We start from the raw sequence: 115343 nt of genomic DNA, 5'->3' as shown, positions 1-115343 counted from the left end.
AGGGCAGCTTCGCCCTTGGCCAGCAGGAGGGCGCAGGCGAGCGTGGCCAGGGCGTGTCCGGCCAGCATCAGGCCGGCAGTCCAGACGGAATCGAACTGGTGCAGGTGGCTGGCGGTGCTGCCGGCGGTGTCCAGCGTGATGCCTGGCGGCCATGCAGTGGAGTGGTGTCCCGGGGCAGCGGGCTGTCGGGTGCCGGCCGGAGAGCTGAAGGCGCTGAACGCCTCATGGAGGACCAGTTGCCCGGCTCCCAGGAGCGAAGCCATCGCGGGGAAGTCCAGTTTGAGCCGGGTGGCCGCGGTGGCTGCCAATCCGGTGAGGGCCAGGACGGCTGCCATGATGCCGGGTGCCGGCAGTTCGCCGCCGCCAAGGACGTGGGCTGCAGCTGCGAGGGTAACTATCGTCGCGGCGACCATGGCCGCGCGGAGGGAATGGAAAGGAGTCCGGGCATGGTGAGTGCGCACGGAGTCCTCCCTCGGTTCGGTTCGTTGCCTGTAATTCTAGCGGGGGAAAGGTGATAGCCCGGCTAGTCTGTTTCGGGGCCCGAGCAATAGTGGCAGTCGTCGTCGCAGTGCGTGGTGCCGGAGGTGGCCTGCTGCGCGGCGTCCGAGCCTGTAGTGCTGCTCACCGAATTGTCCTGCAAAGTCACGATGGTCCCCGATGCCGTTTCTGAAGCCTGGTTGATTCCCGGTGCCGTCAACTGGTGGTCAGCGCCGACCTGATCCATCTAAGCCGCCGGCAGCGGGGCCACTCAATGGATGAAGTGCCGAGGCGGGGCGGAGCGAATTGTGCAGGCGCCCAGCAACCCCTTATGCCGCACCCGGAGCCCGGCCTAGACTGCTGGCATACGCAGCCAACCTCAAGGAGACAACCATGGACTATGCAGGTACGGGCAACGAGAAAGCGGTTGCGGCGGGCGAGCTTAACCGGACGCACGTCGGGCACACGGTCAGCTTCCAGCCGGACGAGTTCACGCTGGTGTTCGGCCGGATCGGGGCTATTGCGCGCAAAGAGGGCGGGGTAACCATCGCGCTGGACGGCGTTGACGGCGCGGGCGGCCTGCAGTCCCATTACAGCCTGCCTCCGACGCAGGATGTCTACGTCCAGCCGGACATGCTCACGAATACGGAGTCCACCATCAAGGATCTCTTCGGCAAGGTCCAGGACAACCTGCGCGGCCACAAGGGGGACCAGCGCCCCGACGCTCCGTAGCCTGGACGCTCCGTAGCCGCCGGGGCCCGGGTCCGTCGGTAAGGGAACCCGGGCCCGGCTAGTGGACGGCCCACGGCGGGAGCGGTCAGGCGATGGCCTGATCGGCGATGTGCAGGACGTCGTCGAGGATTGCCAGGCCGGCCCCGATGTCCTGCACGCTGGTGTTGCACGGCGGGACCACGTGGATCCGGTTGAAGTTGGCGAACGGCAGCAGGCCCCTGGATTTGCACGCCGCGACGAGCTCGTTCATCACCGGGCTGGAGCCGCCATAGGGTGCCAGCGGCTCCCGCGTGCTCCGGTCCTTGACGAGCTCGATGGCCCAAAACACACCGGTTCCCCGGACCTCCCCCACTGCGGGGTGCCGTTCGGCGAAGCCGGCCAGTGCAGGGCCGATGACGGTTTCGCCCAGGAACGCGGCATGTTCCACGATGCCCTCGCGTTCCATGGTACTGATCGTGGCGACGGCGGCTGCTGTGGCCAGTGGGTGTCCGGAGTACGTGAGGCCGCCGGGGTACGCGCGCTTCCCAAAGGTCGCGGCGATTTCGGGGCTGATGGCCACACCGCCGAGCGGGACGTATCCGGAGTTGACGCCTTTCGCGAAGGTCAGCAGATCCGGAACGACGTCGAAATGTTCAACCGCGAACCACTTGCCGGTGCGTCCGAAACCGGCCATGACCTCGTCAGCGATGAACACGATGCCGTGCCTGGTGCACAGATCCCTGACGCCCTGCAGGTAGCCGGGCGGCGGCATGTAGATGCCGGCGGTCCCCGGAACGGATTCCAGGATCAGCGCCGCAATGGTGGCGGGCCCCTCCAAGCTGATCAGCTGCTCGAGGTGCTCCAGCGCTCGCTGGCTTTCCTCCTCTTCCGTGGTCGAGTGGAACGCAGTGCGGTAGAGGTAAGGCGGGAAGAAATGGACCGTGCCCGTGCTGCCGGTGTCGCTCGGCCAGCGGCGGGGGTCGCCGGTGAGGTTGACCGCGAGCTGGGTGCCGCCGTGGTAGGAGCGGTAGGCGGAGAGGACCTTGTGGCGGCCGGTGTGGAGCCGGGCCATGCGGACGGCGTGTTCGTTGGCGTCCGCGCCGCCGTTGGTGAAGAAGATCCGGTCCAGTTCCCCGGGCGTGCGTTCGGCGATGAGCCGGGCCGCTTCGGACCGGGCGTCATTGGCGTAGCTCGGGGCAATGGTGCACAGCTTTGCGGCCTGCGCCGCGATGGCCGCGACGACGGCGGGGTGCTGGTGCCCGATGTTGGTGTTGACCAGTTGGGAGGAGAAGTCGAGGTACTTGTTGCCGTCGCCGTCCCACACGTGCGAGCCCTCGGCCGCGGTGATGACCATTGGATCGAGCGTGTCCTGGGCGGACCAGGAGTGGAAGACGTGCTTGCGGTCCAGCTCGTAGGCGCGGCGGGCCGACCCGGCGTCCCCGGACAGGGGCAGGACGCCGCTTTCAATCGTGGAAGTCATGACTGTTCCTTTCGAAGGAGCGCCGGGTCAGGCGTTCTGCGGGAAGCCGAGGTTGATGCCGCCGTGGCTGGGATCGAGCCAGCGGGACGTGACCGCCTTGCCGCGGGTGAAGAAGCCGACGCCCTCGGTGCCGTGGGCGTGGGTGTCGCCGAACAGTGAGTTCTTCCAGCCGCCGAACGAGTAGTAGGCCATCGGGACCGGGACGGGGACGTTGATGCCCACCATGCCCACCTCCACTTCGTTCTCGAAGCGGCGGGCCGCGCCGCCGTCGTTCGTGAAGATCGCGGTGCCGTTGCCGTACGGGTTGCTGTTGATCAGCTCGAGGGCCTGGTCATAGGTCTCCACCCGGACCACGGAAAGGACCGGGCCGAAGATCTCGTCCTGGTAGATGGACATGTCGGTGGTGACGTTGTCGAAGAGGGTGGGGCCGACGAAGAAGCCTTCGCCTTCGGCGTCCGGGGAGATGGTGCGGCCGTCCACGACGATCGTGGCGCCGGCCGCTTCGCCGGCGTCCACGTAGCCGGCAACCTTGTCCCGGTGCTGGGCAGTGACCAGCGGACCCATGTCGCAGCCGCGCAGGCCGTCGCCGGTTCGCAGCGAATTGGCGCGCTGGGCAATCTTGGCCACGAGGTCGTCCGCGATGTCGCCCACGGCCAGAAGCGCCGAGATCGCCATGCAGCGCTCGCCGGCGGAACCGAAGCCGGCGTTGACCGCGGCGTCGGCCGCGAGGTCCAGGTCGGCGTCGGGCAGCACGATCATGTGGTTCTTGGCACCGCCGAGGGCCTGGACCCGCTTACCGTGGGCCGTGGCTGTCTGGTAGACGTACTTGGCGATTGGCGTGGAACCGACGAAGGAAACGGCCTTCACGTCAGGGTGGGTGAGGAGGGCGTCCACGGCCACCTTGTCGCCGTGCAGGACGTTGAAAACGCCGTCCGGCAGCCCGGCTTCCTTCCACAGCTCGGCCATCCAGTTGACGGCCGTCGGGTCCTTTTCGCTCGGCTTGATGATGACGGTGTTGCCGGCGGCGATGGCGAGCGGAAAGAACCACATGGGGACCATGGCCGGGAAGTTGAACGGGCTGATGATGGCCACCGGGCCGAGGGCCTGCCGGACGGAGTGGACATCCACCTTCGTGGAGGCGTTTTCGGTGTAGCTGCCCTTGAGCAGGTGCGGGATGCCGCAGGCGAACTCGACCACTTCCTGGCCTCGGGTCACCTCGCCCAGGGCATCGTCGAGGACCTTCCCGTGTTCCGAAGTGATAATCGCGGCTAGCTCGTCCTTGCGGGAGTTGAGCAGCTCCCGGAACGCGAAGAGGACCTGCGTGCGGCGGGCGAGGGACGTGTCGCGCCAGGCCGGGAACGCGGCTTTCGCGGCGGCGATGGCGGCGTTGCTGTCCTCGGTGCTGGCCAGTGCCACCTGCGCGGTGACTTTTCCGGTGGCCGGGTTGGTGACGGGCGCGGTGCGCTCGCCGACCGGGACGTAGCTGCCGTTGATCCAGTGCTCGACGATGTTCAAGGAATCTCCTCAGGTGGTGGCTTGTGGTCGCTTCATGCGTTGCGTCTAGTCTGTCGCCGGCGGACTGCAGCCGTAAGGGGCGATGTGTAAAGAAAAACGTGACCGCCGTTACACTATGTAAATGCTGCCAACCCTCCGCACGATTCTGGGCCTCCCCGTGCTTCGCGCTGCCTCGCCGCAGATCCTCGGCGGCGCAGCCGGCCTCGATGCACCGGTGCGCTGGGTCCACGTCAGCGAGTTGCTGGACATTTCCAGCCTTCTTTCCGGCGGTGAGCTGGTGCTTACCACCGGACTGGAGCTGGAGAAGGAGCCGGACGCCACGGCGTCGTTCATCCGGTCCCTGGAGGAGTCCTCGGCCGCCGGGCTGATCGTCGAACTGGTGGGGGAACGGGGCCGGAGCCTGACGGCGCTCCATGCGGCGGCGAAGGCATGCACGCTGCCCGTGGCCGTGGTGCAGCGGCGGGTGCGCTTCGTCGAGGTCACCGAGGTGGTGCACCGGATGATCGTGGCGGAGCAGCTCGAACGCGTGGAACGCGCCCGCGATGTCCACGAGGCGTTCACGGTCCTCAGTCTGGAGAGCGCCGGCACGGAGCGGGTGGTGGAGCAGGCTGCCGGAATGATCGGAGCGCCGGTGGTGCTGGAGGACCTGTCCCACCTGGTCCTCGCCTATTCGGCGCAGGGCCTTGCCACCACAGAGCTACTGCATGACTGGGAGCGCCGCTCCCGGACCGCGCCCTCGTCCGGGAGAAAGGTACGCACCGGACCGGAGAACTGGCTGCAGGTTCCGGTGGGTGTCCGGGAGCAGCTGTGGGGACGGCTGGTCCTTCCGGCAACCCCGGACGACGAGGAGACCGCGGCCATGGTGCTTGAGCGCGCGGCACAGACCCTCGCCATCAACCGGCTCGCCGAACGGGACCGGCGCGAGCTCGGCCAGCAGGCCCAGGCCGGGCTGCTCAACGCGCTGCGCCACCCGCGGGGGCTCAGCGAAGCGGAAGCCCTGGCGCGCGCCGGCGCCCTGGGGCTGAAACGCTCGCCGCTCTATGTGCCGATCGTCTATCGCATGGGCGCGTCCGCGCCGGCTGCAGCAACGTCCCGCGATCCGCTCGCCGGCCAGCAGGAGGAACGCGTCCTCCTGGAATTACTGTCCAAGGTGGTCAAGTCCACGGCGGGCAGCGCGCTGACCGCCAGCATCCAGTCCGGGTCGGTGGGCATGATCCTCGCGCTCCCAGCGAAGCAGCTTGAAGACGCCACCCTGCAGCGGCTGGCGGACGCGCTGGCGGCACAGGCAGCGGACGACGGCGGCATCCGCCGGCGGGGGGCAGCGGCGCCGGCCTGGACCATCGGCGTCGGACGCCTGCGGACGTCCCTGCTGGAGGCAGCGGCGGGAATTGATGAGGCTGCCCACGTCGCCGAAACGGCGGCGACGCTGAGGGGCACTAAACCGTTCTACCGGGCCACCGACGTCCGGCTACGCGGGCTGCTGGCCCTCCTGCGCAATGATCCGCGCGTCCAGCAGTTCGTGGAGTCTGAACTGGAAAGCCTCCTGCAGGCCGAGGCCCGGGGGAGCGCCGGGCACCTGGACCTGCTGGGCCAATACCTCGAATCCGGCGGAAACAAGGCGGCACTGGCACGGAGCGGCTACCTGAGCAGGCCGACGCTGTATGCCCGGCTTGCCAGGCTGGAGGAGCTCCTGGCTGTGGACCTTGATGACGCTGAATCCCGGACCTCGCTGCACGTCGCCCTCCTGCTCCACCGGCTCCGGATGCCGTGATCCCGGCCCCACCCGACCACCCCCTTATGGAGTCTTTGTCCAGATAACGCGACTTCGACGCCCTTTTGGGCGCGCGATCTGGACAAAAACTCACCCGATCCCGAACGCGGCCGACGCCGCAGAATGCGAACCTTGACGGATGGCTAAGCCCTTTACCCTGACCCAGCTGCGGTATTTTGCGGTGGTAGCGGAGCTCGAAAACATGACGGCGGCCGCGGACCGGTTGCTGGTGACCCAGTCCACCCTGTCCACGGCCATGGCCCAGCTTGAAGCGAGCCTGTCCACCCAGCTGTTTGTGCGCCTCCGGACCAAGGGGCTACGGCTCACGCCGACCGGCCGGCAGCTTGCCCAGGACATCAAGGTGCTGCTGGAGCACGCTGATTCGCTCTACGAATCCGCCCGCGGCCTGGCTGCCAGCCTGGTGGGTGAGCTCAAGGTCGGCGTGTTTGCCCCGTTGGCGCCCTTCAGGCTGCCGGCGATCCTCCAGACGTTCGAGGTGCAGCACCCGGGCGTTGAAGTGTCCTTCCTGGAAGCCGACCTGGCCAGCCTGCAGACGGCCCTGCTTGAAGGCCAGTGCGACGTGGCACTGACCTACGGCCTCGGCCTCGGGCGCGGCTTCACGCACCAGGTGCTGGAACGCGTCCCGCCGCACGTGCTGGTCCATGCCGAGCATCCCGCCGCGGCGCGGCCCGAGAAGACCATTTCACTCAAGGAGCTCGACGGCGAACCCTCCGTGGTGTTGGACCTGCCGCACAGCCGGGAGTACTTCGAGCAGCTCTATGTCATTGCAGGCGTGGTGCCAAAGGTCCGCCACCGCTTTGCCGGGTATGAGACCGTCCGGTCATTTGTGGCAAAGGGGCACGGTTACGCATTGCTGAATCAGCGGCTCCACAGCGATATGACCTATTCCGGGGGCAAGGTGGTGGCGTTGACGCTGACGGACAATTTCCCGCCCATCGAGGTGATGCTGGTCCGCCCCGAGGGAGTGCAGCCAACCCGGCGGGCGCTGGCTTTCGAGGAAACCTGCCTCAGGCTCTACGGGGCGTCCCGCAACTGACCGTGCATGGCCGGATACGCCGCCTTCGTCCGGCTTCCTCTCGCGGCTTTGGTATTGGCAAAATCGATCGATTTCTCAAAAACAATCAATTGGACAGATGTGAACGGGATCACACACAGTTGATGCAACCGGGTGGATCCGGGGATCCTCCAGCGGTGACAACCCCGCAAAAACGGCTTTGGCCGAAACCCCAAAGCGACCTGACCATGTTGATCAAAGGAGATTCAATGGTTCCGAATCACACACAATGTGTCCGAAGCATGTCCGGACCGGTGTATCGCAGCAACAGTGCGGCAACGTCCGCGGAAAATTCTTCAAACTCCCGTAACGCGGCATCGGGTACCGGAAACACGGCGAACCTAGCGTGGCTCTCATGACCATCAACGACATAAAGAACCAGCCGCAGCCGGCCGCGGAGTCGGGCCTCGACACATCCGCTGCGGGCCCCGCCGGCGCCGGCACCGCAACCCTCGAGAAGGACACCGCCCGCCTCGGAACCGGGCAGCCAGGCACCACCAAGATGCAGAAGCGCGTTCTGCTGGGCGGAAGCATCGGCCAGTTCATCGAGTTCTACGACTTCACCCTCTACGGCCTCACCGCCGTGATCTTCTCTCAGCTGTTCTTCCCCGGCAGCAACCCCGTCGCTGCCCTGCTGGCCACCTTCGCCACGTTTGGCGTCGCGTTCGTGGTCCGGCCCATCGGCGGCCTGTTCTTCGGCGCCCTCGGCGACAGGATCGGCCGCCGCCGCGTCCTGACCATCACGCTGGTTGCCATCGGCGGCGCCACCGCCCTGATGGGACTCCTGCCCACCTACGGCCAGATCGGCGCCTGGGCTCCTGCCCTGCTGGTGCTCTGCCGCCTCGTCCAGGGCTTCTCGGCCGGCGGCGAATCCGTGGGTGCGCCGTCCTTCGTATTCGAGCACGCCCCGGTCAACAAGCGCGGATTCTGGCTCAACATCACCATCGCCGCCACCGCCCTGCCCTCCGTGGTTGCCGGCACCATGATCCTGGTCCTCAGCCAGTCGATGCCCAACGAAGCTTTCATGGCGTGGGGCTGGCGCCTGCCGTTCCTGCTCGCCCTGCCGCTGGCACTCTTCGGCGTCTGGATCCGCAGCCGCACGGTGGAAAGCGACTCGTTCAATGAAGCGAAGGCGGCGCGGACCAAGGAATTCAGCCCCGTCCGCGAGGCATTCCGCGAGAACCGCCTCCGCATGGTCCAGGTCATCTTTGTGATGGGCCTGACAGCCATGGGCTTCTACTTCCTCTCGGCCTACTTCGTCTCCTACGTGCAGACCACCGGCCACCTCAGCCGCGAACAGTCGCTCATGGTGAACGCCGCGGCGCTGGCCCTCTACGCCATTCTCCTTCCGATCGGCGGCCGCCTCGGGGACCGCTTCGGCCGCAAGCCGATGCTCATCGCCGGCTCCCTCGCCCTCGCCATTCTGTCCGTGCCGAGCTTCATGCTGGTGACCAGCGGCAGCCTGCCCCTGGCCCTGCTGGGACAGTCCCTGTTCGTGGTGGCGCTCTGCATCTACGGCGGCGGTTGCTACACCTTCTTCGTCGAGATCTTCACCACCCGCACCCGCTTCACCTCGGCGGCCATCAGCTACAACGGCGCCTACGCCCTCTTCGGCGGCACCGCACCGTTCATCGGCACCGCCCTCGTCGGAGGAACCGGAGTGCCGCATGCGCCGGGCTTCTACATGGCGGCCGCAGCCGTCGTCGTACTCCTCCTGGTGCTGTTCACGAAGGTGCCCGAAACCCGCGGACGCATGGGCTAAGCCCTACCCGCCCTCTTCACAGCAATACACAAAGGACTTCCCATGAATTCAGCAGCTTTCCTCTCCGACTTCCACCACGTAGCCACCATCGGCGCCACCCCCAACAACGGCGTCGACCGCCAGGCGGCCACGGCCGAGGACGCGCAGACGCGCGACTGGTTCGCCGCCTGGGTGCACGACGCCGGGTGGGAACTTCGCGTGGACGGCATCGGCAACATGTTCGGGCTGGTGGAGTGGACGCCGGGTGCACCGTACGTGCTGATCGGCTCGCACCTGGACAGCCAGCCGCTGGGCGGCCGCTTCGACGGCGCCTACGGCGTGATCGCAGCACTGCACGCGGCACGCCGGCTGGCTGCGGAGGTTGCGGAGGGCGGTGCAGCGCCCCGCTTCAACCTCGCAGTGGTGAACTGGTTCAACGAGGAGGGCGGCCGGTTCGCACCGAGCATCATGGGAAGTTCTGTCTTCGCCGGCCTGCTGGAGCGGGAGCGGATGCTCGACGTCCGGGACCTGCAGGGCGTCACTGTCCGCGAGGCCCTGGATGGCATCGGATACCTGGGTGCCGCCGAAGGACCGGACGTGGCGGGCTACGCGGAGATCCATATTGAACAGGGTCGGATCCTGGAGCGCGAAGGCATCAACATCGGCCTGGTGGACAGCAGTTGGTACACGCAGAAGCTGGACATCGAGGTGCTGGGGGAGCAGTCCCACACGGGTGCCACCGCTATGGCCGACAGGCACGACGCCCTGGTGGCGGCATCGAAGATCATCCTGATGGTGCACGACGTCACCGGCGACTTCGAGGACGAGGCCCTGGTTTCCTCCGTGGGCCAGCTGACCTTGGAACCGAACTCCCCGATCGTGGTGGCACGCAGGGTGCACCTCGTGGCGGACCTGCGCTCGGGCGACCCGGGGATCGTCCAGGCCGCCCGGGCCACCCTGCTGGAGAAGATCGAGGTCCTGGCCCGCGAACACGACATCAAGGTCAACGTAAAGGACTTCGACATCCGCCCCATCCGCCGCTTCCCCGAAGCCGGCCTCGAGCTGGCCGACAAGGTCGCAGCCAACCTGGGGCTGTCCGCTCGGCGGATCCAGACCATGGCCGGCCACGACTCCGTCGCGATGAACACGGTGGCGCCATCCGTCATGCTGTTCATCCCCAGCGTGGACGGTGTCTCGCACTGCGAACGCGAGTTCACCACGGACGAGGACATGGTGGCCGGTGTCGACATGCTGACCGGTGTGGCGCGGGAGCTCGTTGGCGGAGCGCTGGCGTGACGGAGCTGCACTACCTCGACGCCGCCACGGCTCTGCGGCTCTTCCGTACCAGGGAGCTCTCCCCGGTGGAGCTGATGGAAGCCGTGATGGCACGGACCGAAGCCGTCAACGGGGAAATCAACGCCCTGACGGAAACGCTCTTCGAGGAAGCCCTGCCCGCGGCCCGGCAAGCGGCCGCCAAGTACGCCCGCGGCCGGGACCTTACACCGCTGCTGGGTCTGCCGGTTGCAGCCAAGGAGAAGCACGGGCTCAAGGGCCGGAGGCTTTCGCAGGGGCTCGTGGCACGGAAGGACGAGCTGGCTGCGGAGGACCATCCGGTCATCGACCGGATCCGGCGTGCCGGCGGGATCGTCCACACCCGCACCACCACTCCCGAATACAGTTGCGCCACTGTCACCCACAGTCCGCTGTGGGGAGTCACCCGAAACCCGTGGAACCTGCACTTCTCGCCCGGGGGATCCTCGGGCGGTTCGGGGGCCGCCCTGGCCGCCGGGCTGGCTCCGCTGGCCACGGCCTCAGACATTGCCGGCTCAACCCGGCTGCCGGCGTCGTTCACGGGAACGGTGGGCTACAAGGCGCCGTACGGGCGGATCCCCGGACTGGCGCCCCTGTCCGCCGACCACTACCGCGGCGACGGGCCCATGGCCCGGACCGTCGCGGACACCGCCCTGCTGGCCAACGTCATGGCGGGAAGGCACCCGGGGGACCACACCTCACTCGCGGACTCGCCCGGGATGGCGGTCCCGGGACGGGAAACGCCCGACGGCGGGACTTCCGTCGCGGAGTCCGTCGCCGGGATGCGAATCGCCTTGTGCATCCGCCTGGGGAACTATCCGGTGGCGCCCGACGTCGAGGCCAACACGCGCGCCGTGGCAGACGCTTTGCGGGACGCAGGAGCTGTCATTGAGGAGATCGAACTGCCGTGGACCACGGAGTCCATCAGCCGCACGATGTTCACGCACTTCGGTTACCTGCTCGGCCCGGCCATGGAGGACGAAACCGAGGGGGCAACGGAACTCCTGGCCCCCTACACCCGCCGCTTTATGGCGGACGCCCGGCGGGCGTCCGAAGAAAACCGCTACCTGGACGGCGTCCGCGCCGAGACCCGCCTGCAGGCTGAGCTGGCCGCCGCGATGGCCGGTTTCGATGCCCTGATCTGCCCCGCGTCCGCCGTAGCGGCCCTGGATGCGGACGGCATGTACCTTGGGGGGATCGACGCCGGCGGGCTGCAGCTCGAGCACTACTGGCAGGGGCACATGACCGCGCCGTTTAATATCGCCAACCGCTGTCCGGTGCTGGCTGTGCCCAGCGGCATGGCGGACTGCGGCATCCCCACGGGCGTGCAGGTCGTGGGGCACCCCTACGACGACGCCACGGTGTTCACAGTGGGTGCGGCCGTGGAGGCGTTGCGGCCCTGGGCGGCGAGGCGGCCGGACATTCTGGCGATGGCGTAGCGGCTCACTCGGGCACAGCTGAAGGGAATGACTCCCGGAGTGCCGCGAGCAGTTGGTCGAAGACCTCGTCCTCGCTGCCCATGCCGTCCACGCTCAGGAGGATCCCGCGCGCTGAGTACATCGCGGCCACCGGCTCGGTCTCGCGGTAGTACAGCTTCAAGCGGTGCCGGATCACATCCTCGGTATCGTCGCTGCGACCGGTCAATGTGGCTCGTTGGAGGACGCGGCGGACGAGTTCGGTATCGTCCGCCGTCAATTGAAGTGCCACATCCAGGGACTGCCCGCTGGCGGTAAGCATGGTGTCCAGTTCAGCCAGCTGAGAGGTGTTGCGGGGATACCCGTCCAGCAGGAATCCGTCCCGCACGTCGTCCTGCTCCAGGCGGTCCCGCACCATGCGGTTTGTCAGGCCGTCCGGCACTAGGTCGCCGCCGTCCAGATGCTCCTTGACCTCCTGACCAAGCGGCGTCAGGTTCTTCACATGTTCGCGGAAGACATCTCCGGTGGACACCCCGGTGATGCCCAGGTGCCGTGCCAGGCGGTCCGCCTGGGTACCTTTCCCGCAGCCGGGAGGACCAATAATCAGCATTCGCAGCATCGAGTCCACTCCTTGGTGCTGTTGACGGGTGTCCCTCCATGGTGTCCGGCGGGACGCGGCAGCACAAGGGAAGCGGTGCATCGCCGGTCCCGTAACCCAATTGTGAGCAAAGCCCGCGGCGATCCTGCGCTAACCCGGAGGTTGGGCGGGTAGCTTCGGTGCACCACTAGATGGAAGGTGTACCGAAATGACGATCACTGACTACTTCTCAGGCGTAGCCATCATGCTTGGATCCCTGATAGCCGCTGCCGGGCTATCAGCCGGGATCATCCGAGCGAGGTCCCACCACTAGAAGTCCACCCTGTCATCCTCTGCGCCGGTTATTCGAACATGGGTGAGAGGAACCTTCGCTCGTACCGTCGGATGCAGTTTGTTTCCGTCGCGAATCGGTAGGCCTCGATGCACTCGGGATCCACAGCCGCCGCCGATCGGTACTTCTCGTAGTCGGCGAGTGACGGGAAGGTGAACAGGGCGAAGGCCTCGTCGCTGTCACCTTCGCTCGGAAGGAAATAGCCGTGATGCGCTCCGCCCAGCCTGTTGACGAGGCGGATCCACCGCCGTCCATATTCTTCAAAGTCAGCGAGCTTGCTTGAATCGATCTCATATCGAAGGTGCACTGTGATCACGGATGGTCCTGTTTCGTTAGGGGGGCGTGCCGGGACGTTCACCTGGCCGCCCCGGTCTGTTGTTGCCGCAACCAGCGCCGCCGCTTTACGGCGATTCTGAACGCCTGCACCGACATCGCCAGTCCGCCGATGCCTGCCGAGAACCCAAACAGGATGAGCTTCAGCTCCCCGCCGGATCCGATAACCACGAAGCTCACACTGAGCAGGCCGACGGAGACGAGCGACGTGAAGACTCCGAGTGCGATGATCAGTCCCGGGCTCTGCACGGGGGTGATGGCATCCATGGAGTATCCTTCCGGCACGCCACCGGGACCGTACTGCTCCTCGTACTGGCGCACGTTGAAGCTGCTCGGGTCATACAGGGTGCCGTCAGGCCTGCGGAACTGCTTATCCTGGTTGAACATCGGAACGAATCCTATCGGGCCTTGTCGGGTCGGTCGGGGCTTTTCTGCCCCAACTCAAGGAGATCAATGTCGACGCCGCCGGTGCCGGGTTTTGGGGATCCGTGGCGCTTGCGGAGCTGGGTCGCCCGGTATTCGTCACGGGCGAGTACGAACGCATACGGAGTGAAGAACCCTGAGAGCCCAATGGGCCACAATGTACCCCACTCGGGTGGCTCACCTTCCCACAAGGGGCGCTGGAAGAGCCAACACATGGTGATGAATACGATCCCCGAAATGACCATGAGTATTCCCATGCCCCACCAGGTGCTGACCTGGGCCTGGCCGCGGCCGGGCGTGAATCCGATCTCATCAGCGGGGTAGCTGTGCAGCTCGCCGGTGCTGGTCCTGCGGAGAACACGCTTCTCGCCGGCTGCTACAGCCTTCTTGTGTTCGGCGTACACGGCATCGTTGCGCCGCTCACGCTCGCGATCATAAACCATGGTCGGTCCTCTTGGGTTCGAAATATCCCGGCTCTCCGGGAAGGGGGCGGGTGCTGTACGGGAAGTTCTCCCGGGTGATCTCCAAGGTTCCGGGGTGCTCTTCGAACCATCTGCGTGCCTGCTCGTCGGTGACGGCGTACATCGGCTTTGGCAGCCCCTTGGGCTTCCGGAGCTTGCGGGCACGGAGTTCAGCGCGAAGGGAACTGATGCTCAGGAGCCAGCCGCCCGTGAACAGGACGGTGCATACCGCGGAGCCCAGCATGATGATCAAGCCCATACCCAAGTCCCCCGGATCCGGGAAGGACAAGAACAGGGCCAGGATCCCGAAGAGTATTCCGAGAGTGGCCAGGATAGCGGGGACCGTCAGCAGCAGGGCAACGATGCTCTGGCCAACAAAGCTGTTCGCCGTGTTGGCGGATTCGGTGGCACTGTGGCCTCCCAAGCCCCACTCCTCACGAGTGTAAGCGTGGATGACAAGCTCTTTGTTCCACCCCCGTACCCGTACCAGTACTTAGGCAGGCCTGGATGGGGTTTAGGTTCAGTCTTGGCCATTTGTCCGCAACGTCCGTTCTCATAAGGGGCCATGCGCGGCCCGGGATGTATGGGCCCGCAGGAATCGCACGTGCAGCCTATTCTGGTTTCCATGTGTGCGGCAGCAGGGCGGCTATTGCCTTGGCGAGGGCGGGAATAGTCTTGTTCAAGGTGGTCCGATGTCCGATGTCCGAAGGCGCGCGAAGGCGGCGCGCCCCCACACGATGCGACCGCGGGGGCCCGGTGAATCACCGGGCCCCTGCTGTACACACATCCCTCAGCCTAACGAAGATGAGGCAGGGCCATGACTATGAAGGGGGCGATTTCAGGCGCAGGCGACCACCACCGTCCCGGCCGAGGGAAGACCTTAATTTGGGCTAGGCCTAGGGTGGAATTTAGGCGATAGGAGCACTTCATGAAGAAAATCCTCATGGTTCTGACCTGCGTTTCCGAGATCGGCGATACCGGAGAGAAGACCGGCTACAACGTGGCCGAGGCGGCATATCCCTGGAAGGTCTTCAAGGATTCCGGGCATTTCGTCGACTTCGCGTCCATCCAGGGCGGCCGGCCACACTCCAGTGGACCAACAGTAACGGCGCTTCCGGATCCTACCTGAGCGGCACAGTCTGCATGGGGTGGGGCTCGTTCTATCTGGGGGCCGACGTAGCAGCCACAGGCTTCTACTACGGCAACCTGCGCACCGCTTCAGCCCGCGTATAACGAAGAGATCGGCACTGTAGCAGTGAATATGAGTACGGGCGTAAGTCGTCGAAATCTCCACAGCAAGCGAAGTGTCAAACGACTGTCATTGCTGACCCTAATAATATTTGGCTTGTCTGCCTGCAGTGCCGGTCCCTTCACACCGGCGAACGACGTTACCGCCATTAAAGACGACTTGTAGAAGCTCCAGGGGACCAACGGGCTAATCAGGGTGCCCGAAGCGGGGGACCAAGAGCGCGGGGACATCTACACCACCGCCCTCTATTCCGACGACCTTGGTTCGTACCTTCTGGCCGCGGATGAGGCCAGTAAGGCTGTTGACGAAGATGTCAGCGGCCAGGACACCACAGATCTGCTGACTCTGTGGTCGGCGCTGAAGTTGCTAAAAGCAACCGGCGGAACCTTGTCTCCGGCATTGGACAGGAAACTGGCGGACGCGGCCATCCCCATCAAGCAGCGAGACGTGGGCTCAGAAATCGCGGCGACTGGCCCGCCTCGATGCCGATACCTCGCTCAGAGACCTCTAAGGAACCGGAGGGAATGAGGGGCCCTCTGAGAGGAACACAGCCAATTCCCATCAGTCTCATTGAAGGGGTGGCCCGGTGTCCCCATGCCGGGCCACTTCCGCCTGCGCGGAGATAAAGCGTACCCGTGCACGGGTACGTGCTTTCCAAGGGGACCAAGTCCGCCAACCTCCGCCGAACTCCAACAAACTCGTTTGCTCCAATCATCCTGAAACCGCCAGGCTCTGCTACCTCAACCGTGAATCGACCTGCACGACAGGATCGGATTTTGGGTGCAAGGGAACCGTCACAATCGCCCCGGATGAGTACGCCCGGGAATCCCAATGGCCCCTCTGTGGAACGACGGCATGGTGCGAGCTCTACGGTGCCCGCAATGCTGTGGAATCTTTCAACGCCGATGTGCGAACCAACAAGCTGAGTTGGCGCCGTGGCTATGTCAAAGCGTTCACCCGGTCCCGCAATGCTCTGTTGTTGGCGCTTTCCTTGGCATCCTTGAACTTCCGCATCATCCGGGACTGGTGCTTCAAACGAAGGTCGCAGGACTGAACAAGACCCGAAAGTGACCCCAATGTGGACAGGCATTGGGGTCACTGGTCGTATCAAACCAAACGGGACGCAAGCGACGCCCCTCCAAGCCGTGTAGCGCTGCACGGACGTGAAGCCGTCTGAAGATCAAGAAGCCAGGGTGTGCCGCCCAAAACGAAAAATTCCCCCGGGCAACTGTTGCCCGGGGGAATTCGTAATCACTAGCTTGGGGGAATTCGTAAAACCCCCCTTGGCGGTGACGGTGGGATTTGAACCCACGTTGGCTTTGACACCAAACAACATTTCGAGTGTTGCACCTTCGGCCGCTCGGACACGTCACCAACCTGAATAGGTTACCGGAGCAAGGCGCCCTTCCCCAAAACGAGGGCGCGCCGGGCAGTGAACGTCTTCCCCACGCACGCGCCGGGGACTAGATTCATAAGCAAGATGATCAACTCCCAGCCGCACTCCCAAGCCCGGTCACAAGCCGGTTCACAGGCCCGGTCCTATTGGACCGTCGGCCACGAAAAAGGCGAGCTCCGCTCCGAGGAGCTGCCCGCACCTGGCCCCGGTGAAGCCCTCGTCCGTGCCCTGTATTCGGGAATCAGCAAAGGCACCGAAACGGTGGTTCACTGCGGCCAGGTGCCGCCGAGGGTTGCCGAACAAATGCGGGCCCCGCTTCAGGAGGGCTCCTTCCCTTCGCCGGTGAAGTTCGGCTACCTCTCCGTGGGGATAGTGGAAGCAGGCCCCGACGAATGGGTGGGCCGTACGGTGTTCTGCCTGTATCCGCACCAGGACCGCTACATCGTTCCGGTCGAGTCCCTGACTGTGGTCCCGGAGAATGTCCCGGCCCGCCGGGCCGTGCTCACGGGAACTGTGGAAACCGCCGTCAACGCGCTGTGGGAGGCCGGGCCGCGCCTGGGCGACCGCGTGGCAGTGGTGGGCGCCGGACTCGTCGGCGGCATGGTGGCCACGCTCTTGCGTACTTTCCCACTGCAGCGGCTCCAGCTGATCGACGTCGATCCCGGGAAGCGTGCCTTCGCCGACGCCCTCGGCGTCGAATTCAGCCACCCCGACGACGCCCTGGCCGACTGCGACATCGTCATCCACTGTTCAGCATCGCAGGAAGGGCTCGAACGGAGCCTGCAACTGGTGGGCGACGAAGGGGACGTCATCGAGATGTCCTGGTACGCCGACCGCAAAGTCACCATTCCGCTGGGGGAGGACTTCCACGCCCGCCGGCTTTCCGTCCGCGCCAGCCAGGTGGGCGTGGTGGCCCGCGCCCGCCGCCACCGCCGGACCAACGCAGACCGCCTCGCGCTCGCCGTGTCCCTGCTCAGCGATCCCGTCTACGACACGTTCCTGACGGGGACGTCACCCTTTGCGGAACTTCCCGCCGTCGTCCACGAACTGGCCGACGGGCGCCTGGACGCACTCTGCCACGTGATTGAATACCCTGCCGAACATCCCGACGAAGACACGAGGTAGCCCTTGTTCAGCCTGACCGTCCGCCGCCACTTCATGATTGCCCACAGCCTTCCCCGCGAGGTCTTCGGACCTGCCCAGGGCCTGCACGGGGCCACCTTCGTTGCGGAGGTGACCTTCCGCCGTCGGGCGCTGAACGACGATTCAATCGTCCTGGACATCGGGGCGGCCGGCGGGCTCATTGAAGAAGTGCTGGCCGGCCTGAACTACAAGAATCTGGACGAGCACACTGACTTTGCGGGGAAGCTGACCACCACCGAGGCGCTGGCGCAGTACATTGCCGAGGCTGTGGCGGCCAAGGTCCGCGGCAACGAGGACGGGCGGGAGCTGGCCGGCCTGGCCGTCACCCTGCGCGAGAACCCGGACGCCTGGGCGTCGTTCTCCCTTGACTTCGACGCCGAATAACGGCTGATGACTGCGTCCGGCGCTAGCAGGGCGGCGATCCGGCTGATCGTTCCGGGCAATGTGCGGCACAACTCAGGGGGCAACGCCTACAACTCCGCTCTGACCCGCGGGCTCACCGCCCTCGGAACGGACGTGGAAAACTGCCCCGTTGACGGCCACTGGCCGGTGGGCCGCGAGGAAGAACGACGGCGGCTGGCCGGACTGCTGCTCGGCGACGGCGGTGCCACGTCCCCGGCGCCTTCCACCGCGCGGGTCACCATCGTGGATGGACTCGTTGCGCTGGGTGCGCCGGAGGCACTGGAAGCGGCCGCCGCCGCCGGAAGACCGGCCTGGATCCTCGTGCACATGACGTTGCCCGGGCACGCGGACCGGGAGGGGATGGCCTTGGCTGCCGCGGCTGGCGTCATCTGCGCGAGTTCGACGGCGGCCGCCGAGCTCCGGGGCCGCCACAGTTCGGCCGAGCGAAGCCCGGCCCGGATCCACGTAGCGCTTCCGGGCACGTCCGCCGCTGCCCTGGCCGCCGGTTCCAGCCCGCCGCACCTCATAGCCGTGGCAGCCCTCCTGCCGAACAAGGACCAGCTCCTGCTGCTGGAGGCGCTCGCGGGGATCAGGGACCTGCCCTGGACCGCGTCCCTGGTCGGATCCGATTCGGCAGATCCCGCGTATGCGGAGTCCGTCCGGGGTGCCGTCATCAGGCTGGGGCTGACGGAGCGGGTCTCAGTCCCGGGGGAGCTCAGCGGACCGACCCTCGATGCGGAGTGGGGCCGGGCGGATCTCAGCCTGCTCATTTCACGGACAGAGGCGTACGGGATGGTGGTCACTGAATCCCTGGCCCGCGGGATCCCGGTAGTGGTCAGGGACGGCACCGGCGCGGTCGAGGCGCTCGCGGCCGGGTCGCCTGGCGGATCGGAAGCCCCCGACGACGGCGGGCCGCCCAATCTGCCGGGCGCCGCCGTCGTGCTCGGCGCGGACCCTGCCCCGCTGGAAGCGGCACTGCGCACCTGGCTAACAGATCCCGGGCTTCGCTCCCGCTGGCGTGACACGGCGCTGGCTGCGCGGACCCGGCTGCCGGGCTGGGACTTCACAGCCAGGACCGTGCTGGACGCCATTGCCGCAAGCGGACCCGCGAACTGAATGGTCCCGCCTCATTCCGTTGACGCGCCGGCTGATGGACAATGGCCGCTATGACCAGCGAGCCGCTCACCGTCGAGATTCCGCCTGCAGGGACTCTCACCGCCGAACGCCTCCGTGCCTGGGCTTGGCACCGGCAAGGACTCGACGGTAGCCTCGCCGGCCAGAGCTCTGCCGAGGTGCTGGCCAGCACCGGCTGGGCACGTTCCCTGGGCGGCGCCAACCCCTACCTCACGCTGTTCGCCCGCGCCGGAATCCGGCGCGAACAGGTTGATGCCGACGTCCTTGCGCTGCGGATCTCCGAACTCCCCAGCGCACGCGGGTGCACTTACATCCTGGGCGCGGAGGACTTCGCGTGGGCGTTGATGCTGGGCAAGGATTCCGCCGAAGTCTTCAAAGTGCTTGGCAGGCTGGGGGTGGACCGCGGTGAACTCACGCTGCTTGAGGAGCAGGTGCTGCATGCCCTGGCCGAGGCTGGCCGCCCGCTGGATCCGAAACAGCTCAAGGACGAGCTGGGTGATTCCGTCCGGAGCTTGGGCGAGGAAGGGAAGAGGCAGGGCGTATCCACCACCCTCCCCACCGCCCTTGGCCTGCTGCAGCGCGACGGCCGGATCCGCCGCGTTCCCGCCAACGGTCGTCTCGACCAGCAGCGCTACGCCTACACGCTGTGGGACCTGCCGCCGAGCCCGTTGGGCATCGATGCCGCCCGCACTGAGCTGATCCGCAAGTACTTGGGCTGGACCGGCGGCGCCACGCTCAGGCAGTCGCAGTGGTTCTCCGGGTTCACGGTCGCCCAGAGCAAAGCAGCGCTGGCCGCCGTCGGGGCAGTGGAGCTGCCCGCCGTCCACCCTGCGGCCAAGGGCGAAGCGCTGTGGATGCTGCCCGACGACGTCGAGCGCCTCGCCGCTTTCGAAGTGCCGGCCGAGGAACAGATCCAGCTCCTTGCCGGGACGGACTCGCTCGTGATGCAGCGGCGGAACGCCGCGGACTTGTTCGGGGACCGGGACGGGGACGCGGAGCTGCTCGGCGCAACCCTGGCGCAGCAGGCCGACCTGCCCGACCACCCGATCCTGGACCGCGGCCGGATCATTGGGCTCTGGCAGTACGATCCCGAGGGGCAGCGGATAGCACACTGGCTGTTCGCCGGCTCCACACCCGGGGTACTGCAACGGATCGATGACGTGGAGTCCTGGATCCGTGCGGACCTGGGTGATTTCCGTGCCTTCAGCCTCGACTCGCCGGCGTCGCGGCAGGAGCGGATTGACGCCCTGGACGCGGCAAATGCCGGCTAGCTGACCTGCCGGTGTCCCGCGAAGAAATCCCGGAGCAGGGTGGCGCACTCCTGCTCGCGGACTCCGGCGTAGACCTCCACCCAGTGGTTGAGGCGGCGTTCGCGAAGGATGTCGAACACGGATCCCGCAGCCCCCGCCTTCTCGTCCCATGCCCCGAACACCACCCGGGGAATCCGGGCAAGGACGATGGCGCCGGCGCACATTGCGCAGGGCTCCAGGGTCACCACGAGCGTGCAGTCCGCGAGCCGCCAGCCGTCGCCTCTTCCGCCGTTTGCCTGTCCCAGCGCCTGGAGCCGGGCGGCCGCCTCGCGGATAGCCACCATCTCGGCGTGCGCGGTGGGATCACCGTGCGCTTCCCGTTCGTTCCTCCCTGTACCCAGGACTCCGCCGTCGGGCCCGATGACGACGGCGCCGATGGGCACGTCTTCGGTGCCCAGCGCCCGCCGTGCCTCGGCGAGGGCAAGGCCCATCCATTGGGCATGGCGCGGCTCCGGGGAAGTCATGGCTCAATGATAGTTTCGAAGGTACGGCAGGCGCAGACGACGGATGAGCTCGGGAGACGCAGTGAAAACCTTGACTGACCGCATTACCGACCGGTGGGGGCGGTGGGTTGTGCCGTACGCAGCCCTCTGGATCACCATGCTGATTGGCGGGGTGATCGTGGTGGCGCTGGCAGTGATGGGCGCCGAAGTCTACGACAACGTGGTGGATGAGGCCGGCCTCGCCAACCTGGACAAGCCTGCGCTGGCGCTGTCTGAGGACCTCCGGACCCCCTGGCTCAATTCCGCCGTCACTGCCTTCACCAATGTCGGCGGCGGGATCGGCATGCCGATCGTCGGCAGCATCCTGACGGCCTGGCTGACGTGGGCCGGGCGCACCTGGCGGCCCCTCATCCTGGTGGGCGGCGCCGCGGCTGTTTCGGTCTCCGCAACCACCTTTGGCAAGAAGCTCTTTGGCCGCACCCGGCCGGATCATGCAGACGCTGTTCCGCCCTATGAGTCCTCGCCCTCGTTCCCCAGCGGGCACACGCTCAACACCACCGTGGTGATCGGACTGGTGGTGTATCTGGCCTGCCTGCAGATCCAGCGGACCGTTGCGCGGGTGTCCATAATCACGGCTGGTTCGATCTTCATCATTGCCATGGGCCTGAGCCGGGTATTCCTCGGCCATCACTGGCTGACCGATGTCATCGCCGGGTGGCTCCTGGGCCTCGCCTGGGTGGGAATCGTGATCCTGGCCCACAGGCTCTTCCATGTCATGCGGAACCGCGAGCATGCCGGGCCCGCCCCGACGTTCGACCACCCGGTGCTCCGCGAGGAACTTGGCGCCCGCCATGGCGCCCACAGGGGCGAGGGCCACCCGGAGGAGCCCCACGGATCACGGGGCCGGGACACCACCTCCGGGTGATAGTTTTGACCCATGCGCACACTCGTCGTGGACCACCCGCTGGTCGCTCACAAGCTCACCGTTCTGCGGGACAAGAACACCCCTTCTCCGGTCTTCCGGCAGCTCACCGAGGAACTCGTCACCCTTCTCGCCTATGAAGCAACCCGGGACGTCCGCACCGAGCCCGTCACGATCGAAACGCCCGTCAGCACCACCATCGGCACCGCGTTCACCAAGCCCACGCCCCTCGTGGTCCCTATCCTCCGCGCCGGCCTCGGCATGCTCGAGGGCATGACCAAGCTTGTGCCCACGGCCGAGGTTGGTTTCCTGGGCATGGCCCGTGACGAGGAAACCCTGGACATCATCACGTATGCGGAGCGCCTGCCGGAGAACCTGACGGACCGGCAGATCTTTGTCCTGGACCCCATGCTGGCCACTGGCGGCACGCTGCGCGAAGCCATCAAGTTCCTCTTCAAGCGCGGCGCCTCGGACGTGACGTGCATCTGCCTCCTGGCAGCGCCGGAGGGCCTTGCCAAGCTGGAAGAAGAACTCGCGGACGCGAACGTGACCATCGTCCTGGCATCCATTGACGAGAAACTCAACGAGAAGTCCTACATCGTGCCCGGACTCGGGGACGCCGGCGACCGCCTCTACGGCATCGCCGGCTAACGAGGCAGCGGGTCGGGTCTACGGGGAAGGGGAGCCGGGGCAGCGAAGCGATTGCCCCCTTCCGGTTTTCGGCGGCCGTCGCTAGCCTGTGGCCCATGGACTGGAAACTTGAACTGGTGTTTGTCCCTGTGTCCGACGTGGACCGTGCCAAGGATTTTTACGTCAATAAGGTGGGCTTCAACGCCGACTACGACGAGCGGCCCATGGAGGGCATCCGTTTCGTCCAACTGACTCCGCCGGGGTCCGGCTGCTCGATCGCCATCGGCGAAGGCTTAAACGATGCCCCGCCCGGTACCGCTCCAAGCCTGCAGTTGGTGGTCAGCGACATCCAGGCGGCGCACAAGCAGCTCAAGGACAACGGCGTTGACGTCAGCGACATCGACATTCAGGCTTGGGGTCACTTCGTGCATTTCGCTGACCCGGACGGCAACAAATGGGCCGTCCAATACATCCCCCACCGCCCGAACGGATAAGTCACAGAATCCGACTTCGCCCCGGGTGGGGCAGGATGGAAGCATGAGCTTCCGCCCAAACGCCGCTGTACCGCGCATCGCCGCATCGCCTGTAGCCACTATCTCCGCCAAGGCCGTGCTGTTCGACATGGATGGCACCCTGGTCGACTCCACGGCCGTCGTGGAGCAGGTATGGGGCGAGTTTGCGGCCCGTTACGGCCTGGACATCGCCGAGATCCTCCACACTTCCCATGGCGTCCAGGCAGGGGACACCGTTCGGCGGTTTGCACCTGTCGGCGCTGATGTTGTGGCCCTGACCGCGGAGCTCGGTGCCATGGAACGGGTTCGGACCGAGGGCATCGTTGCGCTGCCCGGTGCCGCCGACCTGCTGCGCAGCCTCCCGGCGGATGCCGTGGCGCTGGTGACTTCCGCCGACCGGATCCTTGCCGACATCCGGATGGGCGCCGCGGGACTGGCCATGCCGGCCACCGCAGTCACGGCCGACCTTGTCACCCGGGGCAAGCCGCACCCGGAAGGCTACCTCCGGGCCGCGGAACTGCTCGGTGTGGATCCGGCCGACGCGCTGGTCTTTGAGGACGCCCCCGCCGGCATTGCGGCCGGACTGGCCGCCGGAATCCGGACCGTGGCCATCGGTCCCAACACCGGCCCCCTGCCTGACGGCGTTCTGCACCTTGCGGACTACTCCGGCGTGTCCGTGACCACGGACATGGACGATTCCGGTGCCAGGAGGATTTCCTTCCGGTTCTGACCCCAAACCGGTTTTCGGTCCAGTAGTCTCGGGAGGGACGTCTGAAACTATCTTGGGGGGATAGGATGACCGAGATCCCGATTGCCGGCGACAGAGGCATTGTTCAGCTGCGCACCGGCGTTTTGCATGTGCAATGGATTCCAGGCCTGGCTATTTGCGAGGAAGCTGCCTTGGCTGTCATGGCAGCCGTCAATGACCTGAGCCGCGGGCGTTCGTTTCCGATGCTGGTGGATATGGCTGCGACGGCGTCCATGAGCCGCGGGGCCCGGCGCGTCTTTGCGCTTCCCAGCACTGTAGCGAGGGTGGCGCTCCTCGGATCGTCCCCGGTGGACCGGGCCATGGCCAATTTCTTCCTCAGCATTAACGCTCCGGCGGCTCCGACGCGGTACTTCACCTGCCTGGAGGAAGCTATGCGGTGGCTCCGGGAAGCGTAGCCGCCGCAGCGACCGGGGCGTAAACCCGGGCGAGTTCGGAACGAAGCCCCCGCACCGGAATGCGGTCAGCCGCCAAGTCGCGGATAAGGCGGCCCATACCGCGGAGGTCTGCGAGGGCCGTTTGCAGCAGGTCCACGCCCGCGTCTGTACCGCTTGTCCAGTCAACTGGAACCTCGTGCACGCGGAGTCCGCATTTTTCCGCCACGATCAGCAGTTCGGTGTCGAAAAACCACTCGTTGTCCGCCGTGTGCGGAAGGATGCGGCGGGCAACATCTGCGCGAATTGCCTTGAATCCGCACTGCGCATCGCTGAAATGTGCACCCATCAGCGCGTGCAGCAGAAGGTTGTAGCCGCGTGAAATGAAACCACGCCAGGGGCTGCGGACCACATGGGAAGCGCGCGCCAGCCGGGTTCCGATGGCCAGATCGGAGTGCCCGGAAATGAGTGGCGCCGCCAAAGGGGCGAGCGCTGCGAGGTCGGTGGAAAGATTCACGTCCATGTAGGCCAGCACGGGTGAAGGCGACGCCAGCCAGACGGTGCGAAGGGCGTTGCCGCGCCCTTTTGCGGCAAGCCGCACCACGCTGACTTCGCGGAGTTCACGCGCAATGCGCTCAGCCACCTTAAGAGTGCTGTCGGTGCTGGCGTTGTCGGCCACCGTAATCCGGAACGGGTACGGGAAGGTGCCAAGCAGGTAGGTGTGCAGTCGCCGCAGGGACCGCTCCAGGTCCCGTTCCTCGTTGTAGACCGGGAGGACAACATCAAGGACGGGGATGGCAGTTCCTGCATCCCCCGCGGTCCTGGTGTCGATCGGGGCACGGCGGGTGTTCCCCGTTGCGGGCGGCGAAACGCTGCCGGGCGGGACGTCGACGGCGGCCCGCGGCGGCGATGGCAGTTGGAGCAGGGTTCCCGCGGCCTGGTCTGTGAGCGTCATGGTTCCACTATGCGACCGGCGCATATGAAGGATTTAGGCCAAAGCTGTGCAGTTGCTGTGGGATTTTCCGGGCCCGTGCCCGGAAGCGGCGGCGGTACGCCCGCCGTCATTGGTGGACGTACCGCCGCCGCGGTTTATGCGTCAGGGGCGAGCAGCGAGCAAATGTTCGTGGCTGTCCCGGGTCCTGAGAATCTTCTTAGTTCTGTCACCCCGTCAAGCTCAAGGGCAAAATTAACGTTGCCCTTGGTGAGGATGAGCCCGTCATCACCAGGGAGCTGAAGCAGGTTCACACCCGTGGCTTTCACTTCGATCCTGTCGCCCGGGAACGAAAAGAAAAGCACGCCCGTGATGACGTAGCTGGCGGTCTTTCCGTCCGGCCCCGTCAGGGTGACCTTCAGCCCCGGAGACGTGCTGATGACGTCACCGGACGGAGTCGTGATGTTCTTGACCTTGCCAGTGACTTCACCGGTGACAGGAAATCCACAGCTCGTGAAAGTGGCGGGTCCGTCCACTGTGATCGGCGGGCCCGAGGGGGCGGCAGCGGCCGGTGCGGCTGCCGCGAAGATTGAGGCCAGGACGGCCGTAGGAACTAACCATTTTTTCATTGTTGTGCTCCCTGCATCTTGATGACGGCGCTGGGCCGGCAGCCGCTTGGAAGACGATTGAAAGCGGCGGCGACCCAGAGTCACTCCACAACCTTGTGAAAACCTTGTGGCTCCAGGAATGGGGGTAGGGACACGGGCGAACCAGCGGGAGAAATGTGCCGTTAGAAAGCCGGAGGCCCCGAATCACGTGGATTCGGGGCCTCCGGCTCATGCAGACCAAGCCTGGCGAAGATGCGCCGGCTTAGTACCAGTTGTTGGCGTAGTGGAAGTTCAGGGCGCCGCAGGGGGAGCCGTACCGTTCCTTGACGTAGTTCAGGCCCCAATTGATCTGGGTGCGGAAGTTGGTCAGGTAGTCGGACCCGGCGCTGGCCATCTTCTCGGCCGGCAGGGACTGGACAATGCCGTAGGCGCCACTGCTGGCGTTCGTGGCAGTGGTCTTCCAATCCGATTCCTTGGTCCACAGCGTGGTCAGGCACTGCATCTGGTCAGCCGCCCAGCCGTAGGTACCGAGCTGCGATGCGGCATACGCCTGGGCAGCTGCGGGATCGTCGACGGCTACAGGCGGTGCCGGGGCAGGAGCCGGTGCGGGGGCCGCAGCCGGTGCAGGTGCAGGCGCGGGTGCCGGTGCTTCCGGTGCGGACTTCTCCTCGGATGCCGGTTGCGCGTCGGACGACTGCGCTGTCAGGCTGACAGAGGCCGGGGCGGGCATGGCGGAGACCAGGATCTTTTCGAACGCGAGCTTCGACTCGGCGTTTGCGGTAGCGGCGCCGGCTTCGCCCGTTGCAGATGTTGCCGGGGCTGCAGGTTCTGAAGCCTGGCCGGCGGCGCCGACGCCGATCAGGACGGCGCAGGCCGTGGCTACTACTGCGGCCCGCCGGCCTGAGCCCTGCAATCCGGCAGCAATCCGGGACATTGGCGACGCGATGGTGGCTGGTTCGGCGCGGTGGCGTGAGCGTTCGGCAGGCGCCTTGGACTCGTCGGAAGCGCGCTCCGGACGTACTTCTAGCGTGGATTTAGTCATGGTTGCCTCTCGATGCCGGCGGAGTTAGCTGTCGGGTTCGGATGAGGTCATCCGGCCGCACGGAACTTCACGTGTCGGCTTCACCCCGAGGGCGGCTATGCAAAATGCCCGGAGACCTGGGTCCCCCGCCTCTGCCTAATCATGAGGAAATCCGGGTAGCGGCAGAGTTTGGCGTCCATCCGGATATGCGGCTATAACGGTTGCCGCACTCTAAAAACGCTACAGGAGTCTCGCGCTTAAGTCACATTTAGGTAACGAGGATCACGACGACGGCGCGTTGACTTGCGCCAGAACGGCTGGCTTGCCAGTGCTGCGCCGGAGCTAAGCTGCCGGCGGTTCGCCCGGTAGGCGGAGGGCGAACTCGGTGCGTCCCGGGCGGGAATTCACTTCGACGGTTCCGCCGTGCGCTTCCACAATGGACTGCACAATCGAGAGGCCCAGGCCGCTGGTCCCTTCGGACGCAGCGGCGCCGGTGGCTCCCGCGCCCGAAGCGGAGCGGGCCGGACTCGTGCGGGCGGCGTCCGCCCGGGCAAAGCGGGCAAAGACCCGGTCGACGAACTCCGGCGGAATCCCTGCACCGTTGTCCGTTACGGTCACCACGGCACTGCCGTCGGCCGACCGCATCACGCCGGTGACCACGGTGGTTCCGGGGTCCGTATGCTTGCGGGCATTGGAAAGCAGGTTGGCCAGCACCTGGTGCAGCTGCTTGGCGTCGCCGCGGACCACAACGGGCTCGTCGGGCAATTCGAGCTGCCAGATGCGGTCCGGCGCCATGACCTTCTCGTCGCTGACGGTTTCCACCACCAGCTGGGTCAGGTCCACGTCGCTGATCTTGAGCGGCTGGCCTTCGTCCAACCGGGCCAGCAGCAGGAGATCCTCCACCAGGGTGGTCATCCGTTCCGACTGGCTCTGTACCCTGGCGAGGGATTTCTTGCCGTCCGGGGTAAAGTCCTCGGTCATCCGCATCAGTTCTGTGTAGCCGCGGATGGCGGTGAGCGGCGTGCGCAGCTCGTGCGAGGCGTCGGCAACGAACTGGCGCACCTTCGTTTCGCTCTGCTGCCGGGCCTCGAGTGCCTTGGACACGTTGTCCAGCATGAGGTTGAGGGCGTGGCCCACGCTGCCCACTTCAGTTCCGGGATGCGCGTTCGACGGCGGCACCCGGACTGCGAGGGCCACCTCACCGGCGTCGAGAGGCAGTTGGGAAACCTGCGTCGCAACTTCGGACAGCTGTTCCAGTGGTCTCATGGTGCGGCGGATCAGCACCGTGCCGGCTAGTCCGATCAGCACCAGGCCTCCCAGGGAAACAAACACGAAGGTCCACACAAGGGACGTCAGGGTGCTCGCTTTGGCGTCCAGGGGGAGACCCGTGACCAGGACGTCGCCGTACGCGGTTTCGACTGCCACCAGCCGGTAGCCCCCGTTGGAAAGCGTCCTGTCTACCGGATTGCCGTTGCGGGCCAAGGCCAGCAGCGTCTCCTTATCGCTGCTGGACAGCGCCGAGCGCGTCGTGTCGGAGGCAAGGAAGCCGGCGCTGTTGACCTGGCCATTGAGGATTCGGGCGTTGAGGGTGCCTACGCTTTGGCCCCTGGCATCCAGCGGGTCCCTCCCTCCGCCGAGTCCCCCGAGGGGCGGCCTCTCCGGATCGTTCGACCGCTTTGCGGCTTGGCTCAGCTGGTCATCAAGCTGGCGGGTGAGGAACGAGTCCATCGACGCATAACTGAACAGCCCAACAGCGCCGCAGATGGCCACGAGCAATGCCATGGCCACCAGAACCAGCCGCGTGCGGAGGTGCCAAGTGGATGGGTCCAGCCAGCGGCGGCGGTCTTTGCGGATTTCGCCGGAGAGGGTGGGCACCGCTCAATCCGCCGGTTTGATGACGTAGCCCGCGCCGCGCACCGTGTGGATCATGGGCGGGTGCGTGGCATCCACCTTCTTGCGCAGGTAGGAAATGTACAGCTCCACGATGTTGGCCTGGCCGCCGAAGTCGTAGTCCCATACGCGGTCCAGGATCTGGGCCTTGCTGACCACGCGCTTGGGGTTTTCCATGAGGTAACGGAGGAGTTCAAACTGGGTTGCCGTCAACTGCAGTTCCTCGCCGGCGCGGGTCACTTCACGTGTGTCGATGTTGAGGACGAGGTCGCCCACCACAAGTTCGGCGGTGTCCATGGCGGCCACTCCGGAGCGCTGGACCAGCCGGTGCAGGCGAAGGAGCACCTCCTCCATGCTGAAGGGCTTGGTGACGTAATCATCGCCGCCGGCCGCCAGGCCGAGGATGCGGTCCTGTACGGCGTCCTTCGCCGTCAGGAAGAGTGCAGGCACCTCCGGCGCGAAGGCGCGGATCCTGGTGAGCAGCTCAACGCCGTCGAACCCCGGGAGCATCACGTCCAGCACCAGGACATCCGGCCGGAACTCCTTGGCCAGTTTCACGGCTTCGGGACCGTCTCCTGCGACAGCTACGGACCAGCCTGCCATCCGCAGGCCCATGCTCATGAGCTCGGAGAGGCTGGGTTCGTCGTCAACCACCAGGGCGCGGATGGGGGAGCCGTCCGGGTGGTTGAGCTGGGGAAGGTTGTTAGTCATGGAGTGCGAAGTGGCCATGGGACAACTCTCCGATCTGCGGTTTAGCCGACGCTATGGGGATCCTGTGGGCCAGCTGTGAATCCCAGCCTAGCGAGCTGAACGCGCGGAGGGGCCCTTCGCGTGCCAACCGGCGCGGATCCGCTGCCTTCCCGCGGCGGGAACGGGCGCATCAAAGGTCACAGCTTGACCTCCTGTCCCGCACAGGCCCCGCACAGGAACCCTCCGGAGTCTGGAGTGGACAAAGCCCCCTGCCCCAGGAGTACGCCATGAACAACGACCACACCACGCCGCTACCGGAGAGCGAAACTGACAACGCGCCGGAGGGCCAGGCGCCGGAGGGCAGGACTCCGGCGGCCAGCTCTGTCAGCCGCCCCGCGGGTGGCGGGCAGAACGCCGGGTGGGGAACGCCGTCGTCGGCCGCTGGCTCCGCTTTTCCGCCCACAGCAGGATGGGGCTCGCCCCGACAGCACGGCGGCTGGGATGCCCCGGCTGGACGGTCGAAGCCATGGACCATAAAGCGGGGAGTGGTGGTCGCCGGAGCTGCGGCTGTCCTTGCGGGCGGAGCCGGCGTAGGAATCTATGCCTTGACGACCAGTTCCGCGGCGGCCGACGGCACGGCCGATGCAGGCGCGTTGCAGGAAACGTTGCCAGGCTCCCGCGGCGGCGCGCAGGGTGGTTTTGCCGACGGCGGGATGCCGCCCCAGGGCGGCCCCGGAAATTTCGCCCCGGAAGGCCTGGGTGGAATGGGCAGCGGAGTATCCGCCGCCGTTCACTCCGAGTACGTCATCCTCCAGGACGGTGCCTACGTCACCAAAGTTGAACAGCAGGGGACGGTCACTGAGGTCAGTTCCGGCGCCGTGACCGTCAAGAGCGCCGACGGGTTCAGCCGCACCTATTCACTGGATTCGGACGTGGCGGTGAGCAATCAGCAACAAAGGCGTCAACAGGCTGGCGGGACGTCCGCCAGCACACTGACTGTGGCCGATATCGTGTCCGGAGCCATGGTAAGGATCGTTGCCGCAAAGGATGGTGACAGCTTCCCTGCGGAGTCCGTCCAGCTGGTGGCCGCCACCCTCACCGGGCAGTCAAACTGAGTTGGCGTGCTGTGCGGGCAGGAATTTTTCTGCGCGGCCCGGCCAAGGGCTGGACATGTGCCACAAGGCAGCGTTGGCATTTCAGCAATACGGTACGGGCTGAATTTTCGCACCGAAAGGCTTCGTTTTGAAGAAGAAAATTCGGATTTTCGTGAATTCTGATCGATCGTTCTGAAAAACATCTGTTATTTTATTGGCATTTCAGAATCGTGATTTGGGCCACATTGTGTGATTTTGTCTCACGATGCGGACGATTCCGTCCATTGTTACTTGCAAGTTTTCATTGTTACGTTGCACACTTCAATTGTGAACAAGAACTCAACAGCACCTGCAGCCGCAGAATCCTGGACCAGCCCACCCGCTGGCGAAGACATGCGCTGTTGTCGAATGCACGCCTAACTTTCCCACCCCGAGAAGTTTTTAGGCATTCGCCCCAAGCCCAGCGTCGGGCGCCCCTCCCCAGATCTCATTGCGGGGAAAGCCAGCATTCGAGCCGCGATGACGGCCATTCACATTGAGGTAAGCATTCCATGTCAGTTGCATCTGGATACGTCCACATCTCCGTCCGAAACGCCAACAAAGGCGGCCAGCCTTCCGGCCTCCGCCAGGGATTCGGGGCCCGTCCTGCGTTCGCCCCGGCAGCGCCCGGCAACAGCTTCCCGGCCCCCGGCTATGCGCCGCAGGGCTACAACCCGAACTCGTACGGCCAGCTCCGCGCTGTTCCCGCCGCCGAGTCCGCTCCGCAGACGGCGCCCACCCCCGTGATCGCCCCGGCCAACGGCAGCGCCGTCCGCCCCGTCGCCAATGAAAATGTTGCCCGTGGATTTGTGCTCTACATGGGAATCGATGAGGAAACCGCTGCGGCTGCCGGCACCTCAATTGCCAAGCTTGCCCAGGAAATCCGCGCCTACGCCCAGTCCCTCGTCTCCGGCGCGGAGAGCTACGCCGCAGTGGCGGTGGCCCCGGCCAGCGCCCCGGGTTCCGCGCTCGACGTCGTACGGTCCACCTTTGGTGACCCCACCGTCAACTCCCGACAGCGCACGGAAGCCACCCGGCTGCCGCAGCCGCAGGATCCCCGTCCGTCCGGTGTCCTCATCGACCTGGCCCGCCGCGAGGTCCACCTCGACGGAGAATCCCTGAACCTCACGTTCAAGGAGTTCGAGCTCCTGAACTACCTCGTGGAAAACGGCACCCGCACCGTGGGCCGCGACGAACTCCTCGAGGGCCTGTGGCGCAACGCCGAAGAGGTTCCCAACGAGCGGACCATCGACGTCCACATCCGCCGCCTCCGCTCCAAGCTTGGCCGCCTTGCCAACACCGTGCGCACCGTCCGCGGCCAGGGCTACCGGTTCTACGAGCACCCTGAAGTTGTGGTCTGGGCCGCTCCGGAATACTCCATCTAGTCTTCAACGACGCGCGAAAGCGGCATTCTGCCGTGCCTTAGACACCTCCTTCGTTCCTCAGTCGGCGATGCGGCACTACGCAGAATGCCGCTTTCGCGCGTTCTGACCTTGGCGTATGTGCCTCCGCGGCTTAGTTCCTATGGCCCTATGGCCCTGTTGGCTTGGAGTGGGGCGGCGTAGGCTCTGATCGTCCATCCGACCATCAGGAGGAACTATGTCTGTAGCACGCATCACCACCCTGAGCGCAAATTCCAAAACGTCGTTTGATGCCGCCATCAAAGAGGGCATCGAACGCGCCAACAAGACACTTCGTGGTGTCACGGGAGCATGGGTCAAGGAGCAGAAAGTCGAAATCGCTGACGGCGCCGTCGTCGCCTGGCACGTCGTGCTGGAAGTGACCTTCGTCCTGGACGACTAAACCCTGTGCAGGGCGGCCGTGCCCTGCGGGGCAGGGCCGCCGCACTAGGATTGATGCATGAGCGAGCATCACATCAGGCGTTTGATCCTCATGCGGCACTCCAAGGCAGACTGGCCCGGAGGCGTGCCGGACCACGAACGTCCGCTGGAAGAGCGCGGACACCGCGAGGCTCCCCTGGCCGGCAAGTGGCTGCGCAAGCATGGAGTGATCCCCGATTTCATCCTCTGCTCCAGCGCGCTCCGGACCAGGCAGACGTGCACGTGGGTGTGCGCTGAACTGGGGGACCAAGCCCCGACGCCGAAACTTGAGGACGGCCTCTACGGAGCCTCCGCTTTGCGCATGCTGAAGGTCATCAACCATGTACCGGACACCGTGACCACTCTGATGGTGATCTCCCACATGCCCGGGGTGCAGGACCTTGCCATGCACCTGGCGTCACGCGATTCCAACCACGATGCCTATATGGACGCCGCCACCCGGTTTCCCACCAGCGGCCTGACCGTGCTGGAAACGGAAAAGACCTGGGCTGAGCTGGACGGCCAGGACGCCCGGCTTACTCGCTTCAAGGTGCCCCGGGCGCACTAGGCAACCGCTGCTCACTGCCACGGTGTTCATGGTCAGCGCGGGGTTTGTGATGTTTACTGGAGATATTCGTCAGTGCCCCGGTTAAGAGGAGAACATCGTGGACTCAGGACAGCTTGTGGGGATCATTATCGGTGTTGTAGTGGTGGTTGCGATCATTGCCGCGGTGCTGTTCTTCAACCGGAAACGCAAGGTTGAAGCGGACCGAAACCGGGCCGCCGAGATGCGTGAAAAGGCCAAGGCCGACGAGCTTGGAGCGCGGGAACGCGAGGCCAAAGCAGCACGTGCCGAGGCCGATGCCAAGCAGGCCGAAGTCGAGGCAGAGCGCCTGCGCCGCGACGCTCGCGAGAAGCAAGCAGAAGCCGAACGAGTGCGGGCCTCGTCGCAGGAGCAGCTCCGTAAAGCCGACGAGGTTGATCCGGACGTAGTCACAGCCGAGCAGCGCGATGCCGACCGGCGCGAAACGGACCGGCACGACACGGACCGGCACGAAGCCGACCGGCACGTTGAGACCACTCCTGCCGAGCCGCAGACGCGCGCCGAGGCCGGAACCCGCGGGCGCGGGGACGCCGTTCCCGGGCCAGCCGTACCGGGCACAACTGAACCGGGCACACCTCGCCAGCACGATGCTGCCGACCGCGACGCTGCCGACAGCGACGCGGCGCGGCGCGACGCCGTGCCTGACCGCCGCGAGGACGGGGCTCCCGGAGAGCGGCCCCGGAACCTTTGAGCCCGCATCCGGTGACGCGGATTTCCTGAACCGGTAGCCCGCAGCGTGAACCTTCGACATTCCGCCCTGGCTGTCCTCGTGGCAGTCCTGTGGGGCGCCAATTTCGTTGCCATCGACCTTGGCCTACACGCCGACGGCATGGAAGTGCCGCCCCTGCTCTTTGTAGCCATGCGCTTCGTCCTGGTTGTCTTTCCGTGGATCTTCTTCATCCGCAGGCCCGCTGTCAGTTGGCGGGCCATCCTCGGCGTCGGCCTCTTCATGAGCGCCGGACAATTCGGACTCCTCTACCTGGCCATGGCGCTGGGCATGCCTGCAGGGCTCGCCTCGCTGGTACTGCAGGCGCAGGTGCTGCTTACCGTTCTGCTGGCTGCCGGAATTCTGGGCGAACGTCCCAGCGGCAGGCAGTTCGCCGGCGTCGTCCTCGGGGTGGCCGGCCTCGCGGTGGTGGCAGTAGGCCGCAGCATGGTGGCGCCGGTCCTTCCCCTGCTCATCGTGCTGGCGGCTGCGCTGTCCTGGGCTGCGGGCAACATCATCGCCCGGCAGGCCAGGGCCTCCTCCGGCCTGGGGCTCGTTGTGTGGTCCGGCGCGGTGGTTCCGCTGCCCCTGATCGGACTGTCACTGCTGATCGACGGCCCGGCCGCCGTGGGCGGGACCCTGGCTGGCCTGCAATTGGTAACCATCCTGAGCGCCATCTACACGGCTGTCCTGGGGTCCCTGGTGGGCTACGGAATATGGAACTGGCTCCTGGGCATGTATCCGTCGTCCGCGGTGGTTCCCTTCACCCTGCTTGTCCCGGTGGTGGGAATGACGACGGCGTGGCTGATCCTGGGCGAGGTCCCCTCACCGGCCGAGGTTGCCGGCGGACTCCTGCTGCTGGCCGGGGTTGCCATCGCCGTACTCCGGCCGGGCCGGAACGGGGCCACCCCGGGCCAGCGACGATGGCACGCTCAACGCCGTGATGTAGCTTTTGCCGGGGACTTGGGCGACTTGGCCGCCGCCGGCGAGGGCCGCTTGGCCGCCGGAGCGCGGACGGCACCTGACCTGGACACGGGAACGCGACCGTAAGTGGTGCCCGCGGCCGGACGGGGTGCCTGCCTGACCGCCGGCCGCCGGGCGGCAGTTGCGGGCTTGCGCTGGCCGGGCTGCATGCGTCTGGACTGATCGCGGCCGGACCTAAGCCGTTTGCCGGCCGGCCACACAGCGCCGGCGAAGAGCACCAGGAGCGTTCCCACGCCGGAAGCTGCGGCGAGGTAGAAGTAGATGTCGGAGTCCTGGGTGGTGGCAGCCGCTCCCAGGGAGTCCGGCTCCGCCGTAAACGCCAGGCCCCACATGCGCAGGAATGCGATGGCGAAGCCGATGAACAGGCTGGTGCCAACGCCTCCCGCCAAGAGGGCCAGATTGCGTCCTCGGGCCACCACCTGGATGACGGAGGCGAGGTATCCCACAGCGACGGCTCCGAGGAACGTGAACAGCACGGCCTCTTCCAGCGTGATCGCGGTAAGCACCAGAAGGACCGCGGCGGCGAACGCCGCAACGATGGCTACCCTTCCGCTGTTACCCATGTGGCGCATGTGACTAATCTTCCCCGATGCGGGCTATTTCCGGACGTAGCCACGCATGATTGCCATAATGGCCGCAACACTTTGTTCGCGGGTGCGTTCGGGGTTGTAGGTCTGGCGGTCCAGGCCCACCACGAAGCAGGCGCCGAAGATGGCAGTTTCCAGGCTGCCCCTGGAGATTGATTCATCAACGGGGTACTGCGCGGCTACGCCCTCGATCGCGGCGCCGATCACTGCAAGGAGGCGGCCGCGGAGCTCGGCAAAGGTGTCCTGCCATTCACTGGGAGTCCGCCAGTTCTCACTGACCCAGAGCCGGGCAAAGGACGGGTACTCAGCCATGAAGTCCATCGCCTGGCCGATCATCCCGTCCATGGCCGCCAGCGGGTCGGCGGAGGAGCCCTGCACGCTTAGCAGCCGGGCATGGAGGATGTCCACGCCGTGGCGCAGCAGCTGCGCGATCAGATCGGACTTGCTGCCGAAGTTGTAGTACACGGTTCCCTTGGAGACGCCGGCTGCCGCCGCGATCTCGTCCACGGTGACCCCGGCCGCGCCGCGCTCGCCGATCAGCTCCATGGAGGCGTCGAAGAGCTTCTGCTTGGTGGCATTTGTACGGGCGGGCCGGAGCTTCTTTTCGCCGGCTTCCTGCGTGCTCATACGGCGATCTCCGGTTTCAGGGACTTCAGGGTCCAGAACTTGTGCTTGTGGACGGCCAGCGTTGATAGCGCGGCCCCCAGCACAGTGTAGCCAAACAGGCCCGCCACGGTAGGCAGGATCATGGACAGGTCCGCGCCATAGATCAGGTGCCGCATCCCGGTCACCACATAGCCCATGGGGAGGATCTCGTGCACCACGTGCAGGGGCGGGGGAGTGGTCTGCCAGGGGAATGTGCCTCCGGATGACACCAGCTGGAGCACCAGCAGGATCAGCACCACCAGCTTCCCCGGGGACCCAAGCAGCGCGACGACGCCCTGGATGATGGCGCTGAACGCCATCGCGGCCGCCAGCATGAACAGCCACATCAGCACCGGGTGGGCGGGGTTGAGGCCCAGCGCCAGGTCCACCACCAGGGTGAGCAGGCTCGCCTGGACGACCGAGACGGCCAGGAACGGCAGCCAGCCGCCCAAGGCGATCTTCCATGACGGCGCGTTAGACGCCAGCGCCCGCTGCGTGATGGGCCGCATGGCCTGGATCAGCATAAAGATGCCGATCCAGAGGGCGAAGGTGAGGAAGAACGGCGCCAGGCCGGCCCCGTAGGACCCGGCTTTCGCCTGCGAGATGTTGCTGACGGCCACGGGATCGGCGATCACCTTGGAGAGGCTGCTCTTCTGCGCGTCATCGGGGTTGGGCACCTGGCCGGCACCCTTGGCGAGTTCCGATGCCAGGGTGCCGGCCCCGCTGGCGGCCGTGGAGGCGCCGTCCTCAAGTTGCGCCGCACCGCCGTCGAGCGCGCCGGCACCTTCTGCGAGTTTCCCGGTGCCGTCAACGGCACTTTGCTCGCCGGCCGCCAAAGCGGAGGTCCCGGCATGGAGCTGGTCCGCGCCGGCGGACGCCTGGGCGATGGCGCCGGTCAAGGCGGGCGTGGCCGCTGCCAGCTTGGCGGCACCGTTGCTCACGGCGGCGGAGCCGTCCGCGAGCTGCTGGATCTGCGCGGCGTCGGACTGGATCTTTGCCTTGGCGCCAGCCACTGGTCCGGAGGCTGCCGCGGCGTCGAAGTCCGCCAGGATGCTGTCCGCCTGCGCCTGGGTGATGATTCCGGCGGCCAGCAGCCTGCCGTTCGACTCCACCACGCGGTTCCTCAGCCCCTGGTCAGCGGCGTTCAATTGCCCGACGACGTCCTGGACTTTGGTGTTCAACGTGGCGTTTCCGGCCGCGACCTGCGCGGCGCCGTCGGCCAGCTTTTGCGAGTCCGCAGGGAGGGAGGCTGTCTTGTCCCTCAGCTGCCCGAGTCCGTCGCTTAGCTGGGCCGCGCCGGCATCCAGCTGGTTGGCACCGTCGCGCAGCTTGACCTGTCCGGCATAGAGCTCGCCGACGCCGGCGCTCAACTGCGTGGTGCCGTCATGCAGGGTGACCGTGCCGTCGTGGAGCTTGGTCACGCCGTCGGAAAGCTGGCCTGCGCCGTCGGCGGCTTTGACAATCTGGGTGTGGATGGTGCCGAAGCCCGTCAGCAGCTGGTTGGCTGTTTCCTCGCCCACTTCCCTGGCCACGCTCGAGTGGACCGCTGTGGTCAGCTTGTCCACGATGGTGCTTAGGAGGTAGTTGTTGGCGTCGTTGGTGGTCACGTTCAGCATGGCCTGGTTGGCGGAGTCAAAGCTGCCAGGTGAGACGAGGCTGGCGGAGAAATCCTTCGGAATCTTGAGGGCGAAGGCGTACTTGCCGCTGCTGACGCCCTGATCTGCCTGCTGGGCGGAGTCCACGGACTGCCAGTTGAACACGTGCCCTTCCACCAGGCTGTCCGCCACGGTCCGGCCTGCCTGCAGCTGCGTTCCGTCGCTGGAGGTGGCGCCGGTGTCTTCCACCACCAGGGCCGCATCGATTTGGTCCAGGTTGCTGTAGGGATCCCAGTTGGCATACAGATACACCGCGCCGTAAAGGAGCGGAACCATGGTCAGCGCAAGGATGGTGAGCTTGGGCAGCAGCCCTCCGGTCATGCGCTTGAGTTCGGAGCGGGCTAACCGCAGCACAGTCACTTGGCATCCTCTGTTTCGTTTTCGGGACTGGGGTCTGTGTCCGGCACGGCGTTGCCGATCACCGCGGCGGGGCCCGTCCAGGTCTCCGGGAGGGCAGCCACGGTGGCGACGACGGCGAGCGGCCGGCCGCCGTTGTACGCCAGCTCCTGGAGCCGCGGCAGCCAGTCCGCGGGATCCGCGCTGTGGCGATCAGGGGAGTCCACCACCAGAAGGTCCGTGTGCGGGTTGGCGAGCGCGAGGGCGGTGAGCAGTTCGATGCGCTTGGCCGGGGCCAGCTGTTCCGTCCAGAGGCCGGCGATGTCCTCGAACCGGTTGACCTTGAGCCACGGCTTGCTGAGGAGTGCGCCGCGATAGCGCCGCGGGATCAGTGCAAGGTCTTCCGTGACGAGATCCCGTACGCTCAGGTGCTGTTCCGGCTCGTTGACACCCGGGGCGTCCACGAGCGAGCTGGCCGCCCGGAGGTGCTTCGTCTTCGCCCGGCCGTCCCACAGGAGCTCGCCGGAAGACAGTTTCATCCGCCCGCTCAGGGTGAGTGCCAGCGCGGTCCGCTGGTCCTGTCTGGTGCCGGAGACCAGAAGCAGCTCGCCCCGCCGTGCCTGGAGTGACGTGGGAGGGAGCAGATCGTCCCGCCGGCCATTCACGTGAAGCTGTCGAACCGAGAGCATGGAAGCCTTTCGCAGTGTTTGTCTGCTATAAGGCTAACTAAACTGACCGGTCAGTTCAAATAGATTGGGCTGAGGTGTGACCAACCAGTCAGAGTCCGTACTCCTCCAGCAGGCGCAGCCACACTTCGCTGACCGTGGGATAGGACGGCACGGCGTGCCACAGCCGGTCCAGCGGCACCTCGCCCACCACCGCGATGGTGGCGGCATGCAGGAGTTCTGCCACGTCCGGGCCTGCGAAGGTGGCGCCGAGGAGCACCTTCCTGTCCTCGTCCACCACCAGCTGGGCCCAGCCTTCGTAGTGTTCCGAATGCAGCGACGACCCCGCGACGCTGATGGGGAGCTCCACTGAAGAGACCCGGTAGCCGTCCGTTTGTGCCTGCTTCACGGACCGGCCCACGCTGGCCAGCTCAGGGTCCGTGAACACGACGTTGGGCACGGCATGCTCGTTGGCGGTCTGCGCGAAGCGGCTCCACGGCTTCGGCGTCCCCTTCAGCTCGCCTTTGGCCCGCGCCGCGATGGCATCCCCCGTGGCCCGCGCCGAGTATTTGCCCTGGTGCGTCAGCATGACCCGGCCGGCCGCGTCCCCAACGGCGTAGAGCCAGCGGCTGTCGCCGTCGTCCGTACCAGTGCCGCCGCCGGCGTCGGCGCCCTCGATGATCCCCTCGACCAGGCCCGTGGTGTCCGTGCGGAGCGGCGGCACTTTGCCGTCCGTGGAACCAAGCCCCACTGTTTCCAGCCCCAACCCGTCCAGCGCCGGGTGTCGGCCGGTGGCAACGAGGAGGCGTTCAGCCGTGATGCTGTCGCCGTCGGCCAAGTCAACGGTGAAATAGCCGCCCCCGCTTCTGCTGACGCGCTCCGTGCCGGTGTTGAGGCGGACGTCCACGCCGTCGGCCCGCAGGCCGGCCAGCACCAGGTCTGCGGCATCTTTCGGATACATGCTGAGCAGGCCGCCGCGTGCCACCAGCGTCACTGCAGAGCCCAGCCGGGCGAATGCCTGCGCCAGCTCGGTCCCGGCCACCCCGCCGCCGAGGACCGCCAGGCTGCGCGGAACGCTCCGGGCGGACGTGGCCTCGCGGGTGGTCCAATACCCAATCCCCGCCAGGCCGTCCACTGGCGGTGCAGTGGGGGCCGATCCGGTGGAAAGCACGACGGCGTGCCTCGCCGAGAGCTGGTAGTTGACACCGTCGCGCCCGGCTACTTCGACGGCTCGCGGGCCGGTGAGACGCCCGCGGCCCCGGATCAGTTCGATCCCCGTATCTTCCAGCCATTTGACTTGGCCATCATCCTGCCAGTTCGACGTGAAATAGTCCCGGCGCTTGAGGACGGCGGAGGCGTCCAGGGTGCGGGTGACGGCCTCCTCGGCACCGGGGACGGTCTGTGCGCCATGGAGGGCCGTCCCCGGGCGCAGGAGTGCCTTGGACGGCATGCAGGCCCAGTAGGAGCATTCGCCGCCCACCAGCTCCGCCTCGATAATGACCGCGGTCAGTCCGCCCTGGACCACGCGGTCCGCGACGTTTTCCCCCACGGCTCCGGCGCCGATCACAATGACATCGAATTCTCGTTCAACTCTGGCCGTCATGGCACCAGACTACGCCCGGCGGCGGTACCGATCCGCGGGATGAAGCCCAGGGGATGGGCGCAGGGAACCGGGTCCGTGTTTGGCGGGGGAACTTAACAGAAGGTGGGACATCCAATATTGTTTGCTGTGACCCACTCAGCACAGTGGTTCGGACACTCGGTTAGGGGAACCATGACAACATCAGGCGTCGCTTCGAAGGCGCGGTTCAGCGCCCAGGCCCGGCTCCGCGCTCTGCAGGCGGACATCATGGACCTCATCCTGGAGCGCGAGCTTGAGGCGGGTGACCCGCTTCCCACCGAAAACGAACTGGCCCTCGCGCTGGGTGTAGGCCGCAATACCCTTCGTGAATCCCTCAAGGTCCTGCAGGCGCTCGGCGTTGTGGAAATCCGCCACGGATTCGGCATGTTCGTGGCGCCCAGCAACTTTGATGCCCTGGCGGACGGCATGACATTCCGCGGCAGGCTGTCGCTGCGCCACAAGGGTGATGAGGCGCTGGAGCTGGTGGATGTGCGGCAGGCGCTGGAATCAGGCCTGATCGGCAGTGCGATGGACAAGATGACCGCCGGCCAGCTCGCAGCCGTTGAGGAATCCGTGACCCGGATGGAGGAACTTGCCGCCGCCGGGGAGCCGTTCGTGGAAGCGGACGCGGAGTTTCACCGGCGTTTGTTCGAGCCGCTGAACAACGCGCTCCTGATCAGCCTGCTCGCCGTTTTCTGGAAGGTGTACCGGCAGATCCATCTTGAGGTCGGTACCGGTGCCGAGAACCTCAGCGAGTCGGCGGCAGTGCACCGTCGCATCTACGAGGCCGTGGCAGGCGGGGACAAGGCCCTGGCTGCTGAACGGCTAAACCATCATTTCGACGGCATCCGCCATCGCATCTACGAGGTCATAGAGAAGTAGGCGGCCCGCGGGCCCAGTAGCCCTCCGGGTGCAACCCTCAGGGGCAGGCGCACCCGCCCGCGGGCTGAAACAAACGGCAATAAAAAAGATCCGCACCGGAGAACCGGTGCGGATCTTTCTTTATCTGTGCGCCCAAAGGGATTCGAACCCCTGACCTTCTGTTCCGTAGACAGACGCTCTATCCAGCTGAGCTATGGGCGCATTCTCGGCTCCGGGAGTTTTTCGTTCACCCCCGAACCTCGAATTACTTTACGCGAGTTGCCGCCGAGTTCCAAATCGAACCGCCTGTAATATGGATAACTAGACCGGTCTATGTGACCTTACTCACAAAAAGTGCCGATTTGTCGTATCCAGTTCCTTGATTTTCCGCGGTTTTTGGTTTTTAGGCCCCGGGACATCCCACGTCTGACCCAAAAATTGCAGTGGTCTAGAGCCCTAGCATTTAGGACACACCACTGAACCCGAGGAAGGGAACCGCAATGGGCGATCTCGCACGACTGCCGCTGCTTGAGAAAGCACCCACAACACATGCTGGCCTGCTGGCATGGGTCGAAGAGGTTGCAGAACTTACCCAGCCGGACCGGATCCACTGGGTTGACGGTACGGAAGAGGAATACACCCGCCTCACGGACGAACTCGTCGACGCCGGAACGCTGACCAGGCTGAACCCGGCGCTGTTCCCGAACTCCTTCGCCGCATTCTCCGATCCCGCAGACGTAGCTCGCGTTGAAGAGCAGACCTTCATCTGCTCCGAGAACGAGCGCGATGCGGGCTTCACCAACAACTGGATGGCACCGGCCGAAATGAAGCAGAAGCTTCGCGGCCTGTTTGCCGGCTCCATGCGCGGCCGCACCATGTACGTCATTCCGTTCGTCATGGGCCACCTCGACGCAGAAGATCCCAAGTTCGGCGTGGAGATCACCGACAGCGCCTACGTTGTCGCCTCCATGCGCATCATGGCCAACATCGGCACTGAGGTGCTGGACAAGATCACTGCGACGAACGCGTTCTTCGTTCCCGCCCTGCACTCCCTGGGCGCCCCGCTGGCCCCCGGCCAGGCCGACGTCGCGTGGCCCTGCAACCCGGACAAGTGGATCGTGCACTTCCCTGAAGAGCGGTCCATCTGGTCCTTCGGCTCCGGCTACGGCGGAAACGCCCTCCTGGGCAAGAAGTGCTACGCCCTGCGCATTGCCTCGGTGATGGCCCGCGACGAGGGCTGGCTCGCGGAGCACATGCTCATCCTCAAGCTCACCTCGCCGGAGAAGAAGTCGTACTACATGTCCGCGGCCTTCCCCTCGGCCTGCGGCAAGACCAACCTCGCCCTGCTCGATCCGACGATCGAGGGCTGGGAAGTCGAAACCCTCGGCGACGACATCACCTGGATGCGGATCGGCAAGGAGGGCGAGCTGCGCGCCACCAACCCGGAGGCCGGCCTGTTCGGCGTAGCCCCCGGCACTGGCTGGGGCACCAACCCCAACGCCATGCGCGCCATCGCCAAGGGCCACAGCATCTTCACCAACGTCGCCCTGACGGACGACGGCGGTGTCTGGTGGGAGGGTATGACCGACGACGTTCCGGCGCACCTGACCGACTGGGAGGGCAACTCCTGGACTCCGGATTCGGACAAGCCGGCCGCCCACCCGAACTCCCGCTTCTGCACGCCGATCTCACAGATCGACATGCTGGCCGAGGAGTACTACAGCCCCGACGGTGTTGAGCTCTCCGCCATCCTCTTCGGCGGCCGCCGCAAGACCACGGTGCCCCTGGTGACCCAGGCCCGCAGCTGGACCAACGGCATCTTCATGGGCTCCACGCTCTCCTCGGAGACCACGGCTGCCGCAGCCGGACAGGTCGGCGTGCTCCGCCGCGACCCGATGGCCATGCTGCCGTTCATCGGCTACGACGCCGGCGACTACCTGAAGCACTGGATCAGTGTCTCAGGCAAGGCCAACCCGGAGCGCCTGCCGCACATCTTCCTGGTCAACTGGTTCCGCCGCACCGCCGACGGCGATTTCGCCTGGCCCGGTTTCGGCGACAACGCCCGTGTCCTCAAGTGGGCCATCGAGCGCCTCGAAGGCAAGGCTGACGCCATTGAGACCCCGATCGGCTTCGTGCCGGCGGGCCACGCCCTGGATCTCACCGGCCTGGACCTGACCCACGCCCACGTGGAAGACGCTGTCCGCGTCGACCGCGAGGAGTGGGACGCCGAGCTGGCCTCCATCGAAGAGTGGTACGCGAAGTTCGGTGACTCCCTGCCCGAGGCCCTGCGCTCCGAGCTGGAAGCCCTGAAGGAACGCATGGCGGACCACAGCTAGTCAGCTGGGGACAAACAGACACAACGACGGCGCCGCACCTTTTCCGAAAGGTGCGGCGCCGCCGTCGTGCGTTAACAAGCGAAGAAGCGCGAACGGACACTTAAGCCTCGGGGCTTAAGTGTCCGTTCGCGCTAGTGACTTTAAGAAGCCAGCCAGATGTCCGGGCCGAAGACTTCGTAGTGGATCTTCGTCGCGGGGATGCCGGCGTTGATGGCCTCGTTGCGGATGTGCTTCATGAACGGAAGCGGGCCGCAGAGGTACAGAGACGCATTGGCGGGCAGGTCCACTTCGCGCAGCGACATAAAGCCGGCATTCGCACCGGCCTGCGGCTCTTCCAGCCAGAGCTGGAGGTCGGCACCCTCGAGGCGCTCGACGTCGTCCGTCATCTGCCCGCGCAGGGCCCAGCTTTCCAGCGTGCTTTCCGCGTGGAGTACCAGCACCCGGCGGTCGGAACCGGCCTCGGCCAGCGACCGCAGGATGGACGCAGTGGGGGTGCAGCCGATGCCTGCCGAAGCCAGGACCACGGGGCCGTCACCCGCCTTGAGCGTGATCTCGCCGTACGGGTTGGAGATCTCCAGGATGTCGCCAACCTCGACGCCGTTGTGCAGCACCGGGGAGACCTCGCCGCCGTCGTCGAGCTTGGTGGTGAACGTCCGGCTGGTGCCCGCATCGTCGGAGAGGGAGTACTGGCGGACCTGGCGGAGGCCGTCCGGGAGCTGGACCTTGACGCTGACGTACTGGCCGGGAAGGGCGGGGGTGATCGGGGTGTCGTCGGCCGGTTCCAGGGTGAAGGTCATGGCGCCGGTGCCGGCGGGCGTCTTTGCGGCAACGCGCCAGGGGGTCCACATCTTGTCGTTGGCCTGGATGGCGTAGAGGCCCTTTTCGATCTTGATGAGGGCGTCGGCCATGAGCCAGTAGACCTCGGTCCAGGCTTCGGCGATTTCCGGGGTGATGACCTCGGCGAGGTCCTCGGCGATGGCGGCGAAGAGGTGCTCGTAGACAACCTGGTACTGGGGCTCGGTGATGCCCAGGGAGGCGTGCTTGTGGGCGATCCGGGAAAGGACGGTTTCCGGGAGGGTTCCGGGGTTGTTCACCAGGTGCGTGGCGAAAGCGGCGATGCTTCCGGCCAGGGCCTGCTGCTGGTTGCCGGAGCGCTGGTTGGAACGGCTGAACAGTCCGTCCAACAGCTCCGGGTGGGCGCCGAAGAGCCGTGCGTAGAACTTGGGGGTGATGTCGCCGATCCGGGATCCGACCAGCGGCAGGGTGGCCTCGATGACAGGGCGGGATTTGTCCGAGAGCATGTGTACTCCTGAGGTAGGGGCCCGGGTTTCGTGCGGACCGCGATCAATACATGTATTTGAAATACGAGTATTTATACCTAAGTTCTACACGGCGTAGAAAAGAATTCAAAATCGGCGGGGGATCAGAGCCCGGGGCGGAGCCCGATTGCCTGGAAGACCGGCGCCATCTGGCGCGTGCCGGGGAGGGTGGCCACCACGATGTCGTCGAGCTCGCGGTAGAAAGCCTCGCGTGCCCGAGCCAGGGCACCGCGGAGCTTGCATTCGTTGATGAGCGGGCAGTCGCCATTCACGGAATGGCAGTCGGCCGGATCCGTTCGGGTGTTGAGCTGCCGCAGGAGCTGGCCGACGGTGGCGCGGCGTCCGGCGTCATTCAGCCTGGACCCGCCGTTGCGCCCCCGCTCGACGTCGATGACGCCAAGTTCGCGGAGCTTCGCCATGGCCTTGCTGACGTGGTTGTAGGGCGTTCCTACGGCGTCGGCGATGCTCTGTGTGGTCAGCAGGCTGCCGTGTGGTGCCGCCGCGAGCACCATCATGGCGCGCAGGCTCACGTCCGCGAACGCATTGATCTTCATGTCAGCAACCCACTGGAGGTCTAGTCCACCCAGATGGCGGGTTCGCTGGAATCAGCTGCAAGCTGTCCGAACTCCCATTCGCGGGACTCGGCGTTGGGCTCGTAGGGCAGCACCGCGGCAAAAACGGATCCGTCACGGTGCTCGGCCGCTACGTGGATGGCGTCGGTGGCCTCTTCCAGCAGCGTGATGTCACACACCACCGCCGCGGCACGGAAATCGTCCCGGTTCTGCCGGAGCAGCTCCGTGAGGTCACTGATCATCGCGTCGGCGTCGAAGTCGCCCTCAGAGCCGTCCTCCGCATCAGCCGGGGTGACGGCGACAAGGCGGACCTCGCCGTCGTTCTCCACCACCAGGGCGAACGGCAGGAAACCGCCGTTGCGCCCGAGCTGCTCCTGGGCAGCACCGACGCCGGTGCCCAGCAGGTTTTCCAAGTCGGTGGCCGTAGCCTCGGGCACAGAGTCCCGCCAGGACGTTCCGGAAAGTTCAGCCATGCGGGCGGCCTAGCCGTTGACCAGGGCCAGCACGCGGTCGCGGATGCGTTCCATGGTGGGACGGTCCGTGGCCTCGGCGTTAAGGCGGAGGAACGGTTCGGTGTTGGACGGGCGCAGGTTGAACCACCAGCTGCCGTCGCGGGCGGTGAAGGTGCTGCCGTCCAGCATGTCGATCTCGACGTCTTCGCCGGCAAAATCGGCGCGGACCCGCTCCACGGCGCCCGCTTTGTCCTCGATTTCGGAGTTGATTTCCCCGGAGGAGATGTAGGGCTCGTACTCGTGGCCGAGTTCGGACAACGGGCGGTCCTGCTCACCGAGGGCGGCCAGGACGTGCATCGCGGCGAGCATGCCGGTGTCTGCATTCCAGAAATCGCGGAAGTAGAAGTGCGCGGAGTGCTCGCCGCCGAAAACGGCGCCTTCCTCGGCCATGACTGCCTTGATGAACGAGTGGCCAACACGCGTGCGGACCGCGCGGCCGCCGTCGTGCGCCACCAGTTCCGGGACGGCCTTGGAGGTCAGCAGGTTATGGATGATGGTGGGCGTTTCCTCGCCCTGCGCCTTGGCGCGGGCGATTTCGCGGCGGGCCACCATGCCGGTGATGGCCGACGGCGACACGGGGTTGCCCTTCTCGTCGATGACGAAGCAGCGGTCGGCGTCGCCGTCGAAGGCCAGCCCGATGTCCGCGCCGTGTTCGACGACCGCGGCCTGCAGGTCCAGCAGGTTTTCCGGCTCGAGCGGGTTGGCCGGGTGGTTCGGGAAGGACCCGTCCAGCTCGAAGTAGAGGGGAATGATGTCGAACGGCAGCTTGGGCAGCAGGGCGTCGCCGAGGACCGCGGGGGTGGTCAGGCCGGCCATGCCGTTGCCGGCGTCGACGACCACTTTCAGGGGGCGGGATCCCTTGAGGTCCACCAGCTTGCGGAGGTATTCGGAGTAATCCTTCAGGACATCGTGGACTCCGATGAGGCCGCGCTTGCCGGCGGCGGGGATGGATCCGGCGTGGAGGTAGTCCTCCGCGCGGGCCTGGATTTCCTTCAGGCCGGATTCCGAGGAGATGGGCTGGGCGCCGGCCTTGGACATCTTGATGCCGTTGTACTCGGCTGGATTGTGGCTGGCGGTGAACGTGGCGCCGGCAGCGTTGAGCGCACCGCAGGCGTAGTAGAGCTCGTCGGTGGAGATGAGGTCCAGCAGCTGGACGTTGGCTCCGCGGGTGGCGGCGCCGTTGGCGAATGCCTTGCTGAACTCCGGGGAGGAGGGGCGCATGTCGCCGCCCACCAGGACCGTCTGGCCCTCGAGCTTCAGGACATCCACGAATGCGGCGCCTACGGCTTCGACGATTTCGGCGGTAATGGACTCGCCCACAATGCCACGCACGTCGTAGGCCTTGAACGATGCCGAAAGGTCAAAAGTCTTTGTCTGGTCGCTAGTCACGCGTTCCATCTTACGGTGAAGCGCAAAATGGCTGTGGAGGAGTAGTTGCATTACGCGGGCGCGCCGTCCACATGGCCCGATACCCGGCTTCGCGGGTGTCGGAGGGGGCTGGGATACTGAATCAATGGCCAATAACCAGAATGCTGCTGTCCTTTCCGCTTCCGCCGATCTCCCCGCAGGTGGAGAGGGGACCCATGCGCAGGCCCTGGAAGTTCTTCGCGGCCTCGTGGGACATCCCGAGGCCAGCTTCCATGACGGCCAGTTTGAGGCGATTGAAGCATTGGTCGACGGCGGGCGCCGCGCCCTTGTAGTCCAGCGCACCGGCTGGGGAAAATCGGCCGTCTATTTTGTGGCTTCGCTGCTACTCCGGCGCCGTGGCGCCGGTCCCACGCTGATCGTTTCGCCGCTGTTGGCCCTGATGCGGGACCAAGTGGCGGCAGCCGCGAGGGCAGGAGTCCGGGCGGTTGCCATCAACTCCGCCAACCAGCTCGAATGGGACACCGTACGCGAGCAGCTCGCGGCGGACGAAGTGGACGTGCTGCTCGTGTCCCCGGAGCGGCTCACCAACCCGTCGTTCCGGGAAAACCAGCTGCCGGAACTGATCCGCCGCACCGGGCTCCTGGTGATTGACGAAGCACACTGCATCTCCGACTGGGGCCATGACTTCCGTCCCGACTACCGGCGCATCGCGGACCTCATCACGCAGTTGCCGGACACCGTGCCCGTGCTGGCCACCACAGCCACCGCCAACTCCCGCGTGGTCCATGACATCGAGGAGCAGTTAGGCGACGGCGTGCTCACCATCCGCGGCGCCCTGGGCCGTGAATCGCTCCGGCTCGGTGTGCTGCAGCTGGCGGATTCCCGCGACCGGCTGGGCTGGCTGCTGACCCATCTGGCGGACCTGCCCGGCAGCGGCATCATCTACACCCTCACGGTCTCCGCGGCGGAGGACACCGCCCGGCTGCTCGCTGAAGCCGGCCATGAGGTGCTCGCCTATACCGGCCGTACCGATCCCGCGGACCGGGAACGGGCGGAACAGCTCCTCAAGGACAACCAGGTCAAGGCGCTGGTGGCCACTTCGGCCCTGGGCATGGGTTTCGACAAACCGGACCTGGGCTTCGTGGTGCACCTCGGCGCCCCGTCGTCGCCGGTGGCCTACTACCAGCAGGTGGGCCGCGCGGGGCGTGGCGCTGCCAACGCCGACGTCCTGCTGCTGCCGGGCTCCGAGGACCGCGACATCTGGCAGTACTTTGCTACCGCTTCCATGCCGTCTGAGGAAAAGGCGGCGGCCGTCCTGACCGCCCTCGCCGAGGCTGGTGCCGCCGTGTCCACCGTGGCCCTCGAAGCCCGCGTGGACCTGCGGCGCACACCTTTGGAACTGCTGCTCAAGGTCCTGTCCGTGGACGGTGCCGTGGAACGGGTGGGTGGCGGCTGGCGCTCCACCGGCCAGCCCTGGAGCTACGACGCCGACCGGTACACCCGCATCGCCGAGGCCCGCGTGGATGAGCAGGACTCCATGGTGATCTACCAGGACACGGCCGGCTGCCGGATGGAGTACATCACCTCGGTCCTGGACGATGAAACAGCCCGCGCCTGCGGCCGCTGCGACAACTGCGCCGGACGCTGGTTCCCGTCCGACATCGCATCCTCGGCCACAGAAGCGGCCGGCCAGACGCTCAGCCGTGCCGGCATGGCACTGGAACCGCGGCTGCAGTGGCCCAGCGGCATGGACCGGCTCGGCGTTACCGTCAAGGGCAAGATCAAGCCGGATGAAAGCCTCGCCGAAGGCCGGGTGCTGGCCCGCCTGACCGACCTCGGCTGGGGCGGTGCCCTCCGGGAGATCTTTGCCTCCGGCGCCCCGGACCGCGAGGTGGACCCCGCAATGCTGCAGGCCTGCGTGCAGGTGCTCCGCGAATGGGGCGCCGGGAACGGACGCAGCCCAGGCTGGAGCGGCGTCGGACGTCCGGCAGCCATCGTCAGCATCCCGTCACGCAGCAAGCCGGCCTTGGTCGATTCCCTGGCGCGCGGAATTTCCGGGATTGGCCGCATACCGTACCTGGGCCAGCTGCAGCTGGAACACGGCGGACCCACCGGCGGACGCGGGGGCAACAGCGCCTACCGGCTGGCCGGAGTCTGGGACCGGCTTGTTGTGGGACCGGAGCTGGAGGCAGCCATGGCCGGCATCCAGGGTCAGAGCATCATGTTGGTGGATGACCTCACGGACAGCCGTTGGACGGTCACGGTTGCAGGACGGGCACTGCGCCGTGCCGGGGCCGGGGCCGTCCTTCCCCTCGTGCTGGGACAGGCAGGGTAGGAGCCCTCCGGCCGGTGTGCGTAAGGGGCGGACTTATTCTGGCACCGTGCCTGGCACGCCTATAGGATCGGCGAATGAGTCCAGGCCAGGAGCCATGAGCGAATCCCAGAGCAGCCCCGCTTCGGCTGTCCGCCAGGAGTGGCAGCCGCGGCTGGCCCTGCTGGTGGCGGCCACCTTCTTCATGGAGTTCCTGGACGGCACCGTACTGACCACGGCCATCCCCAGCATCGCGGCAGACTTCGCCGTGGCTCCGGCCGACGTCAACATCACCATGACGGCCTACCTGATGACAGTGGCCATGGGCATTCCGGTCAGCGGCTGGCTGGCCGAGCGCGTGGGTGCCCGCCGCGTTTTCTGCGCCGCCATCGCCGTGTTCACCATCGCCTCGCTCCTGTGCGCCCTGAGCCAGGACCTCACCATGCTCACCGTCAGCCGAGTCCTGCAGGGCGCGGGCGGGGCCATGATGGTGCCGGTGGGGACGCTCGTGGTGCTGCGCAGGACACCCAAGGAGGACCTGCTCCGGGCCACGGCCTATCTTGTGTGGCCCGGGCTGCTGGCGCCGGTCCTGGCGCCGCTGGTGGGCGGGGCGCTAACCACCTTCCTGTCCTGGCACTGGATCTTCCTGATCAACATCCCGCTGGGCCTTGCCGCGTTTATTGCTGCCCTTCGCCTGGTTCCGCAGGGAGCCGGAGACCAGTCCCGCCGCCTCGACTGGGTGGGGCTGCTGCTGACGACGGCCGGTGTAGGCGCCCTGGTAGTGGGGCTCGAACTGGCCACGGCGCACCCCTCGGGACCGTTCGGGGCGATCAGCATCGCTGCGGGCGTGGTGTCCATCGCAGGGGCAGTCCTGTGGTTGCGGCGTACCACCAATCCGCTGTTCCAGCTGAATGTCTTCGGCACACGGACGTTCCGCGCAACATCGACGGGCGGGTTCATCTACCGCCTGACCATCAGCGCGGTTCCGTTCCTGCTGCCGCTGATGTTCCAGGACGGGTTCGGGTGGGATCCGCTGCATGCCGGCGTGATGGTGGCGGCGGTCTTCATCGGCAACATCGGCATCAAACCGGCAACCACGCCGCTGATCCGCAGGTTCGGCTTCAAGCCCGTCCTCGTCTTCGCGTCCCTTGCCTCTGCCCTCACTTTTGGCCTGTGCGCGCTGCTGGACGCCGGGACCCCGGAGCCGCTGATCTTCGCCTTGCTGGTCTGCAGCGGTGCGTTCCGCTCCATCGGGTTCTCGGCCTACGCCTCCATCCAGTACGCAGACATCGTTCCCGGACAGCTGCCGTCCGCCAACGCCATTTCGGCCACCCTGGTCCAGCTGGCGGCCGGTGCGGGCATCGCCGTCGGCGCCTTGTTCCTCCGGCTCTTCGCCGCCCCCGCCGCCTTCGGAGCGGACCCCGTTGCGCCGTACCGGGGCGCGTTCCTGGCCATCGCCGTGCTGATGCTGCTGAGCACCGCGGATAGCCTAACGCTGCACCGGCAGGCCGGAGCCGACGTCAGCCGCGGGCGCTCCGGGGCGCCGAAGGCCGCGAACCCTTAGGACTCAGAACCCTGGGGCTTCCGGTCCTGGGACTCCAGCGCCAGGGACTCCAGCACGGCCATGGCAGCATTGTGGCCGCCGATGGCGCTCACCGCCCCTCCGCGCCGGGCTCCGGAGCCGCACAGCAGGATGCGGGGATCGTCGGTCGATACACCCCAGCGCCGGGCGGGAGTGTCCAGCGGGGCCTCGTCCTCCGCGAACGGCCAGTCGAGTCCGCCGTGGAAGATGTTGCCGCGCGGCATGCCCACTGCGCGCTGGATATCCAGCGTGGTCTTGGTTTCGATGCACGGCGTGCCGTCGGCACCGGTCAGCAGCAGACCCTCAATCGGCTCCGCCAGTACCGAGTTGAGCGATTTTACGACGGCGGCCTGCAACGCCGTCCGCATCGCTTCGTTGTTCTCCGCAGTGATAAGCCTGTCCGGCACGTGGAGTCCGAAGACCGTCAGGGTGTGGGCGCCGGAAGCCTGCAGCTCCGCGGAGAGGATGCTGGGATCGGTCAACGAATGGCAGTAGATTTCGCAGGGCAGCGGGTCCGGGACTGTTCCCTGTTCGGCGGCCCGGTAGGCGTCATCCAGCTGGGTCCAGGTTTCGTTGATGTGGAAGGTGCCGCCGAAGGCCGCCTCCGGGCTGACGCTGCGGTCCAGCAGCTGAGGAAGGCGCGTCAGCAGGAGGTTTACCTTGACCTGTGAACCCTCGCGGAGGTGGTTGGGGTTCATAGGCTGCGCCGCCGCGGCGCCCTGCAGCCCGTCTGGCGCCCGGAGCCGGTCCAGCACCACGGGCGCCACATTGGAGAGCACCCAATCGGCGGAGGCAGAGCGTTCCTGGCCGTCGTGGCGGTAGTCCACTGTGCCGCCGGGCCGGATGCGCGTGACCTCGGCGGTTGTCAGGATGGTGGCGCCGGCCTCGCGGGCGGCGCGCTCCAGTTCACCGGAGACAGTCCCCATGCCGCCAATGGGAACATCCCAGTCGCCGGTTCCGCCGCCCAGGAGGTGGTACAGGAAGCAGATGTTCTGCTGCAGGTCCGCGCTGTCAGCCCGGGCAAACGTACCGATCAGGGCATCCGTCAGCACCACGCCGCGCACCAGGTCACTCTGCAGACCGCGGGTGATGGCTTCGCCGATGGGCCGCTCGATGACTGACTCCCACACATCACCGGCACCGGCGGCTTCGGCGAGTTGCCGGGCCTCGGAGCGCGTAGGCATGGGTGACGTCATGGTGGGCCACAGCGCCCCGGTGAGCTTCCGGCACTCCGCATAGAAGCGCTCAAAGGCCGCGGCTTCGGCGGCCGGGGCACCCACTGAAGCAAAGGACGCCGCCGTGGCTGCCGCGTCCCCGTTGTCGATCAGGAGGCCACGGCCGGGGCTGCCCGGGTCCGGCGTGTAGGACGAGTAGCGGCGCCGCGCCAGCCTGATGCGAAGGCCCAGGTCGTCAATGATTTCCTGCGGCAGCAGGCTCACCAGGTAGGAATATCGCGAAAGGCGGGCGTCGACGCCGTCGAACGCCTGGGCGGATACGGCCGCTCCGCCGGGATGGTCCAGTTTCTCGAGCAGCAGGACGTCCCGTCCGGCCCTGGCCAGATAGGCGGCAGCCGCCAGGCCGTTGTGTCCGCCACCGATAATGACCACGTCGCGATTGCTGTTCTCCGCCATGGGCCCATCCTGCCACCCCGGCCGGCGCGCAGGCGGACACGCAACCTGCGAAGAAACGCAAAAGGCCCCGGTCCAGGGACCGGGGCCAAACGCGGAGACGGGGGGATTTGAACCCCCGGTGGAGTTGTGCCCCACACTTCATTAGCAGTGAAGCCCATTCGGCCGCTCTGGCACGTCTCCAATTGCTATTCCTAGCCCACCAAGGATACGCAGAACGGGCCATCCAGTGCAAAACGGTGCTAGTTGTCGGAACGGCCTGCCAGGGAACGCCACAGGAAATGCTGGCTCCGGCTCTGCAATGCGGCCGCCTGGCGGTTGTCGGAGGCACCGGCGTGTCCGCCCTCCAGCGCCTCGTGGAACCAGACATTGGGGATGCCCATGGCCTGCATGCGGGCCGCCATCTTGCGGGCCTGCACGGGACCCACCCGGTCATCGGACGTTGCGGTCCAGATGAAGGTCTCCGGGTAGTCCACACCGTCGCGAAGGAGGTGGTACGGCGAGAACGTCCGGATGAACTCCCAGTCCCCGGGCACGTCGGGGTCCCCGTATTCGGCGATCCATGAGTAGCCGGCAGACAGCTTGGTGTAGCGGCGCATGTCCAGCAGGGGCACACCGCAGGATACTGCGCCGAACAGTTCCGGGTACCGGGTCAGCATGTTGCCCACCAGCAGCCCGCCGTTGGAGCCGCCCACACAGCCCAGCCGCTCCTTGGAGGTGACTCCACGGGAGATCAGGTCCCTGGCCACGGCAGCGAAGTCCTCGAACGCGCGGTGGCGCTTTTCCTGCAGTGCGGCGCGGTGCCACGAGGGTCCGTATTCGCCGCCGCCGCGGATGTTCGCCACCACGTAGACGCCGCCGCGGGTGTGCGTCGGTCCGTCGGCTCCGGCTTCGGCCCCTGCGGCCGGGACCCCTGCGGCCGGGGCCCCGGCGTCCGTCCGGCGTTCCAGCCAGGCCCGGCCGATCGCACCGCTGTAGGCAGGCGTCCGGGAAACCTCGAACCCGCCGTAGCCGGACAGCTGCGTGGGGTTGTGGCCGTCAAGCACCAGGTCCTTGGACGCCACCTGGAAGTAGGGGACCCTGGTGCCGTCGTCGGACACGGCGAAGTGCTGCTGGACTTCGTAGGCGGAGTCATCAAAGTAGGACGGCGAGGTGCGGATCACCTCGTGCTCGCTCACCACCTCCCCGGTGCTTCCGCGCCGCAGCGTCCCCCGGGTCAGCGTGCTGGGCGTGGTGAAGCCGGTGGCCACGAGCCAGAAGTCGTTCCCTGCGCCGGGGGCTTCCCCTTCCGGTACCGGCACATTGCCGCCGGAACCGTCGTCGTCCGTCCCGTCGTCGTCCATGCCTGCCTCGTCCTCGTCGTCGACGGCGAAGGCGTTGACGTCATGCAGCGGCGGGCAGGCGTCCAGCAGCGCGGAGGCCCATGCCGACTCATTCCCGCTCTCGCTCCCGGGCCGTTCCGGATCCAGGACGCGGATCTCCGAGGACACATCCCGCAGGAGGTTGAGCAGCAGGAAGTTGCGGGTCCAGCTCCACGACTGCAGCGACGTGTGCGCGTCCGGGGTGAACAGGACCGCCAGCTCGCGGCTTCCGGCAAGGTAATCCTCGAACCTGGCGGCGAGCAGCGAACCGGCGGCGTACGTGGTTCCGTCGACGTCCCAGTCGCCCTGCGGACGGAACAGCAGCCACTCCCGGTGCACGCTCAGGTTCACGTCGGTCGGGGCGTCGATGACCACCCACGATCCGTCCCGCAGGACCGACGTGCTCTTGTTGAAGAAGCTGATCCAGTCCATGGCGAAGGTCCGCTCGAATCCCGGCGTGGAGTCATGCGCCACCAGCGCCATCATGTGGTCTTCGGGGATTTCAAACAGCCGTTCGGCTGCCGGGAGCGATCCCCCGCGGGCAAGCCGGACGGCGGTGCGCGCGTAGGACGAGGTGGTGCTGGGCATGCCTTCCGCGGTGGTGGACACCAGCAGCGTGTCCCGGTCCAGCCAGGAAGCGTTGCCTTTGGCCGTGGGCAGGTCGAAGCCGCCGGACGCCGGGTCCACGAACGTCCGGGCCTCGACGTCGAACTCGCGGTAGCGGTTGGCGTCGCCGCCGTCGGGGGAGAGGGCCAACAGTGCCAGCCGGTGCGGTTCGCCGGGCGCGGGGCGGAGGAAATTGGCGCCGTGGAAAACCCACTCTTCGCCTTCCGCGGCGGCCAGCGCATCGACGTCCAGCAGCACATCCCATTCGGGCTGCCCGCTCCGGTAGCTCTCCCAGGACGTCCGGCGCCACAGCCCCTTCGGGTTCTGGCCGTCCCGCCAGAAGTTGTAGTACCAGTCGCCGTGCTTGCCCACCATGGCGATCTTGTCCGTGGAGTCCAGCACCTCCAGGATGCGGCTTTCGAGCGCGGCATAGTCGGCGTCTTCGAGCAGGTCCTCGGTGCGGGCGTTCTGTTCGCGGACCCAAGCCAGCGGCTCCTCGCCGTAGATCTCCTCAAGCCAGATGTTTTCGTCGGTCGGTTCGGGCGCTTTCCCGGCGCGGGAAGAGGCACCGGACACGGGCTGGTGATCAGCTGCTGTGGTGGTCATGGCCCTACGAAACAGCATCCGCGCGCGGCTAGCAAGTCACATGCAGATACTCTGGAGGGCGTGGGCACATCGCAAAGCATCCGGACGGCACTAATAGGCGCCGGACCCCGCGGCACCAGTGTCCTGGAGCGGCTCCTCGCCAACTGGCAGCTCAGGAACCCCTCCGCTTCCGGGACTTCCGGACCCCGGAGCACGGCGAGCCTCCCCACATCCAGCCTCCATATCGACGTGGTGGACCCGTACCCGGCCGGCCCGGGCCACGTGTGGCAGCCAGGACAGTCGCGGCTGTACCTGATGAACACGCAGTCGTTCTATCCCACCGTCATTCCCGAGGACCCTGAGCTGGCGGCACCCGTGGCCGGCAGCACGTTCGAAAAATGGCGGGCAGCGCAGCAGGACAGCGCGCACCCCTCGCTGACAGAGGACGAACGCCACGAACTGGCCAGCCTCGGATCCCGCGATTTTCCCAGCCGCGCCCTGTACGGCTGCTACCTCCGCTCCACCTTGGACGAGCTGCTCGCGCACCTTCCGGAGGGCGTCACCGTCCAGTTCCACCGCACCACCGCCACCGCTGTGCGGCCGGCAGGAAACGGAACGTTCGACGTCGAACTCGAGGACGGCGGGCCGCTCGCCGTCGGTTCCGTGGTGCTGGCCCTGGGCCATCTTGAGTCCAGGCTCAACGCCGAACAGCGCGAGCTCCAGGCAGGCGCCGCGCAGCTGGGCCTCCTGTACCTGCCCCCGGCGGTTCCTGCCGACGTCGACTGGTCAGTGGTGCCAGCAGGCCAGCCCGTGCTGGTCCGTGGCATGGGGCTGAACTTCTTTGACGTTATGGGCCAGCTGACCGAGGGCCGGGGCGGGAAGTTCGTGGCAGCAGAGGGCGACGGCAATGCGGGCGGCGTTCCCGGGCAGGGGAGGGCCGGCCTGGAGTATGTCCCGTCCGGCGACGAGCCGCTGATTGTCGCGGCGTCCCGGCGCGGGACCCCTTACCGGGCCAAGGCGGACCTTGCGGGGTACTACCCGTCCGGCGTGACGCTGCGGTATTGCACCGAAGCCGCCGTCGGAAGGTTTGCCGCGGCGGGAATCACCCCCGCCTTCGACCACGACCTGTGGCCCCTCCTGCAGCGCGACGCACTCTGGGCCTACTACTCCACCCTGGTGCGGACCCGTCCGGACGCCGTCACCGAGCCGGAGGCATTCCTGGCCCTGCTTCAGGAGACGATGCGGCCGCACGCCCACAGCGTCTCCCACTGGGAGGCCGAAGTGGATGACCTGGTGGCCGAGCACGTGGCGCCGGACCAGCGGCTGAACCTTCCGGGCCTGGCAGCTCCCCTGGCCGGACGGAACTTCGCGTCGCAGGCTGAGGTGGATGCCGCCGTCGTCGACTACCTGCTCGATGACGCCCGGCGTTCGGCGCTGGGGGAGGACGACCCCGTGAAGATGACCATCGGGGCGCTGCACCACGGGCGGGCGGTGCTGAAGTCAGTGGTGGCCGACGGCGGCATCACCGATGAGTCCTGGGTCGCCGGCCTGCGTGGCTGGTTCGAGTCGTTCGTCGAAGGGCTGGCCAGCGGCCCGCCGGCCATCCGGGCGGAGCAGCTCGCAGCGCTCGCCCGGGCGGGCGTGGTCAGGTTCGTGGGCCCGGACCCTAAATTTTCGCTGGACCGCACGGCCGGTTCCTTCAAGGCCGTGTCGCCGTGGGTCAAAGGCGGGGCCATCCACGCCCGCGCCATGATCGAGGCGCTCGCTCCGGCCAACAGGGTTTCCGTCAACGTGTCGCCTGTGCTGGAACAGCTGCTCGCCGACGGCCTGGTCCGCCCCCGGCTGATGATGACCGTGGAGGGCGCACCGGTGGAGACCTCCGGGCTGGATGTCAGCCCGCACCCCTACCGGCCTCTGGGCGCCAACGGATCCGTCTCGGACGGACTGTACGTGCTGGGATTGCAGCTGTCCGCGGCGCAGTGGGGGACGGCCATCGCCGCCGAGGCGCGGCCGCAGGAGGGGCCGGTGTACCGCAGCGGCCAGCGGACCCTCCGCGACGCCGACGAGATAGCCCGCCACATCCTCGACCGCTGACCCGCACCCCCAACCCGACCCGACCCTCTCTCCCTTTCTGAGCCTTTTCCGGCGACGCTCTCTCACTTTCTTCGAGGAAGTGAGAGAGCGTTGCGGGAGGAGCGGCAGGAAGTGAGAGAGCGTTGCGGGAGGAGCGGCAGGAAGTGAGAGAGGGTCGCAGGTTCCCGGACATGAAAATGCCCCGCGTCCGGGGCCGGGATCCGAATGGATTCCCGGGCCGCGGGGCGGGGCAAGTTCAGTGGCTGTCAGGCCGGGAAACTAGCCTTTCAGGCACTTCTGGTACTGGATCCAGGCCAGGCCGTACTTGATCCAGCCCGCAAAGTCGTACCACTTGGCGGGCGGCACGGGCGCTGTGCAGACCGGCGGCACCGGGCCGCTGGCAGCAACCTGGACCGCGGCCTTGACCACGGTGCCCGATTCAGCAGCGGTCAGCACCAGGGTGCCGGCGCCTGCGGCCGCACCGGCCGGAACCTTCACGTCCACTGCGGCAGCCCCGGCGGACACCGGGATGGTGCCGAGCTGGGTAACCGTGCCCGCGGCGTCCGTAAAGGAGGCCGCCAGCGAGGTGTTGACCGGGCTGCCCAGCGACGTGAGATCCAGCTTGGAGACTGCCAGCGTGATGGAGTCGCCGGCCTTGACCTCGGCCGCCGTGGTGTTCACCACGGCAACAGTGCGGCGGGCAAAGTCCGGCGATGCCGGATTGTGCTCCTGCAGGTACTTGATCCAGGCGTCGCGGTCCACGAGGCCAGAATCCTCAGTGCCGGTTCCTTCCTTGAAAATCCGGAAGTTGTCGCCGCCGGTTGCAAGGAAGCTGAAGGTGCCGACGCGGTAGGACTTGGCCGGATCGATGAGCGAACCGTTGACCCGGATGGACGTGATGCGCTCACCCGCGGCGCGCGCGGCGTCGTACGTGGAGTTGACGTTCTTGGACAATCCGAGCTGCTGGTAGGCGCGGCTCGGGACCGTGCCGTCCGGGTTGGTCTGCCACTGCTGTTCGAGGAGCGCTTTGAACTGTGCCCCGGTCAGAGACGTGGTCCAGAGGTTGTTCACGAACGGAAGCACGGCGTTCGCTTCCGCGTAGGTGATGGTTCCGTCCGGCGCGAAGTACAGTTCGTTGCGCAGGCCGCCGGGATTCACGACGCCGATTTCGGCGGCGCCGAGGTCCGGTGCCTTGAGTGCGTCCACCAGTGAATCCGCCACAAGGTTGCCCAGGGTGGATTCGCTGGCGCGGTCGTCACGGGATGCCGGGCTTGTTGCCGTGGCGGGCGTGAAGGCCGTGGTGATATCAGCGGTGACTTTGCCGACCGGCTGGTTGCCGATGACTGCGGCGTCGGCCACAGCCTTGTCAACGATCGCCTTGACTGCTGCCACGCGCGGGTACTTGGTCACGAGGTCCGCGGCCGTCTCGGTCGTGGTGGGGACTGTGCGCTTGACGTTGCCCGCTTTGTAGCCGGTCACCTGCATCGTCCTGGTGTCGATCGTCAGCTGGATCTGGCCGATGAACTCGCCGTAGCTGCCGGTCTGGACGATGGGACGCGTCCTGCTTGTTGGCTGGCCGTTGGCATCCAGGACCGGAGCATCCCAGGCATACTGCTTGTGGGTGTGGCCGGTAAAGATGGCGTCCACCTCGGGGGAGGTTTCGTTGACGAGCTTGGCGAAGGGGCCGCCGGCTGCGATTTCCTGCTCCAAAGTGGAACCGTCGGGGGTACCGGACCCTGCGCCGTCGTGGTTTTCCACGATGATGACGTCGGCGAGCTTGTCGGCGGTGATTTTCGCCGTCACGCGGTTGATCGCTTCCACGGCATCGCCGAACCCAAGTTCGGTGATTCCGGCGGGCGTGACCAGCGACGGCACTTCCTGGGTGACGGTACCGATCACGGCCACCTTCACGCCGTTCATCTCCAGCACCGTGTATTCCGGCAGGGCCGGCTCCGTGGTGCCCTTCTTGTAGACGTTGGCGCCGAGGTACGGGAATTTGGCGTTCGTTCCGCCCGCGACGACGCGGTCCCGCAGGTCCGTCCAGCCGCCGTCGAACTCGTGGTTGCCCACGGCGGACGCCTGCAGCTCCAGGGCGTTCAGCACATCGATGGTGGGCTGGTCCTTGGCGACGGCGGAAGCGAACAGCGAGGCGCCGATGTTGTCTCCCGCGGACAGGAAGGCCGTGGCGCCCGGAGCGGCCGCTTCGCGGAGCTTTTCGATGGTGGCGGCAAACAGGACCGTGTTGGAGTCGATGCGGCCGTGGAAATCGTTGATGCCCAGGAAGTTCAGGTCAACGCTCGGCGGCAGGACTGGTGCGGCCGGCAAATCAAGGCCCACCACCACGGGATCGTGGTCGCTTGCCCTGAACTGGTCCGGCGCATAGTAGTTGGTCACATTGTTGTTATACCGGCTGTACTCCAGCGCCACGGACTCCACGGAGTTGATGTTCCAGATGTCGGCGCCCGTGACCACGGCGTTTGCGCCCGGCGAGGCAAGGACGTGGTCCAGCGAACCCACCAGGCCGCCGAACAGGTAGGAGTGCTTGGCGGAGCCGTCAGCGTTCTTGGCCTTCTCGTCCTGGTTGACGTAGCCGGCAGCGGTGAGGACGTTGAGGGGGTCTTCCTTGGCGTAGGAATTGAAGTCGCCCAGCATGAAGACCTTGTCGGTGCCCGTCGAAGCCTGAAGGTCGTTCGAGAAGGCAAGGAGTGACTTGGCCTGCTCGGTGCGGGCAAGGTTCGAGGCGCCCTGGCCCTGGTCGGTGTCCTCCGGAGTGGCGGCAGAGCCCTTGGACTTGAAGTGGTTGGCGATGGCGATGAACTTCTTGTCCTCGGACGCGCCAACTGGCTTGAAGACCTGGGCCAGCGGTTTGCGGGCGCTGGCGAAGGCCACGGTGTCGTTGTGGATGATGGATTCGCCCACCGGTTCCGCGGCGGCCTTCTTGTAGATGAACGCAGTCCGGATCATGTCCTCGTCAGCCAGCGGGGGAGCATTGGCGGGCGTACGGACGTAGTCCCAGATCCCCGGTGTGGAAATGTTCAGAGCCTCCACGAGCTTTGCCAGGGCATCGTCGCGGTCCTTTCCGAACTGCGCGGAGTTCTCAACTTCCATCAAGGACACCACGTCGGCGCCGGACTTGCCGATGGCGGCCACGATTTTGTCCTGCTGGCGTTTGAGGTTCTCGGCATTTGCGGCACCGCGGGCGTCGCACCCGCCGCGGACAGTGATGGGGTTGCCGTCACGGTCGGTGTAGAACGTGCAACCGGTCAGCGTGTCGCCAGTGGTGGGGAAGTAGTTCAGCACGTTGAAGGACGCAATCTTGAGGTTGCCTCCGACGGCGGCGGGGGCCTCGGCGCGGGTGGCGCCAAAGGTGGCCGGCTGGATGAGGCCGGCGTTTTCCGGCGTCAGGTGGGTCAGCGGCTGGAACTTCCAGGAGTTGTTGGCGTAGCTGAGCACCACGTCGGTCTGGAACGTCACGGGTGATCCGACGCGGACGGGATCCGATGTGGTCAGGTACGGCAGCACCTGCGCCTTGGTGGCGGCGTCCTTGAGGAAGTTGGTGGTGGCGCCGTCGTCCAGCTTTATGCCGCGGGCTGCGTTGGCGGCAACGGTTGCGGTGTACTCGGCCGAACCGTACGGGGCCACTGCGGTGGGCTGCTCTAGCGGTGTGGTGCCGCCGGCCAGGCCGATTTCGCCGTACTGGTTCAGGGAGTAGTTGTCAGTGACAGTCACGGGTCCCTGCGGTGCCAGCAGCATGCCTTCCAGGGATTCACGGAAGGCTTCATCCGCCGGGAGGGAGAAGCTGGTGGACTTCACCTCCGGAGCCGCCTCGGCGAGCTTGTTAAGCCCTGCCGCGTCGGCAACATTCACCTGGGTCATGCCAAAGAACTCGCTGACGGGGCCGGTGATTTCGACGTAATCACCGATGGTGACCGAGCCCACCGTTGCGGGGGAGTAGACGAAGACAGCGTCCGACGCCGTGTGGTTGGCCGGCGTCAGATCGCCGCCGGTCCCGGGGGTCTGGACGTAGAAGCCGGAGAAGCCGCCGGTGGGAAACGCCGCGGTCACCTTGCCCCGCGTCGTAACGCTGGCGCCGACGAACGGACTGGCCGCACCGGTGCCCTGGATTTCAGCGATGGTCTTTGCGCTGGGCGCAGGCGCCGGATCTACGGGACCGGGATCGACGGGACCGGGGTCCACGGTGCCGCCGGCCGCCGTCGGGGTGATGGTGGCGCTGAGGGTGAAGTCGGCCGCGTTGCTGTTGGAGTCCGCTCCGTTGGTGCGGTTCAGGCTCTTGACATCGGTGTTGCTGGCGGGCGCGGTGGCAGCCTGCGTTTCGAACGTATTGGACGTGCCGTACCCCAGCAGGTCAGCCACGTTGGCGGGCTCGATCACCGAACCGGTGGCCAGCGGAGTGAGGGCAGTGGCCTGCCTGGCCAGGACCAGGGTGCCTGTGGTTCCGGACGGGTTCAAGCCGGTGGCCACCAGGTCCGGAGTGGGCAGGTCGGCGCCGGCGGGGCTGGGCGCTCCGTTGGCTCCACCCTGGACCAGGTAGTAACCCTTCGCAGGGATGCTGCCCTTGAGGGCCGCCACTCCATTGGGGGCGGCCGTTCCCGTGCCCGAGCGGTACTGAAGGGACCAGCCATCCAGCGAAACCGGCGCATCGGACGCGTTGTACAACTCTACGAATTTGTTCTTGTAGGCCGCTCCGGAGCTGCCTCCGCTGAGGTACGCCTCATTGATGACCACTGGTGACGTGCCCGCAGCGGCCGGTGAGACCTCCACTGCGAACGCCGGGACGGCTGTCAGCGGGGCTGCGATAAGCCCCGCTGACAACGCCGTGCCCAGCGTAATTTTCCATGGTGTGCGTTTCATCCGCTCTAACTCTCATTAGGGTGCCCCGGGTAAGGGCTCGGTGGAATGTGTCCGGCTTTGTGGCGCGGACAAAAGGGCCCGGACTTTACTCCTGGTCAAGCAGTTTCCGGCACAGCAAAACAGAGTCGAATGAACGTGTGATTGATTCAGCGTGCATTCTGCGAGACGTCCCCCAGCGAAACGGTCACCGCCGGCCACAGGGCAGCATCGGCCCTGTCCCGGCAACAGTGTTCTGCGGCAGTGGTTTTGTGCATGTGCCGGCCCGCCCCATGTGCCGGACATGGCAAAAGAATACCGGCCAGTAGCTCCGATGGAAGCGGCTGGCCGGTATTTCTTAGATCAATTTTCTTAAATGGAACGCGGCGGCTCGTTAGGCCCCGGTGGTGTCTCCTGAGTCGGCCGGATCGGCGGCGTCCTGCCGGGTGTCCGCAACGATCTTGAACATTGCCCCGGTGGGGTCGGCCAGGGTTGCCAGCCGGCCGAACGGGGTGTCGTCCGGTCCGTCGATCACCCGCGCGCCAAGGCTGACGGCCTTTTCAATGGACGCGTCGGCATCCTCCACGGCGAAGTAGACCTGCCAGTTGGACGGGACTTCCGCCGGCAGGTAGGCCGAGGCGTCCATGATTCCCGCCTTGGCCGAGTCTCCCTTGCCCAGCGTGGTGTAGCGGAATTCGGGGGTGTCGCTCATGACGTCCGTGTCCCAGCCGAAGACGTCCTGGTAGAACTTGACGGCGGTGGCGTAGTCCTTGGTGTGGAGTTCGTGCCAGGCCGCGGCACCGGGCTCGGCCACGAGTTCGAAGCCGGTCATTTCGCGGGGCTGCCAGATGCCGATGGCCGCGCCGGTGGCGTCGCCAAACATGGCCATGTGGCCCTGCTCCGGGACGTCCATCGGCCCCATGAAGACCTGTCCGCCGTGCGCCGTGACCGCTTCGGCTGTGGCGGCGGCGTCGTCCGAACGCAGGTAGGTGGACCAGGCGTCAGGGAAGCCGGCCATCGTTTCATCCTTTTGCATGAGTCCTGCCACGGACTTCCCGTTTTTCGAGGCCGTGATGTAGCCGCCGTATTTTTCCTCATCGCCGGTCTGGAAGTCCCACCCGAACAGTTCTCCATAGAACTGCTTGGCTTTGGCGGCATCCGATGTCATGAGGTCGATCCAGCAGGGTGCGCCGGGCGTGATGTCAGGGCTGGGCATTGTGGCTCCTGTCGGTGGCCGCGGCAACGGACCGCGGCGGAGGGATGGTCAGTGAAGACAAACCAGACACTATTCCGGAGCACCGACACTTTCAATGGTCCCGGCACAAACAAGCCCTTAACCGGGATTAACGGAAAATGCCCCGGGTCCTGATGGTTCAGGGCCCGGGGCATTCTTCGCGGAAGGTAAGAGATTCGAACTCTTGGTACGGGGTTACCGCACACTGGTTTTCAAGACCAGCTCCTTCGGCCGCTCGGACAACCTTCCTTACCGAGTAGTGTTTCATAGGCAGTTGGCTGCGACAAAAACCGTCCGGAGTGTTTGCGGGCTCGCGCGGCCGCTGCACACTATTTTTTGTGGCAGGAAGCAGCTAGGAATCGGGAGTTTTCCATGAAGGCCGTCTACGTTAGCGAGGCCGGCGGGCCTGAGGTGCTCGAAGTGCGCGAGGTCCCAGCTCCGGTTCCCGGCCCCGGCGAGGTGCTGATCGACGTCGTCGCCGCGGGACTCAACCGGGCAGATGTCCAGCAGCGCAGGGGGTTCTACCCGCCGCCGCCCGGTGCGTCGGACATCCTTGGCCTGGAAGTTTCCGGCCGGATAGCGGGCTTCGGCTCCGGCGTGTCCAAACCGTTTTCGGTGGGGGACAAGGTGGTGGCACTGCTCTCGGGCGGCGGTTACGCCCAGCAGGTGGCGGTCCCGGCCGAACAGGTGCTGAGGATTCCCGACGGCGTGGATCTGGTCACTGCCGCGTCCCTCCCCGAAGTGGCGGCCACCGTCTATTCGAACCTGATCATGACGGCGCAGCTCCAGCCGGGTGAGACCGTGCTGATCCACGGAGCCACCGGCGGAATCGGCACCATGGCCATCCAGCTGGCCAAGGCCTTTGGTGCCACGGTGGCCACCACGGCCGGAACGGCTGAGAAGGTGGGCACCGCCAAAGCCTTCCTCCATGCGGACATCGCCATCAATTACACGGAGGAGGACTTTCCCGAATCCCTCCGTGCGCAAAACGGCGGACACGGGGCCGACGTCATCCTGGACGTTGTAGGCGCCAAGTATCTCGGGCAGAATATTGACGCCCTCGCGGATTACGGCCGGCTGATCGTGATCGGACTCCAGGGCGGCACCAAGGCGGAACTGGACCTTGGAAAGCTCCTCAGCAAGCGGGCCGCCATCATCGGCACGGCGCTCCGCCCGCGCCCGGTGGCGGAGAAGGGCGTGATCATGAACGCCGTCCGGGATGCGGTGTGGCCGCTCCTGTCGGACGGCCGCATCCGGCCCCTGGTAGCCAAGACGTTTCCGCTGGAACAGGTGCGGGCGGCGCACGAATACTTCGACTCCGGCGACCATGTGGGGAAAGTCCTGCTCGTCATGTAGCCGGACGCCAGGCCCGCAAATGAATACCCGGTATTGCCTCGACGTCGAAATCACGCTACTGTAGTTCCATACGCGGTATGCACGCGTCTTGGGGGCGCGTGTATGCCGTCGTCTTTGCGACATCAGGGGGCAGTATGTCCATTCGCCATAGTCTCCTCGCCCTGCTTCAGGACAAGCCCCGTTACGGGTACCAGTTGAGGGTCGAGTTCGAGGACCGCACCGGCTCTGCCTGGCCGCTGAACATCGGGCAGGTCTACACCACCTTGGACCGGCTGGAACGGGACGGGCTGGTCACGAACGACGGCGGCGACGGCGAAGGCCACGTCATCTACAGCATCACCGACGCAGGCCGCGGCGAAGTCACGGGCTGGTTCCAGGCCCCGGTGGCCCGCAGCAATCCTCCCCGGAACGAACTCGCCATCAAGCTCGCCCTCGCCGTGACCATTCCCGGCGTGGACGTCCCGGCCGTCATCCAGGCCCAGCGCACCGCTTCAGTGAAGGCGCTCCAGGACTACACCAAGACCCGTCGCGAGGCCTCCGCCAGCCTGCGCCGGGCGGACACCGCGTGGCTGCTGGTGCTGGACTCACTGATTTTCCAGACCGAAGCAGAGGTCCGGTGGCTGGATCTTTGCGAGGCGCGGATGGCGCAGTTGAACACGCCCACACCCTAGTCTGCTAACCGCTCAACGCTCCCGTCCGACCGTTCAGCGAGAGCCTCAAGAGCGCCACCCCAAAAGCAGTATCCCTGCGTCCGGGGCGTTGATATGGTGCGAAGGGGAGATCACTTTTCAGCTGGGGTTCTCGAGGAGGAGACATGGGCAAAATGCCGGATGGCAAGGCGCGGACAGCATTATCGGAGGACGCTTTGGTGCATGATCCAAAGCTTCCACCAACATCGGTGGACGAGGCGGTCCGGGAGGCCGAAGAACGCAAATGGACACCGACGAAGATCGCCATCTGGGCCGCGATCTCGCTGCTGGGCGGCGTTTCCTGGTTCATGCTGGCCATCGTCCGAGGCGAGACGGTCAACGCGATCTGGTTCGTGTTCGCCTCCGTCTGCACGTACCTGATCGGCTACCGCTTCTACTCCAAGGTGATCGAACGGTACATCACCAGGCCTAACGACCGCCGGGCCACCCCTGCCGAGTACAAGGCGGACGGCAAGGACTACGTCCGCACCGACCGCAACGTCCTGTTCGGCCACCACTTTGCCGCCATCGCCGGCGCAGGCCCCCTGGTCGGCCCAGTTATTGCGGCCCAGATGGGGTACCTGCCCGGCACCATCTGGATCATCATCGGCGTCGTACTGGCCGGAGCGGTGCAGGACTACCTCGTCCTGTTCTTCTCCATGCGCCGTGGCGGCCGCTCGCTGGGCCAGATGGCCCGTGAGGAACTCGGTGTGATCGGCGGCACCGCCGCCCTGATCGCCACCCTGCTCATCATGGTGATCATCGTCGCGATCCTGGCCCTCGTCGTCGTGAACGCGCTGGGGGAAAGCCCCTGGGGCGTGTTCTCCGTGGGAATGACCATCCCTATTGCCCTCTTCATGGGCGTCTACCTCCGCTTCATCCGCCCAGGCAAAGTCATGGAGGTGTCGCTGATCGGCTTCGTGCTGCTGATGGCCGCCATCATCGGCGGCGGCGCAGTGGCCGGGACCGAGTGGGGCGCGGCGTTCTTCCACCTGGACAAGGTCACCATCGCGTGGGGCCTCATCGTCTACGGCTTCATCGCCGCCATCCTTCCGGTCTGGCTCCTGCTGGCTCCCCGGGACTACCTCTCCACGTTCATGAAGATCGGCGTGATCGTTATGCTTGCGCTGGCCATCATCGTGGTCCGTCCCGAAATCACTGTGCCCGCGTTCAGCGAATTTGCCAGCAGGGAAAACGGGCCGGTGTTCCCCGGGGCGCTCTTCCCGTTCCTGTTCGTCACCATCGCCTGCGGCGCCCTATCCGGCTTCCACGCACTGATCTCCTCCGGCACCACCCCGAAGCTGATCGAAAAGGAACGCCAGGCCCGCCTGATCGGCTACGGCGGCATGCTGATGGAATCCTTCGTGGCCATCATGGCCCTCGTGGCAGCCATCTCCATCGACCGCGGCCTGTACTTCGCCATGAACTCGCCGGCCGCCCTGACCGGCGGCACCGTGGAAACGGCGGCCACCTGGGTCAACAGCCTGGGCCTGTCCGGGGTGAACATCACTCCGGACCTCCTGTCGGAGACCGCCAGAAACGTCGGTGAGCAAAGCATTGTGTCCCGCACCGGCGGTGCGCCGACGCTGGCCGTCGGCCTTGCCCACATCATGCAGCAGTTCATCGGCGGGACGGCCATGATGGCGTTCTGGTACCACTTCGCCATCATGTTCGAAGCACTGTTCATCCTCACGGCCGTGGACGCCGGCACCCGCGTGGCACGCTTCATGCTGCAGGATTCCATCGGCAACTTCATCCCGAAGTTCAAGGAGCACTCCTGGCGGCCGGGAGCCTGGCTCTGCACGGCTGTGATGGTCGGCGCCTGGGGCGCTGTGCTGCTGATGGGCGTCACGGACCCGCTGGGCGGCATCAACACGCTGTTCCCGCTGTTCGGAATCGCCAACCAGTTGCTGGCAGCCATTGCGCTGTCCGTCTGCCTGGCCATCGCGGCACGGCGGGCCTCGTTCAAGTACCTCTGGATTGTGGCCCTTCCGCTTGCTTTCGCAGCCGTCGTCACCATCACTGCCAGCTTCCAGAAGATCTTCTCGCCGGTTCCGGCAGTGGGCTACTTCGCCAACAACGCCGCGTTCTCCAAGGCCCTGGCCGACGGCAAGACGGAATTCGGCACGGCCAAGACGGTTGCGGCCATGGAGGCCGTGGTCCGCAACACCATGATCCAGGGGTGGCTGTCGGTGATCTTCGTAGTGCTGAGCATCATCGTGATCATCACGGCGATGGTGGCCACAGTGAAGGCGTTCCGGGATGCGAAGCAGGGCGTTGCCCACGTAGACCACGAGGACCCGGCCGTGCCGTCCCGCGCCTACGCGCCGGCGGGATTCATTCCCACGGCTGCTGAGCGGGAACTGGTGGCCGAGTGGAACAAACTCCCTGCCGACCTGCGCCTCGAAAAGGCCGCACACCACTGATGCGGGGCTGGTCATGAACGCGATACTCGAAGGGTTCCGTGGCTTCGCCCGTTATTTCGGCGGAGTAATGGGAGCGGATGCCTATGCGAAGTACCTGGAGCACCACGAGGCCTCAGGGCATACGGAAGCGCCCATGACCGAGCGCGAGTTCTGGCGGGACCGCACGGACCGCCAGGACAATAATCCGCAGGGCCGCTGCTGCTGACCGGCCGCTGCTGATGGGAACACCTGCGCCGGGGCGCCGTCGGATCTTAGGGTCCGACGGCGCCTCTGGCCTTTTCGGGGCACCGCCGGTTCCGGCCGGGTCAACTGGCTTCACGGACGCGCGCCTGCGCTCGCGGCTCGTGAGAGTATGAAGCCATGAGCGATCCGAACGACACTCAGCCTGCTGTTGAGGACCCCGTAGAGGGCACCACCCTGGACGACGCTGCATCTTCCCGCCCGGCGTTTGGCCCTCAAACCGGCCCCCGGCCGAGGGGGAGCAACCTCCAGGACCTGGTGGATGAGCCCGCCAAGGTGATGCGGATCGGCACCATGATCAAGCAACTGCTGGATGAAGTGAAATCGGCACCCCTGGACGAAGCCGCGCGCGGGCGCCTGGCAGCAATCCACGAACGCTCCATCAAGGAACTCGAGGACGGGTTGGCGCCTGAACTCGTCCAAGAGCTGGAACGGATCAGCCTGCCCTTTCCGGAACAAGCGACTCCTTCGGAGGCGGAACTGCGAATTGCCCAGGCCCAGCTCGTCGGCTGGCTGGAAGGGCTGTTCCACGGCATCCAGACCGCCATCGCCGCCCAGCACGCCGCGCGTGAACACGCCGCCGCGCAGAGGCAACTGCGCCAGCTGCCGCCAGGAACGGTTATTGCTCCGGGGGTGGTGATCGGTGAGGACGGCGAGCCACAGCGTGCCCGGCTGCCGCATCCCGGAGGGGAGCGGGCCGGCACACCGGAAGATCCGGACCACGGTCCCGGCCAGTATCTCTAGGGTCGGCGTGGCATTCTTCGCAGCTGCCCGCCAGGGGCGCAAAGACGACGCCGAGCTCGGCAAAGGGCTGTGGCGGCGCGCCCACGACCGTTTCCTTCGCGGGCTTGACCGGTTCCACCAAGTCCTGGAAGGGGTGGAGGACGACGTGCTGTATGCCGAGCTCGTGGAGATCGCCAATGATCTCGCCGGCCTCGCCATCAGGGTCCGGCAGGTCTGCGTCGAAGCCCAGCGGCGCTCACCCAGTGACGGCCTGGACATCCCGGGCGCATTGGCCGGCGTCCACCGATCACTGTCCAAGGCGGGCAACTCCCTGGCGACCACCGCGGAGGCGGCAGCGATGCTGCGCCTCGCCGTCGGGCCGGTGCCGGTAGGCGCTGCCTCGGTCCGCCGACGGGCCGAGTCAGTCTTTGAACAGATCGCCGACGCTGAACGCCGCCTTGCCGAACAGCCGCAGGATTCGTAGCTATTCCCGGTTAAGCGCCTAGCTTAGCCGGGCGTTTCTGCTCGCCGGGCGCTGCTCCCGTTGGCAGTATGAAGTAATGACTTTTTCTCCTGAACTGACTTTCAACGACGGCAACACCATTCCTCAGCTCGGCTACGGAGTGTGGCAGGTTGAGGACGACGTAGCGGAAAAGGTAGTGGTCCAGGCCTTCGAGGCCGGGTTCCGCCACATCGACACCGCCAAGATCTACGGGAACGAAGCAGGCGTGGGCCGCGCCATTGAGCGCTCCGGGTTGAAGCCTGAGGACATCTTCATCACCACCAAGCTGTGGAACGCGGACCAAGGGTACGAGTCCACCCTTGCGGCCTTTGAGGCGTCCATGGAGCGCCTGGGCCTCGAAACCCTGGACCTGTACCTGATCCACTGGCAGCAGCCGCAGCAGGACAAGTACGTGGACACATGGAAGGCGCTGATCGAGCTGCAGAAGCGCGGCCGGGTCAAGTCCATCGGTGTCTCCAACTTCACCACCGAGGGACTGCAGCAGATCATCGATGAGACCGGTGTTGTTCCGGCCATCAACCAGGTGGAGCTGCACCCGTTCTTCAACCAGGCCGAACTGCGCGAATTCAATGCATCCAAGGGCATCCTCACCCAGGCGTGGTCGCCGTTGGGCCAGGGCGGCGAGCTCCTGGAGCACCCTGCCATCGCGGAGATCGCGGCCAAGCACAGTGCCACGCCTGCGCAGGTGGTCATTGCCTGGCACCTGGCTCTCGGCAACGTGGTGATTCCGAAGTCCGTCACCGAGTCCCGGATCCGCGAAAATTACGCGGCCCTCGACGTGACGCTGGATGAGGCCGACATCGCAACCATCAACGGGCTGGACCGGACTGCCGAAGGCACCGGCCGCATCGGACCGGACCCCGCTGTCTCCGATTTCGCCTAGAAAGGTTCAGCGCCTCCGGCTTAGCTCCACCGGAATTCCACGGAATAGCATCGAAGACTAGGTCGGTCAGAGGCCCCGCACTTGCACAGTGCGGGGTCTCTGGCGTTTCTTCAGGCCGCCAGCCGTCCCTGTTCCGCGGGCACAGCGTCGATAACGGCCCAGCCCTGCTCGTCGGAAATGTTCCGGTTGGCGAATCGCTCCGCCTCCGGCAGGGAGTCGAACGTTTCCCTGCGGATCAGGCCGCAGTCGGTATCAAAATAGGTGACGTGGAATTCCCGGGGCTCCGGTGCGTCGCCGGCGAGGTTTCCCCGCGTAGTCGCCTGGCTGGTGCTGAGGTTCTTATCCATGAATCCAGTGTGCAGCCGGCCTCCGACAGTAAAGGCGACTCAGTCCGGCGTGTTGCGAAGCCGGAGCACCCTCTCCCTCGCGAGCACCTCCGCCCGTTGTCCCTTTTCCGCTGCGCGGCCGGCCAGTTGCATCTGAGCAGCAGCGGACTCCCGCCGCCGCCTCGCCAGCTCGAACTCCTCGTCGACCTTCTTGAGGCGTGCGCGAAGGCTCCGGGCCTCGTCGCCCAGCCGGGTCAGGGCTGCCTCGGCTTCGTCGAAATCCGCGGTGCGTTGCTCCGCCTCCTCCGCCGCTGACCGGGCGGCTTCTTCCGCTTCGGCCAGGCGGGCCTCGGCGCGCTCGACCGCCGACGGCGCGGGAGCCGGCCGTTTCGTCCCGACCGCCTTCAATCGCGGTTTTTCGGCGGACCTTACAGCAGACGGGCTGTCCGGTGGTGCGGGCTCCGGAACGCCGCGTGTCGGTGTCGCGGAGGCCCGCCGCGTCCCCGCCGGCGGGCCGCCATCCGGCCTCGGCACCGGCTGCGCGGGGGCGCGGGGGACCGCCACGGCATCCCGAAGGTCCACGCGGTCCACGCCGTCGGCTGACAGTACCCGGAGCAGGCGGCCGCTCCGCACGGCTGCCGCCGCGCTTTCGTCCACGGTGGCGGCCCGCAACGTCGCTTCAACCTCGGCTGCGACGGCGGCACTCACCTTCCGCCCCTGCTGTTCCGCCACCTCGCGTGCCGTCCCCATCACGCGGGTGAGCAGCTGCCGGCGCTCCTGGGAGAGCGCGCGGAGGGCACCGGCGTCGAGGTCTTCCTGGGCGCCGCGCATGGCGGCTCCAAGCTTCGCCAGCTCCCCGAGCGAGTCCGGCCGGTGGACCGCCAGCATGTTCACCGCCCAGGCCGCCGCCGAGGGCTTGGGCAGGGCACGGACTGCATCAGCGAGATCCCGCCCGGCGTCCGCGGCAGCAGCTTTCGCCGCCGCGGTCCTGGCGGCCACGAATCCTTCGAGCGGCAACCGATAGAGCGCGGAGGCAATATCAGCCAATTGTTGCTCTCCCATGCGAGCATCATAGGGGCCCAGTTCACGCGCCGGCGCGACGACGTGTCAATCCATCGGGGACCCGATGCTGTAGTGGAGGAAATCGAATGATCGAAATTGCCGGGCTGCCTGCCCACATTCTCCTGATCCACGGCATCGTCGTGCTGTCTCCGCTGGCGGGGATCGCGGCCATCGTCTACGGCGTATGGCGTGCCGCGCGGGAATATCTGGTGTGGCCCCTGGGCGTGCTCTCCCTCGCCTTGGTCCCGTTGACGCTTATCACCGCCCAAGCCGGTGAACAGTTGGAGAAAACACGCCCGGCGTCGCAGATCCTCCACGAGCACGTTGAACAGGGCGACCTGCTGAAGTACCTTGCCGTGGCGTTCTTTGTGGTCATGTCGGCGATGCTGGCTGTCACCCACGAACCCTTTGCGCGGCGGCTGGGCACCATCGGGCGGCTGCAGGACAACCGAGCGGTGCGGATCGCCGCGTTGACGGTGGGCGCCCTGGCGGGCGCAGCCCTGATCTACCAGAGCATCATGACCGGCCACTCCGGGGCCGCGTCAGTGTGGGCAGGCCGCTGATTCGACGCCGGACGGGGGGCCGTAGGCCCCTTGCGCCACCCAGCCCGGTGGGCAAGGGTTGGGGCATGTGGGTGACAGCGCCATGACGGATGCCCCTCGGCAGGCGGCATCCCTCGATGCTGTCCCCTGGTACCTCTGCGAGGCTGCCGAAGCGGTGGCCGCCTGCGGTGTTGACCCCGCGACCGGCCTCTCCTCGGCGGAAGCCGCCCGCCGGCTCGAGCGCGACGGACCCAACGAACTCGAGTCCGCGCCGCCAGCACCCTGGTGGCGACGGGTCGTATCCCAGTTCCAGGATCCGCTGATTTACCTGTTGCTGGCTGCGATCGCCATCTCAGTCGTCGCCTGGGCAGCGGAGGGTGCCCGCGGAGTTCCGGTCGATGCCGTCGTGATCAGCGCCGTGGTCCTGTTCAATGCGGTGCTGGGCTTCGTCCAGGAAAACAAAGCCGAGACAGCCGTGACGGCCCTGCAGGTCATGACGGCGGCCAACTCCACCGTCCTGCGCGACGGCGAACTAAGGACGGTGCCCTCAGCGGGGCTTGTCCGCGGTGACATCCTTGTCCTGGGCGAAGGCGATGCCGTGGGCGCGGATGCCCGCCTGGTCACCGCCACGTCGCTCCGTGTCAGCGAAGCCTCCCTGACCGGAGAGAGCGAGCCGGTCTTCAAGAACCCGGGAACGCTGTCCGGAAATGTTCCGCTGGGCGACCGGGTGAACATGGTGTTCAAGGGCACGGCCGTCACCCAGGGCGTGGGACGGGCAGTGGTGACCGGAACGGCCATGGACACGGAAGTCGGCGCCATCGCCGGGATGCTTGAGCGGACGGTCGCCGAGCCGACGCCGCTGCAGAAGGAAATTGCGGGCGTGAGCCGGCTGCTGGGCGCCACGGTGATCGTCATCGCCGTCGTCGTAATGGTCACCGTGGTGGCGGTTAACGGCGTCAGTTCACTGAGCGATCTTGTGACTGTGCTGCTGCTCGGTGTGTCGCTCGCAGTGGCGGCTGTCCCGGAGGGGCTGCCCGCCATCCTGTCTGTTGTGCTGGCGTTGGGCGTGCAGCGCATGGCCCGGCGCAACGCCGTCGTGAAGCAGTTGCACTCGGTGGAAACGCTCGGCTCCGCAACGGTGATCGCCTCGGACAAGACCGGAACGCTGACCCGTAACGAGATGACCGTGGGCCGGATTGTCACCGCCTCGGGCGAGGTGGAACTAACGGGTGTGGGCTACCGGCCCGAGGGCCGTGCCCGCCAGGAGGGCAGGGAGGATATCGATCCGGCCGTGCTGCTGGAGGCCGGTCTTGTCCTGGCCGGCGGCACCTTCGCGAACAACGCCCAGCTGACAGAGCACGACGGCGAGTGGGAGATCCAGGGGGATCCCACCGAGGCGGCCTTCCTCGTCGCAGCCCGCAAGCTTGAGGGGGTCACGGAGCGCGTCGGCGAATATGAACGTCACGGTGAAGTGCCGTTCACCTCGGAGCGGAAGCTGATGTCAGCGGTGGCGCACCACAAGGAACTGGGCACGCTGTCCCTGGTCACCAAGGGCGCACCCGACGTGCTGCTCGGACGCTGCACCGGGCTGCAGGTGGGTGAAAGCATCGTCCCGCTGGACAGTGCGCGCCGTGACCAGGCGCTTGCAGCGGTTGATGCTTTGTCCGCGCAGGCCTTCCGGACGCTCGGCGTCGCCTACCGCCGGTACGGGGACGCGGACAGGCACGAACTTGAGGTGCTGGACGAAGCTGATGAAAGCACACTGGTATACCTCGGAGTGGTGGGGATTATCGACCCGCCCCGGGCGGAAGCCGCCGCTGCGGTGGCGGCAGCCCAGCACGCCGGCATACGGGTGCTGATGATTACCGGCGACCATCCGCTCAGCGCGGCCCGGATTGCCGGCGACCTGGGGATAGCAGCGGCGGGGGAGCGGGCGGTCACGGGGGCGGAGCTCGATGCGATGGATGAGGCAGGGCTGCACGCCGTCACGGCTGCCACCTCGGTCTACGCGCGGGTGGCACCGCAGAACAAACTGCAGATCATTGATGCGCTCCAGGCGCAGGGCAACGTGGTGGCCATGACGGGGGACGGAGTCAACGACGCGCCGGCGCTGAAGTCTGCGGATATCGGCATTGCCATGGGCGTCGCCGGGACGGAAGTGACTAAGGAGGCGTCCAAGATGATTCTGGCTGATGACAACTTCGCCACGATTGTTGCGGCCGTCCGCCAGGGCCGCATCATCTTCGAGAACATCGAAAAATTCCTCCGCTACCTCCTGTCCTCCAATATGGGTGAGGTCTTCACGGTTTTCCTCGGGGTCGTTTTTGCCGGAGCGCTGGGCCTGGCCGGTGCCCCGGGCGAGGCTGTCGCACTGCCCTTGCTCGCCACCCAGATCCTCTGGATCAACCTGGTGACGGATTCCGGCCCGGCGCTCGCCATGGGGGTGGACCCTGAGATCGACGACGTCATGGCGCGCCAGCCACGCAGGACCACCGAGCGGATCATCGGCCGGCGGATGTGGTCCGGCATCCTGTCGGTGGGCCTTGTCATGGGGCTCGCCTCCCTGCTCGCCATTGACATCTTCCTGCCGGGCGGGCTGGTGGAAGGTGCCGATTCCCTGGACGTGGCGCGTACCGCCGGGTTCACCACCCTCGTGTTCGCCCAGTTGTTCAACGCATTCAACTCCCGTTCCGAGACGTCCAGCGCGTTCCACCGCCTGTTCGTCAACAAATGGCTGTGGGGCGCTGTGGCGCTGGCTGCGGTTCTCCAGGTCGCCGTGGTTGAGGTGCCATTGCTGCAGCGGGCTTTCGGGACGGCATCCATGGACGCCTACCACTGGGGAGCATGCGTGCTCCTGGCATCGGCAGTCCTGGCTTTCGGTGAGCTCCGTAAATTGTCATTCAAGCTCCGGACCATGGGTAGACTCCGGGGCGGGGCCGGTCCCCGGGAAGGGTCCAGGCCCCGGGCCGCGTCGGCGGAATGACCGGACCACGGTTGCCAGCAGCAGGACCATCGAAACCGTCTGGAGGGCCGCCACGGCGGCAATGAGTGCAGGACGGGAGCCGTAGAGCGCGCCGTAAAGGGCGCCGCCGGCGAGTGCGCCGCCCCCTTCGAAACCGGCGAAGATTCCGTAAGCGGTTCCCTGCCTCGCCGGAACCACCAGGTCGGCCACCAGTGCCTTCACCGTGGAGTCCTGGATGCCCGTGGCGGCTCCCCACACGAACACTCCGGCCAGCACCTGTCCCGCGCCCGAGGAGAACGCCAGCACCGGGATCAAGGTAACCAGGGCCGGCAGGACCAGAAGCACGGCGCCGCCGGCGCGATCGTAGGCGTAGCCGCTGGCGAGAGCTCCCAGGGCGGCGGCTGCCATGCCGGCGGCGTAAACCAGCGGAACGGCGGCGACGGCAACGCCAACAGTGGACGTCAGATGGAACGCGATGACTCCGAAGGCCACCAGGCCGGCGCTCCAGAAGAAGGCGGAGACGGCGAAGAGGACGAACACCGCAGAAAGGCGCTCCCTCTGATGTGCGGCAGGTGCCCGGGCGTCCGAGGCTTTCTGCACGTCCCGTGCCCCCGGCACAGGTGGTCCGTGTGGATCGGGGATGCGGCGCCGCATCCGGAACAGGAGTGCCATGGCAAACGTGGCGGGAATCGCCAGGACCGCGAACGCCAGCCACAGTGCACCGGTTGCCGCGATGACAGCGGAGGCGATCAGCGGACCGGCAAATGCGCCGGCAAGATCCAGTGACTTGTGCACCGCGAAACCGCGTCCACGCCCGATTGGCTCGGCAACGGCGGCCAGCAGGACGGTCTTCGCGGGGCTCCGGACCGCCTTGCCCACGCGATCGCCAATGATGAGGGCAGAGGCCAGCATGAGCCCTGCGACACCGAGAGCGGGCGTCACGGCAAGCAGCGGGATGCACAGGGCAGTGAGGGCATAGCCCGCCAGCGTGAACGTCCAGTATTTCCCGGTGCGGTCCGCCCACGGCCCGAAGACCAGCCGAAGCCCCTGGGCTGCTGCCTCGGCGCCGCCGGTGACCAGCCCGATCACCAAAGCGGAGGCACCCAACTGGGCAAGGAGCGGTCCGGCGAGCGGGCGTGCGCCGTCGGACACGGCATCAACGGCCAGGCTGACCAGCCCGAACCTGAGCACCATGCCCCACGGTGAGGCCGGAGGTGCCCCGCGCTGGGGAGCTGTCCTGTCCGACGGGCGCTGTTCCACAGCTCAAGAATTTCGGACGGCGTGCCGGAATTCAATAGCGCCGGCCTTCGCGGTACGGGTGCCCTGCAGCAGCCAGCGGATAAGATCGCAGAGTGACGAACTCACCGGGAGACGAGCGCTACGTTGTCCGCCGGTGGTGGAGAGGGCGGGCCCTGCCTTGGGCAGGGTTGGTCGGCGTTTCCATCATCCTGACAGGCATTTCCTTGGAGCGGACAATGTTGTTCGCCTACGAGCCGGTGCCTGAGTTTGTGGAGCGGCTGCGTGTGGGCCGGCTGTTTATGCTCGCCGGCTCGGCTGCTTCCATTGCAGCGGCGGTCTGGTCCCAGATCCGGCAATATCCGCTGTGGGTGACGCTCTGCGTTGCGGCGCCGGTTGCACTGGTGGGCCTGGCCACGATGATCACCACGCCGCCGTCGTTGATGCCGCAGATCTTTGGTTTGTTCGCCCTGCCGGCCGCGCTCGTAGGGCTCATCGGGGGCGTTACCTTCAAGCGGCGGTGACCGGGGCGCCTCCCACAGCGTCGTCAGGAAACCCCGGTTACCGGCCTGCTGTCATACGGCCGTGTAGCCGCCGTCCACCAAGTAATAGCCGCCCGTCATGAACGACGCTTCCTCGGACAGGAGGAAGCTGACAAGGTGGGCAACTTCCTCTGCCGTGCCTAGCCGGCCCAGGGAATGCTTCCCTTCGAGGGCCTTCCGGACTTCGGGGCTGAGGCTGCTCTCGACAAGGGGTGTCTTGATGTAGCCGGGGCCGACCGAATTGATGCGCAGCCCGTGTGGGCCGTACTCGGCGGCGGCGTTCTTCGTGATTCCGACCACGCCGTGCTTGGCAGCGGTGTAGGCGCCGTTGCCCGGCGCCGCAACCGTGCCGTGGATGGAGGCCATGTTGACGATGGCGCAGTTGCCGCCGCCGGCTTCGAGCATTTGCGGGATCTGGTAGCGCATCCCGTAGAGCACACCGTTGAGGTTGATGCCGATGACCTTGTCCCATTCGTCCAGGTCCGTCTCGCCTGCGGGGGCGTGCTTGCCGCCGATGCCGGCGTTGTTGACCGCGAAGTGCAAAGCTCCGTAGGTGTCCACGGCGTGGCGGACAACCATCTCGGCGTCCTCCTTTTTGGCGGTGTCCTGCCGCACCGCCGAGGCGGTCCCGCCGGCATCCACGATTTCCTGGACAACCCGCTGCGCCGCATCCAGGTTGATATCGGTGACAACAACGTGGGCGCCTTTCGTGGCGAGTTCCTTGCTGATCGCTTCGCCGATGCCTGAGCCGCCTCCGGTGACCAGGGCGACCTTGCCGGTGAACTGAGCCATGTTGGGGCTCCTCTCTGTAACGTGCCGCAGAAATTCCGTCTGTCCCTTACAGTCGCTCATCCTACTCATGGAGTATGTACGGTTCGCCAAGGAGCGTCCACCGGCCGTTGACCAGGCCTGCTGGCTGCCGGCGGCGCTCTCCTGGCGCTGGCCGGCACGTTCGGCCAGATCCTCGACGGGTGGGCGCTGGGCCGGGTGGCGGAGATGATCGCGGCGAGCGGGCGCACCCCGGGTGTGTCACACGGTTTCGCGGCTGAGATCAATGTCGCCCCGTTGACAATTGGCCTGGTCATGGTGCTGGTCGCCGTGGTCTTACAGTACGGCCGCCGCCTCCAGCAGGACACCGAAGGGCTGGTCTGATGCCGGCAGATGATGAGGGCTCGGATATTCACTGCCGCCTCGATGAACTCCTCGAGGCGCGGGGGATGACCCTGACGGAGCTGAGCAAGCAGGTCGGGGTGAGCCTGGTGAATTTGTCGGTGCTCAAGAACGACCGGGCGCGGGCGATCCGGTTTTCCACGCTGACGGCGATCTGTGACGCGTTGGACTGCCAGGTGAGCGACCTGCTGGTGACGGGCCGGGCGTCCTCCAGATCAGCAGATCAGGAGCTCTTCAAACCAGCGAAAAGACCCCCCAGAAACCTTGATTTCTAGGGGGTCTATCCCGAGCTTCCTATCAGAATCGAACTGATGACCTTTTCATTACGAGTGAAACGCTCTACCGACTGAGCTAAGGAAGCACCGCACGACAAAACCCGGAAGAACCGGGCGGATCATGCAAGAGACAACTGTAATAGAGTCCCCTGCCCGGGTCAAAATGAGCGGATCGTAAGTCCGCAGAATGGCAGTGGCGGACGTTGTCTGGATGTTCACCCTGCGGTCGGTGCGGGTTCAGCGCGGGGTCCCGGAGCGCTTGCACTGTGGAACGACCAAACGCGGCCGCGTCGGCGGCCGCATGTCAGCGAAGGGGCTTGGCCATGACTCCGGACACAGCAGACGCATCCGCACCGGAAGCCGCACCCGCACTCCGCGGCACGCTTCCCGGCGCCGCCCACGAGGTACGGCTGGCCGTGCTCGCGATGGTGGGAACAACAGTTTTCGACGGCGGCCTGCTGGAGCGCGCCATGACCCGCACCCTGGCGGACCAGGGCGTGGGGGAAGGATCGGCCCAGTTCGAGCGCATGCTTCGCTACGCCAAGGACACGGCGGGCATGTCGAAACTCGCCGTCTTCAGCCAGCTGTTCGAGGACCGGCACCGGGCCGCCGCAGCCAACACCTTTTTCGAACGCAGCTGCGACGAGCTGATAGCGGAAGGCGTCATCCAGGCTGTTCCGGGCGCGGAGGACGCCATTGCGTGGCTCCGCGAAGCCGGCATCATGGTCTGCCTTGCCACCGGCTTCGGCCGCCACACGCAAAACATGGTGCTGGAGAGCCTCGGCTGGATGGGGCTGGCGGACCTGAGCCTCTGTCCGGCGGATGCCGGGCGGGGCAGGCCCTATCCGGACATGATCCTGACGGCCGTCCTCGCACTGGACCTGGATGACGTCCGTAAGGTCGCAGTGGTGGGGGACAGCTGCGCCGACATCCAGTCGGGCCTGCGGGCAGGCGCGAGCACAGTGGCGGGTGTCCTCACCGGAGCCCACGGGGAACCGGCGCTGCGCGCGGCCGGCGCCACCGCCGTCGTACAGTCCATCCGGGACCTGCCGGTGCTGCTGGAGCCCCGGTCCGAGTAGTCCGGTCCAACTGATCCGGTCTCGTAGTCCGGTTCGTGCAGGCATTACGCCGGGGCTCGCCTATGCAGGGGCTCGCCATGCTAGATCAGGCCGCCTGACGTCCTAGCACTCCGTGTTGTCCGCGGGCGGCTCTCCGGTCAGGAGGTAGCCGTCCACGGCATCGGTGACGCAGCTGTTCGAGCGGCCGTAGGCGGTGTGGCCCTCGCCCTTCCACGTGACCAGGGAGGCGTTGCCCAGCTGCTTGCGCAGGGCGCCGGCCCATTCCACGGGGGTCGCGGGATCGCCGGTGGTGCCTACCACCACGATCGGGGCCGAGCCCGGGTACTCCACGGGTGCCGGTGTGCGGGTGCTCTTGTAGGGCCAGTCCTGGCAGTTCGTGCCGCCGTAGGCGAAGAAGTAGCCCAGGGTGGGGGAGTCCTGCCGCAGCTTCTGCTCTTCGGCCCGCATGGCAGCCGGGTCACTGACCATGGGGTAGTCCAGGCAGTTGATGGCGTTGAAGGCGAACGCGCTGTTGGACGTGTACTTGCCGCTCGGGTCGCGGTCGGCGCCGAAGTCTGCCAGCCGCAGCATCGGGGAGGCGTCGCCCTTGAGGGCGGCGTCCAGGGCCTGGGTCAGCAACGGCCAGTTGTCGTCGTTGTACAAAGGCAGGATCAGGCCGCTGACGAAGGCCGAGCCGGTCACCATCCTGCCGTCCTGGGCTCGCCGCGGGTTGGCGTCCACGGACTGCACGACGTCGCGGATCTGCTGGACGCCGCTGTCCACGGTTCCGCTCAGGGGGCAGCCGTTGTCACCGAGGCACTTCTCCACGTACGCGCGGATGGCCTTCTCAAAGGCGCGGGCCTGGCCGCTGGTGAGCTCCTCGTTGCTGAGGGACGGGTCCAGGGCGCCGTCGAGCACCATGTGGCCCACGTTGTCCGGAAACAGCGAGGCATAGGTGGATCCCAGGAAGGTGCCGTAGGAGTAGCCGAGGTAGTTCAGTTTGGCGTCGTTGACCACGGCACGCAGGATGTCCAGGTCCTTGGCGGCGCTGACGGTGTCCACGTGTCCCAGCACGGGGCCGGTCTTTTCGGCGCACTTGGCTGCAGTTGCCTTGTTGTCCGCGACAGCGGCCGCCAGTCCGGCGTCCGAGCTGAGGTCATAGTTCTTTGCCCGGGACTCGTCGCGTTCCTGGTCCGTGAGGCAGGTGACGGGGGAGGACCGCTTCACTCCGCGGGGGTCGAAGCCCACCAGGTCGTAGCTGGCGCGCACTTCACTGGAAATGTTCGTGGCGCCGGCGTCCTTGACGAAGTCGTAGCCGGAACCGCCCGGGCCACCGGGGTTGACCAGCAGGCTGCCGGTCTTCTTGCCCGTTGCCTTCATTTTGAGGGCGGCGATCTCGATGCTGTCGCCGTCGGGCTTGCTGTAATCCAGGGGCACCTTGATTTTGGCGCATTCGAGCTTGTCCTCGCAGGACGTCCAGGAAACTTCCTGCGAGTAGAAGTTCCGAAGCTCTTCGGGAGCCGCTTCGGCGATCGAAGGGTCAGCCTTGGCAGTGCTCCCGCCGCTCGATCCGCCGTCGGGCTGGCCGAACACCGTGCAGCCCGTAAGCGCGAGCAATACGGCCAGGGAGCCAGCAGCTGCCTTGGCCGCGGTCGATCCGGACCGTAACCGCAGGGGCAGACGTCGGGCAGGCTTCATGCAGGACTCCTTGAAGGACTTGGCGTGGGCTCGGGCGAACATACGGCGGCGGGACGGGACTGGGCGGGGCGGTACTAGATCAGGCTTGCTGCCATGGATTCGATGGCCAGCAGGGGTGCAACGTTGGTGGTGGTGATTCGCTGGCGGGCCTTGTTGATCGCATCCATCCGGGCGAGCGTTGCCTCCGCGCTGGACCGCCCGGCAAACTCGGCCAGCTCGCTCCTGAGTTCAACGTTTACCAATTCTACGGCGTTCCCCATCTGGATGATGAGGACGTCCCGGTAGAACGAGAGAAGGTCCGTGAGCGTCCGGTCAAGGGAGTCGGTGATGGAGCGTTTGGCGCGCCTCTTCTGGTCGTCCTCGAGCTGCTTGAGCTGGCTTCTCATGGCGGGCGGCAGCGTGCCGCTTTCCGGCGCGCCAAGGGTGGCCAGCAGGGCTGCCTTTTCCTCGGCGTCGCGCACTTCGTTGGAACTGTTGGCTTCCTCGGTGGCGATCTTCACCAGCTTTTCGGCCATCAGGACCGCTGCGGTGATGCCCCGCAGCCCCAGCGGGAAGCGGACTGTTTCCATGCGCCGTTCGCGGGCATCGGCGTCCCGGGCAAGCCTGCGGGCAATGCCGACGTGGCTCTGTGCCGCGCGGGCCGCGCGTTCGGCGAGGGCCGGATCCACGCCGTCGCGCCTCACCAGGAGTGCTGCGACGTCGGCGGCCGGCGGAAGCCGCAGCGCCACCGGGCGGCAGCGGGACCGGATGGTAACCAGGACGTCCGCCGGTGACGGTGCACACAGCATCCACACGGTGCGGGGAGTGGGCTCTTCGATGGCCTTGAGCAACACGTTCGTGGTCCGTTCCGCCATGCGGTCGGCGTCTTCCACAACGATGATCCGCCATCGTCCGGAGGAGGGACGGTTTCCGGCGGTCGAGACCAGGTCCCGTGCTTCATCAATGGTGATGGTGACTTTTTCGGTGCGGACGAACGCCACGTCCGAGTGTGTTTCGCCCAGGATGGTCAGGCAGGCTGCGCATTCGCCGCAGCCGCGCCTGGAGACGTCCTCCTGGTCGCAGTTGAGGGCGGCGGCAAAGGCTTTCGCGGCGTTGGACCGGCCGGATCCGGGCGGGCCGGTGAACAGCCAGGCGTGCGTCAGGCCGTCGCCCTGGGCGGCCTGGCGGAGCTGGGCGACGACGGCGGGCTGGCCCTGAAGATCGTCCCAGACGGTCACGGGGCCACGCCTTCCCTGGCACCCTGGCGGGACACATGACTCGAACCCTGCCTGGACAGGACCAGCGCGTCCACCCGCGCCAGGATGAGACCCGCCAGTTCGGCGACGGGCAGGTGGGCGGCAAGCACCAGGTAATGGTCCGGACGGGCCGCGGCGAGGTCCAGGAACGCGGTACGGATCTTCGCGTGGAATTCGTCTGCTTCGGATTCCATCCGGTCTTCGGCAGCGTCACCCGCGGTCCGGCGGAGGCGGCCGACGGCGGGGTCGACGTCGAGCAGCACCGTGAGGTCCGGCTGCAGACCCGATGTTGCCCACTCGTTCAGGTCACGCACGGCAACGGTTCCGAGCCCCCGTCCGGCACCCTGGTAGGCCACCGAGGAATCGATGTAGCGGTCCGTCAGCACGATGTCGCCGCGTTCCAGTGCAGGCAGGATGACCTGGTCCGCATGGGCCGCGCGGGACGCGGCAAAGATGAGGGCTTCGGTGCGGGCATCGATATGGCCGTGCCCGTGGTCCAGGACCAGGGACCGCAGTTTTTCGCCAATGGGCGTGCCGCCCGGTTCCCGGGTGCGCAGCACCGTGAAGCCGCGCGAATCAAGGGCCCCGGCCAGCGCCGCGGCCTGCGTTGACTTGCCTGCGCCGTCGCCGCCTTCGAAGGCGATGAACAGTCCGGGGTTCTGGGTACTCACTTAACCAGCCTACCGACAATCACCGACACCGCAGGTGCCGGACCGTAACCGCTTTCCTGCGCTGCGGGCCTCCCACGTAGTCTTTGACCATGAGTCTTTCCGAAGAGCAGGCCGCCGCGCTGTCGGCTGAAACGGTGGTTGTGGCCGCCGGCCGCCCGCCCCGCAAACGCGATGCGCCAGTCAACCAGCCCATCGTCCTGTCCTCCACCTATTTCGGGACCGGTCCGCTCGCAGACGGCGACCGTGGCTACGGCCGCTACTCCAACCCCACCTGGGACCCGTTTGAAGAAGCGCTGGGCCAGCTTGAGGGCGCGTCCCTCCCCGGCCTGCTGTACGCCTCCGGCCTGGCCGCCGTCAGTTCAGCGCTGTCCCTCATCCCGGCGGGGGGAGTGCTGGTCATGCCCTCGCACAGCTACGCAGGTTCCCTGGTGATGGCCACCGAACTCGCGGAGAAGGGGCTGTTCGAACTCCGCACCGTGGACATCGCGGACACCGACGCCGTGAAGGCGCTACTGGCTCCGGCGGAGGGCAAACCCGCAAGCATGCTCTGGCTGGAAAGCCCCACCAACCCGATGCTCGGGATCGCGGACATCCGCGCCCTCACCGCTGCCGCCCACGAAGTGGGAGCGATCGTTGTCACCGACAACACCTTTTCCACGCCCCTGGTCCAGCAGCCGCTGAGCCTCGGGTCCGACGTCGTCCTGCACTCGGTCACCAAATACCTGGCCGGGCATTCCGACGTCGTCCTTGGCGCCCTGGTCACCTCGGACGCAACGATCCGTGCAGCGCTGCTTCACCACCGCATCATCCACGGCGGCATTGCCGGACCGTTCGAGGCCTGGCTTGCACTCCGCGGGCTGCGGACGCTGGCCCTGCGCATCGAACGCTCCCAGGCGTCGGCGGCCGTCCTTGCCGACCGGCTGAGCAATCACCCCCGGATCGAGAGCATCCGGTTCCCCGGACTGGAAACCGATCCCGGCCACGAACGCGCCAAGTCACAGATGAAGAGCTTCGGATCGGTGCTGTGCATCCAGATCGCCCCGGCCGGCGGACTCAGCGGTGCCGATGCGGCCGACAAGCTGGTCCGCGCCCTGCAGCTGTGGCTTCCCGCCACGTCTTTGGGCGGGGTTGAGTCCCTGATTGAACGACGACGGCGCCACGCGGCTGAGCCGGTCAGCGTGCCGGACAATCTGGTCCGCCTGAGCGTGGGGATTGAAAATGTCGAAGACCTTTGGGCCGATTTGGACCAGGCACTGGACGCTCTGGGCGGCTAGGCTGGGGACGTGGACGGAAAAGTGTTGATTAACTACGTCGAGACCGGGGTCTATTTCCTCATGGCGCTCGTGGCGTTTGGTCTTGAAGCGTGGGCATTGTTTGATTGCCTTCGCCACAAGGCGAACGCCTTTGAAGCTGTTTCCAAGCGGACCAAGACGTTCTGGCTGGCACTGACCGGCGGCGCCGTGTTCATTGGCGCCCTGTCACTGTATGGCGGCGCCCAGGCCATGGGCGCCCTGTCACCCAATGGCGGTGGCGGCGGCGGTTTCGGCACGTTCGGCCTGTTCGGTCTCGCGGCAGTGACCGCAGCCTCCGTGTACCTGGCCGACGTCCGGCCCGCCGTGAAGGACGCCGGCCGCGGCGGCAGCCGCAACATGGGCCCGTACGGCCCCTGGTAACCGGGAAACACCCTATTGCGGGGCGGCGCGAGCTAAAGCGGCCGCGCTACTCAGGCGGCCGGCGCGACAGCGTCCCAGCCCACCGTCAACTCGCCCAGCCGCCATCGTGCCGGTCCGTCCTGGACCGGCCAGCCGTCGTCGAGCATGGACCGGCACATGGCCGTCCACCGTTGTTTGTTGCCGAAAGCGGCCAGTGGCGCTGCATCCAGCCAGGCCTTGTCCAGTGCCTGCAGGAAGCCGTGGATCCTCTCGCCGGGCACGTTCCGGTGGATCAGGGCCTTAGGCAGCCGTTCGGCGATTTCCGAGGGCAGTGCAAAGCCGCCGAAGCGCATGGAGATGCTCAGGCTCAGCGGGCCGCCGGCGTCGAGCGCCACCCACGTGACGCGCCGTCCGATTTCGTCGCAGGTGCCGTCGATGAACAGTCCGTTGGGGCCGAGCCGGCCCCGGACCAGGGCCCAGATGGCCTCCACGTCCGCTTCCTCGTACTGCCGCAGGACGTTGAACGCGCGGACGATCACCGGCTGCCCGGGCACCGGAAGCTCGAAGCCGCCCACATGGAAACTCAGCCCGGCCTGTTCCAGTGCCTTGGCTGCCCGGACGCGTTCGGGTTCGATTTCTATCCCGGCCACCCGGACGTCCGGGCGCACTGCAGACAGGCGGTGGAAGAGTTCGACGGCGGTGGCCGGTGAGGCGCCGTATCCGAGGTCGATGACGAGGGGGTTGGTTGCCCGGCGCAGCCGCCACGCCTGTGTCCCGGTGAGCCACCGGTCCAGCCGCCGCATCCGGTTGGGGTTGGTGGTGCCGCGGGTCACGTTGCCCACCGGCCGGCCGCTTCTGCCCGCGCCGGCCGCGCCCACCCGTTCAGCTTTTTGCACCACCGGACAAGCTTAACGGAGCAGCTCCGTCGCCGAGCACCGGCGGTCGGGTTAGAGGGAGCTGCAGTGTGATGTAACGCTCGGCGGCACAGCCACCTGCTCGGCTAGGATGAAAACCATGACTTACAAGCTGATTCTGCTGCGCCACGGCCACAGCGAATGGAACGCCAAGAACCTGTTCACCGGCTGGGTGGATGTCGATCTCAACGACCAGGGCCGCGAGGAAGCGGCACGCGGCGGCGAGCTCCTGGTTGAGAACAATGTTCTCCCGGACGTCCTGTACACCTCCCTCCTGAAGCGGGCCATCAACACGGCCAACATCGCCCTGGACAAGGCCGACCGCGGCTGGATCCCGGTCAAGCGTGACTGGCGCCTGAACGAACGCCACTACGGCGCCCTGCAGGGCAAGGACAAGGCGCAGACGCTGGCCGAATACGGTGAAGAGCAGTTCATGGAGTGGCGCCGTTCGTACGACACCCCGCCGCCGGCCCTGGACGACAACAGCGAGTTCTCCCAGGCACACGACCCCCGCTACGCAGACCTGGGTGACGCCCTTCCGCGCACCGAGTGCCTCAAGGACGTCCTGATCCGCCTGATGCCCTACTGGGAATCGGACATCAAGGAAGACCTCAAGGCGGGCAAGACCGTGCTGGTCACCGCCCACGGCAACTCCCTGCGCGCGCTCGTCAAGCACCTTGACGGCATCAGCGACGAAGCCATCGCCGGCCTGAACATCCCCACCGGCATCCCGCTGGTCTACGATCTCGACGAGGACTTCAAGCCGCTGAACCCGGGCGGCACGTACCTCGACCCCGAGGCTGCTGCCGAGTCCATCAAGGCTGTTGCCAACCAGGGCAAAAAGTAAGGCAACGGGGCTGGTCACCAATGGTGACCAGCCCGCCGTCGTTCTTCCTGCTCCCGGAAGTCAGCTGATTTCGGTGCTGTGCGGGTGCCACGCGCCGGTGACCAGGTAGGTGACCTTCTGGGCTACTGAAACGCCGTGGTCCGCGAAGCGTTCAAAGTAGCGGCTGGCCAGGGCAACGTCCACCGTGGTGGCCGGCGACTCGTTCCAGTCGCTGCGGGCGATGGCCTTGAAGACGCTCAGGTGGAGGTCGTTGACGGTCGCATTCGCCTTGAGGATGTCGCGGGCAACTTCCAGGTCGCGCGTTTCCAAGAGCTCGGTGAGCTTGTCCGCGATCAGCTGGTCCTGCTCGGCGAAGCTCTTGAACGTATCTGCGAGCTGCGGCGGAATTACGTTGGCCGGGTAGCGGAGCCGCGCCAGCTGGGCGATGTGCCGGGCGAGGTCTCCCATGCGCTCCAGCGAGGCGCTCATCCGCAGCGAACCCACGATCATCCGAAGGTCGCTGGCCACGGGCCCCTGCAGGGCCAGGATGTCGATGGCCCGCTCGTCCAGGCTGTTCTGCAGGAAGTCGATCCTTGCATCAGCGGCGATGACATCCTGGGCGAGGTCGACGTCGGCCCCTTCGAAGGCCGTCGTGGCCTTGTTGATAGCCTCGCTGACGAGCTTTGAAATCTCGACGAGCTGCTCGCCCACCTGTGTGAGCTCCTCCTGAAAAACCTTGCGCACTACGCGTCCTTTCCTTGGAAACCTGGCCCCACCGGGTGGCGGCCGGATTTCGTGTCACCGCTCTGCAGTCCAACCAATAACTCTGTCAGTGGCCGGTGAACTGTTACGCACCTATAGGTGAACGTTAGCTGAACCCCGCGGTGAATCGCATCAGATTCGCTTCCGGCGCCCGGGCCAGAGCATAAGCTGGAGCCGTGGATCCTATGCTCATCGGTGTCATCGCAGGCCTCGTCGGCCTGTCATTCGGCATCTTTGGCGTGCTCGCGTTCCGGGTCAGCGAACAGCAGCGCAAGCTGGTGGATGTTGAGTTCGACGAACCGGCACTGCCACCGGGCGCCGCGGAGGTGCTCGCCGTCGTCGGACGGGCTTTCGTTGTGGTTGACGCGATAGACGGCGTCGTGAGGGCGAGCCCTGCGGCCTACGCTTTCGGCCTGGTCCGGGGACACACCGTGGTCCACAAACAGCTGCTGGACATGACCGCGAAGGTGCGGCGCGACGGCGTGATCCTCGAGAAGCAGTTTGAACTGCCCCGCGGGCCGCTGGGGCAGGGGACCATCATCGTCCAGGTCCGGGCAGCCATGCTCGGTGAGGAATACATCCTGCTGCTGGCGGACGACCGGACCGAAATCACCCGTACCGAGGAAATCCGCAACGACTTCGTGGCCAACGTTTCCCACGAACTCAAGACGCCGGTGGGTGCCATTTCCCTGCTGGCAGAGGCGCTCGAATCGTCGGCGGACGACGAAGTGGCCGTCCGCCGCTTTGCCCAGCGCATGCAGAAGGAATCGAAGCGGCTCGCGGCCCTCGTGCAGGACATCATTGAGCTGTCCCGGCTGCAGGGCGCCAGCGTCGCGCAGCAAGCGCACCCGGTGGACATCAACTCCGTGGTCACCGAAGCCGTTGACCGTTCGCAGCTGCCCGCCGAAAGCAAGAACATCTCCATTGTGGTGGGCGGCCGCGTGAACGCCATGGTCTACGGCGACCAGGACCTGCTGGTGACGGCGCTGAGAAACCTGATCGACAACGCCATCCGCTACTCCCCGGAGAACACCCGCGTGGGGATCGGCATGCGCTCCAAAGAGGGCCTGGTCTCCATCTCCGTCACGGACCAGGGGGAGGGCATGAGTCCGGAGGACCAGGAACGGGTTTTTGAACGCTTCTACCGTGTGGACGCCGCCCGGTCCCGGCAAACCGGCGGCACCGGCCTGGGCCTGAGCATCGTGAAACACGTCATCTCCAACCACGGCGGGGAAGTGACGCTGTGGTCGCAGCCCGGCCAGGGGTCCACCTTCACCATTCGGCTTCCAGAGATGGAGGGGCAGGACGACGGCGACGCACCCGCTGCGCCGTCAACGGCCGCCCCCAGCAACTCACCACACAGTAGCGACGCCACCGGCGTCCATGAGCAAGGAGCCAGCGCTTGAGCAGGATTCTCATAGTCGAGGATGAGGAGTCGTTCAGCGACCCTCTGTCCTACCTTCTGGGCAAGGAAGGATTCGAGGTGGAAGTCGTGGACAACGGCCTGGACGCCATCACGGAATTCGACCGGAACGGCGCCGACCTAGTGCTCCTGGACCTCCAGCTGCCCGGCCAATCCGGCACTGAGGTCTGCCGGCAGCTGCGCCAGCGCTCCTCTGTGCCTGTCATTATGCTGACGGCCAAGGACGCTGAAATCGACAAGGTGGTGGGGCTGGAACTCGGCGCCGACGATTACGTCACCAAACCCTATTCGTCCAGGGAACTCGTTGCCCGCGTCAGGGCGGTCCTCCGCCGGCAGGGCGAGCCCGAGGAGCTCATCACCAACACCGTCCAGGCCGGCCCCGTCAGGATGGACGTCGAACGCCACGTGGTGAGCGTCGACGGCGAACAGGTGTCGCTGCCCCTGAAGGAATTCGAACTGTTGGAGATGCTGCTGCGCAATTCAGGCAGGGTATTGACACGGGGCCAGCTCATCGACCGTGTGTGGGGATCGGACTACGTGGGCGATACCAAGACCTTGGACGTCCACGTCAAGAGGCTCCGCAGCAAGATCGAGCCGGACCCGTCCGCCCCGCGGTACCTTGTGACCGTCCGGGGCCTGGGCTACAAGTTCGAGCCGTAGGCGCACGCCCGCCAACAAAACCGGGACAACAAGCCCCGGCAACAAAACCGCAGATGCAAATAAGGAGGGCCCCCGCGCGGCGGGAGCCCTCCTTATTGCTGTGGTGGTCTGTTGTGCCGGTTAGTGGCCCGCGCTGGTCGAAGGCGTGGGGGTCGGCGTGGCCGACTCCGAGCCGGTGGGCTCACTGCCTTCCGGCAGGTACTCCTTGTACTCGGGGAGGGTGGCGTCCAGGACGGGGACCTTGACCTTGGCAGTCTGGTTGGTGCCGTCCTCGGAGATAGTGACCTCGGACAGGGAACCGGGGTTTGCGCCCGTGCTGCTGAGGATAGCCGGATCCGTGGACTCGTTGAGGAGCGCGTACGAATTCTGCTTCACGGACACCTCCGTCTGCGAGCCGCGCGCACCCTTGATGGTCAGCTTGACGTCGCTGGAGGAGGAGTTGTAAACGGCGCCGACCACGCGGCCCTGCTTGTCCTCGCCCGCGGAAACGATCATGAAGTTACGGAGCTGGAGGGGACCGAGGTCTTCCCGGGTTCCGTCCGACGCAGAGTACTGCTCAGAGGTCTGCTGCGGGTTGATGTAGCCGCAGCCGGTCACGGACAGCAGGCCGATGGCAAGTGCTGCCGTTGCCATTGCCAGCTTGCCGCGCTGGCCCCGGTTCATCGCAGTGAAACGCACGTCACGCACTCCTTGAGAGTCTTGAAACATTATTCAGCCATAGCCTATCCTCTTGCGGTCTCAAACAAGGATTCGGGCAGTACACATTCACGTCCGGAAAGCAGTCTCCTCCCGGCCGTTCACTGCATGGCCGGCTGTGCCGGAACCCGGCCGGACCCGCCCTTGGCACAGACTCCTTGATGCACTAATATCCGCATCCGTCAAGGGGTTGGAGGGGGTCGATTGGCCCCATTTTCCTTGTATTTCCGCGGTTCGCGGCCCCGATCCGTGCCAGTTGTATGCCTGAATCGTGATAAACTGGTCTGCGGGAAAGGGGAAAGTCCACATGGTTTTTGAGGTCGGCGAGACAGTAGTTTACCCTCACCACGGTGCAGCAAAAATTGAAGAAATCAAGATGCGCACCATCAAGGGCGAAGAGAAGATGTATCTCAAGCTCAAGGTGGCTCAGGGTGATCTGACCATTGAAGTTCCAGCAGAGAACGTTGACCTTGTTGGTGTTCGTGACGTAGTGGGCAAAGAAGGTTTGGAGCATGTCTTTGACGTGCTGCGGGCCGAGTTCACTGAAGAGCCTACCAACTGGTCGCGTCGTTACAAGGCAAATCTGGAGAAGCTTGCTTCCGGGGACGTCATCAAGGTGGCAGAGGTCGTTCGTGACCTGTGGCGCCGTGATCACGACCGCGGCCTTTCCGCAGGTGAGAAGCGTATGCTGGCCAAGGCCCGCCAGATTCTGATTTCAGAACTGGCGCTGGCTGAAAAGACGGATGAAGAGAAGGCTGCAAGCGTTCTCGACGAAGTCCTGGCTTCCTAAGAATTGAACCCCGGTGGCTCACCAGCCGCCGGGGTTTCTTTTTGCCCTTTTTTAGGAGAATCCCGGGATTTTGCCGGGCGTCGGGTGCGCGCAGGCACGTAGTGTTGTGCCCATGAGTGCAACAGAATTTTCGGCCGGGTCCGGGCCGGATGCCGGGGACCGCGCTGTCAGCCCCGTCGTCGCCGTCGTGCTGGTGGCGGCCGGATCAGGGCAGCGGCTTGGTTACGGCATGCCCAAGGCCAGGGTTCCCCTCGGCGGAGAGCCCATCCTGATCCATGCCCTTCGCGGGATAGTGGCGTCCGGCGTCGCCCAGCAGGTCTGCATAGCGTTGCCGGCCGGCGACGGCGCACTGCGGCGGATGTGCGATGACTTCAAGGCTGAACTCGTCGATGGCGGGCCGCTGCTGACGGTCGTCGACGGCGGCGCGACGCGGGCCGACTCCGTGCGGTCCGCATTGGAGGCATTGGAAGACGGCACCCAGGCGGTGCTGGTTCACGACGCCGCGCGTGCCCTGACCCCGGAGTCCGTCTTCCACCGTGTGGTGGACTCCCTGGCGGCAGGCGCCCTGGCAGTCATCCCGGTGATACCCGTGGTGGACACCGTCAAGACCGTTGAAGCGACGAAAGCCGAAGACGCCCGTATCGCGCCGGAGGTGGTGGTGGGCACGGCGCCGCGGGAGAAGCTCCGGGCCGTGCAGACGCCGCAGGGATTCGACCTTGCCACGCTCCTGAAGGCGCACCGGGAGGTGGCAGGATTCGACGAAGCCCAGACCGCCGCCATCACCGATGACGCCATGCTGGTGGAACGCCTGGGTGTTCCTGTCCATGCTGTCCGCGGAGCCAGCCAGTCACTCAAGATCACCACTCCCTTGGACCTCATCATCGCGGAGGGCCTGCTGGAAGGTCCCCTGGGCGCGCGCTGGGTGGAGGGCTGAGTATGGCGGCTCCCATCATTCCCAGGACCGGAATCGGCATTGATGTCCACGCTTTCGCTTCCCCTGACGACCCTCGGGAGTTGTGGCTTGGCGGTCTCCTGTGGGAGGGCCAGCAGGGCCTGGCCGGCCACTCCGACGGCGATCCCGTGGCCCACGCGGCAGCTGATGCACTCTTCTCGGCAGCCGGGATCGGGGATCTCGGCACGCATTTCGGCACGGACCGGCCGGAATTCGCAGGTGCCTCCGGAGTGACCCTCCTGGCCGAGGCCGCCCGCATTGTCCGGACGGAAGGCTTCGAGATCGGCAACATCGCAGTGCAGTTCGTAGGCAACAGACCCAAATTCGGTCCCCGCCGGGAGGAGTCCCAGGCGGTCCTCACGGCGGCGGCGGGTGCGCCCGTCAGCGTCAGCGCCACCACCAGCGACGGCCTCGGCTTCACGGGCCGCGGCGAAGGCATCTCGGCCCTCGCCACAGCACTGGTGTACCGGGCGGGCTGAGGCGAAGGGCGCCTTTCGCCTAGGCTTAAGGGAGCCCTTCCTTTGCCGAACACCCCAGGAGACCCCTCGTGAACAAGCCGCTTGCCGCCGTCGTACTCGTTGCAGGGATGCTGCTGAGCGGATGCGGCACTCCGAAGATGAGCGTCGAGGAGAGCTGCAAATTCCTCAACGGGGACACGTTCGTGCCAACCGGAAACCAGCAGCAGCAGGCTGACCAGATCGCCAAGCATTACCAGGAAGTGGCGGACAAGGTAGCCCCCGAGGTTGCCGGGCCCATCCAGAAAATGGCCGACATCATGAAGAAGGTCGCGAGCACTTCACTGGGTACCAAGAGCGCCGAACAGACCGCGCAGCTGAGCGAGCAGAACAATAAGATCGGCGAAGTCTGCAAATAGCCCGGATGGGCCCCGGCGCAAAGGCCATCGGCTAATCTGGAGCGGTGACCCTGCGCTTTTACGACACAGCATCCGCCGAAGTCCGCGACTTCGTCCCTCTGATCCCGGGCAAGGTGAGCCTGTACTACTGCGGTGCGACGGTGCAGGGCCTGCCGCACGTGGGGCACATCCGGTCCGCCATCGCCTTTGACCAGCTCACCCGCTGGCTGGAGTACCGCGGTTTCCGCGTGACGGTTGTCCGCAATGTCACCGACATCGACGACAAGATCCTCGCCAAGTCCGCTCTCTCGTTTGAACCGGACTTCGAAGAAAGCCCGGATGATATCCGCGAAGAGGAGTGGTGGGCTCTGGCCTACCGCTATGAGCAGGCGTTCCTCAAGGCCTACGACACCCTGGGTGTGTCCCGTCCTACCTACGAGCCCCGCGCCACCGGTCACATTCCGGAGATGCATGCACTGATCCAGCAACTCATCGACCGCGGCCACGCCTACCCTGCCCTCGACGATTCCGGCGACGTCTATTTCGACGTCCGCTCCTGGAACCGCTACGGGTCGCTCACGCGCCAAAAGATCGATGACATGCAGGGAGCTCCCGACGCCGACCCCCGGGGGAAGAAGGACCCGAGGGACTTTGCGCTGTGGAAGGGACACAAGGAAGGCGAGCCGACGACGGCGAGTTGGGTTTCGCCCTGGGGCACCGGACGTCCGGGCTGGCACCTGGAGTGCTCGGCCATGGTCACCAAATACCTCGGCACCGAGTTCGACATCCACGGCGGCGGACTGGACCTCCGGTTCCCGCACCATGAGAACGAGATGGCCCAGTCCCAGGCGGCAGGCCACGCCTTCGCCAACTTCTGGATGCACAACGGCATGGTGACCTACCAGGGCGAAAAGATGTCCAAGTCCATCGGCAACACGGTCAGCCCCGCGGAAATGCTGGAGCTGGCTTCGCCGCGGGTGGTTCGGTACTACCTCGGCCAGGCGCAGTACCGCTCTGTCCTGGACTACCAGCCAACGTCGCTGCAGGAGGCGGCTGCCGCGGTGGAGCGGATTGACGGGTTTATCGCCCGTGCAGTGCGTACTTTGTCCGACAGTGTTGTTTCCGGCGCGGCCGAACTCCTGTTCGGCACCCATGGCCAAGTGCCTGATGCCTTCGCCGCGGCCATGGACGACGACCTCAACGTTCCGCAGGCGCTGGCGGCCCTGCACGACACCGTGCGGGCCGGGAACACTGCCCTCACTGCGGGCGACAACACAGCCGCCAGGGCAGCCCTGGATTCCGTCACCGATATGCTCCGCGTCCTGGGCCTCAACGACGTAGCGGCCCCCGCCCGGGACAACCAGGCGGACACAGCCCTGGGCGTCCTCGTCGAAGCCCAGCTTGGTGCCCGGGCACAGGCGCGGGCCACCAAGGACTGGGCGGCTTCCGACGCCATCCGGGACACCCTGACGGCGGCGGGCGTCGTTGTCGAGGACGGTCCGGACGGCGCCAGCTGGAGCCTCAAGCGCGGCTGAGCTGTGGCAGGCAGGATGTCCGACAGGGTGACAACAGGGCGCTGGGCGGGCGATTTAGCCTGAGTAAGTAGACTGGAGGTCAGACTTACTCAACAAAGCAAGGGTGAAACTCATGGCCAACAACGGTCGCCGGTCGGTCAAAGCAAAGAAGGGCCCCACTATCGGAACGGGTGGCCACGGCCGCAAAGCCCTCGAGGGCAAGGGCCCCACTCCCAAGGCGGAGGACCGCCCGTACCACAAGGCCCACAAGAACAAGCAGCTCGCCGAGCGGTCCGCCGCCAAGCGTCCGGGCGCACCCCGCGGCGCCGGTGCCCGTTCGGGCCCGAAGGGCCGTGCCACGGAGGAAGTCGTCACGGGACGCAACTCCGTCGTTGAAGCGCTGCGCGCCGGAATCCCCGCCAAGGCCCTCCACGTTGCCATCCGCATCGAAATGGACGACCGCGTCAAGGAGTCCCTCAAGCTTGCGGCCGAACGCGGCATTCCGCTGATGGAAACGGGCAAGCCGGAGCTGGACCGCATGACGGACGACGCCATCCACCAGGGACTCGTGCTGCAGATTCCGCCGTACGAGTACCAGGACGCGTACGAGCTCGCCGAGGAAACCGTCGAGAGCTGGAAGAAGGGCCACGTGTCCAACGCGCCGCTCTTCGTCGCCCTGGACGGCATCACGGACCCGCGCAACCTCGGCGCGATCATCCGGTCCGTGTCGGCTTTCAGCGGCCACGGCGTCATCGTCCCGGAACGCCGCTCGGTCGGCGTCACTGCCTCAGCCTGGAAGACCAGCGCCGGCGCAGCCGTCCGGGTTCCCGTGGCACGCGCCGCCAACCTGAACAACACGCTCAAGGCGTTCAAGAACATGGGCATCTACGTGCTCGGCCTGGACGGCGACGGCGACGTGTCGCTGCCGGACCTCAGCCTGGCCAAGGAACCCGTATGCATCGTGGTCGGCTCCGAAGGCAAGGGCCTGAGCCGCCTGGTCCGCGAAAACTGCGACCAGATCGTCTCCATCCCGATCGACTCCGCCATGGAATCGCTCAACGCCTCCATGGCAGTCGGCATCTCCCTGTACGAAGTCTCCAGGCAGCGCGCAGTCAAGTAGCAGGGCGCGGTGCGGAGTGGGCGGCACGGCCGCCATCCTCCGCGTGCTGCTCCTTCGTCGCTTTGACGCACGCTTCCGGATGCCAGCAGTGCCGCCCAACGCTCCATCACTTCCTGCAACATAACCAGAAATGCTCTCTCGCCTTCGGTGAGGGAGCATTTCTGGTTATTAGAACGCGTGGCGGTTGGCCAGGACCGGGAGCTTTGTCCGGGCATCCTTGACGACGGCGGGGTCCAGGTCAGCGAACAGCAGCCCGGTCCCGCCGTCGAGCTCTGCCAGGACCTCACCGAGCGGCGAAACGACGGCGGAGTGCCCTACTCCAGTGGGCGCGGATCCCTTGGTTTCGATGCCTTCGGTGGCGGGATCGCCTTGGCCGCAGGCCAGCACATACGTAGTCGTGTCCACGGCGCGGGCGCGTGCCAGGAGGCGCCACTGGTCGACTTTCCCGGGCCCGGACCCCCAGGAAGCACACACAATATTGGCCTCGGCGCCGCGGTCTGCATTGGCTGTGAACAGCGCCGGAAAACGGATGTCGTAGCAGGTGGCAAGGCCGAAACTAATGCCGCCGAGCTCAAAGGTCACCGCCCGAGTACCTGCCTCCACAGTGTCTGATTCGGCGAATCCAAAGGCATCGAAGAGGTGGATCTTGTCGTAGCTCGCCTCCACGCCCGGACCGGTGGCAAGCAGGGTGTTGCGCACTTTGCTCGGGCTGTCGCCGGAGCCACCACCTGACTGCCCCGGGGTGAACATGCCCGCCACGATCACGATGCCGATTTCGCCGGCAACGCCGCGCACCCGGGCAGCCCAGGGGCCGTCCAGCGGCTCGGCAATGTCCACGAGCGAATTCCCGAATGCGCGCATGGTGGCTTCGGGGAAGACCACCAATTCCGCGCCGCCTTCTTTCGCTTTGCGGGCGAATTTTTCCAAAATGTCCAGATTCGCGGAAATGTCGCGGCCTGTAACTACCTGAGCAAGTGCAACTCGCACAATTACCTCCAACGTGGCGTCTCACTTCAGTATGCAACCCAGGATGGGACGCTGAACAAGGCCAGCCCTTTTCCCGACACATTGCGGAGAATATCGGACATTTGTGTGGCACAGCTAATATTTAAGCAATGGTCATGCCACTCCTAGACACAGCCTCAACCGTGGACGCCTCCCGGCCGTTTCCACTGGGTATCAGCGTTCCGCGCACGGGCTCTCCGGCAACGGACGATCCTCAGAGTGCCTGCGCCAACGTCGCGGTTTACGCGCCCGGGGTGGCCACGCTGGAAATCGCCTACTGCGCGCCCGGCGGAACGTGGCAACTGAAGACCCTGCCGAACATCACCAACGACGTCCACCACGGCATAGTGGACGGCTTCCCGGTGGGTTCGCGCTACGGCTTCCGCTCCTCGTCCGAGGATGATGCCCTGCCGGTGTCAGTGCCAACCGTGGCTTTCGACGACGACGGCGAGCAGCCGCTGCTGCTGGACCCGTACGGCCGGGCAGTGGATCAGCGCGACGGGTTCCTCAGTAACGTGCGCATGTCCGGCGGATTCGACTGGGGCGGGGACCGGAACCCGCATGTCTCGTGGCGGAACACCATCATTTATGAAGCCCACGTCCGTGGCCAAAGCATGCTGCACCCGGACATCCCCGAGGAACTCAGGGGCACGTACGCCGGCATGGCGCACCCGGCAATGATTGAGCACCTTACCGGCCTGGGGATCACCTCGGTCCAGCTGTTGCCTGTCCATTTCCATCTGGACGAACCCCATCTCCAGAACCTGGGCATGACCAATTACTGGGGCTACAACACGGCGGCCTTTTTTGCCCCTCACCCGGCCTACGCCACCCAGGCCGCCCAGGCGGCAGGTCCGCAGGCGGTGCAGGATGAATTCAAGGGCATGGTCAAACTCCTGCACGCAGCGGGGCTGGAAGTCATCCTGGACGTTGTGTACAACCACACCGCCGAGGGCGGTCCCGACGGCCAGACGCTCAGCTTCCGCGGGCTGGGGGAGAAGCAGTACTACCGGAACGACGGCCACGGCCGGTACATCGACACCACCGGATGCGGCAACAGCCTGAACTTCGGCCACCCCCGCGTGGTCCAGCTGGTCCTCGACTCGCTGAGGTACTGGGTGGAGGAGTTCCACATCGATGGTTTCCGCTTCGACCTTGCGGTCACGCTCTGCCGCAATGCCGCGAACGACTTCGATCCGCACCACCCCTTCCTCGTGGCCATTGCCGCTGATCCGCTGCTGTCCTCCGTCAAACTGATTGCCGAGCCGTGGGATGTGGGTTACGGCGGCTGGCAGACCGGACGCTTCCCGCCCGGCTGGGTGGACTGGAACGACCACTACCGTGACGCGCTGCGCTCCTTCTGGGTCGGGGACCGGGCCGCGATCGACGCAGGCGGCCAGGGCGGTTCCGTTGCGCGCCTCGCAGATTCCATTTCCGGCTCAGCCGGCCTTTTTGCGGAATCGGGACGGTCCCGCATGGCCTCCCTCAACTTCTTCACGTCGCACGACGGTTTTACCTTGGCTGACCTCGTGTCCTATGACCGTAAACACAATGAGGCCAACGGCGAGCAGAACCGGGACGGCCACGGCGACAACCGCAGCTACAACCACGGCTTCGAGGGACCGACTGAAGATGAGGAAATCCTGGCGCTCCGGGCCCAGACCAGCCGCAACCTGATGGCCACCCTGATGGTGTCCATGGGCATCCCCATGATCACCGCGGGCGACGAGATCGGCCGCACGCAGCAGGGCAACAACAACGCTTACTGCCAGGACAACCCCATCACCTGGCTGGACTGGACCAGCACACCGGAGTCCCATGCCATGCTCCGGAGCACCAAGCGGGTCATCCGTCTGCGTAAGGAGTTCCTGGCGGGCCAGCCGCACCACTATCCCTCGCGGGACAAGCAGGCCTACCTGCACTGGTTCGACGAACACGGCAAGCCCATGTCCATGGATCGCTGGAATGATCCGCAACACCGTGTGGTCCAGCTGCTGCTCGGTTCGGACGACGGCCAGGTGGACGGACTCGTGGTGGTCAACGGCAGCGCCCATGACATCAAGATCACCCTGCCCGACATCAGCAACGACGACGGCACGGGCAAGCGGCTGTTCGAACTCCGGTTGACCACGTCGGAACTCCACGACCGCCGTCAAGGAGTCCGAGTAGCCGCCGGCGAACGCGACGTGGCGCAGTCCAACACCATCAGCATCTACCGCACGTAGGGTTCTGCAGATGGGGACGTCATGAGGGGGATGGGGAGGCTCCTGACGCTGGCTGCGGTCCTGGTGCTGCTGGTCGGCCTGGGCATGATGCTGTCCAGCACGCAGGAGAGCCCGGTCAGCCAGGGCGTTCCCACGGGTACGACGGCGGCGTCCGCGCCCACGGGTTCGACGGCGGCGTCCGCGCCCGCCGGCGACGGTTCCGGCCTGGAAGCCGTGGCGGCGTCCAGCCTGCCGCAGGAGGCACGGGAGACGCTGGACCTGATTGCCCGCGGCGGGCCCTACCCGTATTCCCGTGACGGCGCGGTTTTCAGCAACTTTGAGCGCCTGCTGCCGCGGAAGCCGAGCGGCTACTACAAGGAATTCACGGTCAGGACCCCCGGCGAACCGGACCGGGGTGCCCGCCGGATTGTCGTGGGTGAAACCGGCGAGAAATACTACACACCTGACCACTACGAATCGTTTCTTCAAATTCTGGAAGGCAAATAGAGCACGAATGAAGATTTACTCCGCTGACACCTGGACCATCGATGAGCTCCGCGAGCAGGCGTCCGACGCCGGCCGCCGGGTCCTGGTGATCCCCGCCGCCGATACGAAGAAAGCAGTGCTCCAGACGTTCGGGGAAATCCTGGATTTCCCCGAACACTACGGAGTTAACCTTGATGCCCTCAACGATTCGCTGCACGACTTCGCGGACACGGTTACGGACGATGGCAAGGATCCGCTGACGTTCATCTGGCAGGTGCCGGCCGTCTTCCGTTCGGACCGGTCGTTCGGCATCATCTGCGAAATCCTGCAGGATGCAGAGAGCTATGCGGGCAAGAGCCTGTCCGTGATCACCGTCTGCCTCTAACCGGATAACCGGACCCTCTCTCACTTCCGGTCGCTTAAAACCGGGTCGCTCCCTCACGTTTCGCGGTTAAAGACGTAACGCTCCCTCACTGTGAACCGAGTGACGGAGCGTTACAGCCGACGGCGGATCAGGCGTTGACGATGAGTCCAAGTTCCGCCCGCGAGGCGAGGGCCGGATGCTTGGGCAGCACGCGCACGGTGTAGCCGAAGGACCCGGACCGGTCGATCAGCAGTGAGCCGCTGAAGAGGTAGCGTCCCTTGCCGAGGTCCTCCTTGGGCACCAGGTCCGCCACCGTGACGTCGGCCAGTTCGTCGCTTTCCTCGGCGCGGCCGAACGCAACCTCCACGGCGACGTCGTCCGGGTCGAGGTTGTGAAGCGCGATGTAGGCGTTCACCTGCAGGGTGTCACCGATCTGGGGGTCCTCGGACACGCCAACCGAGTCGACGTGCTCCACCTGGATCTGGGGCCACGCAGCGCGGATCTGTGATGTCCAGGCTGCCAGGGACTTCGACTGGGCGAAATTGTCCGCGCCGGCCCGGCGCCCGGCGATCGCCGCGGGGCGGTAGAGGATGTTCACGTAGTCCTGCAGCATCCGCTCAGCGGAGACCGCCGGGCCCAGGTGCGCCATGGTGTGCTTGATCATCGATACCCAGTGTGTGGGCACCTTCTGCGGTCCGGGCTCCGAAGGTCCTGCCGCTCCGGCGCCGTCGGACACGGTGAGCCCGTAAAAGCGCGGAGCCACCTGCGTTTCGAGCAGCTCATACAACGCCGCAGCTTCGATATCGTCCCGTTCCTCGGGCGAGGCGTTGTTGTTGGCCGTGGGGATGGCCCAGCCGTTTTCGCCGTCGTACATCTCGTCCCACCAGCCGTCCAGCACCGAAAGGTTCAGCGAACCGTTGATGGCCGCCTTCATACCGGACGTGCCGCAGGCTTCCAGCGGGCGCAGCGGATTGTTCAGCCAGACGTCGCAGCCGGGAAAGAGCGTGCGAGCCATGGCGATGTCGTAGTTGGGCAGGAACGCGATCCGGTGGCGCACCTCGGGATCGTCGGTGAACCGGACCAGGTCCTGGATCATCTTCTTGCCTGCATCATCCGCCGGGTGGGACTTGCCGGCAATGACGATCTGGATCGGGTGCGTCGGATGCAGCAGCAGGGCTTTGAGGCGGGCTGGTTCCCGGAGCATCAGGGTAAGCCGCTTGTACGTGGGCACACGCCGGGCGAAGCCGATGGTGAGGATGTCCGGGTCCAGCACCGAATCGGTCCAGCCGAGCTCGGCGTCTGCCGCCCCGCGCTTCTTCCACGCCGCGCGAAGCCGCTTGCGGACGTCCTCCACGAGCGAGACACGCATTTCACGGCGGAGGGCCCAGACGTCCTCGTCACTGACGTTGTAGGCGAGGTCCCAGCGGCCCGTGGCTTCCGCTTCGGCGCCGAACTGGTCACGGGCCAGCTTGGAAACACGGCTGTCCACCCAGGTGGGGACGTGGACTCCGTTGGTCACGGAGGTGATGGGAACCTCCGAGTGGTCGAATCCCGGCCAGAGGGCCGAGAACATCCCACGGGACACCACGCCGTGGAGCTTCGCCACCCCGTTGGCGCGCTGTGCCAGCCGCAACCCCATTACGGCCATGTTGAACACCGCGGGATTGCCGTCTGCAAAGTTTTCGCGGCCCAAATCCAGGATCCGGGACACCGGAACGTCGGGAGCCAGTCCGGCCTCGAAGAAGTGCTGGATCTGGGACACCTCGAACCGGTCGATGCCTGCCGGGACCGGCGTGTGCGTGGTGAAGACGGTGGAGGCACGACCCGCCGCGAGGGCTTCCTCCCAGGTCAGCGGGCTGTCCGACGACATGAGCTCCTGGATGCGCTCAACGCCAAGGAATCCGGCGTGGCCCTCGTTGGTGTGGAACACCTCCGGTGCCGCGCAGCCCGTGAGGCGCTGGTAGACGCGCAGCGCCTTCACTCCGCCCATGCCCAGCAGAAGTTCCTGCTGGAGGCGGTGGTCACCGCCGCCACCGTACAGGCGGTCGGTGATGCCACGGGCGGCGTCGTCGTTGCCCGGCACGTTCGAATCGAGCAGCAGCAGCGGGACACGCCCGACGTCGGCACGCCAGATGTGTGCCAGCAGCCGGCGGCCGTGGGGGAGCGGCAGCGAGATCTGGATGGGTTTGCCGTTGCCGTCGGGGGCGTCCTCCCGGAGGAGTGTCAGCGGGAGGCCGTCCGGGTCGAGGACCGGATACGTTTCCTGCTGCCAGGCGTCCCTGGACAGGGACTGCTTGAAATAGCCGGCCTGGTAAAGCAGGCCGACGCCGATGAGCGGCACGCCGAGGTCAGATGCGGCCTTAAGGTGGTCGCCCGCCAGAATTCCCAGGCCGCCGGAATACTGCGGCAAAACTTCGGTGATTCCGAATTCCGGTGAGAAGTAGGCGATACAGGACGGGGCATCGTCACCCAGGCTCTGGTACCAGCGGGGCTGATCCAAGTAGCGGTCGAGGTCTTCAGCGGCAGCATGCACGCGCCGGACGACGTCCTGGTCCGCGGCCAGCCGCTGCAGCTCCTCGCGGCTCACCAAGCCGAGGAAACTTACGGGATCATGGGCGCTCTCATCCCAAATTGCGGGGTTCAGTCCCTCAAAAAGCTCCCTGGTAGGGCGGTGCCACGACCACCGCAGGTTAGTGGCCAATCTGGCCAGCGGCCGGATAGATTCCGGAAGTACGGTTCGGACAGTAAATCTGCGGATAGCCTTCACCTGCGTCACACTAACGGACAAGATGAGCCGCAGGAACAGGTTTTGGTTTCTTTTAGGTAAATGACGGATTGCTCGGAGAAAAACGGAAGTTCCCTTAGCAAAATGGGGGATTTCTCGATAACGTCGAGTTTGTGACGACTAATACGCGAACCAGTGCCGGATCCAGCAAAAAGCCTAAGGCCCTGATCACGGAAGGCCTGCGTTTTGGCCGGTTCCCGATCACTGCCGTGCAGCCCGTCGTGGACGGAGGTACGTTTCCAGCGAAGGCGCTCCCGGGGGAGGGGCTCGTAGTCGGAGCGACCGTATTCCGCGAAGGACACGACCAGCTCGGAGTCAGCGCGGTGCTGTTCGATCCCAAAGGCAAGGAACGCCAGCGCGTCAGGCTGGCCCCGCCGCGCGGTGACCGCGGAAAGGGCACGGACCGCTGGGAAGGCATCATCACGCCCACCGGCACGGGCAACTGGTCGTTCGCCATTGAAGCCTGGCATGACCGGTACGGGACCTGGCACCACAACGCCGAGGTTAAGGTCGAGGCAGGCATCGACGTCGAACTGATGCTGGCCGAAGGCGCGGCACTGCTTTCCCAGGCCGCCGAAGACCCGGCCCGGCCCTCCGCCGACAGGCGGACGCTCCGGACCGCCGTCGTCGTACTGTCCGACACCTCGCTCTCCCCTGAGGAGCGGCTCGCCGCCGGGTTCGGAGCAGACGTGACGGACGTCGTCGCCCGCCAGCCCATCCGTGAACTCGTCACGGTTTCGGAGCGCTTCCCGCTCCTGGTGGAACGCGATCTGGCCGGCCGCGGTGCCTGGTATGAATTCTTCCCCCGTTCGGAGGGAGCCGTCCGCAACCACGAAACCGGAGAATGGCAGTCCGGCACCTTCCAGACGGCAGCCAAGCGGCTCGACGCCGTCGCGGAAATGGGCTTCGACGTCATCTACATGCCGCCCATCCACCCGATCGGCATCCAGCACCGCAAGGGGCCCAACAACACACTCATTGCCGGACCGCACGATCCCGGATCACCCTGGGCCATCGGCGCCAAGGAAGGCGGACATGACGCCATCCATCCGGACCTCGGCACGTTCGAGGACTTCGACGCGTTCGTGGCGCGGGCCCGGGATCTCGGCCTCGAGGTTGCCTTGGACCTGGCGCTTCAGGCGGCTCCGGACCACCCCTGGGTGACATCGAACCCGGAATGGTTCACGACCCGCGTGGACGGCAGCATTGCCTACGCGGAGAATCCGCCGAAGAAGTACCAGGACATCTTCCCGCTGAACTTCGACAACGATCCCGAAGGCCTGTCCAAGGAAATCCTCCGTATCGTGCTGCTCTGGGTCAGCCACGGCGTCAAGATCTTCCGGGTGGACAACCCGCACACCAAGCCCGTGTGGTTCTGGGAGTGGCTGATCGCCAAGGTCAACAAGAAACACCCCGACGTCGTTTTCCTCGCCGAGGCCTTCACCCGACCGGCCATGATGCACGCCCTGGGACGTGCCGGTTTCCAGCAGTCCTACACGTACTTCACCTGGCGGAACACCAAGAAGGAACTGGAGGAGTACTTCGCCGAGGTCAGCCAGAAGTCCCCGGCCTATTTCCGTCCGAACTTCTTCGTGAACACCCCGGACATCCTTACCGAATACCTTCAGTTCGGCGGTCCCGCCGCGTTCAAGATCCGTGCCGCGCTCGCAGCGACGGCCAGCCCGCTGTGGGGCGTCTATGCCGGTTACGAACTTTACGAGCATGTGGCCCGGCCCGGCGCCGAGGAATACATCGACAACGAAAAGTTCGAATACAAGGCACGGGACTGGGACGCCGCTGCCGAATCCGGCCGGACCCTCGCTCCGTACCTGACCAGGCTCAATGAAATCCGCCATACCCACCCCGCCTTGGGCGATCTCCAGAACCTGACGCTGCACCACAGCACCGACGACGCCACGATTGTCTACTCGAAGCACAAGACGCTGCCCGACGGCACCAAGGACACCCTGATCATCGTGGTGAACGTGGATCCGCACAGCACCCGGGAGAGCACCGTTTCCCTGGATCTGGCTGCACTCGAACTCGACCCGGCTGACCTGACGCACAACGGTGGCTTCAGGGTGGATGATTTGCTGACCGGCGAGAGCTGGGAATGGGGCGAATACAACTACGTGCGGCTTGATGCCCACGTGGAGCCGGCACACATCCTGAACATCCGGAGGTAGCATACGTGAGTTTCAGTCCGCAGAACCCGAGCCAGCATTTCACCCCCAAGGGCACGTTCGAGCTCAACGCCCCTGGCCTGCAACACGATCCCCTGTGGTACCGCAAAGCAGTGTTCTACGAAGTCCTGGTCCGTGGCTTTGCTGACGGAAACGGTGACGGTTCCGGCGACTTCCACGGGCTCATCGAGAAACTGGACTACCTCCAGTGGCTCGGCGTCGACTGCCTGTGGCTGCCGCCGTTCTTCCAGTCTCCGCTCCGCGACGGCGGCTATGACATCTCGGACTACAACTCGGTCCTGGACGAGTTCGGCACCATCAGCGACTTCAAGCGCCTCGTTGCCGAGGCCCACGCCCGGGGCGTCCGTGTCATCATCGACCTGCCGCTGAACCACACATCGGACCAGCACCCGTGGTTCCAGGAGTCCCGCAAGGACCCCGACGGGCCCTTCGGCGACTTCTATGTCTGGAGCGACACGGACGAGAAGTACCAGGACGCCCGCATCATCTTCGTGGACACGGAGGAATCCAACTGGACCTTCGATCCCATCCGGCGGCAGTTCTTCTGGCACCGGTTCTTCAGCCACCAGCCTGACCTGAACTTTGAGAACCCCAAGGTCATCGACGCCCTTTTCGACGTCGTCCGGTTCTGGCTGGACCAGGGCATTGACGGTTTCCGCGCGGACGCCATCCCGTACCTCTTCGAGGAAGAGGGAACCAACTGCGAAAACCTGCCCGCCACCCACGATTTCCTGCGTGCATTGCGGAAAATGGTGGACGAGAACTACCCCGGCAGGGTCATCATCGCCGAGGCCAACCAGCCGCCGGTCGAGGTGGTGGAGTACTTCGGGACCGAAGAGGAACCCGAATGCCACATGGCCTTCCACTTCCCCATCATGCCGCGGCTCTACTATGCGCTGCGGGACCAGAAGGCGGCACCCATCATCGAGACGATGAAGGAAACGCCGGACATTCCGGAAGGGGCCCAATGGGGCACTTTCCTGCGGAACCACGATGAACTCACCCTGGAAATGGTCACCGCCGACGAGCGCGCGGCCATGCTGGGCTGGTATGCGCCGGACCCCCGCATGCGTGCCAACATCGGCATCCGCCGCAGGCTGGCACCGCTGCTGGACAATTCCCGGTCCGAGATTGAGCTGATCAACGCCCTGCTGCTTTCGCTACCAGGAAGCCCGTTCCTGTACTACGGGGATGAAATCGGCATGGGCGACAACATCTGGCTGGAAGACCGCGACGCCGTCCGCACACCCATGCAGTGGAACCCGGACCGCAACGCGGGCTTCTCGCACGCTGATCCGGGCAAGCTCTACCTGCCGGTCATCCAGTCGCTCGTGTACAACTACGGCATGGCCAACGTGGAAGCGGAGGCCGCGCATTCCGGGTCACTGCTGAGATGGACCCGGCAGATCCTCAGCGTCCGGAAGAACCACCCCGCATTCGGGCTGGGCGCCTTCAAGCACGTGGAAGCAGATCACGACGTCGTCCTTGCCTACCTGCGGGAGCTGTCCCCTGACAACTCGGCGGGAGAGGACGCCGAGTCGATACTCTGCGCCTTCAACCTGTCGCAGCACCCCGTGGCCACCACATTGCGACTTCCGCAGTATGCCGGCCGCGGCCTCCGTGACGTTTTCGGCGGCCAGCCGTTCCCGGCCATCGGCGACGACGGCCGGCTCACGCTGACGCTGGGGAGCCACGATTTCTTCTGGCTGCGGATTCGTTCGGCCGCGTCCAACCCGGCGTCGCCGTTTACCCAGGCCCTCCCGGTCCTGTCCATCGAAGGCTGAAATGACCCAATCCACACTCAATCCCTCCCTCTCTGAACTGCTCCGGGCCTGGCTCCCGCGCCAGCGCTGGTTCCCGGTCAAGACAGGCGACTTCACGCTGTCTCCTGCCGGTGGTGTGCGCCTGGACGACGGCAGCGGCGAGGTGGGCATTGAGGTGTTCCTCGCGGCGGTCACGTACCCCACGGCCGACGGCGGCAGCCGCACCGACGTCGTGCAGGTCCCGCTCAGCTACCGGGTTGAGCCACTGCCCGGCAAGGAAGCGGCCTTGGTGGGCGAGGGTGGCGACGCCGCCCGGGGGCGCCGGTGGATCTACGATGGCGTCCATGACCCGGTATTTGTGTCGGCCTGGCTGGAATTGATGCGAAGCGGAGGTACTTCGGCGGAAGGGAACGCCGTTGGCCACCTGGTGCCTTCCGACTATCCGCTGCCGACGGCCACCGGGACCGTAAAGGTCCTCTCCGGTGAGCAGTCAAACAGTTCGGTGATAGTGGACGACGGCGGCTCTGCAGCGATCGTCAAATTCTTCCGCGTGCTGTCCGAGGGACGGAACCCGGAAGTGGAAATCGGCGCTGCCCTCACGCAGGCAAGGACGTCGGAGGTTCCGGCCACTCTCGGCTGGGTCACGGGGGAGTGGCAAGCCCCGCAAGGCGGTGCCGAAGACAAGCCGCGGACTGTTCAGGGTGAACTCGCGGTAGCGCATGAGTTCCTGGCTGGCGGCCGTGACGCCTGGCGGCTGGCCGTTGATGCCGCAAGTTCCGGCACGGACTTCTCTGCCGAGGCCCATTCCTTGGGCGTGGCGACTGCGACTGTGCACCGGCGCCTGGCCGAGGCGCTGGGCCTTGCCGCGGAATCCGCACCGGGAGAGGACATCGCCCCCGGAGTAGCCCAGCGCGTCCGGCAGTCCTGGACGGAAGCAGGTCCCGCCGTCGGGCAGTATGACGACGCCCTGGCCGGCCTGCTCAATCAGCTTGAAGGCAGCAACGCCGGTGCGCTGCAGCGGATCCATGGCGACCTTCACCTGGGACAGATCCTGCAGGTGCCGGGCCGTCCGGGGGAGCAGGAACGCTGGGCCATCCTGGACTTCGAAGGCGAACCTCTAAGGCCCATCGCGGAACGCAACTTCCCGGACGTGCCGCTGCGGGACGTCGTCGGCATGCTGCGGTCCTTCGACTACGCCGCCGGCGCCGCCGAACGCGAGCGGGAGGGCATCCATGTCCCCGCTTCGTGGGTGGACGACTGCGCCGAAGCGTTCCTGGCGGGGTACGGCGAAATTACGCCCGGGACCATTGACCGCGGCTCGCCCTTGTTTGTGGCATTGTGGCTGGACAAGGCGTTGTATGAAGTTGTCTATGAGTTGCGCAACAGGCCCGGATGGCTGGACATTCCGGTAAATGCTTCACGGCGTCTCCTCAGCAGTACAGGCTCCGGCGCTTCAGCCGCAGCCGCAGCGGAAGGTAACAAAATGACAGGCTCAGCACGTACAGATCGGCCCGCGCCTCTTCAGGTGGACCCGGAGACGCTTTCGAGGGTGGCATCAGGCGAATACCACGCCCCGCACTCCGTCCTGGGCGCACACCTTGACGACCACGGCCATGTCACCGTCCGCACCGTCAAGCACCTGGCATCGGCTGTGTCGGTTGTGACCGCCGCCGGCTCGGTGCCCATGACGCATGAATCCAATGGCGTGTGGGCCGCCGTGCTCGAACCCCTTCAGCCGGGCCATGTCCCCGACTACCGTCTGGAAGTCACCTACGAGGGAGTGCCCCCGCAGGCCACGGACGATCCGTACCACTACCTGCCCACAGTCGGGGAGGTAGACCTGCACCTGATCGGCGAAGGCCGCCACGAGAAACTGTGGGAAGTACTGGGCGCGCACGTCCAGCACTACAAGTCGGCCCTCGGCGACGTGGACGGCGTCTCGTTCGCGGTATGGGCACCCAATGCACAGGCCGTCAGGATCAAGGGCGACTTCAACGCCTGGGACGGTCGGGAGAACTCGATGCGTTCGCTGGGCTCATCAGGGGTCTGGGAACTCTTTATCCCGGGTGTTTTAGCAGGGGCGTGCTACAAGTTCGAAATCAAGACCAAAGCGGGCCACTGGGTGGAGAAAGCCGATCCCCTGGCATTCGGAACCGAAGTCCCGCCGCTCACCGCGTCACGCGTGGTTGAGTCGGCATACGCCTTCAAGGACGAGGAGTGGATGACGGCCCGCGCTGCGCGGGATCCGCACAATTCGCCCATGAGCGTATACGAGGTCCACCTTGGCTCCTGGCGCCTCGGACTGGGCTACCGCGAACTGGCCAAGGAGCTGGTGGAGTACGTCAAGTGGCTCGGTTTCACCCACGTGGAGTTCATGCCCGTGGCCGAACACCCCTTCGGCGGCTCGTGGGGCTACCAAGTCACGTCCTACTTCGCGCCCACGTCAAGGTTCGGCCACCCGGACGAATTCAGGTTCCTCGTGGACGCGCTGCACCAGGCGGGCATTGGCGTCCTGCTTGACTGGGTGCCGGCGCACTTCCCCAAGGACGCCTGGGCCCTTGCCCAGTTCGACGGTGAGGCCCTGTACGAGCATGCCGACCCGAACCTCGGCGAGCACCCGGACTGGGGCACGCTGATCTTCGACTTCGGCCGGACGGAAGTCCGCAACTTCCTGGTCTCCAACGCGCTTTACTGGCTCGACGAGTTCCACATTGACGGTCTGCGCGTGGACGCCGTGGCGTCGATGTTGTACCTCGACTACTCCCGTGAGGAAGGGCAGTGGCAGCCCAACAGGTATGGCGGCCGCGAGAACCTTGAAGCGATCTCGTTCCTGCAGGAGGCCAACGCCACGGTATACAAGACCCACCCGGGTGCCGTGATGATCGCGGAGGAATCAACGGCGTTCCCCGGGGTGACAGCCCCGACAAGTGTTGGCGGCCTGGGCTTCGGCCTGAAGTGGAACATGGGCTGGATGCATGACTCGCTCAAGTACGCCTCCGAGGACCCGGTAAACCGCAAGTGGCACCACGGAACCGTGACGTTCTCAATGGTCTACGCCTTCACAGAGAACTTCCTCCTGCCCATCAGCCACGACGAGGTTGTGCACGGCAAGGGCTCCATGCTCCGGAAGATGCCCGGTGACCGCTGGCAGCAGCTGGCCAACCTCCGCGCATTCCTCGCGTACCAGTGGGCCCACCCCGGCAAGCAGCTGATCTTTATGGGTACTGAATTCGGCCAAGAGGCTGAATGGTCCGAACAGCACGGCCTGGACTGGTACCTGGCGGACATCCCGGCACACCGTGGCGTCCAGTTGCTCACCAAGGAATTGAACGAGCTCTACGCGTCGACCCCCGCACTTTATGAGCGGGACAACGAACCGGGCGGCTTCCAGTGGATCAACGGCGGCGACGCCGACCGCAACGTCCTGTCGTTCATCCGGTGGGACAAGGATGGCAACCCGCTGGTGTGCGCCATCAACTTCTCCGGCGGCCCGCACCAGGGCTACACCCTGGGGGTTCCTGTGGCCGGCGCCTGGCAGGAGGTCCTCAACACCGACGACTCCAGCTACGGCGGATCCGGCGTGCTGAACCAGGGTGCGCTCGCTGCCACGACCGAGGGGCAGGACGGCCAGCCGGCGACGCTGACCGTCACGTTGCCTCCGTTGGGTGCTGCATTCTTCAAGCCAGCCGGCTAACGCTGACGGCAGGTGCTACCGAAAGCCCCGGATCCTTGGGATCCGGGGCTTTTTTGGCCCTCAATTCGGGCCGCTTTGTATCCTCGCAAAAGTGGTGGTAGAGTTTATTTCCGCGCTGCTCCCCGGAGTTGGCCAGCAAAGACTACACGGAATGCCACAGGCAAAGTGAGTCGGGATGGCCGATTTGACTCGGGTGAAGCAAGCGGGTAAGTTTGGAAAGTTGCTCCGGAGCGATCCGCGACCAGAAGTTGGTTGTGGTGGTGCCGGGTGTGTCTGTTGTTTGAGAACTCAATAGTGTGCCAAGTTTGTTGATACCAATTTATTTATATGGATTGGTTGAATTGACTGGATCCGCCACCCCGTGGTGTGGTCTGGTTTTTACAGCTGGTTTCAAATTTTGCAGCTTTTTTCTTCCGTTTTCCCGGGGGTTTTGAGTTGTGTTCGTTTTTGTTTTACTTCAACGGAGAGTTTGATCCTGGCTCAGGATGAACGCTGGCGGCGTGCTTAACACATGCAAGTCGAACGATGACCTCCAGCTTGCTGGGGTGATTAGTGGCGAACGGGTGAGTAACACGTGAGTAACCTGCCCTTAACTCTGGGATAAGCCTGGGAAACTGGGTCTAATACCGGATATGACTCCTCATCGCATGGTGGGGGGTGGAAAGCTTTTTGTGGTTTTGGATGGACTCGCGGCCTATCAGCTTGTTGGTGAGGTAATGGCTCACCAAGGCGACGACGGGTAGCCGGCCTGAGAGGGTGACCGGCCACACTGGGACTGAGACACGGCCCAGACTCCTACGGGAGGCAGCAGTGGGGAATATTGCACAATGGGCGAAAGCCTGATGCAGCGACGCCGCGTGAGGGATGACGGCCTTCGGGTTGTAAACCTCTTTCAGTAGGGAAGAAGCGAAAGTGACGGTACCTGCAGAAGAAGCGCCGGCTAACTACGTGCCAGCAGCCGCGGTAATACGTAGGGCGCAAGCGTTATCCGGAATTATTGGGCGTAAAGAGCTCGTAGGCGGTTTGTCGCGTCTGCCGTGAAAGTCCGGGGCTCAACTCCGGATCTGCGGTGGGTACGGGCAGACTAGAGTGATGTAGGGGAGACTGGAATTCCTGGTGTAGCGGTGAAATGCGCAGATATCAGGAGGAACACCGATGGCGAAGGCAGGTCTCTGGGCATTAACTGACGCTGAGGAGCGAAAGCATGGGGAGCGAACAGGATTAGATACCCTGGTAGTCCATGCCGTAAACGTTGGGCACTAGGTGTGGGGGACATTCCACGTTTTCCGCGCCGTAGCTAACGCATTAAGTGCCCCGCCTGGGGAGTACGGCCGCAAGGCTAAAACTCAAAGGAATTGACGGGGGCCCGCACAAGCGGCGGAGCATGCGGATTAATTCGATGCAACGCGAAGAACCTTACCAAGGCTTGACATGGGCCGGACCGGGCTGGAAACAGTCCTTCCCCTTTGGGGCCGGTTCACAGGTGGTGCATGGTTGTCGTCAGCTCGTGTCGTGAGATGTTGGGTTAAGTCCCGCAACGAGCGCAACCCTCGTTCCATGTTGCCAGCGCGTAATGGCGGGGACTCATGGGAGACTGCCGGGGTCAACTCGGAGGAAGGTGGGGACGACGTCAAATCATCATGCCCCTTATGTCTTGGGCTTCACGCATGCTACAATGGCCGGTACAAAGGGTTGCGATACTGTGAGGTGGAGCTAATCCCAAAAAGCCGGTCTCAGTTCGGATTGGGGTCTGCAACTCGACCCCATGAAGTCGGAGTCGCTAGTAATCGCAGATCAGCAACGCTGCGGTGAATACGTTCCCGGGCCTTGTACACACCGCCCGTCAAGTCACGAAAGTTGGTAACACCCGAAGCCGGTGGCCTAACCCCTTGTGGGAGGGAGCTGTCGAAGGTGGGACTGGCGATTGGGACTAAGTCGTAACAAGGTAGCCGTACCGGAAGGTGCGGCTGGATCACCTCCTTTCTAAGGAGCACCTACAGCCACCGTGCCCCGTGTATGCGGGTGTGGCGGGGTTGTCAGGAGTATATGCCCGTTGCGCAGACGYAAGTTCTGCGGCGGGTGCTCACGGGTGGAATATCAACAAATAGCGGCCGCCGGTTTTTTCCCTGCGCCTAGTACGGACCCTCGCTGTGAGTAATTGCGGCGGGTGTGTCCTGGAACGGTGCGGGGGATGGGAGTGGTGGTTTAGTGTTTGGCACACTGTTGGGTCCTGAGGCAACAGGACCGGGTGCTGCGGCTTTTTGGCTGCGGTGGTTCGGTGCTTGTTTGTTTCTGGTTTCCTGGCTGCACCGATCGCATGGTTGCTTTGTCCCTTTTGTGGGGGCGGGTGTGTGTGGGGTGTGTGGTACGGGGTTGTTGTTTGAGAACTACATAGTGGACGCGAGCATCTTTTATAAGAAGCAATTTCCAAGAATATGAACCTGGATCTGTTGTGCTGTCTTTCGGGATGGTGCAGTGGTTTCTGTGGTTCTCTCGAAAATTAGTTTTTTTGATCTTTTGTGGTCAAGTTTTTAAGAGCACACGGTGGATGCCTTGGCATTAGGAGCCGAAGAAGGACGTAGGAATCTGCGATAAGCCTGGGGGAGTCGATAACCGGACTGTGATCCCAGGGTGTCCGAATGGGGAAACCCCGCCAGGGGCGCGAGCTGCCTGGTGACCCGCATCTGAACACATAGGGTGCGTGGAGGGAACGCGGGGAAGTGAAACATCTCAGTACCCGCAGGAAGAGAAAACAATAGTGATTCCGTCAGTAGTGGCGAGCGAACGCGGATCAGGCTAAACCGTTCCATGTGTGATAGCCGGCGGGCGTTGCATGGTCGGGGTTGCGGGACTTCCCGTGCTGGTTCTGCCGGACCAGCGAGGTGTGATGTGCAGGCATAGGTGAACGGTCTTGAAAGGCCGGCCAGAGAGGGTGTGAGCCCCGTAACCGTAATGTTGTGTACCGCCTGGGAAGTATCCCAAGTAGCACGGGGCCCGAGAAATCCCGTGCGAATCTGTCAGGACCACCTGATAAGCCTAAATACTCCCTAATGACCGATAGCGGACCAGTACCGTGAGGGAAAGGTGAAAAGTACCCCGGGAGGGGAGTGAAACAGTACCTGAAACCGTGTGCTTACAATCCGTCGGAGCCAGTCTGATTCTGGTGACGGCGTGCCTTTTGAAGAATGAGCCTGCGAGTTAGTGTTACGTCGCGAGGTTAACCCGTGTGGGGCAGCCGTAGCGAAAGCGAGTCTGAATAGGGCGTTGCAGTGGCGTGATCTAGACCCGAAGCGAAGTGATCTACCCATGGCCAGGTTGAAGCGACGGTAAGACGTCGTGGAGGACCGAACCCACTTCAGTTGAAAATGGAGGGGATGAGCTGTGGGTAGGGGTGAAAGGCCAATCAAACTTCGTGATAGCTGGTTCTCCCCGAAATGCATTTAGGTGCAGCGTTGCGTGTTTCTTACCGGAGGTAGAGCTACTGGATGGCTAATGGGCCCTACAAGGTTACTGACGTCAGCCAAACTCCGAATGCCGGTAAGTGAGAGCGCAGCAGTGAGACTGTGGGGGATAAGCTTCATAGTCGAGAGGGAAACAGCCCAGACCACCAACTAAGGCCCCTAAGCGTGTGCTAAGTGGGAAAGGATGTGGAGTTGCGAAGACAACCAGGAGGTTGGCTTAGAAGCAGCCATCCTTAAAAGAGTGCGTAATAGCTCACTGGTCAAGTGATTCCGCGCCGACAATGTAGCGGGGCTCAAGTACACCGCCGAAGTTGTGGCATTCACATTTTATCCAAGCCTTTGTGGTTCAGGAGTGTGGATGGGTAGGGGAGCGTCGTGTGGGCAGTGAAGTCGCGGTGTAAACCAGCGGTGGAGCCTACACGAGTGAGAATGCAGGCATGAGTAGCGAAAGACGGGTGAGAAACCCGTCCGCCGAATGATCAAGGGTTCCAGGGTCAAGCTAATCTGCCCTGGGTAAGTCGGGACCTAAGGCGAGGCCGACAGGCGTAGTCGATGGACAACGGGTTGATATTCCCGTACCGGCGAAAAACCGCCCATGCTGAACAGGGGATACTAACTGCCCGAAGCCTGCCCGATCACCCTTGTGGTGTGAGGGTTTTGGTGGAGCGCGGGACCTGATCCTGGGAGGTAAGCGTATTAACAGGTGTGACGCAGGAAGGTAGCCGAGCCGGGCGATGGTTGTCCCGGTCCAAGGATGTAGGGCGAACGGTAGGCAAATCCGCCGTTCATGATGCCTGAGACCTGACGGGACCCCCGTATGGGGGGATTCGGTGATCCTATGCTGCCTAGAAAAGCATCGACGCGAGGTTTTAGCCGCCCGTACCCCAAACCGACACAGGTGATCAGGTAGAGAATACTAAGGCGATCGAGAGAATTATGGTTAAGGAACTCGGCAAAATGCCCCCGTAACTTCGGGAGAAGGGGGGCCCCAACCTTGAACACCACATGCTGGTGGGAGGGGATCGGGGCCGCAGAGACCAGGGGGAAGCGACTGTTTACTAAAAACACAGGTCCGTGCGAAGTCGCAAGACGATGTATACGGACTGACTCCTGCCCGGTGCTGGAAGGTTAAGAGGACCGGTTAGCCGCAAGGCGAAGCTGAGAATTTAAGCCCCAGTAAACGGCGGTGGTAACTATAACCATCCTAAGGTAGCGAAATTCCTTGTCGGGTAAGTTCCGACCTGCACGAATGGAGTAACGACTTCCCCGCTGTCTCAACCATAAACTCGGCGAAATTGCAGTACGAGTAAAGATGCTCGTTACGCGCAGCAGGACGGAAAGACCCCGAGACCTTTACTATAGTTTGGTATTGGTGTTCGGAGTGGCTTGTGTAGGATAGGTGGGAGACGTTGAAGCCCGGACGCCAGTTCGGGTGGAGTCATCGTTGAAATACCACTCTGGTCACTTTGGACATCTAACTTCGGCCCGTAATCCGGGTCAGGGACAGTGCCTGATGGGTAGTTTAACTGGGGCGGTTGCCTCCTAAAAAGTAACGGAGGCGCCCAAAGGTTCCCTCAGCCTGGTTGGCAATCAGGTGTCGAGTGTAAGTGCACAAGGGAGCTTGACTGTGAGAGAGACATCTCGAGCAGGGACGAAAGTCGGGACTAGTGATCCGGCGGTACATTGTGGAATGGCCGTCGCTCAACGGATAAAAGGTACCTCGGGGATAACAGGCTGATCTTGCCCAAGAGTCCATATCGACGGCATGGTTTGGCACCTCGATGTCGGCTCGTCGCATCCTGGGGCTGGAGTAGGTCCCAAGGGTTGGGCTGTTCGCCCATTAAAGCGGTACGCGAGCTGGGTTTAGAACGTCGTGAGACAGTTCGGTCCCTATCCGCTGCGCGCGCAGGAAATTTGAGAAGGGCTGTCCTTAGTACGAGAGGACCGGGACGGACGAACCTCTGGTGTGTCAGTTGTACTGCCAAGTGCACCGCTGATTAGCTACGTTCGGATGGGATAACCGCTGAAAGCATCTAAGCGGGAAGCTCGCTTCGAGATGAGATTTCCATACACCTTGTGTGTGAGAGGCCCCCAGCCAGACCACTGGGTTGATAGGCCGGATGTGGAAGCGAGGACTAACGACTCGTGAAGCTGACCGGTACTAATAGGCCGATAACTTACACCACACACCATTGGTGAACCCGATTCAAAAGGGGTTCACACCAAACAATGGTACGAAGATAACAAGACTGCTTGCGTCCACTATGTGGTTCCCAACCAACAAACCCGTTGCGTTCAGGAATCAACAATAAAATAACAACACCACAACTGCCTTAACCGGCAGAACACATGTTGTAACCACAGTTTTCCCGCCCCGGACCACACGTCCAGGGCGCGGAGCAAGGGTTACGGCGGTCATAGCGTGGGGGAAACGCCCGGTCCCATTCCGAACCCGGAAGCTAAGACCCACAGCGCCGATGGTACTGCACCCGGGAGGGTGTGGGAGAGTAGGTCACCGCCGGAACACCATTCAGGTCGAGAGCCCCAACCACACGGTTGGGGCTCTCCCGCATTTAAACCACC

At 65.4% G+C, this 115343-nt stretch carries 95 protein-coding genes, 5 tRNA genes, 3 rRNA genes, 1 pseudogene and 1 riboswitch (1 of these 105 running past the window's edge); of the genes and pseudogenes, 60 read left to right on the top strand and 44 right to left on the bottom strand.

Annotation, left to right across the window (positions count from 1 at the left end; translation table 11 throughout):
• On the bottom strand, positions 1-461 hold the 5' portion of the coding sequence (locus ASF98_RS09665; RefSeq protein ID WP_055800816.1) for a hypothetical protein. The gene continues 172 nt to the left of window position 1, outside the view; only the first 461 of its 633 coding nucleotides appear in the window; its start codon is at positions 459-461; its stop codon lies off the left edge, out of view.
• 409 nt (positions 462-870) lie between these two features.
• Here ASF98_RS09665 and ASF98_RS09655 point away from each other — a divergent pair, with 409 nt between their 5' ends.
• Entirely contained in the window at positions 871-1209 is a 339-nt protein-coding gene (locus tag ASF98_RS09655) for a hypothetical protein (protein ID WP_055800810.1), read from the top strand.
• 85 nt (positions 1210-1294) lie between these two features.
• Here ASF98_RS09655 and ASF98_RS09650 read toward each other — a convergent pair whose 3' ends face one another.
• Together ASF98_RS09650 and ASF98_RS09645 are read right to left on the bottom strand one after the other, a co-directional pair.
• Positions 1295-2668, bottom strand: coding sequence for an aspartate aminotransferase family protein (locus ASF98_RS09650; protein ID WP_055800807.1), 1374 nt, complete (start codon positions 2666-2668; stop codon positions 1295-1297).
• Between the two features lie 27 nt (positions 2669-2695).
• A complete protein-coding gene (locus tag ASF98_RS09645; RefSeq protein WP_055800804.1) occupies positions 2696-4183 on the bottom strand; it encodes a CoA-acylating methylmalonate-semialdehyde dehydrogenase in 1488 nt (495 codons plus the stop codon).
• A 121-nt stretch (positions 4184-4304) separates the two neighbouring features.
• On the opposite strand from ASF98_RS09645, the gene ASF98_RS09640 reads away from it, so the two are divergent.
• The 5 genes from ASF98_RS09640 to ASF98_RS09620 all read left to right on the top strand — a co-directional run bounded on the left by ASF98_RS09640 (position 4305) and on the right by ASF98_RS09620 (position 11520).
• A complete protein-coding gene (locus ASF98_RS09640; protein ID WP_082506782.1) occupies positions 4305-5954 on the top strand; it encodes a PucR family transcriptional regulator in 1650 nt (549 codons plus the stop codon).
• A gap of 139 nt (positions 5955-6093) precedes the next feature.
• Positions 6094-7011: a LysR family transcriptional regulator gene (locus tag ASF98_RS09635; protein ID WP_055800800.1), complete on the top strand. Its 918-nt coding sequence runs from the start codon at positions 6094-6096 to the stop codon at positions 7009-7011.
• A gap of 373 nt (positions 7012-7384) precedes the next feature.
• Complete coding sequence (locus ASF98_RS09630) at positions 7385-8791, top strand: MFS transporter (protein WP_235505749.1); 1407 nt, start codon at positions 7385-7387, stop codon at positions 8789-8791.
• Positions 8792-8833: 42 nt separating this feature from the next.
• Positions 8834-10066 carry a M20 family metallo-hydrolase gene (locus tag ASF98_RS09625; protein ID WP_055800797.1) on the top strand — a complete coding sequence of 411 codons (1233 nt, stop codon included), beginning with the start codon at positions 8834-8836 and terminating at the stop codon, positions 10064-10066.
• The gene (locus ASF98_RS09620) at positions 10063-11520 is read left to right on the top strand and encodes an amidase (protein ID WP_055800794.1); all 1458 of its coding nucleotides are present in this window, start codon (positions 10063-10065) and stop codon (positions 11518-11520) included. The genes ASF98_RS09625 and ASF98_RS09620 overlap by 4 nt, the downstream gene beginning before the upstream one ends.
• A gap of 4 nt (positions 11521-11524) precedes the next feature.
• On the opposite strand, the gene ASF98_RS09615 is transcribed toward ASF98_RS09620, so the two are convergent.
• The 5 genes from ASF98_RS09615 to ASF98_RS09595 all read right to left on the bottom strand — a co-directional run bounded on the left by ASF98_RS09615 (position 11525) and on the right by ASF98_RS09595 (position 14066).
• Positions 11525-12115, bottom strand: coding sequence for an adenylate kinase (locus tag ASF98_RS09615; protein WP_055800791.1), 591 nt, complete (start codon positions 12113-12115; stop codon positions 11525-11527).
• A 320-nt stretch (positions 12116-12435) separates the two neighbouring features.
• Entirely contained in the window at positions 12436-12741 is a 306-nt protein-coding gene (locus ASF98_RS09610; protein WP_055800788.1) for an NIPSNAP family protein, read from the bottom strand.
• Positions 12742-12779: 38 nt separating this feature from the next.
• Positions 12780-13145 carry a hypothetical protein gene (locus ASF98_RS09605; protein WP_055800785.1) on the bottom strand — a complete coding sequence of 122 codons (366 nt, stop codon included), beginning with the start codon at positions 13143-13145 and terminating at the stop codon, positions 12780-12782.
• Between the two features lie 11 nt (positions 13146-13156).
• Entirely contained in the window at positions 13157-13624 is a 468-nt protein-coding gene (locus ASF98_RS09600) for a hypothetical protein (protein ID WP_055800782.1), read from the bottom strand.
• Positions 13614-14066 (bottom strand): hypothetical protein, encoded by a 453-nt coding sequence (locus ASF98_RS09595; protein WP_055800779.1) that lies wholly within the window; start codon positions 14064-14066, stop codon positions 13614-13616. The genes ASF98_RS09600 and ASF98_RS09595 overlap by 11 nt, the downstream gene beginning before the upstream one ends.
• A gap of 504 nt (positions 14067-14570) precedes the next feature.
• On the opposite strand from ASF98_RS09595, the pseudogene ASF98_RS09590 reads away from it, so the two are divergent.
• Positions 14571-14726, top strand: a pseudogene (locus ASF98_RS09590) (type 1 glutamine amidotransferase domain-containing protein); the annotation flags it as partial.
• 1449 nt (positions 14727-16175) lie between these two features.
• Here ASF98_RS09590 and ASF98_RS09580 read toward each other — a convergent pair.
• Positions 16176-16265: transfer RNA gene (locus tag ASF98_RS09580), tRNA-Ser, on the bottom strand.
• Positions 16266-16371: 106 nt separating this feature from the next.
• Between ASF98_RS09580 and ASF98_RS09575 the strand changes: the two genes are divergently transcribed.
• Genes ASF98_RS09575 through ASF98_RS09560 form a run of 4 tightly spaced genes read left to right on the top strand, consistent with a single transcriptional unit; the run spans position 16372 to position 20237 of the window.
• A complete protein-coding gene (locus tag ASF98_RS09575) occupies positions 16372-17412 on the top strand; it encodes a zinc-dependent alcohol dehydrogenase (protein WP_055800767.1) in 1041 nt (346 codons plus the stop codon).
• A 3-nt stretch (positions 17413-17415) separates the two neighbouring features.
• Positions 17416-17814 (top strand): 6-pyruvoyl trahydropterin synthase family protein, encoded by a 399-nt coding sequence (locus tag ASF98_RS09570; protein ID WP_055800765.1) that lies wholly within the window; start codon positions 17416-17418, stop codon positions 17812-17814.
• 6 nt (positions 17815-17820) lie between these two features.
• Positions 17821-18948: a glycosyltransferase family 4 protein gene (locus ASF98_RS09565; protein WP_082506781.1), complete on the top strand. Its 1128-nt coding sequence runs from the start codon at positions 17821-17823 to the stop codon at positions 18946-18948.
• A gap of 50 nt (positions 18949-18998) precedes the next feature.
• Positions 18999-20237, top strand: a complete 1239-nt coding sequence (locus ASF98_RS09560) for a DNA glycosylase AlkZ-like family protein (protein WP_055800762.1) — start codon at positions 18999-19001, stop codon at positions 20235-20237.
• Here ASF98_RS09560 and tadA read toward each other — a convergent pair.
• The gene (tadA, locus tag ASF98_RS09555; RefSeq protein WP_055800759.1) at positions 20234-20740 is read right to left on the bottom strand and encodes a tRNA adenosine(34) deaminase TadA; all 507 of its coding nucleotides are present in this window, start codon (positions 20738-20740) and stop codon (positions 20234-20236) included. The genes ASF98_RS09560 and tadA overlap by 4 nt on opposite strands.
• A 136-nt stretch (positions 20741-20876) precedes the next feature.
• On the opposite strand from tadA, the gene ASF98_RS09550 reads away from it, so the two are divergent.
• The 5 genes from ASF98_RS09550 to ASF98_RS09530 all read left to right on the top strand — a co-directional run bounded on the left by ASF98_RS09550 (position 20877) and on the right by ASF98_RS09530 (position 23947).
• Positions 20877-21644, top strand: coding sequence for a phosphatase PAP2 family protein (locus ASF98_RS09550; protein ID WP_082506823.1), 768 nt, complete (start codon positions 20877-20879; stop codon positions 21642-21644).
• Positions 21645-21656: 12 nt separating this feature from the next.
• Complete coding sequence (gene upp, locus ASF98_RS09545; protein WP_055800753.1) at positions 21657-22292, top strand: uracil phosphoribosyltransferase; 636 nt, start codon at positions 21657-21659, stop codon at positions 22290-22292.
• A 95-nt stretch (positions 22293-22387) separates the two neighbouring features.
• Complete coding sequence (locus ASF98_RS09540) at positions 22388-22765, top strand: glyoxalase superfamily protein (protein WP_055800750.1); 378 nt, start codon at positions 22388-22390, stop codon at positions 22763-22765.
• A gap of 43 nt (positions 22766-22808) precedes the next feature.
• On the top strand, positions 22809-23513 hold the full coding sequence (locus ASF98_RS09535) for an HAD-IA family hydrolase (RefSeq protein WP_055800748.1): 705 nt from the start codon (positions 22809-22811) through the stop codon (positions 23511-23513).
• A 65-nt stretch (positions 23514-23578) separates the two neighbouring features.
• A complete protein-coding gene (locus ASF98_RS09530; protein ID WP_055800744.1) occupies positions 23579-23947 on the top strand; it encodes a DUF7793 family protein in 369 nt (122 codons plus the stop codon).
• Here ASF98_RS09530 and ASF98_RS09525 read toward each other — a convergent pair.
• The 5 genes from ASF98_RS09525 to ASF98_RS09505 all read right to left on the bottom strand — a co-directional run bounded on the left by ASF98_RS09525 (position 23922) and on the right by ASF98_RS09505 (position 29102).
• Complete coding sequence (locus ASF98_RS09525; protein ID WP_082506780.1) at positions 23922-24878, bottom strand: glycosyltransferase; 957 nt, start codon at positions 24876-24878, stop codon at positions 23922-23924. The two genes, ASF98_RS09530 and ASF98_RS09525, sit on opposite strands and share 26 nt — an antisense overlap.
• A 134-nt stretch (positions 24879-25012) precedes the next feature.
• Entirely contained in the window at positions 25013-25483 is a 471-nt protein-coding gene (locus ASF98_RS09520; protein WP_055800740.1) for a hypothetical protein, read from the bottom strand.
• A 241-nt stretch (positions 25484-25724) separates the two neighbouring features.
• Positions 25725-26504: a hypothetical protein gene (locus ASF98_RS09515; protein ID WP_055800737.1), complete on the bottom strand. Its 780-nt coding sequence runs from the start codon at positions 26502-26504 to the stop codon at positions 25725-25727.
• A riboswitch (cyclic di-AMP (ydaO/yuaA leader) is annotated at positions 26504-26678 on the bottom strand. Its footprint overlaps the gene before it by 1 nt.
• Positions 26679-26825: 147 nt before the next feature.
• Positions 26826-28358, bottom strand: coding sequence for a sensor histidine kinase (locus tag ASF98_RS09510; protein ID WP_055800734.1), 1533 nt, complete (start codon positions 28356-28358; stop codon positions 26826-26828).
• A gap of 3 nt (positions 28359-28361) precedes the next feature.
• The gene (locus ASF98_RS09505) at positions 28362-29102 is read right to left on the bottom strand and encodes a response regulator transcription factor (RefSeq protein WP_055800731.1); all 741 of its coding nucleotides are present in this window, start codon (positions 29100-29102) and stop codon (positions 28362-28364) included.
• Positions 29103-29350: 248 nt separating this feature from the next.
• Between ASF98_RS09505 and ASF98_RS09500 the strand changes: the two genes are divergently transcribed.
• The 6 genes from ASF98_RS09500 (at position 29351) to ASF98_RS09475 (ending at position 34376) form a co-directional block, all read left to right on the top strand.
• Positions 29351-30178, top strand: a complete 828-nt coding sequence (locus ASF98_RS09500) for a hypothetical protein (RefSeq protein ID WP_200939338.1) — start codon at positions 29351-29353, stop codon at positions 30176-30178.
• Between the two features lie 530 nt (positions 30179-30708).
• Positions 30709-31581 carry a winged helix-turn-helix domain-containing protein gene (locus ASF98_RS09495; RefSeq protein ID WP_055800728.1) on the top strand — a complete coding sequence of 291 codons (873 nt, stop codon included), beginning with the start codon at positions 30709-30711 and terminating at the stop codon, positions 31579-31581.
• 214 nt (positions 31582-31795) lie between these two features.
• Positions 31796-31999: a dodecin family protein gene (locus tag ASF98_RS09490; RefSeq protein ID WP_028271070.1), complete on the top strand. Its 204-nt coding sequence runs from the start codon at positions 31796-31798 to the stop codon at positions 31997-31999.
• Between the two features lie 57 nt (positions 32000-32056).
• On the top strand, positions 32057-32584 hold the full coding sequence (locus tag ASF98_RS09485) for a SixA phosphatase family protein (protein ID WP_028271069.1): 528 nt from the start codon (positions 32057-32059) through the stop codon (positions 32582-32584).
• A gap of 97 nt (positions 32585-32681) precedes the next feature.
• Positions 32682-33311: a hypothetical protein gene (locus ASF98_RS09480; protein ID WP_055800725.1), complete on the top strand. Its 630-nt coding sequence runs from the start codon at positions 32682-32684 to the stop codon at positions 33309-33311.
• A gap of 45 nt (positions 33312-33356) precedes the next feature.
• On the top strand, positions 33357-34376 hold the full coding sequence (locus ASF98_RS09475; protein WP_055800716.1) for an EamA family transporter: 1020 nt from the start codon (positions 33357-33359) through the stop codon (positions 34374-34376).
• Here ASF98_RS09475 and ASF98_RS24135 read toward each other — a convergent pair.
• From ASF98_RS24135 to ASF98_RS09455, 5 genes are all read right to left on the bottom strand, one after another.
• Entirely contained in the window at positions 34259-34882 is a 624-nt protein-coding gene (locus tag ASF98_RS24135; RefSeq protein WP_156372363.1) for a hypothetical protein, read from the bottom strand. The genes ASF98_RS09475 and ASF98_RS24135 overlap by 118 nt on opposite strands.
• A gap of 24 nt (positions 34883-34906) precedes the next feature.
• Positions 34907-35524 (bottom strand): TetR/AcrR family transcriptional regulator, encoded by a 618-nt coding sequence (locus tag ASF98_RS09470; protein WP_055800713.1) that lies wholly within the window; start codon positions 35522-35524, stop codon positions 34907-34909.
• Entirely contained in the window at positions 35521-37557 is a 2037-nt protein-coding gene (locus ASF98_RS09465) for a YhgE/Pip family protein (protein WP_055800711.1), read from the bottom strand. The genes ASF98_RS09470 and ASF98_RS09465 overlap by 4 nt, the downstream gene beginning before the upstream one ends.
• A complete protein-coding gene (locus tag ASF98_RS09460) occupies positions 37554-38222 on the bottom strand; it encodes a hypothetical protein (protein WP_055800708.1) in 669 nt (222 codons plus the stop codon). The genes ASF98_RS09465 and ASF98_RS09460 overlap by 4 nt, the downstream gene beginning before the upstream one ends.
• A gap of 88 nt (positions 38223-38310) precedes the next feature.
• A complete protein-coding gene (locus ASF98_RS09455) occupies positions 38311-39801 on the bottom strand; it encodes a dihydrolipoyl dehydrogenase family protein (protein WP_055800706.1) in 1491 nt (496 codons plus the stop codon).
• 171 nt (positions 39802-39972) lie between these two features.
• On the opposite strand from ASF98_RS09455, the gene ASF98_RS09450 reads away from it, so the two are divergent.
• Complete coding sequence (locus ASF98_RS09450; RefSeq protein WP_055800704.1) at positions 39973-40701, top strand: FadR/GntR family transcriptional regulator; 729 nt, start codon at positions 39973-39975, stop codon at positions 40699-40701.
• 127 nt (positions 40702-40828) lie between these two features.
• Here ASF98_RS09450 and ASF98_RS09445 read toward each other — a convergent pair.
• A tRNA-Arg gene (locus ASF98_RS09445) sits at positions 40829-40902 on the bottom strand.
• A gap of 278 nt (positions 40903-41180) precedes the next feature.
• Here ASF98_RS09445 and ASF98_RS09440 point away from each other — a divergent pair.
• Positions 41181-43016 carry a phosphoenolpyruvate carboxykinase (GTP) gene (locus tag ASF98_RS09440; protein WP_055800701.1) on the top strand — a complete coding sequence of 612 codons (1836 nt, stop codon included), beginning with the start codon at positions 41181-41183 and terminating at the stop codon, positions 43014-43016.
• Between the two features lie 140 nt (positions 43017-43156).
• Here ASF98_RS09440 and ASF98_RS09435 read toward each other — a convergent pair whose 3' ends face one another.
• From ASF98_RS09435 to ASF98_RS09420, 4 genes are all read right to left on the bottom strand, one after another.
• Positions 43157-44317, bottom strand: a complete 1161-nt coding sequence (locus tag ASF98_RS09435; RefSeq protein WP_055800698.1) for a globin domain-containing protein — start codon at positions 44315-44317, stop codon at positions 43157-43159.
• A gap of 122 nt (positions 44318-44439) precedes the next feature.
• Positions 44440-44889 carry an RrF2 family transcriptional regulator gene (locus tag ASF98_RS09430; RefSeq protein ID WP_055800697.1) on the bottom strand — a complete coding sequence of 150 codons (450 nt, stop codon included), beginning with the start codon at positions 44887-44889 and terminating at the stop codon, positions 44440-44442.
• A gap of 20 nt (positions 44890-44909) precedes the next feature.
• Positions 44910-45380: a hypothetical protein gene (locus ASF98_RS09425; protein ID WP_055800694.1), complete on the bottom strand. Its 471-nt coding sequence runs from the start codon at positions 45378-45380 to the stop codon at positions 44910-44912.
• 9 nt (positions 45381-45389) lie between these two features.
• Positions 45390-46808 carry a phosphomannomutase/phosphoglucomutase gene (locus tag ASF98_RS09420; protein WP_055800691.1) on the bottom strand — a complete coding sequence of 473 codons (1419 nt, stop codon included), beginning with the start codon at positions 46806-46808 and terminating at the stop codon, positions 45390-45392.
• 124 nt (positions 46809-46932) lie between these two features.
• On the opposite strand from ASF98_RS09420, the gene ASF98_RS09415 reads away from it, so the two are divergent.
• A complete protein-coding gene (locus ASF98_RS09415; protein ID WP_055800689.1) occupies positions 46933-49122 on the top strand; it encodes a RecQ family ATP-dependent DNA helicase in 2190 nt (729 codons plus the stop codon).
• 94 nt (positions 49123-49216) lie between these two features.
• Positions 49217-50662, top strand: coding sequence for an MFS transporter (locus ASF98_RS09410; RefSeq protein ID WP_055800687.1), 1446 nt, complete (start codon positions 49217-49219; stop codon positions 50660-50662).
• On the opposite strand, the gene ASF98_RS09405 is transcribed toward ASF98_RS09410, so the two are convergent.
• The 3 genes from ASF98_RS09405 to ASF98_RS09395 all read right to left on the bottom strand — a co-directional run bounded on the left by ASF98_RS09405 (position 50659) and on the right by ASF98_RS09395 (position 54881).
• Positions 50659-52311: a phytoene desaturase family protein gene (locus ASF98_RS09405; protein WP_055800684.1), complete on the bottom strand. Its 1653-nt coding sequence runs from the start codon at positions 52309-52311 to the stop codon at positions 50659-50661. The genes ASF98_RS09410 and ASF98_RS09405 overlap by 4 nt on opposite strands.
• Positions 52312-52403: 92 nt before the next feature.
• Positions 52404-52491 (bottom strand) — tRNA-Ser (locus tag ASF98_RS09400).
• A 59-nt stretch (positions 52492-52550) separates the two neighbouring features.
• The gene (locus tag ASF98_RS09395; RefSeq protein ID WP_055800682.1) at positions 52551-54881 is read right to left on the bottom strand and encodes a prolyl oligopeptidase family serine peptidase; all 2331 of its coding nucleotides are present in this window, start codon (positions 54879-54881) and stop codon (positions 52551-52553) included.
• A gap of 60 nt (positions 54882-54941) precedes the next feature.
• Here ASF98_RS09395 and ASF98_RS09390 point away from each other — a divergent pair, with 60 nt between their 5' ends.
• Positions 54942-56954 (top strand): FAD/NAD(P)-binding protein, encoded by a 2013-nt coding sequence (locus tag ASF98_RS09390; RefSeq protein ID WP_055800680.1) that lies wholly within the window; start codon positions 54942-54944, stop codon positions 56952-56954.
• A 258-nt stretch (positions 56955-57212) separates the two neighbouring features.
• On the opposite strand, the gene ASF98_RS09385 is transcribed toward ASF98_RS09390, so the two are convergent.
• The 3 genes from ASF98_RS09385 to ASF98_RS09375 form a co-directional block, all read right to left on the bottom strand.
• Positions 57213-61805, bottom strand: a complete 4593-nt coding sequence (locus tag ASF98_RS09385) for an ExeM/NucH family extracellular endonuclease (RefSeq protein WP_055800677.1) — start codon at positions 61803-61805, stop codon at positions 57213-57215.
• Positions 61806-62175: 370 nt separating this feature from the next.
• Positions 62176-62997, bottom strand: coding sequence for a VOC family protein (locus ASF98_RS09380; protein WP_055800675.1), 822 nt, complete (start codon positions 62995-62997; stop codon positions 62176-62178).
• A 179-nt stretch (positions 62998-63176) separates the two neighbouring features.
• Positions 63177-63264, bottom strand: a tRNA-Ser gene (locus ASF98_RS09375).
• 123 nt (positions 63265-63387) lie between these two features.
• Here ASF98_RS09375 and ASF98_RS09370 point away from each other — a divergent pair.
• From ASF98_RS09370 to ASF98_RS09340, 7 genes are all read left to right on the top strand, one after another.
• Positions 63388-64371 (top strand): NAD(P)H-quinone oxidoreductase, encoded by a 984-nt coding sequence (locus ASF98_RS09370; protein ID WP_055800671.1) that lies wholly within the window; start codon positions 63388-63390, stop codon positions 64369-64371.
• Positions 64372-64505: 134 nt separating this feature from the next.
• A complete protein-coding gene (locus tag ASF98_RS09365; RefSeq protein WP_055800668.1) occupies positions 64506-65042 on the top strand; it encodes a PadR family transcriptional regulator in 537 nt (178 codons plus the stop codon).
• 143 nt (positions 65043-65185) lie between these two features.
• A complete protein-coding gene (locus ASF98_RS09360; RefSeq protein WP_055800665.1) occupies positions 65186-67486 on the top strand; it encodes a carbon starvation CstA family protein in 2301 nt (766 codons plus the stop codon).
• 13 nt (positions 67487-67499) lie between these two features.
• Complete coding sequence (locus ASF98_RS09355; RefSeq protein ID WP_055800663.1) at positions 67500-67691, top strand: YbdD/YjiX family protein; 192 nt, start codon at positions 67500-67502, stop codon at positions 67689-67691.
• A 155-nt stretch (positions 67692-67846) separates the two neighbouring features.
• Positions 67847-68470, top strand: a complete 624-nt coding sequence (locus ASF98_RS09350) for a bacterial proteasome activator family protein (protein ID WP_055800660.1) — start codon at positions 67847-67849, stop codon at positions 68468-68470.
• A 7-nt stretch (positions 68471-68477) separates the two neighbouring features.
• Complete coding sequence (locus tag ASF98_RS09345; protein WP_055800657.1) at positions 68478-68933, top strand: hypothetical protein; 456 nt, start codon at positions 68478-68480, stop codon at positions 68931-68933.
• 76 nt (positions 68934-69009) lie between these two features.
• A complete protein-coding gene (locus tag ASF98_RS09340; RefSeq protein WP_055800655.1) occupies positions 69010-69855 on the top strand; it encodes an aldo/keto reductase in 846 nt (281 codons plus the stop codon).
• 110 nt (positions 69856-69965) lie between these two features.
• Here the strand turns inward: ASF98_RS09340 and ASF98_RS09335 are convergent, their stop codons facing one another.
• On the bottom strand, positions 69966-70202 hold the full coding sequence (locus ASF98_RS09335; protein ID WP_055800652.1) for a hypothetical protein: 237 nt from the start codon (positions 70200-70202) through the stop codon (positions 69966-69968).
• A 39-nt stretch (positions 70203-70241) separates the two neighbouring features.
• Complete coding sequence (locus tag ASF98_RS09330; protein WP_055800650.1) at positions 70242-71243, bottom strand: hypothetical protein; 1002 nt, start codon at positions 71241-71243, stop codon at positions 70242-70244.
• A gap of 86 nt (positions 71244-71329) precedes the next feature.
• Between ASF98_RS09330 and ASF98_RS09325 the strand changes: the two genes are divergently transcribed.
• Both ASF98_RS09325 and ASF98_RS09320 read left to right on the top strand, forming a co-directional pair.
• Entirely contained in the window at positions 71330-71806 is a 477-nt protein-coding gene (locus ASF98_RS09325) for a hypothetical protein (RefSeq protein ID WP_055800648.1), read from the top strand.
• 82 nt (positions 71807-71888) lie between these two features.
• A complete protein-coding gene (locus tag ASF98_RS09320; RefSeq protein WP_055802369.1) occupies positions 71889-74768 on the top strand; it encodes a cation-translocating P-type ATPase in 2880 nt (959 codons plus the stop codon).
• Here ASF98_RS09320 and ASF98_RS09315 read toward each other — a convergent pair.
• Complete coding sequence (locus ASF98_RS09315; protein WP_235505747.1) at positions 74682-76007, bottom strand: MFS transporter; 1326 nt, start codon at positions 76005-76007, stop codon at positions 74682-74684. The two genes, ASF98_RS09320 and ASF98_RS09315, sit on opposite strands and share 87 nt — an antisense overlap.
• 92 nt (positions 76008-76099) lie before the next feature.
• Between ASF98_RS09315 and ASF98_RS09310 the strand changes: the two genes are divergently transcribed.
• Positions 76100-76507: a hypothetical protein gene (locus tag ASF98_RS09310; RefSeq protein ID WP_156372362.1), complete on the top strand. Its 408-nt coding sequence runs from the start codon at positions 76100-76102 to the stop codon at positions 76505-76507.
• A 51-nt stretch (positions 76508-76558) separates the two neighbouring features.
• Here ASF98_RS09310 and ASF98_RS09305 read toward each other — a convergent pair whose 3' ends face one another.
• Positions 76559-77317, bottom strand: a complete 759-nt coding sequence (locus ASF98_RS09305; RefSeq protein WP_055800642.1) for an SDR family NAD(P)-dependent oxidoreductase — start codon at positions 77315-77317, stop codon at positions 76559-76561.
• A 195-nt stretch (positions 77318-77512) separates the two neighbouring features.
• Between ASF98_RS09305 and ASF98_RS24130 the strand changes: the two genes are divergently transcribed.
• Together ASF98_RS24130 and ASF98_RS09300 are read left to right on the top strand one after the other, a co-directional pair.
• Positions 77513-77677 (top strand): hypothetical protein, encoded by a 165-nt coding sequence (locus tag ASF98_RS24130; protein ID WP_156372361.1) that lies wholly within the window; start codon positions 77513-77515, stop codon positions 77675-77677.
• Positions 77677-77970 carry a helix-turn-helix domain-containing protein gene (locus ASF98_RS09300; protein WP_442854034.1) on the top strand — a complete coding sequence of 98 codons (294 nt, stop codon included), beginning with the start codon at positions 77677-77679 and terminating at the stop codon, positions 77968-77970. The genes ASF98_RS24130 and ASF98_RS09300 overlap by 1 nt, the downstream gene beginning before the upstream one ends.
• A 13-nt stretch (positions 77971-77983) precedes the next feature.
• Here ASF98_RS09300 and ASF98_RS09295 read toward each other — a convergent pair.
• Positions 77984-78056 (bottom strand) — tRNA-Thr (locus tag ASF98_RS09295).
• 237 nt (positions 78057-78293) lie between these two features.
• Between ASF98_RS09295 and ASF98_RS09290 the strand changes: the two genes are divergently transcribed.
• On the top strand, positions 78294-79049 hold the full coding sequence (locus tag ASF98_RS09290; protein ID WP_082506777.1) for an HAD family hydrolase: 756 nt from the start codon (positions 78294-78296) through the stop codon (positions 79047-79049).
• Positions 79050-79151: 102 nt separating this feature from the next.
• On the opposite strand, the gene ASF98_RS09285 is transcribed toward ASF98_RS09290, so the two are convergent.
• The 3 genes from ASF98_RS09285 to tmk all read right to left on the bottom strand — a co-directional run bounded on the left by ASF98_RS09285 (position 79152) and on the right by tmk (position 82632).
• Complete coding sequence (locus tag ASF98_RS09285; RefSeq protein ID WP_156372360.1) at positions 79152-80726, bottom strand: alpha/beta hydrolase; 1575 nt, start codon at positions 80724-80726, stop codon at positions 79152-79154.
• Between the two features lie 74 nt (positions 80727-80800).
• The gene (locus ASF98_RS09280) at positions 80801-81943 is read right to left on the bottom strand and encodes a DNA polymerase III subunit delta' (protein WP_055800630.1); all 1143 of its coding nucleotides are present in this window, start codon (positions 81941-81943) and stop codon (positions 80801-80803) included.
• The gene (gene tmk, locus ASF98_RS09275) at positions 81940-82632 is read right to left on the bottom strand and encodes a dTMP kinase (RefSeq protein WP_055800627.1); all 693 of its coding nucleotides are present in this window, start codon (positions 82630-82632) and stop codon (positions 81940-81942) included. Before tmk ends, ASF98_RS09280 begins: the two co-directional genes overlap by 4 nt.
• An 89-nt stretch (positions 82633-82721) precedes the next feature.
• Here tmk and ASF98_RS09270 point away from each other — a divergent pair, with 89 nt between their 5' ends.
• Positions 82722-83906 (top strand): trans-sulfuration enzyme family protein, encoded by a 1185-nt coding sequence (locus tag ASF98_RS09270; RefSeq protein WP_055800625.1) that lies wholly within the window; start codon positions 82722-82724, stop codon positions 83904-83906.
• 9 nt (positions 83907-83915) lie between these two features.
• Positions 83916-84305 (top strand): DUF2516 family protein, encoded by a 390-nt coding sequence (locus ASF98_RS09265; protein ID WP_055800623.1) that lies wholly within the window; start codon positions 83916-83918, stop codon positions 84303-84305.
• Positions 84306-84355: 50 nt separating this feature from the next.
• Here ASF98_RS09265 and ASF98_RS09260 read toward each other — a convergent pair whose 3' ends face one another.
• The gene (locus ASF98_RS09260) at positions 84356-85183 is read right to left on the bottom strand and encodes a class I SAM-dependent methyltransferase (RefSeq protein ID WP_200939337.1); all 828 of its coding nucleotides are present in this window, start codon (positions 85181-85183) and stop codon (positions 84356-84358) included.
• Positions 85184-85298: 115 nt separating this feature from the next.
• On the opposite strand from ASF98_RS09260, the gene ASF98_RS09255 reads away from it, so the two are divergent.
• Positions 85299-86045 (top strand): phosphoglyceromutase, encoded by a 747-nt coding sequence (locus tag ASF98_RS09255; protein ID WP_055800621.1) that lies wholly within the window; start codon positions 85299-85301, stop codon positions 86043-86045.
• Between the two features lie 60 nt (positions 86046-86105).
• Here ASF98_RS09255 and phoU read toward each other — a convergent pair whose 3' ends face one another.
• On the bottom strand, positions 86106-86768 hold the full coding sequence (gene phoU, locus ASF98_RS09250) for a phosphate signaling complex protein PhoU (protein WP_055800618.1): 663 nt from the start codon (positions 86766-86768) through the stop codon (positions 86106-86108).
• A 203-nt stretch (positions 86769-86971) separates the two neighbouring features.
• Here phoU and ASF98_RS09245 point away from each other — a divergent pair, with 203 nt between their 5' ends.
• Both ASF98_RS09245 and ASF98_RS09240 read left to right on the top strand, forming a co-directional pair.
• Positions 86972-88192: a sensor histidine kinase gene (locus tag ASF98_RS09245; protein ID WP_055800616.1), complete on the top strand. Its 1221-nt coding sequence runs from the start codon at positions 86972-86974 to the stop codon at positions 88190-88192.
• Positions 88189-88869 carry a response regulator transcription factor gene (locus ASF98_RS09240; protein ID WP_011690590.1) on the top strand — a complete coding sequence of 227 codons (681 nt, stop codon included), beginning with the start codon at positions 88189-88191 and terminating at the stop codon, positions 88867-88869. Before ASF98_RS09245 ends, ASF98_RS09240 begins: the two co-directional genes overlap by 4 nt.
• A gap of 120 nt (positions 88870-88989) precedes the next feature.
• Here ASF98_RS09240 and ASF98_RS09235 read toward each other — a convergent pair whose 3' ends face one another.
• The gene (locus ASF98_RS09235) at positions 88990-89532 is read right to left on the bottom strand and encodes a hypothetical protein (protein ID WP_055800613.1); all 543 of its coding nucleotides are present in this window, start codon (positions 89530-89532) and stop codon (positions 88990-88992) included.
• Between the two features lie 340 nt (positions 89533-89872).
• On the opposite strand from ASF98_RS09235, the gene ASF98_RS09230 reads away from it, so the two are divergent.
• From ASF98_RS09230 to rlmB, 6 genes are all read left to right on the top strand, one after another.
• Positions 89873-90355 (top strand): CarD family transcriptional regulator, encoded by a 483-nt coding sequence (locus ASF98_RS09230; protein WP_011690592.1) that lies wholly within the window; start codon positions 89873-89875, stop codon positions 90353-90355.
• Between the two features lie 112 nt (positions 90356-90467).
• Positions 90468-91289 carry a 2-C-methyl-D-erythritol 4-phosphate cytidylyltransferase gene (ispD, locus tag ASF98_RS09225; RefSeq protein WP_055800611.1) on the top strand — a complete coding sequence of 274 codons (822 nt, stop codon included), beginning with the start codon at positions 90468-90470 and terminating at the stop codon, positions 91287-91289.
• 2 nt (positions 91290-91291) lie between these two features.
• Complete coding sequence (ispF, locus tag ASF98_RS09220) at positions 91292-91786, top strand: 2-C-methyl-D-erythritol 2,4-cyclodiphosphate synthase (protein ID WP_055800608.1); 495 nt, start codon at positions 91292-91294, stop codon at positions 91784-91786.
• Positions 91787-91854: 68 nt separating this feature from the next.
• The gene (locus tag ASF98_RS09215) at positions 91855-92181 is read left to right on the top strand and encodes a hypothetical protein (RefSeq protein WP_055800605.1); all 327 of its coding nucleotides are present in this window, start codon (positions 91855-91857) and stop codon (positions 92179-92181) included.
• Positions 92182-92225: 44 nt separating this feature from the next.
• Positions 92226-93695 carry a cysteine--tRNA ligase gene (gene cysS / locus ASF98_RS09210; RefSeq protein ID WP_055800602.1) on the top strand — a complete coding sequence of 490 codons (1470 nt, stop codon included), beginning with the start codon at positions 92226-92228 and terminating at the stop codon, positions 93693-93695.
• Positions 93696-93807: 112 nt separating this feature from the next.
• Positions 93808-94794 (top strand): 23S rRNA (guanosine(2251)-2'-O)-methyltransferase RlmB, encoded by a 987-nt coding sequence (gene rlmB, locus ASF98_RS09205; RefSeq protein WP_055802360.1) that lies wholly within the window; start codon positions 93808-93810, stop codon positions 94792-94794.
• 168 nt (positions 94795-94962) lie between these two features.
• Here rlmB and ASF98_RS09200 read toward each other — a convergent pair whose 3' ends face one another.
• A complete protein-coding gene (locus ASF98_RS09200; protein WP_055800599.1) occupies positions 94963-95781 on the bottom strand; it encodes a carbon-nitrogen hydrolase family protein in 819 nt (272 codons plus the stop codon).
• Positions 95782-95909: 128 nt separating this feature from the next.
• Here ASF98_RS09200 and glgX point away from each other — a divergent pair, with 128 nt between their 5' ends.
• The 3 genes from glgX to ASF98_RS09185 are packed head-to-tail and all read left to right on the top strand — an operon-like array spanning position 95910 to position 98874.
• Positions 95910-98024, top strand: coding sequence for a glycogen debranching protein GlgX (glgX, locus tag ASF98_RS09195; RefSeq protein WP_055800598.1), 2115 nt, complete (start codon positions 95910-95912; stop codon positions 98022-98024).
• Between the two features lie 21 nt (positions 98025-98045).
• The gene (locus tag ASF98_RS09190; RefSeq protein ID WP_055800595.1) at positions 98046-98510 is read left to right on the top strand and encodes a ribonuclease domain-containing protein; all 465 of its coding nucleotides are present in this window, start codon (positions 98046-98048) and stop codon (positions 98508-98510) included.
• Between the two features lie 7 nt (positions 98511-98517).
• Entirely contained in the window at positions 98518-98874 is a 357-nt protein-coding gene (locus tag ASF98_RS09185) for a barstar family protein (protein ID WP_055800594.1), read from the top strand.
• 127 nt (positions 98875-99001) lie between these two features.
• Here ASF98_RS09185 and glgP read toward each other — a convergent pair whose 3' ends face one another.
• Positions 99002-101620 carry an alpha-glucan family phosphorylase gene (gene glgP / locus ASF98_RS09180; RefSeq protein ID WP_200939336.1) on the bottom strand — a complete coding sequence of 873 codons (2619 nt, stop codon included), beginning with the start codon at positions 101618-101620 and terminating at the stop codon, positions 99002-99004.
• A gap of 131 nt (positions 101621-101751) precedes the next feature.
• Here glgP and ASF98_RS09175 point away from each other — a divergent pair, with 131 nt between their 5' ends.
• The 6 genes from ASF98_RS09175 to rrf all read left to right on the top strand — a co-directional run bounded on the left by ASF98_RS09175 (position 101752) and on the right by rrf (position 115284).
• Positions 101752-103824 carry an alpha-1,4-glucan--maltose-1-phosphate maltosyltransferase gene (locus ASF98_RS09175; protein ID WP_055800591.1) on the top strand — a complete coding sequence of 691 codons (2073 nt, stop codon included), beginning with the start codon at positions 101752-101754 and terminating at the stop codon, positions 103822-103824.
• 5 nt (positions 103825-103829) lie between these two features.
• On the top strand, positions 103830-105626 hold the full coding sequence (treS, locus tag ASF98_RS09170) for a maltose alpha-D-glucosyltransferase (protein ID WP_055800588.1): 1797 nt from the start codon (positions 103830-103832) through the stop codon (positions 105624-105626).
• A 1-nt stretch (position 105627) separates the two neighbouring features.
• Positions 105628-109299: a 1,4-alpha-glucan branching enzyme gene (locus tag ASF98_RS09165; RefSeq protein WP_055800585.1), complete on the top strand. Its 3672-nt coding sequence runs from the start codon at positions 105628-105630 to the stop codon at positions 109297-109299.
• A 457-nt stretch (positions 109300-109756) separates the two neighbouring features.
• Positions 109757-111282: ribosomal RNA gene (locus ASF98_RS09160) — 16S ribosomal RNA — on the top strand.
• A gap of 538 nt (positions 111283-111820) precedes the next feature.
• A 23S ribosomal RNA gene (locus tag ASF98_RS09155) occupies positions 111821-114946 on the top strand.
• Between the two features lie 221 nt (positions 114947-115167).
• Positions 115168-115284 (top strand): 5S ribosomal RNA (gene rrf, locus ASF98_RS09150).
• The 16S, 23S and 5S rRNA genes sit together here, the layout of an rRNA operon.
• Positions 115285-115343: the final 59 nt, after the last annotated feature.

Origin of the sequence: Arthrobacter sp. Leaf337 (genome assembly GCF_001423745.1) — a bacterium.
Taxonomy (GTDB): Bacteria; Actinomycetota; Actinomycetes; order Actinomycetales; family Micrococcaceae; genus Arthrobacter.
This window is presented reverse-complemented; position numbering and strand designations above follow the sequence as displayed.

Excerpts from the sequence above, each read along its gene's own strand:
- ASF98_RS09655 (WP_055800810.1), top strand. The coding sequence starts at position 871 with ATGGACTATGCAGGTACGGGCAACGAGAAAGCGGTTGCGGCGGGCGAG.
- ASF98_RS09650 (WP_055800807.1), bottom strand. The coding sequence starts at position 2,668 with ATGACTTCCACGATTGAAAGCGGCGTCCTGCCCCTGTCCGGGGACGCC.
- ASF98_RS09640 (WP_082506782.1), top strand. The coding sequence starts at position 4,305 with ATGCTGCCAACCCTCCGCACGATTCTGGGCCTCCCCGTGCTTCGCGCT.
- ASF98_RS09635 (WP_055800800.1), top strand. The coding sequence starts at position 6,094 with ATGGCTAAGCCCTTTACCCTGACCCAGCTGCGGTATTTTGCGGTGGTA.
- ASF98_RS09630 (WP_235505749.1), top strand. The coding sequence starts at position 7,385 with ATGACCATCAACGACATAAAGAACCAGCCGCAGCCGGCCGCGGAGTCG.
- ASF98_RS09625 (WP_055800797.1), top strand. The coding sequence starts at position 8,834 with ATGAATTCAGCAGCTTTCCTCTCCGACTTCCACCACGTAGCCACCATC.
- ASF98_RS09615 (WP_055800791.1), bottom strand. The coding sequence starts at position 12,115 with ATGCTGCGAATGCTGATTATTGGTCCTCCCGGCTGCGGGAAAGGTACC.
- ASF98_RS09605 (WP_055800785.1), bottom strand. The coding sequence starts at position 13,145 with ATGTTCAACCAGGATAAGCAGTTCCGCAGGCCTGACGGCACCCTGTAT.
- ASF98_RS09600 (WP_055800782.1), bottom strand. The coding sequence starts at position 13,624 with ATGGTTTATGATCGCGAGCGTGAGCGGCGCAACGATGCCGTGTACGCC.
- ASF98_RS09575 (WP_055800767.1), top strand. The coding sequence starts at position 16,372 with ATGATCAACTCCCAGCCGCACTCCCAAGCCCGGTCACAAGCCGGTTCA.
- ASF98_RS09565 (WP_082506781.1), top strand. The coding sequence starts at position 17,821 with ATGACTGCGTCCGGCGCTAGCAGGGCGGCGATCCGGCTGATCGTTCCG.
- ASF98_RS09560 (WP_055800762.1), top strand. The coding sequence starts at position 18,999 with ATGACCAGCGAGCCGCTCACCGTCGAGATTCCGCCTGCAGGGACTCTC.
- tadA (WP_055800759.1), bottom strand. The coding sequence starts at position 20,740 with ATGACTTCCCCGGAGCCGCGCCATGCCCAATGGATGGGCCTTGCCCTC.
- ASF98_RS09550 (WP_082506823.1), top strand. The coding sequence starts at position 20,877 with ATGCTGATTGGCGGGGTGATCGTGGTGGCGCTGGCAGTGATGGGCGCC.
- upp (WP_055800753.1), top strand. The coding sequence starts at position 21,657 with ATGCGCACACTCGTCGTGGACCACCCGCTGGTCGCTCACAAGCTCACC.
- ASF98_RS09540 (WP_055800750.1), top strand. The coding sequence starts at position 22,388 with ATGGACTGGAAACTTGAACTGGTGTTTGTCCCTGTGTCCGACGTGGAC.
- ASF98_RS09535 (WP_055800748.1), top strand. The coding sequence starts at position 22,809 with ATGAGCTTCCGCCCAAACGCCGCTGTACCGCGCATCGCCGCATCGCCT.
- ASF98_RS09530 (WP_055800744.1), top strand. The coding sequence starts at position 23,579 with ATGACCGAGATCCCGATTGCCGGCGACAGAGGCATTGTTCAGCTGCGC.
- ASF98_RS09525 (WP_082506780.1), bottom strand. The coding sequence starts at position 24,878 with ATGACGCTCACAGACCAGGCCGCGGGAACCCTGCTCCAACTGCCATCG.
- ASF98_RS09520 (WP_055800740.1), bottom strand. The coding sequence starts at position 25,483 with ATGAAAAAATGGTTAGTTCCTACGGCCGTCCTGGCCTCAATCTTCGCG.
- ASF98_RS09515 (WP_055800737.1), bottom strand. The coding sequence starts at position 26,504 with ATGACTAAATCCACGCTAGAAGTACGTCCGGAGCGCGCTTCCGACGAG.
- ASF98_RS09505 (WP_055800731.1), bottom strand. The coding sequence starts at position 29,102 with ATGGCCACTTCGCACTCCATGACTAACAACCTTCCCCAGCTCAACCAC.
- ASF98_RS09500 (WP_200939338.1), top strand. The coding sequence starts at position 29,351 with ATGAACAACGACCACACCACGCCGCTACCGGAGAGCGAAACTGACAAC.
- ASF98_RS09495 (WP_055800728.1), top strand. The coding sequence starts at position 30,709 with ATGTCAGTTGCATCTGGATACGTCCACATCTCCGTCCGAAACGCCAAC.
- ASF98_RS09490 (WP_028271070.1), top strand. The coding sequence starts at position 31,796 with ATGTCTGTAGCACGCATCACCACCCTGAGCGCAAATTCCAAAACGTCG.
- ASF98_RS09485 (WP_028271069.1), top strand. The coding sequence starts at position 32,057 with ATGAGCGAGCATCACATCAGGCGTTTGATCCTCATGCGGCACTCCAAG.
- ASF98_RS24135 (WP_156372363.1), bottom strand. The coding sequence starts at position 34,882 with ATGCGCCACATGGGTAACAGCGGAAGGGTAGCCATCGTTGCGGCGTTC.
- ASF98_RS09470 (WP_055800713.1), bottom strand. The coding sequence starts at position 35,524 with ATGAGCACGCAGGAAGCCGGCGAAAAGAAGCTCCGGCCCGCCCGTACA.
- ASF98_RS09460 (WP_055800708.1), bottom strand. The coding sequence starts at position 38,222 with ATGCTCTCGGTTCGACAGCTTCACGTGAATGGCCGGCGGGACGATCTG.
- ASF98_RS09455 (WP_055800706.1), bottom strand. The coding sequence starts at position 39,801 with ATGACGGCCAGAGTTGAACGAGAATTCGATGTCATTGTGATCGGCGCC.
- ASF98_RS09450 (WP_055800704.1), top strand. The coding sequence starts at position 39,973 with ATGACAACATCAGGCGTCGCTTCGAAGGCGCGGTTCAGCGCCCAGGCC.
- ASF98_RS09440 (WP_055800701.1), top strand. The coding sequence starts at position 41,181 with ATGGGCGATCTCGCACGACTGCCGCTGCTTGAGAAAGCACCCACAACA.
- ASF98_RS09435 (WP_055800698.1), bottom strand. The coding sequence starts at position 44,317 with ATGCTCTCGGACAAATCCCGCCCTGTCATCGAGGCCACCCTGCCGCTG.
- ASF98_RS09430 (WP_055800697.1), bottom strand. The coding sequence starts at position 44,889 with ATGAAGATCAATGCGTTCGCGGACGTGAGCCTGCGCGCCATGATGGTG.
- ASF98_RS09425 (WP_055800694.1), bottom strand. The coding sequence starts at position 45,380 with ATGGCTGAACTTTCCGGAACGTCCTGGCGGGACTCTGTGCCCGAGGCT.
- ASF98_RS09415 (WP_055800689.1), top strand. The coding sequence starts at position 46,933 with ATGGCCAATAACCAGAATGCTGCTGTCCTTTCCGCTTCCGCCGATCTC.
- ASF98_RS09410 (WP_055800687.1), top strand. The coding sequence starts at position 49,217 with ATGAGCGAATCCCAGAGCAGCCCCGCTTCGGCTGTCCGCCAGGAGTGG.
- ASF98_RS09405 (WP_055800684.1), bottom strand. The coding sequence starts at position 52,311 with ATGGCGGAGAACAGCAATCGCGACGTGGTCATTATCGGTGGCGGACAC.
- ASF98_RS09395 (WP_055800682.1), bottom strand. The coding sequence starts at position 54,881 with ATGACCACCACAGCAGCTGATCACCAGCCCGTGTCCGGTGCCTCTTCC.
- ASF98_RS09385 (WP_055800677.1), bottom strand. The coding sequence starts at position 61,805 with ATGAAACGCACACCATGGAAAATTACGCTGGGCACGGCGTTGTCAGCG.
- ASF98_RS09380 (WP_055800675.1), bottom strand. The coding sequence starts at position 62,997 with ATGCCCAGCCCTGACATCACGCCCGGCGCACCCTGCTGGATCGACCTC.
- ASF98_RS09370 (WP_055800671.1), top strand. The coding sequence starts at position 63,388 with ATGAAGGCCGTCTACGTTAGCGAGGCCGGCGGGCCTGAGGTGCTCGAA.
- ASF98_RS09365 (WP_055800668.1), top strand. The coding sequence starts at position 64,506 with ATGTCCATTCGCCATAGTCTCCTCGCCCTGCTTCAGGACAAGCCCCGT.
- ASF98_RS09360 (WP_055800665.1), top strand. The coding sequence starts at position 65,186 with ATGGGCAAAATGCCGGATGGCAAGGCGCGGACAGCATTATCGGAGGAC.
- ASF98_RS09355 (WP_055800663.1), top strand. The coding sequence starts at position 67,500 with ATGAACGCGATACTCGAAGGGTTCCGTGGCTTCGCCCGTTATTTCGGC.
- ASF98_RS09350 (WP_055800660.1), top strand. The coding sequence starts at position 67,847 with ATGAGCGATCCGAACGACACTCAGCCTGCTGTTGAGGACCCCGTAGAG.
- ASF98_RS09340 (WP_055800655.1), top strand. The coding sequence starts at position 69,010 with ATGACTTTTTCTCCTGAACTGACTTTCAACGACGGCAACACCATTCCT.
- ASF98_RS09335 (WP_055800652.1), bottom strand. The coding sequence starts at position 70,202 with ATGGATAAGAACCTCAGCACCAGCCAGGCGACTACGCGGGGAAACCTC.
- ASF98_RS09330 (WP_055800650.1), bottom strand. The coding sequence starts at position 71,243 with ATGGGAGAGCAACAATTGGCTGATATTGCCTCCGCGCTCTATCGGTTG.
- ASF98_RS09325 (WP_055800648.1), top strand. The coding sequence starts at position 71,330 with ATGATCGAAATTGCCGGGCTGCCTGCCCACATTCTCCTGATCCACGGC.
- ASF98_RS09320 (WP_055802369.1), top strand. The coding sequence starts at position 71,889 with ATGACGGATGCCCCTCGGCAGGCGGCATCCCTCGATGCTGTCCCCTGG.
- ASF98_RS09305 (WP_055800642.1), bottom strand. The coding sequence starts at position 77,317 with ATGGCTCAGTTCACCGGCAAGGTCGCCCTGGTCACCGGAGGCGGCTCA.
- ASF98_RS09300 (WP_442854034.1), top strand. The coding sequence starts at position 77,677 with ATGCCGGCAGATGATGAGGGCTCGGATATTCACTGCCGCCTCGATGAA.
- ASF98_RS09290 (WP_082506777.1), top strand. The coding sequence starts at position 78,294 with ATGACTCCGGACACAGCAGACGCATCCGCACCGGAAGCCGCACCCGCA.
- ASF98_RS09285 (WP_156372360.1), bottom strand. The coding sequence starts at position 80,726 with ATGAAGCCTGCCCGACGTCTGCCCCTGCGGTTACGGTCCGGATCGACC.
- ASF98_RS09270 (WP_055800625.1), top strand. The coding sequence starts at position 82,722 with ATGAGTCTTTCCGAAGAGCAGGCCGCCGCGCTGTCGGCTGAAACGGTG.
- ASF98_RS09255 (WP_055800621.1), top strand. The coding sequence starts at position 85,299 with ATGACTTACAAGCTGATTCTGCTGCGCCACGGCCACAGCGAATGGAAC.
- ASF98_RS09245 (WP_055800616.1), top strand. The coding sequence starts at position 86,972 with ATGCTCATCGGTGTCATCGCAGGCCTCGTCGGCCTGTCATTCGGCATC.
- ASF98_RS09235 (WP_055800613.1), bottom strand. The coding sequence starts at position 89,532 with ATGAACCGGGGCCAGCGCGGCAAGCTGGCAATGGCAACGGCAGCACTT.
- ASF98_RS09230 (WP_011690592.1), top strand. The coding sequence starts at position 89,873 with ATGGTTTTTGAGGTCGGCGAGACAGTAGTTTACCCTCACCACGGTGCA.
- ispD (WP_055800611.1), top strand. The coding sequence starts at position 90,468 with ATGAGTGCAACAGAATTTTCGGCCGGGTCCGGGCCGGATGCCGGGGAC.
- ispF (WP_055800608.1), top strand. The coding sequence starts at position 91,292 with ATGGCGGCTCCCATCATTCCCAGGACCGGAATCGGCATTGATGTCCAC.
- rlmB (WP_055802360.1), top strand. The coding sequence starts at position 93,808 with ATGGCCAACAACGGTCGCCGGTCGGTCAAAGCAAAGAAGGGCCCCACT.
- glgX (WP_055800598.1), top strand. The coding sequence starts at position 95,910 with ATGGTCATGCCACTCCTAGACACAGCCTCAACCGTGGACGCCTCCCGG.
- ASF98_RS09190 (WP_055800595.1), top strand. The coding sequence starts at position 98,046 with ATGAGGGGGATGGGGAGGCTCCTGACGCTGGCTGCGGTCCTGGTGCTG.
- ASF98_RS09185 (WP_055800594.1), top strand. The coding sequence starts at position 98,518 with ATGAAGATTTACTCCGCTGACACCTGGACCATCGATGAGCTCCGCGAG.
- ASF98_RS09165 (WP_055800585.1), top strand. The coding sequence starts at position 105,628 with ATGACCCAATCCACACTCAATCCCTCCCTCTCTGAACTGCTCCGGGCC.